106 protein-coding genes and 5 tRNA genes are annotated in these 112089 nt (G+C 71.4%); 77 read left to right on the top strand and 34 right to left on the bottom strand.

The window, feature by feature from the left end:
- From ABZZ20_RS14365 to ABZZ20_RS14350, 4 genes are all read left to right on the top strand, one after another.
- On the top strand, window positions 1-1128 hold a 1128-nt coding region (locus ABZZ20_RS14365; protein WP_356869711.1), incomplete at its 5' end, for a vitamin B12 dependent-methionine synthase activation domain-containing protein.
- A 113-nt stretch (window positions 1129-1241) separates the two neighbouring features.
- Window positions 1242-1943: an HAD family phosphatase gene (locus tag ABZZ20_RS14360; RefSeq protein WP_356869710.1), complete on the top strand. Its 702-nt coding sequence runs from the start codon at window positions 1242-1244 to the stop codon at window positions 1941-1943.
- A gap of 480 nt (window positions 1944-2423) precedes the next feature.
- On the top strand, window positions 2424-4028 hold the full coding sequence (locus ABZZ20_RS14355; RefSeq protein ID WP_356869709.1) for an ABC transporter substrate-binding protein: 1605 nt from the start codon (window positions 2424-2426) through the stop codon (window positions 4026-4028).
- A gap of 84 nt (window positions 4029-4112) precedes the next feature.
- Entirely contained in the window at window positions 4113-5696 is a 1584-nt protein-coding gene (locus tag ABZZ20_RS14350; RefSeq protein WP_356869708.1) for an ABC transporter substrate-binding protein, read from the top strand.
- 70 nt (window positions 5697-5766) lie between these two features.
- Here the strand turns inward: ABZZ20_RS14350 and ABZZ20_RS14345 are convergent, their stop codons facing one another.
- On the bottom strand, window positions 5767-6444 hold the full coding sequence (locus ABZZ20_RS14345; RefSeq protein ID WP_356869707.1) for a response regulator transcription factor: 678 nt from the start codon (window positions 6442-6444) through the stop codon (window positions 5767-5769).
- A gap of 63 nt (window positions 6445-6507) precedes the next feature.
- A complete protein-coding gene (locus ABZZ20_RS14340) occupies window positions 6508-7422 on the bottom strand; it encodes a RecB family exonuclease (RefSeq protein ID WP_356869706.1) in 915 nt (304 codons plus the stop codon).
- 68 nt (window positions 7423-7490) lie between these two features.
- On the opposite strand from ABZZ20_RS14340, the gene ABZZ20_RS14335 reads away from it, so the two are divergent.
- The 3 genes from ABZZ20_RS14335 (at window position 7491) to ABZZ20_RS14325 (ending at window position 10550) form a co-directional block, all read left to right on the top strand.
- On the top strand, window positions 7491-8807 hold the full coding sequence (locus tag ABZZ20_RS14335; protein ID WP_356869705.1) for a site-2 protease family protein: 1317 nt from the start codon (window positions 7491-7493) through the stop codon (window positions 8805-8807).
- 18 nt (window positions 8808-8825) lie between these two features.
- Window positions 8826-9725, top strand: coding sequence for a tRNA (adenine-N1)-methyltransferase (locus ABZZ20_RS14330; protein ID WP_356869704.1), 900 nt, complete (start codon window positions 8826-8828; stop codon window positions 9723-9725).
- A gap of 324 nt (window positions 9726-10049) precedes the next feature.
- Complete coding sequence (locus ABZZ20_RS14325; protein WP_356869725.1) at window positions 10050-10550, top strand: hypothetical protein; 501 nt, start codon at window positions 10050-10052, stop codon at window positions 10548-10550.
- 4 nt (window positions 10551-10554) lie between these two features.
- On the opposite strand, the gene ABZZ20_RS14320 is transcribed toward ABZZ20_RS14325, so the two are convergent.
- Entirely contained in the window at window positions 10555-10875 is a 321-nt protein-coding gene (locus tag ABZZ20_RS14320) for a ferredoxin (RefSeq protein WP_356869703.1), read from the bottom strand.
- A gap of 264 nt (window positions 10876-11139) precedes the next feature.
- Between ABZZ20_RS14320 and arc the strand changes: the two genes are divergently transcribed.
- The 6 genes from arc to prcA all read left to right on the top strand — a co-directional run bounded on the left by arc (window position 11140) and on the right by prcA (window position 17293).
- Window positions 11140-12906: a proteasome ATPase gene (arc, locus tag ABZZ20_RS14315; RefSeq protein WP_356869702.1), complete on the top strand. Its 1767-nt coding sequence runs from the start codon at window positions 11140-11142 to the stop codon at window positions 12904-12906.
- A gap of 245 nt (window positions 12907-13151) precedes the next feature.
- A complete protein-coding gene (dop, locus tag ABZZ20_RS14310) occupies window positions 13152-14663 on the top strand; it encodes a depupylase/deamidase Dop (RefSeq protein ID WP_356869701.1) in 1512 nt (503 codons plus the stop codon).
- Between the two features lie 174 nt (window positions 14664-14837).
- The gene (locus ABZZ20_RS14305) at window positions 14838-15050 is read left to right on the top strand and encodes a ubiquitin-like protein Pup (RefSeq protein ID WP_030016348.1); all 213 of its coding nucleotides are present in this window, start codon (window positions 14838-14840) and stop codon (window positions 15048-15050) included.
- A 71-nt stretch (window positions 15051-15121) separates the two neighbouring features.
- On the top strand, window positions 15122-15697 hold the full coding sequence (locus ABZZ20_RS14300) for an endonuclease VII domain-containing protein (RefSeq protein ID WP_356869724.1): 576 nt from the start codon (window positions 15122-15124) through the stop codon (window positions 15695-15697).
- The gene (gene prcB, locus ABZZ20_RS14295) at window positions 15649-16488 is read left to right on the top strand and encodes a proteasome subunit beta (RefSeq protein WP_356869700.1); all 840 of its coding nucleotides are present in this window, start codon (window positions 15649-15651) and stop codon (window positions 16486-16488) included. The genes ABZZ20_RS14300 and prcB overlap by 49 nt, the downstream gene beginning before the upstream one ends.
- A 40-nt stretch (window positions 16489-16528) precedes the next feature.
- Window positions 16529-17293 (top strand): proteasome subunit alpha, encoded by a 765-nt coding sequence (gene prcA, locus ABZZ20_RS14290; RefSeq protein WP_356869699.1) that lies wholly within the window; start codon window positions 16529-16531, stop codon window positions 17291-17293.
- A gap of 58 nt (window positions 17294-17351) precedes the next feature.
- On the opposite strand, the gene ABZZ20_RS14285 is transcribed toward prcA, so the two are convergent.
- Window positions 17352-18350 carry a LacI family DNA-binding transcriptional regulator gene (locus tag ABZZ20_RS14285; protein ID WP_356869698.1) on the bottom strand — a complete coding sequence of 333 codons (999 nt, stop codon included), beginning with the start codon at window positions 18348-18350 and terminating at the stop codon, window positions 17352-17354.
- A 135-nt stretch (window positions 18351-18485) separates the two neighbouring features.
- On the opposite strand from ABZZ20_RS14285, the gene ABZZ20_RS14280 reads away from it, so the two are divergent.
- The 12 genes from ABZZ20_RS14280 to ABZZ20_RS14225 all read left to right on the top strand — a co-directional run bounded on the left by ABZZ20_RS14280 (window position 18486) and on the right by ABZZ20_RS14225 (window position 30926).
- The gene (locus ABZZ20_RS14280; protein WP_356869697.1) at window positions 18486-19796 is read left to right on the top strand and encodes an MFS transporter; all 1311 of its coding nucleotides are present in this window, start codon (window positions 18486-18488) and stop codon (window positions 19794-19796) included.
- A gap of 58 nt (window positions 19797-19854) precedes the next feature.
- Complete coding sequence (gene pafA / locus ABZZ20_RS14275; protein WP_356869696.1) at window positions 19855-21216, top strand: Pup--protein ligase; 1362 nt, start codon at window positions 19855-19857, stop codon at window positions 21214-21216.
- A gap of 103 nt (window positions 21217-21319) precedes the next feature.
- Window positions 21320-22258, top strand: coding sequence for an FKBP-type peptidyl-prolyl cis-trans isomerase (locus ABZZ20_RS14270; RefSeq protein ID WP_356869695.1), 939 nt, complete (start codon window positions 21320-21322; stop codon window positions 22256-22258).
- 27 nt (window positions 22259-22285) lie between these two features.
- Window positions 22286-22678 (top strand): FKBP-type peptidyl-prolyl cis-trans isomerase, encoded by a 393-nt coding sequence (locus ABZZ20_RS14265; protein ID WP_356869694.1) that lies wholly within the window; start codon window positions 22286-22288, stop codon window positions 22676-22678.
- Between the two features lie 151 nt (window positions 22679-22829).
- On the top strand, window positions 22830-23786 hold the full coding sequence (locus ABZZ20_RS14260) for a WYL domain-containing protein (protein ID WP_356869693.1): 957 nt from the start codon (window positions 22830-22832) through the stop codon (window positions 23784-23786).
- Between the two features lie 126 nt (window positions 23787-23912).
- Window positions 23913-24881, top strand: a complete 969-nt coding sequence (locus ABZZ20_RS14255) for a WYL domain-containing protein (protein ID WP_356869692.1) — start codon at window positions 23913-23915, stop codon at window positions 24879-24881.
- Between the two features lie 110 nt (window positions 24882-24991).
- On the top strand, window positions 24992-25264 hold the full coding sequence (locus tag ABZZ20_RS14250; protein ID WP_356869723.1) for a hypothetical protein: 273 nt from the start codon (window positions 24992-24994) through the stop codon (window positions 25262-25264).
- A gap of 26 nt (window positions 25265-25290) precedes the next feature.
- Window positions 25291-25491: a hypothetical protein gene (locus tag ABZZ20_RS14245; RefSeq protein ID WP_356869691.1), complete on the top strand. Its 201-nt coding sequence runs from the start codon at window positions 25291-25293 to the stop codon at window positions 25489-25491.
- A 202-nt stretch (window positions 25492-25693) separates the two neighbouring features.
- On the top strand, window positions 25694-25990 hold the full coding sequence (tatA, locus tag ABZZ20_RS14240) for a Sec-independent protein translocase subunit TatA (RefSeq protein ID WP_356869690.1): 297 nt from the start codon (window positions 25694-25696) through the stop codon (window positions 25988-25990).
- A 65-nt stretch (window positions 25991-26055) separates the two neighbouring features.
- A complete protein-coding gene (gene tatC, locus ABZZ20_RS14235) occupies window positions 26056-27021 on the top strand; it encodes a twin-arginine translocase subunit TatC (protein WP_356869689.1) in 966 nt (321 codons plus the stop codon).
- Window positions 27022-27064: 43 nt separating this feature from the next.
- Window positions 27065-27979, top strand: a complete 915-nt coding sequence (locus ABZZ20_RS14230) for a diacylglycerol kinase (RefSeq protein WP_356869688.1) — start codon at window positions 27065-27067, stop codon at window positions 27977-27979.
- 94 nt (window positions 27980-28073) lie between these two features.
- Complete coding sequence (locus tag ABZZ20_RS14225; protein WP_356869687.1) at window positions 28074-30926, top strand: DEAD/DEAH box helicase; 2853 nt, start codon at window positions 28074-28076, stop codon at window positions 30924-30926.
- Between the two features lie 185 nt (window positions 30927-31111).
- Here the strand turns inward: ABZZ20_RS14225 and ABZZ20_RS14220 are convergent, their stop codons facing one another.
- The 4 genes from ABZZ20_RS14220 to ABZZ20_RS14205 all read right to left on the bottom strand — a co-directional run bounded on the left by ABZZ20_RS14220 (window position 31112) and on the right by ABZZ20_RS14205 (window position 35500).
- The gene (locus ABZZ20_RS14220) at window positions 31112-32065 is read right to left on the bottom strand and encodes an RluA family pseudouridine synthase (RefSeq protein WP_356869686.1); all 954 of its coding nucleotides are present in this window, start codon (window positions 32063-32065) and stop codon (window positions 31112-31114) included.
- Window positions 32066-32083: 18 nt separating this feature from the next.
- Window positions 32084-33628, bottom strand: a complete 1545-nt coding sequence (locus tag ABZZ20_RS14215) for a serine hydrolase (RefSeq protein WP_356869685.1) — start codon at window positions 33626-33628, stop codon at window positions 32084-32086.
- A gap of 83 nt (window positions 33629-33711) precedes the next feature.
- Complete coding sequence (locus ABZZ20_RS14210) at window positions 33712-34545, bottom strand: siderophore-interacting protein (RefSeq protein WP_356869684.1); 834 nt, start codon at window positions 34543-34545, stop codon at window positions 33712-33714.
- Between the two features lie 49 nt (window positions 34546-34594).
- Window positions 34595-35500, bottom strand: a complete 906-nt coding sequence (locus ABZZ20_RS14205) for a 5'-3' exonuclease (protein ID WP_356869722.1) — start codon at window positions 35498-35500, stop codon at window positions 34595-34597.
- Between the two features lie 241 nt (window positions 35501-35741).
- On the opposite strand from ABZZ20_RS14205, the gene ABZZ20_RS14200 reads away from it, so the two are divergent.
- Window positions 35742-36353 carry an XRE family transcriptional regulator gene (locus ABZZ20_RS14200; RefSeq protein WP_356869683.1) on the top strand — a complete coding sequence of 204 codons (612 nt, stop codon included), beginning with the start codon at window positions 35742-35744 and terminating at the stop codon, window positions 36351-36353.
- Between the two features lie 5 nt (window positions 36354-36358).
- Complete coding sequence (locus tag ABZZ20_RS14195) at window positions 36359-37081, top strand: helical backbone metal receptor (RefSeq protein ID WP_356869682.1); 723 nt, start codon at window positions 36359-36361, stop codon at window positions 37079-37081.
- A gap of 14 nt (window positions 37082-37095) precedes the next feature.
- On the opposite strand, the gene ABZZ20_RS14190 is transcribed toward ABZZ20_RS14195, so the two are convergent.
- Entirely contained in the window at window positions 37096-38115 is a 1020-nt protein-coding gene (locus ABZZ20_RS14190) for a TDT family transporter (RefSeq protein ID WP_356869721.1), read from the bottom strand.
- A gap of 178 nt (window positions 38116-38293) precedes the next feature.
- Between ABZZ20_RS14190 and ABZZ20_RS14185 the strand changes: the two genes are divergently transcribed.
- Window positions 38294-39217 (top strand): LysR family transcriptional regulator, encoded by a 924-nt coding sequence (locus tag ABZZ20_RS14185; RefSeq protein WP_356869681.1) that lies wholly within the window; start codon window positions 38294-38296, stop codon window positions 39215-39217.
- A gap of 307 nt (window positions 39218-39524) precedes the next feature.
- On the opposite strand, the gene ABZZ20_RS14180 is transcribed toward ABZZ20_RS14185, so the two are convergent.
- The 3 genes from ABZZ20_RS14180 to ABZZ20_RS14170 form a co-directional block, all read right to left on the bottom strand.
- Window positions 39525-40232, bottom strand: a complete 708-nt coding sequence (locus tag ABZZ20_RS14180) for a gamma-glutamyl-gamma-aminobutyrate hydrolase family protein (RefSeq protein WP_356869680.1) — start codon at window positions 40230-40232, stop codon at window positions 39525-39527.
- A gap of 57 nt (window positions 40233-40289) precedes the next feature.
- Window positions 40290-41768, bottom strand: a complete 1479-nt coding sequence (gene eat, locus ABZZ20_RS14175; protein WP_356869679.1) for an ethanolamine permease — start codon at window positions 41766-41768, stop codon at window positions 40290-40292.
- 125 nt (window positions 41769-41893) lie between these two features.
- Window positions 41894-42640 (bottom strand): FCD domain-containing protein, encoded by a 747-nt coding sequence (locus ABZZ20_RS14170; protein WP_356869678.1) that lies wholly within the window; start codon window positions 42638-42640, stop codon window positions 41894-41896.
- Window positions 42641-42717: 77 nt separating this feature from the next.
- Here ABZZ20_RS14170 and ABZZ20_RS14165 point away from each other — a divergent pair, with 77 nt between their 5' ends.
- The 4 genes from ABZZ20_RS14165 (at window position 42718) to ABZZ20_RS14150 (ending at window position 47715) form a co-directional block, all read left to right on the top strand.
- Window positions 42718-44082: a glutamine synthetase family protein gene (locus ABZZ20_RS14165; protein WP_356869677.1), complete on the top strand. Its 1365-nt coding sequence runs from the start codon at window positions 42718-42720 to the stop codon at window positions 44080-44082.
- Window positions 44083-44130: 48 nt separating this feature from the next.
- The gene (locus ABZZ20_RS14160; protein ID WP_356869676.1) at window positions 44131-45510 is read left to right on the top strand and encodes an aldehyde dehydrogenase family protein; all 1380 of its coding nucleotides are present in this window, start codon (window positions 44131-44133) and stop codon (window positions 45508-45510) included.
- Window positions 45511-45513: 3 nt separating this feature from the next.
- Entirely contained in the window at window positions 45514-46299 is a 786-nt protein-coding gene (locus tag ABZZ20_RS14155) for a 3-oxoacyl-ACP reductase (protein ID WP_356869675.1), read from the top strand.
- Between the two features lie 117 nt (window positions 46300-46416).
- On the top strand, window positions 46417-47715 hold the full coding sequence (locus ABZZ20_RS14150) for a haloacid dehalogenase-like hydrolase (RefSeq protein ID WP_356869674.1): 1299 nt from the start codon (window positions 46417-46419) through the stop codon (window positions 47713-47715).
- A 28-nt stretch (window positions 47716-47743) separates the two neighbouring features.
- Here the strand turns inward: ABZZ20_RS14150 and ABZZ20_RS14145 are convergent, their stop codons facing one another.
- Window positions 47744-48949 carry an amino acid deaminase/aldolase gene (locus ABZZ20_RS14145; RefSeq protein WP_356869673.1) on the bottom strand — a complete coding sequence of 402 codons (1206 nt, stop codon included), beginning with the start codon at window positions 48947-48949 and terminating at the stop codon, window positions 47744-47746.
- A 164-nt stretch (window positions 48950-49113) separates the two neighbouring features.
- Here ABZZ20_RS14145 and ABZZ20_RS14140 point away from each other — a divergent pair, with 164 nt between their 5' ends.
- Genes ABZZ20_RS14140 through ABZZ20_RS14130 form a run of 3 tightly spaced genes read left to right on the top strand, consistent with a single transcriptional unit; the run spans window position 49114 to window position 51823 of the window.
- Window positions 49114-49902, top strand: coding sequence for a hypothetical protein (locus ABZZ20_RS14140; RefSeq protein WP_356869672.1), 789 nt, complete (start codon window positions 49114-49116; stop codon window positions 49900-49902).
- Window positions 49899-51080: a type VII secretion-associated serine protease mycosin gene (gene mycP, locus ABZZ20_RS14135; protein WP_356869671.1), complete on the top strand. Its 1182-nt coding sequence runs from the start codon at window positions 49899-49901 to the stop codon at window positions 51078-51080. Before ABZZ20_RS14140 ends, mycP begins: the two co-directional genes overlap by 4 nt.
- Before the next feature lie 2 nt (window positions 51081-51082).
- Window positions 51083-51823, top strand: coding sequence for an SseB family protein (locus tag ABZZ20_RS14130; protein WP_356869670.1), 741 nt, complete (start codon window positions 51083-51085; stop codon window positions 51821-51823).
- Between the two features lie 72 nt (window positions 51824-51895).
- On the opposite strand, the gene ABZZ20_RS14125 is transcribed toward ABZZ20_RS14130, so the two are convergent.
- Window positions 51896-52273, bottom strand: coding sequence for a DUF1844 domain-containing protein (locus ABZZ20_RS14125; protein WP_356869669.1), 378 nt, complete (start codon window positions 52271-52273; stop codon window positions 51896-51898).
- 389 nt (window positions 52274-52662) lie between these two features.
- Here ABZZ20_RS14125 and infC point away from each other — a divergent pair, with 389 nt between their 5' ends.
- The 9 genes from infC to ABZZ20_RS14080 all read left to right on the top strand — a co-directional run bounded on the left by infC (window position 52663) and on the right by ABZZ20_RS14080 (window position 62756).
- On the top strand, window positions 52663-53370 hold the full coding sequence (infC, locus tag ABZZ20_RS14120) for a translation initiation factor IF-3 (RefSeq protein WP_356869668.1): 708 nt from the start codon (window positions 52663-52665) through the stop codon (window positions 53368-53370).
- Window positions 53371-53475: 105 nt separating this feature from the next.
- Window positions 53476-53670 carry a 50S ribosomal protein L35 gene (gene rpmI, locus ABZZ20_RS14115; protein WP_030860183.1) on the top strand — a complete coding sequence of 65 codons (195 nt, stop codon included), beginning with the start codon at window positions 53476-53478 and terminating at the stop codon, window positions 53668-53670.
- Window positions 53671-53798: 128 nt separating this feature from the next.
- Window positions 53799-54191, top strand: a complete 393-nt coding sequence (gene rplT, locus ABZZ20_RS14110; RefSeq protein WP_352214554.1) for a 50S ribosomal protein L20 — start codon at window positions 53799-53801, stop codon at window positions 54189-54191.
- 133 nt (window positions 54192-54324) lie between these two features.
- A complete protein-coding gene (locus ABZZ20_RS14105; protein ID WP_356869667.1) occupies window positions 54325-55191 on the top strand; it encodes an RNA methyltransferase in 867 nt (288 codons plus the stop codon).
- 56 nt (window positions 55192-55247) lie between these two features.
- Window positions 55248-56450: an ATP-binding protein gene (locus tag ABZZ20_RS14100; protein WP_356869666.1), complete on the top strand. Its 1203-nt coding sequence runs from the start codon at window positions 55248-55250 to the stop codon at window positions 56448-56450.
- Window positions 56451-56614: 164 nt separating this feature from the next.
- A complete protein-coding gene (pheS, locus tag ABZZ20_RS14095) occupies window positions 56615-57742 on the top strand; it encodes a phenylalanine--tRNA ligase subunit alpha (RefSeq protein WP_356869665.1) in 1128 nt (375 codons plus the stop codon).
- Complete coding sequence (gene pheT / locus ABZZ20_RS14090) at window positions 57742-60270, top strand: phenylalanine--tRNA ligase subunit beta (protein WP_356869664.1); 2529 nt, start codon at window positions 57742-57744, stop codon at window positions 60268-60270. The genes pheS and pheT overlap by 1 nt, the downstream gene beginning before the upstream one ends.
- Window positions 60271-60825: 555 nt before the next feature.
- Window positions 60826-62166 (top strand): transcriptional regulator, encoded by a 1341-nt coding sequence (locus ABZZ20_RS14085; RefSeq protein ID WP_356869663.1) that lies wholly within the window; start codon window positions 60826-60828, stop codon window positions 62164-62166.
- A 53-nt stretch (window positions 62167-62219) separates the two neighbouring features.
- On the top strand, window positions 62220-62756 hold the full coding sequence (locus tag ABZZ20_RS14080; RefSeq protein ID WP_356869662.1) for an NUDIX hydrolase: 537 nt from the start codon (window positions 62220-62222) through the stop codon (window positions 62754-62756).
- 8 nt (window positions 62757-62764) lie between these two features.
- On the opposite strand, the gene ABZZ20_RS14075 is transcribed toward ABZZ20_RS14080, so the two are convergent.
- Window positions 62765-63658 carry a 3-hydroxybutyryl-CoA dehydrogenase gene (locus ABZZ20_RS14075; protein WP_356869661.1) on the bottom strand — a complete coding sequence of 298 codons (894 nt, stop codon included), beginning with the start codon at window positions 63656-63658 and terminating at the stop codon, window positions 62765-62767.
- Between the two features lie 154 nt (window positions 63659-63812).
- Here ABZZ20_RS14075 and ABZZ20_RS14070 point away from each other — a divergent pair, with 154 nt between their 5' ends.
- Window positions 63813-65060 carry a family 10 glycosylhydrolase gene (locus ABZZ20_RS14070; protein WP_356869660.1) on the top strand — a complete coding sequence of 416 codons (1248 nt, stop codon included), beginning with the start codon at window positions 63813-63815 and terminating at the stop codon, window positions 65058-65060.
- Between the two features lies 1 nt (window position 65061).
- Here the strand turns inward: ABZZ20_RS14070 and ABZZ20_RS14065 are convergent, their stop codons facing one another.
- Both ABZZ20_RS14065 and ABZZ20_RS14060 read right to left on the bottom strand, forming a co-directional pair.
- Entirely contained in the window at window positions 65062-65259 is a 198-nt protein-coding gene (locus ABZZ20_RS14065; RefSeq protein WP_356869659.1) for a DUF1918 domain-containing protein, read from the bottom strand.
- Window positions 65260-65319: 60 nt separating this feature from the next.
- Window positions 65320-66306 carry a DMT family transporter gene (locus ABZZ20_RS14060; RefSeq protein ID WP_356869658.1) on the bottom strand — a complete coding sequence of 329 codons (987 nt, stop codon included), beginning with the start codon at window positions 66304-66306 and terminating at the stop codon, window positions 65320-65322.
- Between ABZZ20_RS14060 and ABZZ20_RS14055 the strand changes: the two genes are divergently transcribed.
- The 4 genes from ABZZ20_RS14055 (at window position 66305) to ABZZ20_RS14040 (ending at window position 69833) form a co-directional block, all read left to right on the top strand.
- Window positions 66305-67804 carry a PLP-dependent aminotransferase family protein gene (locus ABZZ20_RS14055; RefSeq protein WP_356869657.1) on the top strand — a complete coding sequence of 500 codons (1500 nt, stop codon included), beginning with the start codon at window positions 66305-66307 and terminating at the stop codon, window positions 67802-67804. The genes ABZZ20_RS14060 and ABZZ20_RS14055 overlap by 2 nt on opposite strands.
- Window positions 67805-67835: 31 nt before the next feature.
- Window positions 67836-68411, top strand: coding sequence for a histidine phosphatase family protein (locus tag ABZZ20_RS14050; protein ID WP_356869656.1), 576 nt, complete (start codon window positions 67836-67838; stop codon window positions 68409-68411).
- Between the two features lie 113 nt (window positions 68412-68524).
- A complete protein-coding gene (locus tag ABZZ20_RS14045) occupies window positions 68525-69286 on the top strand; it encodes an N-acetyltransferase (RefSeq protein WP_356869655.1) in 762 nt (253 codons plus the stop codon).
- A gap of 175 nt (window positions 69287-69461) precedes the next feature.
- A complete protein-coding gene (locus ABZZ20_RS14040; RefSeq protein WP_356869654.1) occupies window positions 69462-69833 on the top strand; it encodes a hypothetical protein in 372 nt (123 codons plus the stop codon).
- Window positions 69834-69988: 155 nt separating this feature from the next.
- On the opposite strand, the gene ABZZ20_RS14035 is transcribed toward ABZZ20_RS14040, so the two are convergent.
- Complete coding sequence (locus ABZZ20_RS14035; protein ID WP_356869653.1) at window positions 69989-71047, bottom strand: DUF2716 domain-containing protein; 1059 nt, start codon at window positions 71045-71047, stop codon at window positions 69989-69991.
- Window positions 71048-71234: 187 nt separating this feature from the next.
- Between ABZZ20_RS14035 and argC the strand changes: the two genes are divergently transcribed.
- The 5 genes from argC to ABZZ20_RS14010 all read left to right on the top strand — a co-directional run bounded on the left by argC (window position 71235) and on the right by ABZZ20_RS14010 (window position 76277).
- Window positions 71235-72263, top strand: a complete 1029-nt coding sequence (gene argC / locus ABZZ20_RS14030) for an N-acetyl-gamma-glutamyl-phosphate reductase (RefSeq protein ID WP_356869652.1) — start codon at window positions 71235-71237, stop codon at window positions 72261-72263.
- Window positions 72264-72390: 127 nt separating this feature from the next.
- Complete coding sequence (argJ, locus tag ABZZ20_RS14025; RefSeq protein ID WP_356869651.1) at window positions 72391-73548, top strand: bifunctional glutamate N-acetyltransferase/amino-acid acetyltransferase ArgJ; 1158 nt, start codon at window positions 72391-72393, stop codon at window positions 73546-73548.
- On the top strand, window positions 73545-74483 hold the full coding sequence (gene argB / locus ABZZ20_RS14020) for an acetylglutamate kinase (RefSeq protein ID WP_356869650.1): 939 nt from the start codon (window positions 73545-73547) through the stop codon (window positions 74481-74483). The genes argJ and argB overlap by 4 nt, the downstream gene beginning before the upstream one ends.
- Window positions 74480-75679 carry an acetylornithine transaminase gene (locus tag ABZZ20_RS14015; RefSeq protein WP_356869649.1) on the top strand — a complete coding sequence of 400 codons (1200 nt, stop codon included), beginning with the start codon at window positions 74480-74482 and terminating at the stop codon, window positions 75677-75679. Before argB ends, ABZZ20_RS14015 begins: the two co-directional genes overlap by 4 nt.
- Window positions 75680-75686: 7 nt before the next feature.
- Window positions 75687-76277, top strand: coding sequence for an arginine repressor (locus ABZZ20_RS14010; protein WP_356869648.1), 591 nt, complete (start codon window positions 75687-75689; stop codon window positions 76275-76277).
- 95 nt (window positions 76278-76372) lie between these two features.
- On the opposite strand, the gene ABZZ20_RS14005 is transcribed toward ABZZ20_RS14010, so the two are convergent.
- Genes ABZZ20_RS14005 through ABZZ20_RS13995 form a run of 3 tightly spaced genes read right to left on the bottom strand, consistent with a single transcriptional unit; the run spans window position 76373 to window position 79275 of the window.
- Window positions 76373-77041 (bottom strand): L,D-transpeptidase family protein, encoded by a 669-nt coding sequence (locus tag ABZZ20_RS14005; protein ID WP_356869720.1) that lies wholly within the window; start codon window positions 77039-77041, stop codon window positions 76373-76375.
- A gap of 33 nt (window positions 77042-77074) precedes the next feature.
- Window positions 77075-77656, bottom strand: a complete 582-nt coding sequence (locus ABZZ20_RS14000; protein WP_356869647.1) for a pyridoxamine 5'-phosphate oxidase family protein — start codon at window positions 77654-77656, stop codon at window positions 77075-77077.
- Window positions 77657-77685: 29 nt separating this feature from the next.
- Window positions 77686-79275 carry a hypothetical protein gene (locus ABZZ20_RS13995; protein ID WP_356869646.1) on the bottom strand — a complete coding sequence of 530 codons (1590 nt, stop codon included), beginning with the start codon at window positions 79273-79275 and terminating at the stop codon, window positions 77686-77688.
- A gap of 314 nt (window positions 79276-79589) precedes the next feature.
- Here ABZZ20_RS13995 and argH point away from each other — a divergent pair, with 314 nt between their 5' ends.
- Complete coding sequence (gene argH, locus ABZZ20_RS13990) at window positions 79590-81020, top strand: argininosuccinate lyase (protein ID WP_356869645.1); 1431 nt, start codon at window positions 79590-79592, stop codon at window positions 81018-81020.
- 89 nt (window positions 81021-81109) lie between these two features.
- On the opposite strand, the gene ABZZ20_RS13985 is transcribed toward argH, so the two are convergent.
- Together ABZZ20_RS13985 and ABZZ20_RS13980 are read right to left on the bottom strand one after the other, a co-directional pair.
- Window positions 81110-82264, bottom strand: coding sequence for a hypothetical protein (locus tag ABZZ20_RS13985; protein WP_356869644.1), 1155 nt, complete (start codon window positions 82262-82264; stop codon window positions 81110-81112).
- An 87-nt stretch (window positions 82265-82351) separates the two neighbouring features.
- Window positions 82352-82852, bottom strand: coding sequence for an HAD domain-containing protein (locus ABZZ20_RS13980; RefSeq protein ID WP_356869719.1), 501 nt, complete (start codon window positions 82850-82852; stop codon window positions 82352-82354).
- A 99-nt stretch (window positions 82853-82951) separates the two neighbouring features.
- Here ABZZ20_RS13980 and ABZZ20_RS13975 point away from each other — a divergent pair, with 99 nt between their 5' ends.
- The 3 genes from ABZZ20_RS13975 to ABZZ20_RS13965 all read left to right on the top strand — a co-directional run bounded on the left by ABZZ20_RS13975 (window position 82952) and on the right by ABZZ20_RS13965 (window position 86649).
- Window positions 82952-83503, top strand: coding sequence for a helix-turn-helix domain-containing protein (locus tag ABZZ20_RS13975; RefSeq protein ID WP_356869643.1), 552 nt, complete (start codon window positions 82952-82954; stop codon window positions 83501-83503).
- On the top strand, window positions 83500-85053 hold the full coding sequence (locus tag ABZZ20_RS13970) for an MFS transporter (protein ID WP_356869642.1): 1554 nt from the start codon (window positions 83500-83502) through the stop codon (window positions 85051-85053). Before ABZZ20_RS13975 ends, ABZZ20_RS13970 begins: the two co-directional genes overlap by 4 nt.
- A 66-nt stretch (window positions 85054-85119) precedes the next feature.
- A complete protein-coding gene (locus ABZZ20_RS13965) occupies window positions 85120-86649 on the top strand; it encodes a membrane-associated oxidoreductase (protein WP_356869641.1) in 1530 nt (509 codons plus the stop codon).
- A 5-nt stretch (window positions 86650-86654) separates the two neighbouring features.
- Here ABZZ20_RS13965 and ABZZ20_RS13960 read toward each other — a convergent pair whose 3' ends face one another.
- Window positions 86655-87284 carry a lysophospholipid acyltransferase family protein gene (locus ABZZ20_RS13960; RefSeq protein ID WP_356869640.1) on the bottom strand — a complete coding sequence of 210 codons (630 nt, stop codon included), beginning with the start codon at window positions 87282-87284 and terminating at the stop codon, window positions 86655-86657.
- A gap of 300 nt (window positions 87285-87584) precedes the next feature.
- On the opposite strand from ABZZ20_RS13960, the gene ABZZ20_RS13955 reads away from it, so the two are divergent.
- From ABZZ20_RS13955 to ABZZ20_RS13945, 3 genes are all read left to right on the top strand, one after another.
- Window positions 87585-88763, top strand: coding sequence for a glycerophosphodiester phosphodiesterase (locus tag ABZZ20_RS13955; protein WP_356869639.1), 1179 nt, complete (start codon window positions 87585-87587; stop codon window positions 88761-88763).
- Window positions 88764-88879: 116 nt separating this feature from the next.
- A complete protein-coding gene (locus ABZZ20_RS13950; protein ID WP_356869638.1) occupies window positions 88880-89419 on the top strand; it encodes a sigma-70 family RNA polymerase sigma factor in 540 nt (179 codons plus the stop codon).
- A 37-nt stretch (window positions 89420-89456) separates the two neighbouring features.
- Window positions 89457-89972, top strand: a complete 516-nt coding sequence (locus ABZZ20_RS13945; RefSeq protein WP_356869637.1) for a GNAT family N-acetyltransferase — start codon at window positions 89457-89459, stop codon at window positions 89970-89972.
- Here ABZZ20_RS13945 and ABZZ20_RS13940 read toward each other — a convergent pair.
- Together ABZZ20_RS13940 and ABZZ20_RS13935 are read right to left on the bottom strand one after the other, a co-directional pair.
- Window positions 89962-90426, bottom strand: coding sequence for a hypothetical protein (locus tag ABZZ20_RS13940; protein ID WP_356869636.1), 465 nt, complete (start codon window positions 90424-90426; stop codon window positions 89962-89964). The two genes, ABZZ20_RS13945 and ABZZ20_RS13940, sit on opposite strands and share 11 nt — an antisense overlap.
- A complete protein-coding gene (locus ABZZ20_RS13935; RefSeq protein WP_356869635.1) occupies window positions 90419-90787 on the bottom strand; it encodes a hypothetical protein in 369 nt (122 codons plus the stop codon). The genes ABZZ20_RS13940 and ABZZ20_RS13935 overlap by 8 nt, the downstream gene beginning before the upstream one ends.
- 621 nt (window positions 90788-91408) lie before the next feature.
- Between ABZZ20_RS13935 and ABZZ20_RS13930 the strand changes: the two genes are divergently transcribed.
- The 8 genes from ABZZ20_RS13930 (at window position 91409) to ABZZ20_RS13895 (ending at window position 102378) form a co-directional block, all read left to right on the top strand.
- On the top strand, window positions 91409-92464 hold the full coding sequence (locus ABZZ20_RS13930; protein WP_356869634.1) for an ATP-binding cassette domain-containing protein: 1056 nt from the start codon (window positions 91409-91411) through the stop codon (window positions 92462-92464).
- On the top strand, window positions 92461-93129 hold the full coding sequence (locus ABZZ20_RS13925; RefSeq protein WP_356869633.1) for a methionine ABC transporter permease: 669 nt from the start codon (window positions 92461-92463) through the stop codon (window positions 93127-93129). The genes ABZZ20_RS13930 and ABZZ20_RS13925 overlap by 4 nt, the downstream gene beginning before the upstream one ends.
- A gap of 160 nt (window positions 93130-93289) precedes the next feature.
- Window positions 93290-94153, top strand: coding sequence for a MetQ/NlpA family ABC transporter substrate-binding protein (locus ABZZ20_RS13920; protein WP_356869632.1), 864 nt, complete (start codon window positions 93290-93292; stop codon window positions 94151-94153).
- Between the two features lie 157 nt (window positions 94154-94310).
- Window positions 94311-94994 carry a GNAT family N-acetyltransferase gene (locus ABZZ20_RS13915; protein ID WP_356869631.1) on the top strand — a complete coding sequence of 228 codons (684 nt, stop codon included), beginning with the start codon at window positions 94311-94313 and terminating at the stop codon, window positions 94992-94994.
- Between the two features lie 70 nt (window positions 94995-95064).
- Window positions 95065-96264, top strand: a complete 1200-nt coding sequence (gene cbiE / locus ABZZ20_RS13910) for a precorrin-6y C5,15-methyltransferase (decarboxylating) subunit CbiE (protein WP_356869630.1) — start codon at window positions 95065-95067, stop codon at window positions 96262-96264.
- Between the two features lie 274 nt (window positions 96265-96538).
- A complete protein-coding gene (gene cobT / locus ABZZ20_RS13905) occupies window positions 96539-99823 on the top strand; it encodes a nicotinate-nucleotide--dimethylbenzimidazole phosphoribosyltransferase (RefSeq protein WP_356869629.1) in 3285 nt (1094 codons plus the stop codon).
- 434 nt (window positions 99824-100257) lie between these two features.
- Window positions 100258-101481: a uroporphyrinogen-III C-methyltransferase gene (cobA, locus tag ABZZ20_RS13900; RefSeq protein ID WP_356869628.1), complete on the top strand. Its 1224-nt coding sequence runs from the start codon at window positions 100258-100260 to the stop codon at window positions 101479-101481.
- A gap of 57 nt (window positions 101482-101538) precedes the next feature.
- Window positions 101539-102378 (top strand): RNA methyltransferase, encoded by an 840-nt coding sequence (locus tag ABZZ20_RS13895; protein WP_356869627.1) that lies wholly within the window; start codon window positions 101539-101541, stop codon window positions 102376-102378.
- An 81-nt stretch (window positions 102379-102459) separates the two neighbouring features.
- On the opposite strand, the gene ABZZ20_RS13890 is transcribed toward ABZZ20_RS13895, so the two are convergent.
- Entirely contained in the window at window positions 102460-103680 is a 1221-nt protein-coding gene (locus ABZZ20_RS13890) for a serine/threonine-protein kinase (RefSeq protein ID WP_356869626.1), read from the bottom strand.
- A gap of 675 nt (window positions 103681-104355) precedes the next feature.
- Between ABZZ20_RS13890 and ABZZ20_RS13885 the strand changes: the two genes are divergently transcribed.
- From ABZZ20_RS13885 to ABZZ20_RS13875, 3 genes are all read left to right on the top strand, one after another.
- The gene (locus ABZZ20_RS13885) at window positions 104356-104541 is read left to right on the top strand and encodes a hypothetical protein (RefSeq protein WP_356869625.1); all 186 of its coding nucleotides are present in this window, start codon (window positions 104356-104358) and stop codon (window positions 104539-104541) included.
- Window positions 104542-104742: 201 nt separating this feature from the next.
- Window positions 104743-105828: a phosphotransferase gene (locus tag ABZZ20_RS13880; protein WP_356869624.1), complete on the top strand. Its 1086-nt coding sequence runs from the start codon at window positions 104743-104745 to the stop codon at window positions 105826-105828.
- A gap of 65 nt (window positions 105829-105893) precedes the next feature.
- Window positions 105894-106199: a zf-TFIIB domain-containing protein gene (locus ABZZ20_RS13875; RefSeq protein WP_356869623.1), complete on the top strand. Its 306-nt coding sequence runs from the start codon at window positions 105894-105896 to the stop codon at window positions 106197-106199.
- A gap of 106 nt (window positions 106200-106305) precedes the next feature.
- On the opposite strand, the gene ABZZ20_RS13870 is transcribed toward ABZZ20_RS13875, so the two are convergent.
- The 5 genes from ABZZ20_RS13870 to ABZZ20_RS13850 form a co-directional block, all read right to left on the bottom strand.
- Window positions 106306-106380 (bottom strand) — tRNA-Val (locus tag ABZZ20_RS13870).
- A gap of 39 nt (window positions 106381-106419) precedes the next feature.
- A tRNA-Val gene (locus ABZZ20_RS13865) sits at window positions 106420-106491 on the bottom strand.
- 19 nt (window positions 106492-106510) lie between these two features.
- A tRNA-Val gene (locus ABZZ20_RS13860) sits at window positions 106511-106582 on the bottom strand.
- A 1-nt stretch (window position 106583) separates the two neighbouring features.
- Window positions 106584-106657 (bottom strand) — tRNA-Cys (locus ABZZ20_RS13855).
- A 37-nt stretch (window positions 106658-106694) separates the two neighbouring features.
- A tRNA-Gly gene (locus ABZZ20_RS13850) sits at window positions 106695-106767 on the bottom strand.
- Window positions 106768-106947: 180 nt separating this feature from the next.
- On the opposite strand from ABZZ20_RS13850, the gene ABZZ20_RS13845 reads away from it, so the two are divergent.
- Genes ABZZ20_RS13845 through ABZZ20_RS13835 form a run of 3 tightly spaced genes read left to right on the top strand, consistent with a single transcriptional unit; the run spans window position 106948 to window position 109730 of the window.
- Entirely contained in the window at window positions 106948-108003 is a 1056-nt protein-coding gene (locus ABZZ20_RS13845; RefSeq protein WP_356869622.1) for a chorismate-binding protein, read from the top strand.
- 16 nt (window positions 108004-108019) lie between these two features.
- On the top strand, window positions 108020-108844 hold the full coding sequence (locus ABZZ20_RS13840) for an aminodeoxychorismate lyase (RefSeq protein WP_356869621.1): 825 nt from the start codon (window positions 108020-108022) through the stop codon (window positions 108842-108844).
- Window positions 108845-108887: 43 nt separating this feature from the next.
- Window positions 108888-109730 (top strand): GNAT family N-acetyltransferase, encoded by an 843-nt coding sequence (locus ABZZ20_RS13835; protein WP_356869620.1) that lies wholly within the window; start codon window positions 108888-108890, stop codon window positions 109728-109730.
- 88 nt (window positions 109731-109818) lie between these two features.
- Here the strand turns inward: ABZZ20_RS13835 and ABZZ20_RS13830 are convergent, their stop codons facing one another.
- Entirely contained in the window at window positions 109819-110316 is a 498-nt protein-coding gene (locus tag ABZZ20_RS13830; RefSeq protein ID WP_356869619.1) for a DsbA family protein, read from the bottom strand.
- Window positions 110317-110486: 170 nt separating this feature from the next.
- On the opposite strand from ABZZ20_RS13830, the gene ABZZ20_RS13825 reads away from it, so the two are divergent.
- Together ABZZ20_RS13825 and ABZZ20_RS13820 are read left to right on the top strand one after the other, a co-directional pair.
- The gene (locus ABZZ20_RS13825; protein WP_356869618.1) at window positions 110487-110939 is read left to right on the top strand and encodes a hypothetical protein; all 453 of its coding nucleotides are present in this window, start codon (window positions 110487-110489) and stop codon (window positions 110937-110939) included.
- Between the two features lie 179 nt (window positions 110940-111118).
- A complete protein-coding gene (locus ABZZ20_RS13820) occupies window positions 111119-111304 on the top strand; it encodes a hypothetical protein (RefSeq protein WP_356869718.1) in 186 nt (61 codons plus the stop codon).
- On the opposite strand, the gene ABZZ20_RS13815 is transcribed toward ABZZ20_RS13820, so the two are convergent.
- The gene (locus tag ABZZ20_RS13815; protein WP_356869617.1) at window positions 111266-111865 is read right to left on the bottom strand and encodes a CGNR zinc finger domain-containing protein; all 600 of its coding nucleotides are present in this window, start codon (window positions 111863-111865) and stop codon (window positions 111266-111268) included. The two genes, ABZZ20_RS13820 and ABZZ20_RS13815, sit on opposite strands and share 39 nt — an antisense overlap.
- Window positions 111866-112089: the final 224 nt, after the last annotated feature.

Below are 112089 nucleotides of genomic sequence, written 5' to 3'. Positions count from 1 at the left end.
GTGAAGTCGACCGTGATCATGAAGGAGAACCTGGAGGAGCTCAACCAGCGCAAGCTGGCCGCCGACTACCCGGTGATCCTCGGCGGCGCGGCCCTCACCCGCGCCTACGTCGAACAAGACCTCCACGAAATCTACGAAGGCGAAGTCCGCTACGCCCGCGACGCCTTCGAAGGCCTACGCCTCATGGACGCCCTGATCGCGGTCAAGCGCGGCGTGCCGGGCGCCTCCCTGCCCGAGCTCAAGCAGCGCCGCGTCGCCAAGCGCGACACACCGCTGCTCCAGGTGGAGGAGCCCGAGGAGCCGGGCGGTCGTTCCGACGTCGCCGTCGACAACCCGGTCCCCACCCCGCCGTTCTGGGGCACCCGGGTCGTCAAGGGCATCCCGCTCAAGGACTACGCCTCCTGGCTGGACGAGGGCGCACTGTTCAAGGGCCAGTGGGGCCTCAAGCAGGCTCGCGCGGGCGGCGCCACGTACGAGGAGCTCGTCGAGAGCGAGGGCCGGCCGCGGCTGCGCGGTCTCCTGGAGAAGCTGCACACCGAGAACCTGCTCGAAGCCGCCGTGGTCTACGGATACTTCCCCTGCGTGTCCAAGGGCGACGACCTGATCATCCTGGACGAGCAGGGCAACGAGCGGACCCGTTTCACCTTCCCGCGCCAGCGCCGTGGCCGCCGCCTGTGCCTCGCGGACTTCTTCCGCCCCGAGGAGTCCGGCGAGACCGACGTGGTCGGCCTCCAGGTCGTCACGGTCGGATCGAAGATCGGCGAGGCCACGGCCAAGCTGTTCGAGTCCGACTCCTACCGCGAGTACCTGGAGCTGCACGGACTCTCCGTGCAGCTCGCCGAGGCCATGGCCGAGTACTGGCACGCCCGGGTCCGCGCCGAGCTCGGATTCGGCGCCGAGGACCCGGCCGAGGTGGAGGACATGTTCGACCTGAAGTACCGCGGTGCGCGCTTCTCGCTGGGCTACGGCGCCTGCCCCGACCTGGAGGACCGCGCCAAGATCGCCGACCTCCTCCAGCCGGAGCGGATCGGCGTCCACCTCTCCGAGGAGTTCCAGCTCCACCCCGAACAGTCCACCGACGCGATCGTGATCCACCACCCCGAAGCGAAGTATTTCAACGCACGCTGAAGCGGACCGACGTACACTTGTCGGTCCCATACAGGCCGGTCGCCTGTTCCCCGGGAGATGCCCCATGGGGAAGAGGCGGCCGGCCTTCTCGTCCCCTGAGAGAGGTGTGCCGGATGACCAGCACCGTTTCCGCGCCCGTCGCCCGTACGGCCGACGGGCATGCCCTGCAGGCGGTGCTGCTCGACATGGACGGCACCCTGGTCGACACCGAGGGTTTCTGGTGGGAGATCGAGGTGGACGTCTTCGGCGAGCTGGGCCACCGGCTCCAGGAGTCCTGGCGGGACGTGGTCGTCGGCGGGCCCATGACGCGCAGCGCCGCCTTCCTCATCGAGTCCACCGGCGCCGCCATCACCCTTTCGGAGCTGAGCGTCCTGCTCAACGAGCGCTTCGAGGCGCGGATCGCCGACGGGGTCCCGCTGATGCCGGGCGCCGACCGCCTGCTGGCCGAGCTGGCCCGGCACAACGTACCCACCGCCCTGGTATCCGCCTCGCACCGCCGGGTCATCGACCGGGTGCTGCGCGCCCTGGGCCCCGAGCGCTTCGCGCTGAGCGTGGCCGGGGACGAGGTGACGCGCACCAAGCCGCACCCCGACCCGTACCTGCTGGCCGCACGCACCCTCGGAGCACACCCCTCGCGCTGTGCGGTCATCGAGGACACCGCCACCGGGGTCGCCTCCGCCGAGGCTGCCGGCTGCCGGGTCGTGGCCGTTCCCTCGGTCGGCGCGATCTCGCCCGCCCCGGGGCGGACCGTCGTCCGCTCGCTTGAGGACGTTGATCTTCCGTTCCTGCGCTCCCTCATCACTCCGATGAACTGATCGCATACGCTCCGTACCGAACGGATAGCCGGCAGAGTCGAGGTTCCGCGGAAGGATCTTCCGTTCCATGGCCTGGAGGCTGAAATTCCATCCTTTCCGTGGCAGTTGTCCCAGGTGACCTTCGTCACCCACCAAGCCCCCGGCATACTGGCTGGGAGGCCCGGAAAGCTTCCCTTGTGTCCGGATTGATCAGCTCCTGACCGAATCTGCGGCGACCTTCACATAGACAGGCAGTCCGCGCCCATCACCGTGCGATTACACCCCAAGTCCTGCCAGTTCAAGCCATCCCGTCCCAGGCCACTAATGTCGACGCGGGCACTACGCCGCACCTCTGCTTTCCCGGATGCACACCCCTGTGCCGGGACGGCGTGGACCGATCGTCACAACACCGGCCCGATCGTTCCGCCCTGAACGGGCGACCGCCGCGAAGTGCCCTTTACGCCGCTTTGAGCAAGTGCCGGTCAAGGGAGTACTTCCAGCATGAACCGCAAGACCCTGGTGCTGACGGCCGCGGCCGGTCTGCTCACCCCCACGCTGGCCGCATGCGGCAGCGCGAGCGGTGGAGGAGCAGGATCCGGAGCGATCGTCGTCGGGACCACCGACCGGTTCGAGGCGGCCGACTACGCCCCCGCTCCGTTCGACCCGGCCTACGCGTACGACGCCGGCGCCTGGAACGTCCTGCGGCAGACCGTCCAGACGCTGATGCACACCCCGCGCGGCGGTGGCCAGCCCGTCCCCGAAGCAGCATCCGACTGCCGCTTCACCGACGCCGGCAACGAGAGCTACCGCTGCACCCTGCGCCCCGGCCTGAAGTTCGCGAACGGCGAGCCGCTCACCGCCAAGGACGTCAAGTTCTCCATCGAGCGCGTCCTCACCATCAAGGACGAGAACGGCCCGTCCTCGCTGCTCTCGACCATCGACACCGTCGAGGCCAAGACCGTCGACACCGTCGTCTTCCACCTGAAGACCCCGGACGCGACCTTCCCGTACAAGCTCTCCACTCCCGCCGCCGGCATCGTCAGCGAGAAGAACTACGACGCCAAGAAGCTTCGCGAGGGCTTCTCCGTCGACGGCTCCGGCCCGTACACGATGAAGGCCGAGGTCAAGGACGACCACCTGGTCCGGGCGGTCTTCACCAAGAACCCGAACTATCAGGGCGACCTCAAGCTGCAGAACGACAAGGTCGAACTGCGTACCTTCGCCGACTCCGCGGCCGTGGGCAAGGCGCTCACCAACGGGTCCATCCACATGGTCTCCCGCACCCTGTCGCCCGCCCAGATCACCGAGTTCGCTGCCAAGCCGCCCAAGGGCGTCAAGCTGGTCCCCATGCCCGGCCTGGAAATCCGCTACATCGGCTTCAACACCGAGGCCCCCGCCGTCAAGGACAAGGCCGTGCGCCAGGCCCTCGCCGCCGCGGTCGACCGCAACGCGATCATCTCCAAGGTCTACGGGAAGTCCGCGCAGCCGCTGTACTCGCTGGTCCCCACCACCGTGACGGGCCACGTCAACTCCTTCTTCAACAAGTACGGCGAGGCCAACACCACGAAGGCCGCCGACCTGCTGAAGGCCGCCGGGATCAAGACCCCGGTCAAGCTGACGCTGAACTACACCAAGGACCACTACGGCGACGGCACGGCCACCGAATTCGAAACCCTCAAGAACCAGCTGAACTCCACCCAGCTGTTCGACGTCACCGTCCAGGGCAACGACTGGTCCGAATTCCGGCCCGCGCAGAAGAAGGGCGACTACGCCGCCTACGGGCTCGGCTGGTTCCCCGACTACGCGGACGCCGACAACTTCCTCGCTCCCTTCCTGGAGCAGGACAACTTCCTGGGCACGCCGTACGCCAATAGCGCGGTGCGCACCAAGCTCATCCCCGACTCCCGGCGCGCCGTCGACCGTAACGTCGCCGTCCCCGCGATCACGGAGATGCAGGACATCGTCGCCGAGGACGTGCCCGTCCTGCCGCTGTGGCAGGGCAAGCAGTACGTCGCCGCACGCGACGGGATCACCGGAGTGGAGTGGTCGGTCAACGCCATCTCCGACCTCCAACTGTGGGAGCTCGGCCGGGGTGTCAGCGGCTGAGACCGGCAGTAACCGGCAGCAACCGGCGGCGGGTGTCGCAAGCCGGCGGAACGAAACAGTGAGACTGTGAAGGACGTTCGCGTGATGAGACGTAACCAGTGGTTGGCGGCCCCGCTCGGCGCAGCCACCGCCGCAGCGCTGCTCAGCGGTTGCGGTTCGACCGGAAGCCCGACCACCGGTGGCGGTGGCAAGGGTGTGGTCATGGGGATATCCGACAAGGTGAAGTCCACCGACCCCGCATCGGGCTACGACCCGGGGTCCTGGCTGCTCTTCAACAACGTCTTCCAGTCCCTGCTGAGCTTCCCCAAGGGCGGCACCACGCCGGAGCCCGACGCCGCGCAGGCCTGCAACTTCGAGGGCAGCGACAGCAAGCTCTACAAGTGCACCCTGCGCACGGGCCTGAAGTTCAGCAACGGCCACGCCCTGACCTCCAAGGACGTCAAGTACTCCTTCGAGCGCACGCTGAAGATCAATGACGACAACGGCCCCGCCGTGATGCTGTCTTCGATCGCGGGCATCGACACCCCCGACGACCAGACCGTCGTCTTCCGCCTCAAGACGTCCGACGCGACCTTCCCCAGCAAGATCGCCTCGGGCGCGGGCTCCATCGTCGACCACACCGAGTACCCGGCGGACAAGCTCCGCACGGACGGCAAGGCGGTCGGCTCCGGCGTCTACAAGCTGGACTCGATGAACGAGAAGAGCGCCAGCTTCTCCGTCAACGACTCCTACAGCGGCAAGGCCAAGGCCAAGAACACCGGCGTCACCCTGAAGTTCTTCAACGAGGACCAGGCCGCCCTCAAGAAGGTCCTGGAAAGCGGCGAGGTCGACTTCGCCTTCCGCGGCCTCGCCGCCAAGGACATCGCGAGCCTCTCCTCCACCAAGACCGGAGACCACAAGGTCGAGGTCGTCCAGGGCACCGGCGCCGAGGTCGAGCACCTCGTCTTCAACATGAACGACCCGGTCGTCGGTAAGCTCCCCGTCCGCAAGGCCATCGCCTACCTCGTGGACCGCGAAGCCCTCGTCAAGGACGTCTACGACGGCACCGCGACCTCGCTGTACTCGATCGTCCCGGCCGGCATCGGCTCGCACAACACCGCCTTCTTCGACCGCTACGGCGGCAGCCCCCAGCCCAAGAAGGCCGAGGCCGTCCTGCGCGCCGCCGGCATCAAGGACAAGGTGAAGATCACCCTGTACTCGACGCCCAGCCGCTACGGCCCGTCCACGGACCAGGAATTCCAGCTCATCGCCAAGCAGCTCAACGACAGCGGACTCTTCGAGGCCGACGTCAAGTCCATCGAGTTCGGGCAGTACGAGAAGGACATCCAGGACGGCAAGTACGGCGTGTACGTGAAGGGCTGGGTGCCCGACTACCCGGACGCCGACAACTTCACGCAGCCGTTCTTCGGCCCGGACAACGTCCTGCACAACAACTACGACAACAAGGAGATCACCGGATCCATCATCCCGTCGACCTCCGCGAAGTCCGACCGCGCCGCGGCCACCACCGACTACAACCGCCTCCAGGACATCGTCGCCGACGAGATCCCGATCCTCCCGCTCTGGCAGGGCAAGCAGTACGCCGTCACCCGCCAGAACGTGACCGGCCTCCAGTGGTCCCTGGACGCCTCCACGGTCTTCCGCTTCTGGGAGATCAGCAAGGGCTGACCGGCCCGGTACGCCCGAAGGGGCCGGCAGTCGCGCACGACGCGACCGACCGGCCCCTTCGGGTACACGGCTACTGCTGTCCGGCCCCCGGCCGCACCAGACCGCTCTCGTACGCGTACACCGCAGCCTGGACCCGGTCACGCAGGCCCAGCTTCGTCAGCACGTGCCCCACGTGCGTCTTCACCGTGGTCTCGCTCACAAACAGATCCGCCGCGATCTCCGCGTTCGACAGACCGCGCGCCACGAGCTTCAACACCTCGACCTCCCGCTCGGTCAACGTGCCCAGCGTGTCCGGAACATGCTCCTCGCCCGACGGCAAATGGCCCGCGTACTTGTCCAACAGCCGCCGCGTGATGCTCGGCGCGAGCATCGCCTCGCCGCCCGCGACCACCCGGATCGCCTGCACCAGCTCATGGGCGGGCGCGTCCTTGAGCAGGAACCCGCTCGCCCCCGCCCGCAACGCCTCCACCACGTACTCGTCCAGGTCGAACGTGGTCAGCACGAGCACCTTCGCCGGCCCGTCCCGCCCCGGCCCGGTGATCTGACGGGTCGCCTCCACCCCGTCCATCCGGGGCATCCGGATGTCCATCAGCACCACATCGGGCTGAAGCGCCCGCACCTGGTCCAGCGCCTGCAGACCGTCCCCGGCCTCACCGACGACCGCCAGGTCCTGCTCGGCCTCCAGGATCATCCGGAAACCGGTGCGCAGCAGTGGCTGGTCGTCGACCAGTAGGACGCGGATCGCCACGGGTGTACCTCGTATTCGTGCGGCGGCTCGACGGACGCCGCCCATTCTGCCCTGACCGGCCCCTCAGGATTCCGTAGGACGACCCGCTCCCGCTTCGTCCCTCGGGACGATCATCAGAGGATAGGCCGGGGGAGTGCCACCGAATTCCGGACACACCGCCCGGTGATCGCACCAGCCGCACAGCTTCGTCGGCCGCGGCCGCCACTCACCCGTCTCCGTCGCCTCCTCGATCGCCTCCCACAACGCGAGCAGCTTGCGCTCCACCCGCTCCAGATCCGCGATCACCGGGTCGTACGTCAACACGTCCCCACTGCCCAGGTACACCAGCTGCAGCCGCCGCGGCACCACCCGCTTCAGCCGCCACACCACCAGCGCATAGAACTTCATCTGGAACAACGCACCCTCGGCGTACTCCGGCCGCGGCGCCTTGCCCGTCTTGTAGTCGACGATCCGCACCTCACCCGTCGGCGCCACATCGACCCGGTCGATGATCCCGCGCAGCCGCAGCCCCGACTCCAGCTCCGTCTCCACGAAGAACTCCCGCTCCACCGGCTCCAGCCGGGTCGGGTCCTCCAACGTGAACCAGCGCTCCACCAGCGCCTCGGCCTCCGTCAGCCAGCGCGCCAGCCCCGCCCCCTCGTCCCCCTCCGGGAACAACTCCGTCAGCTCCGGCTTCGACTCCAACAACCGGTCCCACTGCGCAGGAACCAGTGCCTTCGCCCGCGGCGCCGTACGCTCCTGCGCCGGATGATCGAACAACCGCTCCAGCACCGCGTGGACCAGCGTGCCCCGCGTCGCCGCCGCACTCGGCTTCTCCGGCAACTTGTCGATCACCCGGAACCGGTACAACAACGGGCACTGCATGAAGTCGCTCGCCCGCGAAGGGGACAGCGAAGCGGGCCGGGCAGCACTCGACGCAACAGTGGAGGCTGCGTCGACATCGGCTGCGCCGGGAACCGGACCGGGACTCTTCGTCATGGACGAAACCCTACGACCCGCCGCCGACAGCACGCGCATACCATCGACGCCGAGCCCCCTCGCACTGCATGATCGGAGCATCACGCCGCGCTACCGCGCCCCCCACCGCACCGACCGTGCACCTGGACCACACTGAAAGCACCGCCGGCCGCACCCCGCCGGACAGCACCGAACGAAGGACAGCCGTGGCAGACACCGACGAAACCGGCGAGCGCGCGAACAAGCGCTCCGGCCCGGGCGGCGGACTCCTCATGGGCCGCCCCTTCGGCGTCCCCGTCTACGTCTCGCCCAGCTGGTTCCTCGTCGCCGCCCTCATCACCTGGGTCTTCGGCGACCAACTGGACCGCGTCCTGCCCGACCTCGGCCCCGCCCGCTACCTCGTCTCCCTCTTCTTCGCCGTCGCCTTCTACGCCTCGGTCCTCGTCCACGAACTCGCTCACACGGTCGCCGCACTCCGCTTCAAACTTCCCGTGCGCCGCATCCAGCTCCAGTTCTTCGGCGGGGTCTCCGAAATCGAGAAGGAGTCCGAAACCCCCGGCCGCGAGTTCATCCTCGCCTTCGTCGGCCCCCTGCTCTCCCTCGTCCTCGCCGGCGCCTTCTACCTCGGCATGGAAGTCGTCGACCCGGCGACCGTCCCCGGCGTCCTGCTCGCCGGCCTCATGATCTCCAACCTCCTCGTCGCCGCCTTCAACCTGCTGCCCGGCCTCCCCCTCGACGGCGGACGCATGCTCCGCGCCGTCATCTGGGGCATCACCGGCAACCCCATGAGCGGCACCGTCGCCGCCGCCTGGGTCGGCCGCGGCCTCGCCGTCGCCGTTCTCCTCGGCCTGCCGATGATCACCCACACCGGCATCCTCGGCACCCGGACCGACGACATCGGCGGAATGAACACCGTCATGGACGCCCTCCTCGCCGCGATCCTCGCCGCCATCATCTGGACCGGCGCCGGAAACAGCCTCCGCATGGCCCGCCTCCGCCAACACCTCCCCGAACTGCGCGCCCGCACCCTCACCCGCCGCGCGGTCCCCGTCGAGAACGCCACCCCGCTCTCCGAGGCCCTACGCCGCGCCAACGCCGACGGCGCCCGCGCCATCGTCGTCGTCGACGGCCACGGCGACCCCCTCGCCATCGTCCGCGAAACCTCCATCGCCTCCGTCCCCGAACACCGCCGCCCCTGGGTCGCCGTCAGCACCCTCGCCCAGGAGCTCACCGACGGAATGAAGGTTTCCGCGGAACTCGCCGGCGAAGAACTCCTCGACCACCTCCGCGCCACCCCCGCCACCGAATACCTCGTCGTCGAACCCAGCGGCGAGATCTACGGCGTCCTGTCCACCCTCGACGTCGAGAAGGCCTTCGTAAAAGCCATGGCGCGGCCCCGGTCCTGAAGCCAATACACTGGTCACATGTCCGAACCGACCGGTGCCGCCCGCCGACGCGGGCCCTTCGAGGTCGGGGACCAGGTTCAGCTCACCGACCCCAAGGGCCGCCACTACACGTTCACGCTCGAAGCCGGGAAGAATTTCCACACCCACAAGGGTTCCTTCCCGCACGACGAGCTGATCGGTGCTCCCGAGGGCAGTGTTGTCCGTACCACGGGGAACGTCGCGTACCTCGCGCTGCGCCCCCTGCTCCCCGACTATGTCCTGTCCATGCCCCGCGGTGCCGCCGTGGTCTACCCCAAGGACGCGGGCCAGATCCTGGCCTTCGCCGACATCTTCCCCGGCGCCCGCGTCGTGGAGGCGGGCGTCGGCTCCGGCTCCCTGAGCAGCTTCCTGCTGCGCGCCATCGGCGACCAGGGCATGCTCCACAGCTACGAGCGCCGCGCGGACTTCGCCGAGATCGCCACGGCCAACGTCGAGCGCTACTTCGGCGGCCCGCACCCCGCGTGGCAGCTGACCGTCGGCGACCTCCAGGACAACCTGTCCGACACCGACGTCGACCGCGTGATCCTCGACATGCTCGCCCCCTGGGAATGCCTGGAGGCCGTCTCCAAGGCCCTGGTCCCCGGCGGCATCCTGTGCTGCTACGTGGCCACCACCACGCAGCTCGCCCGGACCGTCGAATCCATCCGCGAGTTCGGCTGCTACGCCGAGCCGCAGCCCTGGGAATCGATGATCCGCAACTGGCACGTCGAAGGCCTGGCCGTCCGCCCGGACCACCGCATGATCGGCCACACCGGCTTCCTCGTCACGGCCCGACGCCTCGCGGACGGCGTCGAACCCCCCATGCGCCGTCGCCGCCCCGCGAAGGGCGCGTACGGCGAGGACTACGAGGGCCCGGGTGGGGGCACCTCCCAGCGGTAGCTGGGGGAAGGGTCGGCGGATCCGCCGACCGCGGCTGACCTCCCACCCGGCCGCCCCGCCAACACCGAGGCGCTGTGGCGCAGTTCCCCGCACGAAGCGGGAACTGCGCCACAGCGCCGTTTCGTTGTTCGGCATATCGGCTCGGCCAGCGCGGACCCGGCCGTTCCACGTCGGTGTGAGGTGTGGCACGATGCTGGCTCCCCGTCACCGTTCGCACAGGAGACACCCCGCGTGCCGCACCGTTCTGCCGAGCTGGCGCCAACCCTGGACCCCCTGGCGCACAACAGAGCCAGGCCCCTGCACTGGCTCGCCACGGCCTCCGCCATGGCCGCCGTGATGGCCACTGCGGGACTCCTCCAGCCGGACGCGGCCGCCACCGGCCCCTCCCCGGCCGCCGCGGCAGGCCCGCAGGCCGTCGCCCCCGACCCCGCCGGGGTCACCTACCCCCTGGACTGCAAGGGCCTCCCGGTAGCCGTCGTGGCCACCGCCCAGGGCGACCTCGACGGCGACGGACGCCCCGAGACCGTGGCCGCAGTCCGCTGCGACGCGGGCTCCGGCACACCGCCCCACGCCCTCTACGTACTGGCGCAGGACAAGGCCCCCGGCGCCGCACCCAGGATCGTCGCGACCCTCCTGGAGGCCGGCCGGCGCCAGACCACGACCGACCTCGCCGTCCGCGACGGCATCGTCACCGCGAGTCTCCTCGGCTACTCCTCGCCCGAGGTTCCGCGCTACAGCCCCGACCTGAAGCAGCTCGCCAAGTGGCGCTGGAGCGGCGGAAAATTCCGCCAGGAGCTGACGAACTCAGATCCCAAGAGTGTTTGAACCATCACTCCGCGTCGGGTCCGTACACCTCGACCCCGTCCGAAACGCGCCTCACGTGGATGCAGTCGCCCGGGCATTCCTTCGCCGAGTCGACCACGTCCTGCAACAGCGTCAGCGGAACCGGAGTGGTCGCCCCCGCCGCCATCAGCAGCTCGTCCTCGGGGCTCTTCACGTACGCCAGACCGTCGATGTCCAGCTCGAACACCTCCGGCGCGTACTGCACGCAGATGCCGTCGCCGGTGCAGAGGTCCTGGTCGATCCAGACCTCAAGCGGCTCGCCGGCCTGCCCGCCGCCGCCCGTGGGAGCCTCCTGCTGCACGGTCATATCTCCTGCCGTTCCCTGCGCTCAGTGATCCGTTTTCGTCACGAGCCACGGCAAGTCGCGCGAGCCCTGACGGGTGTTGAACAGTTCGACCTTACAACCGGCTGCTTTCCGATGTTGATGGGTGGGTATTTCCTTGGCGTGAGGGAGTACGCAAGGGTGAAGATCGGACACACCTCTACCGTCTTTGTGATCTAGGGGTTTCAATCACCACCAGCCCAGGTAGGGTCAGGAAGCGTCCAGCTCCCCTTGGAGGAGGTGAGGACCGTGGCAGCCCACGACGACGACATCAACCGCGGCATCCGGCCCGGGCGAGGGTCTGAGGACCCCGCCGGTCAGGTTGCCTATCTCGAGCAGGAAATCGCCGTCCTGCGACGTAAGCTCGCCGACTCTCCGCGACACACGAGGATTCTCGAAGAGCGGATCGTCGAGCTCCAGACAAATCTGGCCGGCGTCTCCGCGCAGAACGAGCGACTGGCGAATACGCTCCGTGAGGCCCGCGACCAGATCGTCGCGCTCAAGGAAGAGGTCGACCGGCTCGCACAGCCGCCGGCCGGCTTCGGTGTCTTCCTTCAGGCGAACGAGGACGGCACCGTCGACATCTTCACGGGGGGCCGCAAGCTCCGCGTGAACGTCAGCCCCAGCGTCGACCCGGAAGACCTCCGGCGGGGCCAGGAAGTCATGCTCAACGAGGCCCTCAACGTGGTCGAGGCCATGGAGTTCGAGCGGGCCGGGGACATCGTCACCCTCAAGGAGATCCTTGAGGACGGCGAGCGGGCCCTGGTGATCGGGCACACCGACGAGGAGAGGGTGGTGAGGCTCGCCGAGCCGCTCCTGGACATCACCATCCGCCCCGGCGACGCCCTGCTGCTCGAACCCCGCTCCGGCTACGTCTACGAAGTGGTCCCCAAGAGCGAGGTCGAGGAACTCGTCCTCGAAGAGGTGCCGGACATCGACTACGACAAGATCGGCGGCCTGGGCGACCAGATCGAGCTGATCCGCGACGCGGTCGAGCTCCCCTACCTCCACCCGGACCTGTTCAAAGAGCACGAACTGCGGCCGCCGAAGGGCATCCTGCTCTACGGTCCGCCCGGATGCGGCAAGACGCTCATCGCGAAGGCCGTGGCCAACTCCCTTGCCAAGAAGGTCGCCGAGGTGACCGGGCAGCCCGCCGGAAAGTCCTACTTCCTGAACATCAAGGGCCCCGAACTCCTCAACAAGTACGTCGGTGAGACCGAGCGGCACATCCGCCTCGTCTTCCAGCGTGCTCGGGAGAAGGCGAGCGAGGGCACCCCCGTCATCGTCTTCTTCGACGAGATGGAATCCCTCTTCCGCACCCGCGGATCCGGTGTCAGCTCGGACGTGGAGAACACCATCGTCCCGCAGCTGCTCGCCGAGATCGACGGCGTGGAGGGCCTGGAGAACGTCATCGTCATCGGCGCCTCCAACCGCGAGGACATGATCGACCCGGCCATCCTGCGGCCCGGCCGACTCGACGTGAAGATCAAGATCGAGCGCCCGGACGCCGAAGCTGCGAAGGACATCTTCGCCAAGTACCTCAAGGCCTCGCTGCCGCTGCACAGCGACGACCTGTCCGAACACTCCGGCTCGCCCGAGGTGGCCGTCCACAGCATGATCCAGACGGTCGTCGAGCAGATGTACGCCGAATCCGAGGAAAACCGCTTCCTCGAGGTCACGTACGCCAACGGCGACAAGGAAGTCCTCTACTTCAAGGACTTCAATTCAGGCGCCATGATCCAGAACATCGTGGACCGTGCGAAGAAGATGGCCATCAAGGCCTTCCTCGAGCACAACCAGAAGGGCCTCCGGGTCTCCCACCTCCTCCAGGCCTGCGTGGACGAGTTCAAGGAGAACGAGGACCTGCCCAACACCACCAACCCGGACGACTGGGCCCGGATCTCCGGCAAGAAGGGCGAGCGGATCGTATTCATCCGCACCCTCGTCACCGGAAAGCAGGGCGCGGACACCGGACGCTCCATCGACACGGTGGCAAACACCGGTCAGTACCTCTGATCGAACGGGGCGGCTGCGGGTGCCCTCACCGGGCACCCGCAGCCGACTGCTTTGCCGACCGCTTTCCAGCCGGTGACAGGCGACGGCAATGACCGAAATGATCTCCCCACCAGCGCGGAGTGGTTCTAGGCTCTTCCGTACCGCCGGTCGCGCAGTGCGGGGACGGGCACCGCACACGCACCGGAGCACCAGCGGTACTTGAGCGCCGCTCCCGAACGGGAGCGCCGCCGGGCAAGGAGGGCCGCATGACCGTACGGCGAGTAATGGGAATCGAGACGGAGTACGGGATCTCCGTCCCGGGGCACCCGAACGCCAATGCCATGCTCACCTCGTCCCAGATCGTCAACGCGTACGCGGCGGCGATGCACCGGGCGCGACGCGCCCGCTGGGACTTCGAGGAGGAGAATCCGCTGCGGGACGCCCGCGGCTTCGACCTCGCCCGCGAGGCCGCCGACACCAGCCAGCTCACCGACGAGGACATCGGCCTCGCCAACGTCATCCTCACCAACGGCGCACGGCTCTACGTCGACCACGCGCACCCCGAGTACAGCTCGCCGGAGGTCACCAACCCGCTCGACGCCGTGCTCTGGGACAAGGCGGGCGAGCGGATCATGGCCGAGGCGGCCGTACGGGCGGCCCAGCTGCCCGGAGCCCAGCCGATCCACCTCTACAAGAACAACACCGACAACAAGGGCGCCTCCTACGGCACGCACGAGAACTACCTGATGAAGCGGGAAACCCCCTTCGCGGAGATCGTGCGCCACCTGACCCCCTTCTTCGTCTCCCGGCAGGTCGTCACCGGGGCCGGCCGCGTGGGCATCGGACAGGACGGGCGCGAGCACGGCTTCCAGATCAGCCAGCGCGCCGACTACTTCGAAGTCGAGGTCGGCCTCGAAACCACCCTGAAGCGGCCGATCATCAACACGCGCGACGAGCCCCACTCGGACGCGGAGAAGTACCGCCGCCTCCACGTGATCATCGGCGACGCGAACCTCTCCGAAATCTCGACCTACCTCAAGCTCGGCACCACCGCGCTCGTCCTGTCCATGATCGAGGACGGGTTCATCAACGTGGACCTGGCCGTGGACCAGCCGGTGCGCACCCTGCACCAGGTCTCCCACGACCCCGATCTGCACCACCTGATCACGCTCCGCAGCGGCCGGACGCTGACCGCCGTGCAACTGCAGATGGAGTACTTCGAGCTGGCCAGGAAGTACGTGGACGAGCGTTTCGGTTCCGACGCGGACGAGCAGACCAAGGACGTGCTCGTCCGCTGGGAGGACGTGCTCGGCCGGCTGGAGAGCGACCCCATGAGCCTGTCGGGGGAGCTCGACTGGATCGCGAAGCGGGAGATCCTGGAGGGCTACCGCAGGCGCGACGGGCTGGGCTGGGACGCCGCCCGGCTCCACCTCGTGGACCTCCAGTACGCCGACGTCCGGCCCGAGAAGGGCCTGTACAACCGCCTGGTCGCCCGCGGCAAGATGAAGCGGCTGGTGGAGGAGCCGACGGTGGAGCGCGCCCAGGGCAAGCCTCCGGAGGACACCCGGGCGTACTTCCGCGGCCGGTGCCTGGAGCAGTACGCGGACGACGTGGCCGCGGCCTCCTGGGACTCGGTGATCTTCGACCTCCCGGGCCACGACTCGCTCCAGCGGGTCCCGACGCTGGAGCCGCTGCGGGGCACCCGGGCCCACGTCAAGGAGCTCCTGGACCGCTGCCGTACGGCGGAGGACCTGGTACGGGTGCTTTCGGGGCGCTGAACGGGGCTGAAAGGCCTCCGTCCCGGGAATCATGAGAAAACCCGGACGTTATGAAAGTGCGGGGACGAATGCCGGACCCTCCTTGTAGGGTCCGACGTAGGGTCTGATCTTGGGAGAGGTCCCGATCCGGGGCCTTTCTACGTGAGCGTGCGAACCGAGCGGGGTGAGGTAGACATGGCGACCAAGGACACCGGCGGCGGACAGCAGAAGGCGACGCGCTCGACCGAGGAGGTCGAGGAGGCGGCGGTCGAGGAATCGACCGACCTCAAGGAGCGCCAGGAGAAGCTCTCCGACGACGTCGACTCCGTACTTGACGAAATTGACGACGTCTTGGAGGAGAACGCCGAGGATTTCGTGAGGTCATTCGTGCAAAAGGGTGGCCAGTGAGGCGCATCATGGCTGGTTGACCTTCGAATTGAAGGTTTGGGGGCGGGGTGGCCGAGGTGGCGCCTGAGGGTATGAAGCGTTGCTCGCGATGTAAGCGCATTCAGTCATGCGAGGCCTTCGCGAGTAACCGCGCTATGCGGGATGGTCTGCAGGCGTATTGCCGCGAATGCCAGGCCGAGCACTACAAGCAGAAGCAAGAGGCGAAGGGGCGGACGGTGCGGGCGAAGGTTCCCGTGCCGTCCGGGCACAAGCGATGTCCCCAGTGCGGGGAGGTCAAGTCGCATGCGGAGTGGGAGCGGAACAAGACGAGTTCGGACGGTTGGGCCAGCTACTGCCGAGAGTGCCGAGCGCAACGGAACCGAGCTTCGTACTTCAAGCGCCACTACGGCATCACCGAAGCCGAGCGGGATGACATGATCGCCGCCCAAGGCGGGAGCTGCCTGCTCTGTCAGAACGCTCCGGCCGAGCATGTGGATCACGATCATCAGACGGGTAAGGTCCGAGGCGTACTGTGCTTCAGCTGTAACGCAGCGCTGGGGCAGTTCAAGGATCGGCCGGACGTCATACGGCGTGCAGCCGCTTACGTGGAAGGAAACCTGTGGAACCCAACACTCGTAGCACAGGGCGTCTACCGGCAGCCTTCCTGACGCCGGGGTCGTCGTCCTTCATGGACTTCCTGGGCGCGCACTCGCCCGAGATGCTGCCGGGGAACCGCAGGCTCCCCGAGGGTGTCGTCGAGGCGCCGCACGGGACGACCATCGTGGCCGCCACCTTCCCCGGCGGGGTCGTGCTCGCCGGTGACCGGCGGGCGACCATGGGGAACATGATCGCGCAGCGGGACATCGAGAAGGTGTTCCCGGCCGACGAGTACTCCGCGGTGGGCATCGCCGGTACGGCCGGCCTGGCCGTGGAGATGGTCAAGCTGTTCCAGCTGGAGTTGGAGCACTTCGAGAAGGTGGAGGGGGCGACCCTCTCCCTGGAGGGCAAGGCCAACCGGCTCTCCACCATGATCCGGAGCAATCTGGGGATGGCGATGCAGGGGCTGGCCGTCGTACCGCTGTTCGCGGGGTACGACGAGGCCAAGGAGAAGGGTCGCATCTTCTCCTACGACGTGACCGGCGGCCGCTCGGAGGAGCACGGGTACGCCGCCACCGGCTCCGGTTCGATCTTCGCGCGGGGCTCCATGAAGAAGCTCTACCGTCCGGACCTGACGGAGGAGCAGGCCACCACGCTGGTCGTGCAGGCGCTGTACGACGCTGCCGACGACGACTCGGCGACCGGTGGGCCGGACCTGTACCGCCACATCTACCCGATCGTCACCGTCATCACGGACGAGGGGTTCCGCAGGCTGACCGACGACGAGTCGCAGGAGCTCGCCCGTACGGTCACCAACCGTCGGCTGGAGCAGCCCGACGGCCCGCGCGCCGCCCTGCTCTGACCATCCGTCGCCCAGCCCAGAAGAAAGGGACGGATCACCGGTGTCGACTCCGTTCTATGTGTCACCCCAGCAGGCCATGGCCGACCGGGCGGAATACGCCCGGAAGGGCATCGCCCGCGGTCGCAGCCTGGTCGTGCTGCAGTACGCCGACGGCATCGTGTTCGTCGGCGAGAACCCGTCCCGTGCGCTGCACAAGTTCAGCGAGATCTACGACCGGATCGGCTTCGCGGCCGCCGGTAAGTACAACGAGTACGAGAACCTGCGGATCGGCGGTGTGCGCTATGCCGATCTGCGTGGATACACCTACGACCGCGACGACGTGACGGCCCGTGGGCTCGCCAACGTCTACGCGCAGACGCTGGGCACCATCTTCTCCAGCGCCGGCGAGAAGCCGTACGAGGTGGAGTTGGTCGTGGCCGAGGTCGGTGCGACGGCCGCGGGTGACCAGATCTACCGGTTGCCGCACGACGGTTCGATCGTGGACGAGCACGGCTCGGTCGCGGTCGGCGGCAATGCCGAGCAGATCAGCACCTACCTCGATCAGCGTCATCGCGACGGGATGACCCTCGCCGAGGCGCTGAAGTTGGCGGTGCAGGCGTTGTCCAGTCAGGCGAGCGGTGCTGACAAGACGATCCCGGCCGAGCGGTTGGAGGTCGCGGTGCTGGACCGGACGCGGTCGCAGCAGCGCAAGTTCAAGCGGATCCGGGGCCGGCAGCTGGCGAGGTTGCTGGAGGCGGACGTTCCGGCGGCGGCCCAGGCGGATGCCGTGTCGAACGACGAGGCTCCGGAGGACGAGGCGGAGTAGTCGCAGGACGGGGAGAGCCCCGGTCCGCCCGATGGGGTGGGCCGGGGCTCTTGCGTGTTCAGCGGGTGGGTGCGGGGCCGGAGGAGTCGCGGACCACGAGTTGCACGGGGATGTCGGGTGCGGTCCAGGGGGTGCCTTCGAGGACGGCGAGGAGGGCGGTCATGCCCTGTTCGCCGACGCGCTCGGCGGGCAGGCGGACGGTGGTCAGCTCGGGTTCGACGGCCGTGGCGAGGGCCAAGTCGTCGAAGCCGGTGACGGAGAGGTCGTCGGGGACGCGCAGGCCGAGGCGGCGGGCGGCCTTGCAGGCGCCGGCGGCGAGGATGTCGTCGTCGCAGATGACGGCGGTGGGGCGGTCTCCGGGGGCGGTCAGGGCTTTCTCCATGGCCGTGCGGGCGTCGGTGACGGTGAGCGGGGCCCGTACGGTGCGCAGCTCGGCGTGGGGGCCCAGGAGGGCGGCCAGGGCTTCGGCGCGGACGTTGAAGGTCCAGGTGTTGACGGCCGAGGCGAGGTGGAGGAAGCGGCGGTGGCCGAGGGTGAGGAGGTGTTGGGTGACCTGGCGCATGCCGTCGGCCATGGCGAGGTTGACGTGGGCGGCGGCGCGGTCGGCGGTGGGGTCGCTGTCGAGCATGACGAGGGGTAGTTCGGTGCCGCCGATGGCGTCGAGGGCGGCGGCGGCCATGGAGGAGGCGATGACTCCGTCGAGGGCGGCGCGGGCGGAGGCGAAGGGGTCGCGGGCGGGGCCGGTGCCGTCGGGGGAGGGGTAGAGGACGACGCCGAAGCCGTGTTCGGAGGCGATGCGGGCGGCGCCGGTGTAGACGCGGGCGAAGAATTCGTTGGTGAGGGCGGGGACGACGAGGAGGGCGGTGCGGGTGCTGCCGAGGCGAAGGTTGCGTGCGGCGAGGTTGGGGCGGTAGCCGAGTTGTGTGGCGGCTTCGCGGACCAGGCCGGCGGTGCGTTCGGAGACGCGCCCGCGCCATTTGTCGCCGAGGACGAGGGAGACGGTGGCCTGGGAGACCCCTGCGGCGGTGGCCACGTCCCGGCTGGTGGGTCTCGTCACACGGTGCTCCTGAAGTACGAGGTCGGAGGGGGTGGTGGGGTCGTCCGGGTGGACCCCTCTCGTGCAGCCATGGTACGTATGACGAGTCACGTTATACGTATTACCCCGGTGGGTCCGGGCGGAAAGGGGGCGGACATGGCCGCGGGATACGCGGAGCTGCTCAGGACCAGGCACGCCGCGAGGCTGCTGGTGGGCACGCTCGTCGGCCGGCTGCCCAACGGCACCGGGCCGATCGCGATCGTGTTGTTCACCCGCGCCGAGGGGGGCAGCTACAGCCTGGCGGGTGCCCTGGCCGCCGTGTACGGCCTGGCCAATGCGGTGGGGCAGCCGCTGCTCGGCCGCGCGGTCGATCTGTTCGGGCAGCCCCGCGTGCAGCTGCCGGCCGCCGTGGTCTCCGCGCTGGGCATGGTGTGGCTGGCGCTCGCGGGCACGGGGTCGGCGGTGGTCGCGTACGGCGCCGTCGTGGTCGCGGGGCTCTTCACGCCGCCGCTGGAGGGCGGGCTGCGGGCGCTGTGGCCCGCCGTGCTCGGTGGCAAGGAGGAGCGCGTGCACGCGGCGTACGCCATGGACGCGGTGGCCCAGGAGGTCATGTTCACCGTGGGCCCGTTGCTGGTGACGTTGTGCGTCGCGCTCTGGGACCCGGCCGGGGCCCTGTTGGTGATCAACGCCATCGGGGTCCTGGGGGCGCTCTCCGTCGTGGTCTGCGAGCCCTCCCGTACCTGGCGTTCCGCGCCGCGCGAGGCGCACTGGTTGGGTGCGCTGCGCTCGCGGGGGCTGCTGGCGCTGCTCGGCGCGTTCTTCTTCGTGGGCACGGCCCTGGGGTCGATCACCGTGGCCGGTGTCGCGTACGCCGATGACCACGGGGGGCAGGCGGTGTACGGCTGGCTGATGGCGGCGCTGGGGCTGGGCGCGCTGGTCGGCGGGGTGCTGTACGGGGCCCGGCAGTGGTCGGGTGCGCCCGAGCGGCGGCTGCGGCTGTTGGTGGGGCTGCTGGCGGTCTGCTACCTGCCGCTGATGCTGATTCCGGGTCCGGTGGCCATGACGGGGCTGTCGGCGGTGGCCGGCGTTTTCCTCGCGCCCTCCCTCGCCTGTGCGTTCATCGTCGTGGACCGGCACGCCCCGGCGGGCACGGTGACGGAGGCGTTCTCCTGGCTGGTGACGTTCTTCGGGGTGGGTGCGGCCATCGGTACGGCGGCGGCCGGGCCGGCGGTGGAACTGGGAGGTACGGCGACGGGGTTCGGCGTGGCGAGCGTCGCCGGTGCGGCGGCGCTGCTGGTTCTGATGGCCACTCAGCGGGTGCTGGCCGCTCCGGGCCCGACCCGCAGGGTGACCGGTTCGGCGGTAGGTCCTTCGGGGGTTCCTTCGGGGGGTGCGGCCGAGGGGCCGGTGGAGGGCGCTGCGGGCGGCTCGGGGGAGGGTCCTGTGGAGCGGTTCGTCGGCAACTGATCGAAACGGCGTTCTCGAACCCGGTTTCAGAACAGTGCGAAAGGCGTAATGTTCAGTCATGGACCGCCGCATTTTCGGGCTGGAGAACGAGTACGGCGTCACGTGCACGTTCAGGGGACAGCGCCGACTGTCTCCTGACGAAGTGGCGCGCTACCTCTTCCGCCGTGTTGTGTCATGGGGCCGCAGCAGCAATGTGTTCCTGCGGAACGGCGCCCGCCTGTACCTCGACGTGGGTTCGCATCCGGAATATGCAACTCCTGAATGCGACAACGTGACCGAACTGGTCACGCACGACAAGGCGGGCGAGCGCATTCTGGAAGGTCTGCTCGTCGATGCCGAACGGCGCCTGCACGAGGAGGGAATCGCGGGCGACGTCTATCTCTTCAAGAACAACACCGACTCGGCGGGCAACTCGTACGGCTGCCACGAGAACTATCTGGTGGCCCGGCACGGGGAATTCTCCCGCCTGGCGGACATCCTCATTCCGTTCCTCGTCACGCGGCAGCTGATCTGCGGCGCGGGCAAGGTGCTGCAGACCCCTCGGGGTGCGGTCTACTGCGTGAGTCAGCGCGCCGAGCACATCTGGGAGGGCGTCAGCTCCGCCACGACCAGGTCCCGGCCGATCATCAACACCCGCGACGAGCCGCACGCGGACGCCGAGCGCTACCGGCGGCTGCACGTGATCGTCGGTGACTCGAACATGTCCGAGACGACCATGCTGCTCAAGGTGGGGGCCACCGACCTGGTGCTGCGCATGATCGAGGCGGGCACGGTGATGCGGGACCTGACCCTGGAGAACCCGATCCGGGCCATCCGCGAGGTCAGTCACGACATCACGGGCCAGCGCAAGGTGCGCCTCGCCAGCGGTCGGGAGGCCTCGGCGCTGGAGATCCAGCGCGAGTACTACGACAAGGCCGTGGACTTCGCCGAGCGCCGGGGGATCCGTACCGGCACGGTGGACCAGGTGCTGGAGCTGTGGGGTCGCACCCTCGACGCGATCGAGGCGGAGGAGCTGGACCGGATCGGGACCGAGATCGACTGGGTCATGAAGTACCAGCTGATCGAGCGGTACCGGGCCAAGCACGGCATGACCATGTCGAACCCGCGGGTGGCCCAGATAGACCTCGCGTACCACGACATCCACCGCCGCCGCGGGCTGTACTACCTGCTGGAACGCAAGGGGCAGGCGGCGCGGATCTGCAATGACCTGAAGATCTTCGAGGGCAAGTCGGTGCCCCCGCAGACCACGAGGGCGCGGCTGCGCGGCGACTTCATCCGCCGGGCGCAGGAGCAGCGGCGGGACTTCACGGTGGACTGGGTGCACCTCAAGCTCAATGACCAGGCGCAGCGGACCGTGCTGTGCAAGGACCCGTTCCGGTCGGTGGACGACCGGGTGGAGAAGCTGATCGCAGGCATGTGACATCGCGCTGATCTTGGCCGGGGCTCCGTACGGATCTCGTACGGGGCCCTGCCCACGCCTTAGAGTGGCGGCGACCGCTTGCCGTCTGAGATCTGAGGAACCCGTGCGCCGACTTGCCGGCCTGCTTGTCGTACCCCTTCTGCTGCTGTCGACAGCAGCCTGTGGCGACAGCGGCTCCGACTCCGCCCAGATGAAGAACGGGGCGCCCGCGATCACGAAGGGCGCCAAGTTCGGAGAGACCCCCACCCTGTCGAAGGCCCAGGGCACCCCGCCGAAGGAACTGAAGGTGGTGACCATCAGCGAGGGCGACGGCCCGGCGCTGAAGAAGGGCGACGTCGCCCAGGTCAACTACTACGGCCAGGTGTGGGACGGCAAGGAGCCGTTCGACCAGAGCTTCGGCAAGGGCAAGCCGTTCGACGTGACCATCGGTGCCGGCATGGTCATCAAGGGCTGGGACCAGGGCCTGGAGGGCAAGAAGGTCGGCAGCCGCCTGGAACTGGTGATCCCGCCGGACCTGGGCTACGGGGAAAAGGGCTCGGGCGACAAGATCAAGCCGAACGCCACGCTGGTCTTCGTCGTGGACATCGTCAAGGGCACCACCGTCCCGGTCTCCGCCACCGGCAAGGAGGTCGCGCAGGACAACAAGGACCTGCCCAAGGTCGGTACGAACACGGACGGCAAGGAAGTCTCCGTCACCGTCCCGAAGGACGCCGCGCCGCCCACCAAGTTGGTTTCGAACTACGTCCTCGAAGGTGACGGACCTGAGGTCAAGGACACCAACAACGTCGTGGTCAAGTTCAACGGCAAGACGTGGAAGGACGACAAGACCTTCGAAAGCACGTACGCCACCGACCAGACGGTGACCTGGCCGATGGAGCAGCTCTCGGTCAAGGGCCTCAAGGACGGGCTGCTCGGCAAGAAGGCCGGCAGCCGCATCCTGCTGGTCATCCCGCCGGACCAGGCGTTCGGCGACAAGGAGCAGGGGACCATCCCGGCGAACTCGACGCTGGTCTTCAGCCTCGACATCCTCGCCGTGATGTAAGACTGTCCCAGTTGACCTGATTGAGTTATGAGGAGCAGTTCCGTGAGCGACAAGCTCGAGAAGCCCGAGATCGACTTCCCCGAGGGCCCGGCCCCCACCGACCTCGTCATCGAGGACATCTGGGAGGGCGACGGCGCCGAGGCGGTCGCCGGTTCCAAGGTCTCGGTCCACTACGTGGGCGTGGCCTTCTCCACCGGTGAGGAGTTCGACGCCTCCTGGAACCGCGGCGCCCCGCTGCAGTTCATCCTGGGCATCGGCCAGGTCATCTCCGGTTGGGACCAGGGCGTCCAGGGCATGAAGGTCGGCGGTCGTCGCAAGCTGACGATCCCCGCCCACCTCGCGTACGGTGACCGCGGCGCCGGCGGTGCCATCAAGCCGGGCGAGACGCTGATCTTCGTCTGTGACCTGATGGGTGTCTGATCCGGCATCCCGTGATCGGTGAAGGGGCCCCCGCCGTCAGGCGGGGGCCCTCGCTTTTGCCGGGGCCCGCCGGGGCGGTACGGTCAACGGTCACGGACGTGTGTCGTGCGTGTCGTGCAACGTGTAGGCGGAGAAGGGCGGAAGGGCGTCGATGGCGATTGCCAAGTCCGAGCGGCTGATGAATCTGGCGCTGTGTCTGCTGGGGACCCGTCGGCCGCTGAGCAAGCGCGAGTTGCGCGGCTCCATCGAGGCCTACATGGAAGCGGGCAACGACGAGTCCTTCAACCGCATGTTCGAGCGGGACAAGGACGATCTGCGTGAACTCGGCCTGGTCATCGAGACGGTGGAGAACCTGGAGGGCGAGACCGGTTACCTCGCCCGCCGCGACAGCAACCGGCTGCCGCCCGTCTCCCTGGACGCCGAGGAGGCCGCCGCGCTGGGGCTCGCGGCCAAGGTCTGGCAGCAGGCCCGTCTCGCCGGAGCCGCCAGCGGGGCCCTGCAGAAGCTGCGCGCGGGCGGGATGCCGGAAGCGGAGGACCCGTACGAGGGCCAGCACAGTGCCATCGAGCCGCGCATCCCGGTCCACGAGGCGGCCTTCGAACCGCTGATGCTGGCCTGCCGCGACCGCCGGCCGGTGGTGTTCGACTACCGCAAGTCCACCGCCGCCCGCCCCGAGACCCGTCAGGTGGAGCCGTGGGCGCTGGAGTGCTGGCGCGGCCACTGGTACCTGGCGGGCTACGACCGCGACCGCGGGGCGGAGCGGGTGTTCCGGCTCTCCCGGATCACCGGAAAGGTCCGCTCCAGGGCGGCCAAGTACACCGCGGAGGTTCCGGACGTGGTCACCGTACGGGAGACCGTGGCGAGCTGGGCCGGGGAGAGCGCGGACCGCTCCGCGCTGATCCGGCTGCGGGCCGGGGCCGGCTACCCGCTGCGGGCCAAGGCCACCGCCGTGCGCGAGGGCGCGGACGGCTGGGACGAGCTGGAGATCCCGTACGGGCACGGGCTGGACGCGTGGCTCGTCGAGTTCGGGCCGGACGTGGTGGTGGTGGAGCCCGCCGACCTGCGGGCGGACGTCGTGGACCGACTGCGCGCCGTCGCCGGGGGCTGAGGCCGCCGCCCCGGCGGGCCGGCCCCGCCAAGGCCCGCCGCACGATCCGCACCGTCCCGCACCGTCCGCACAGATCGCACCACCGCACCGTTCGCAAGACGTGCCCTGAGGGGGAGACGTACCAGCATGGCTGCCAACGCCATCGACCAGACCCGCCGGATGCTGTCCCTGGTGACGTACCTGCGCGAGCGCCCCGGGGCGCACGTCGCCGACGTCGCCCGCGCCTTCGGCATCACCGAGGACGAGCTGATCTCGGACCTCGACGTGCTGCCCATGTGCGGGACCAGCTTCCGCGGCGGGGACCTGCTCGACATCGACACCGACGGGGAGCGCATCTGGTGGCGCAACCCCGACGCGTCGGGGGAGTCCACCGCCGAGCCGCTGCGCCTCGCCGCCGACGAGGCCACCGCGCTCCTCGTCGCCGCCCGCGCGGTGGCGACGCTGCCGGGCCTGCGCGAGAGCGATCGGGACGCGTTGCTGAGGGCCACCGCGAAACTGGAGGCCGCCGCGGGCGAGGCGGCCGGAGCCAGTTCCCGGCTGTCGGTGACCTTCGAGGCGGAGGGCGGGGTCTTCGCGGACGTCGACCGGGCCATCGCGGAGCGCCGGCGGCTGTGGCTGCGCTACTACTCTCCGGCGCGGGACGAGCTGACCGAGCGCACGGTCGACCCGATCCGGCTGTTCGCGGTGGGGCACACCTATATGGAGGGCTGGTGCCACCTCTCCGAGGCGCGGCGCACCTTCCGCCTGGACCGGGTCGCCGAGATCCGGCTGCTGGACGAGCGGGCCGAGCCGCCCGCCATCGAGCCGCGGGACCTGTCCGAGGGGCTCGTACAACCGTCCGCCGAGGATCCGGAGGTCGTCGTCGAGGTGGGTCCGGGCGGTCGCTGGGTCGCCGAGTACTACCCGCACGACAGTGCCGAGGAGCTGTCCGACGGGGGTCTGCGGATCACGCTGCGCAGCCCGGACCCGGCCTCGCTGCGCCGCCTCGCGCTGCGGCTGGGGCGGGAGGGCCGGATCGTGGCGCCCGTGGAGTTGGCGGACAGCGCGCGGCAGGCGGCCCGGGAGGCCCTCGCCGGGTACGGGGAACAGGGCTGAGCAAGGAGAAGTAGCGGGGCGGCACCGGGCCCGGGCCCTACGCGGGCGTCCGGTACGGGGTCGTACCGGACGGAAAGAACGGCTGAGGGGAGCACCGAGCGATGTCGCCAATGTCCGGGCCACGGGGTGTGCGTGCCGCGGCGGGGCCGCCGGGGCGGTCCGGGACGGTCGAACCGGTCTCCTTCAAGGCGGCCTGTACCGACTGCCGTGCCCGCTTCGAGTTGCCCGCGGGGGCGCTGAGACTGGTGATCGGCGGGAGCCGGCGGACCACGTTCTACTCCTTCACCTGTCCCGAGTGCGGGGCTTGCGTGCGCAAGCCGGCGGGGGAGCGCATTGTGGAACTGCTGACCGGCGGCGGCGTGAGCACCCTGCGCAGCATCTGAGGGGGCCGGTGGCCTAGGCTCGTCCCATGCTGTGGCCGATGCTCGCAATCGCCCTGGGGTTCCTGGGGCTCGCCGTTCTCGCCGTTCTCGCCCTACGCGTCTACGTGGAGGTGCGGCGGCTGTCCGGCCAGGTGGCGCGGGCCAGCCGTCGGATCACGGACGCCTCGCAGGACCTGGAGCGTGCGGCGACGGATCTGGCGCGGGCCGGGCGGGCAGCAGGCCCGTGACCGCGGGCCCGAGCCCCGCACGTCTCTGGAAAGTAGGGGACGGGACCCGTACCGTCGGTCGCAGTCGTGCGCAAGGCGTGGTACCCCAGGGGATTGCCGGGCGTTAACCCCCGGGGGTTACGATCCTTTCTTGAGCGGTCACGGACCACGGTCCGGGCCGCCGACACCACAACCAGCCGTTTCGGTGAGAAGGAAGACACACATGATCGGCAATATGAAGCCCCTTGAGATCCTTCTGATCATCGCTGTCATCGTGCTGCTGTTCGGTGCGAAGAAGCTCCCCGAGATGGCCCGCTCCCTCGGCAAGTCGGCCCGCATCCTCAAGAGCGAGGCCAAGGCCATGAAGAACGACGGCGCGGCCGAGGACGCCGGCACCGCCGCGACGGTCGCGGACCAGGCCCCGCAGCAGGCTGCCGCTCCCCGCACCATCAAGGCCGCGCCCGGCGACGTGACCAGCTCGCGGCCCGTCAACGAGCCGAACCACACCACCCAGGGCTGATCGTCCGACCGCGCCGCCGCGGTCACGATCATGCCGGTCAGCTGCAACGAGACAAGGGACGTGGGTTGCTCAAGTCTGCCCGCAAGCAGGGGAAGCAAAGCAAGCAGGAGAAGGACGCCGAAGGGCGGATGCCGCTTGTCGAGCACCTGCGTGAGCTGCGAAACCGCCTGCTGAAGTCGGTCCTGGCGATCCTCGTGATCACCGTCGTCGCCGCCTTCTCCTACAAGAACCTCATCGACTTCATGCTGAAGCCGATGCTGGACTCCGTCGGCTGCACCGACGGGGTGGTCTCGCAACGCAACGGCCGGCCCTGCGCCGACATGACCGTGAACGGCCTCATCGCGCCGTTCTCCATCGCCCTCAAGGTCTCGCTCACCGCCGGTGTGGTGCTCTCCGCCCCGGTGTGGCTCTACCAGCTGTGGGCCTTCGTCGCCCCCGGCCTGCACAACCACGAGAAGCGTTACGCGACGGGCTTCGTCGCGGTCGGCGCCCCGCTGTTCGGCGCCGGCGCCGTACTCGCCTACAAGCTCCTGCCGCAGACCGCCACGATCCTCCTCGACTTCACCCCCGAGCACGCGCGCAACCTGCTCCCGGTCGACGACTACCTCGACCTGGTCACGCGCATGGTCGTCGTCTTCGGCCTGGCGTTCGAGCTGCCGCTGCTGCTGATTCTTCTGAACTTCACCGGGGTCCTCACCGCGAAGCGGCTGGCGAGCTGGTGGCGGGCCATGGTGCTGGGCATCACGATCTTCGCCGCGTTCGCGACGCCCACCGGCGATCCGCTGACCATGCTGTCGCTGGCCGCACCGATCGTCGCCCTCTACTTCGTCGCGCTCGGCATCTGTCTGGTCAACGACCGCAGGCGGGGCCGCAACAACCCCGATGCGCTCCTCGACGACGACGAGGCCGCCGAGATCGACCTCACGCCCGCGCCGATCGGGGAGCTGGAAGCGGTGCAGGCCCCGACCGCCCTGCCCGAGCAGGCCGACGGCGGACGCCGGCAGATCAACGGTTACGACGACGCCACCTGACAGGTACATTCCTCCCCCATGACTACGTGTGGGGGGAACCCCAGTGAGCGCTGAGATCACCCTCTTCGTCAATCCCGCCGCAGGCCGCGGCCGGGGCGCACACGCAGCGCAGCCGGCCGCTTCCGCACTCCGGGCCGCCGGGTTCTCCGTACGGACGGTCCTCGGCGCCGATGCCGGGGACGCACTGGCCCGGCTGCGCACCGCCGTCCGCGAGGGCACCGGGGCGGTGATCGCCGTCGGTGGCGACGGGATGGTCTCGCTGGCGCTCCAGGCCCTGGCCGGCACGCTGGTGCCGCTCGGGGTGGTCGCGGTGGGGACCGGCAACGACTTCGCGCGGGCGCTGGGGCTGCCCGTACGGGAGCCCGCACAGGCGGGCCGGCTGGCCGCCGAGGCGCTCAAAGAGGGCCGGGTCCGCGAGATCGACCTCGGTCGGGCCGCCGCGGGATCCCCCCGGACGGACACCGGCGGGACCTGGTACGGGACCGTGCTGTGCTCCGGCTTCGACTCGCGCGTCAACGACCGGGGCAACCGGATGCGGCTGCCGGCGGGCCGGTTCAAGTACGACCTCGCGATGCTCGCGGAACTAGCCGCCTTCACGCCGATCCCGTACCGGATCACCCTCGACGACGGCCCGGTGATGGAGACCGAGGCCGTGCTGGTGGCCGTGGGCAACGGCTCCTCGTACGGGGGCGGCATGCGCATCTGCGCGGACGCCGTGCCCGACGACGGACTCTTCGACGTCGTGGTCGTCGGCGACTGCAGCCGGTCCACGCTGCTCAAGGTCTTCCCGCGGGTCTACCGCGGGACCCATCTGAGCCACCCGAAGGTGACCGTCCACCGGGCCGCGAAGGTCACGCTGGAGGCCGCCGGGATCACCGCCTACGCGGACGGGGAGCCGCTCGGACCGCTGCCCGTGACCGCCGAGTGCGTACCGGCGGCCCTGCGGGTCCTCGGGTAGGGCGGCGCCGGACCGCGGGCCCGGTCCCGGAGCCCGGGGTTCGGCATAAAGATCGCGACTGTTGTCAGAGCCGGCGGGTAGGCTCGACAACAAGATGACCGAAGAACTCTCACCCGCCGAGCGGTACGCCGCTGCCCGGATCCGCGCCGCCGAAGAGGCCTCCGCCCTGGCCCCCTTCCGCGAGATGTACGAATTCGACCTGGACGCGTACCAGGTCGACGCCTGCAAGGCACTGGAAGCGGGCAAGGGCGTGTTGGTCGCCGCCCCGACCGGCTCGGGCAAGACCATCGTCGGCGAGTTCGCCGTGCACCTGGCCCTGCGGCAGGGCCGCAAGTGCTTCTACACGACGCCCATCAAGGCCCTGTCGAACCAGAAGTACGCGGACCTCGTCAAGCGCTACGGCGCCGCCAAGGTGGGCCTGCTGACCGGTGACAACAGCGTCAACCCGGAGGCGCCCGTGGTCGTGATGACCACCGAGGTGCTCCGCAACATGCTGTACGCGGGCTCGCAGTCGCTGCTGGGCCTGGGCTACGTGGTGATGGACGAGGTCCACTACCTCTCCGACCGGTTCCGCGGAGCCGTCTGGGAAGAGGTGATCATCCACCTCCCCGAGTCCGTGACGTTGGTGTCGCTGTCGGCCACCGTGTCCAATGCCGAGGAGTTCGGCGACTGGCTCGACACCGTGCGCGGCGACACCGCAGTGATCGTCTCCGAAGAGCGCCCCGTCCCGCTGTGGCAGCACGTCATGGCCGGACGCCGGATCTACGACCTCTTCGAGGAGGAGTCCGACCACGGAGGCCGTGGCTCCGCACGCCGCGAGGTCAACCCCGACCTGCTGCGCATGGCGCGCGAGGAGAACAGCCGCACGTACAACCCGAAGGAACGGCGGCGCGGCAAGATGGTCCGCGAAGCCGACCGCGAGCGCGAGCGGCGCTCCCGCAGCCGGATCTGGACCCCCGGCCGTCCCGAGGTCATCGGCCGGCTCGACGGCGACGGGCTGCTGCCCGCCATCAACTTCATCTTCAGCCGGGCCGGCTGCGAGGCCGCCGTCCAGCAGTGCCTGTACGCGGGCCTGCGTCTCAACGACGACTCGGCGCGGCTGCGGGTCCGCGAGATCGTCGAGGAGCGGACCGCTTCCATCCCCACCGAGGACCTGCACGTCCTCGGGTACTACGAGTGGCTCGAAGGCCTGGAGCGGGGCATCGCCGCGCACCACGCCGGCATGCTGCCCACCTTCAAGGAGGTCGTGGAGGAGCTCTTCGTCCGCGGCCTGGTCAAGGCCGTCTTCGCCACCGAGACCCTCGCGCTGGGCATCAACATGCCCGCGCGCACGGTGATCCTGGAGAAGCTGGTCAAGTGGAACGGCGAGCAGCACGCCGACATCACCCCCGGCGAGTACACGCAGCTCACCGGCAGGGCCGGGCGGCGCGGCATCGACGTCGAGGGCCACGCGGTGGTGCTCTGGCAGCGGGGCATGGACCCGGCGGCGCTCGCCGGGCTCGCGGGCACGCGTACGTACCCGCTGCGCTCCAGCTTCAAGCCCTCGTACAACATGGCCGTGAACCTGGTCCAGCAGTTCGGGCGGCACCGTTCGCGCGAGCTGCTGGAAACCTCCTTCGCGCAGTTCCAGGCCGACCGCTCGGTCGTCGGGATCTCCCGGCAGGTGCAGCGCAACGAGGAGGGCATGGACGGTTACCGGGAGGGCATGACCTGCCACCTCGGGAACTTCGAGGAGTACGCGCAGCTGCGCCGCGACCTGAAGGACCGGGAGACGGACCTGGCCAAGCAGGGTGCGGCCCAGCGCCGCGCCCAGGCGGCCGGCTCGCTGGAGAAGCTCAAGCCGGGCGACATCATCCACGTGCCGACCGGCAAGTTCGCCGGGCTCGCGCTGGTCCTCGACCCGGGCGTACCGGCCGGGCGGGTCAACGGGCACCGCGGCCACGAGTACACCGAGGGCCCGCGCCCGCTGGTGCTCACCGCCGAGCGGCAGGTCAAGCGGCTCGCCGCGATCGACTTCCCGGTCCCGGTCGAGGCCATCGAACGGATGAGGATCCCCAAGACCTTCAACGCCCGCTCGCCGCAGTCCCGTCGGGACCTGGCCTCCCAACTCCGGGCGAAGGCCGGGCACATCACGGTGGAACGGCGGGGCCGCGGCCGGGCCGCTGCCGCCGACGACCGCGAGATCGCCCGGCTGCGCGCCGCGCTGCGGGCACACCCCTGCCACGGCTGCGACGAGCGCGAGGACCACGCCCGTTGGGCGGAGCGCTACCACCGCCTCAAGCGGGACACCCAGCAGCTGGAGCGGCGCATCGAGGGCCGGACGAACACCATCGCCCGCACCTTCGACCGGATCCACGCGCTGCTCACCGAGCTGGACTACCTGCGCGAGGACGAGGTCACCGTGCACGGCAAGCGGCTCGCCCGGCTGTACGGGGAACTCGACCTGCTGGCGTCCGAATGCCTGCGCGCCGGGGTCTGGGAGGGCCTGAGCCCGGCTGAGCTGGCGGCCTGCGTCTCGGCGCTGGTCTTCGAGTCGAGGCAGTCCGACGACGCGGTGGCGCCGAAGGTGCCGGGCGGCGCGGCGAAGGCCGCGCTGGGCGAGATGGTCCGGATCTGGGGCCGGCTCGACGCGCTGGAGGAGGAGCACCGCATCAACCAGGCGGAGGGCGTCGGACAGCGCGAGCCGGACCTGGGCTTCGCCTGGGCCGCGTACCAGTGGGCCTCCGACAAGAGCCTGGACGAGGTGCTGCGCGAGGCGGAGATGCCGGCCGGCGACTTCGTGCGCTGGTGCAAGCAGGTCATCGACGTGCTGGGGCAGATCGCGGCTGCGGCCCCGGCGTCCTCGGCTCCGCCGTCCTCGCAGGGCGGGAGCACGGTGGCGCGAAATGCCCGCAAGGCCGTTGACGCGCTGCTTCGGGGCGTGGTGGCCTACAGCTCGGTCGGCTAGGCGGTCTTGGGGCTTCCTAGGCGGCCGGTTCGCGGTTCACCCGGTTCCGCCGGATGCGCGGGGAGCCGAAGGACGCCGTACTGCACGTTCCTCGCCGCCACCTCCGCGAGTATCGAACTGGGCCGGGACCAGGCGGGTTTGGTCCCGCACGGTGCGGTGAAGGCCGGCGCGCGGACAAGCGTGGGTTACCCGGCCCAGCCCTCGAAGTCCTCCCAGGCCCGCAGGGACAGCCCGCTCTCGAACCGGTGCGCGGCGCCGGTGACCGGATCGGTGAACGCCACGGCGCGGGCCAGGAGTTGGAGCGGCCGGCGGTAGTCGTCCGGTGCCGGGTCGGTGACCTGCGGATACACCGGATCGCCGAGGATCGGCAGGCCCAGGCCGTTCATGTGCACGCGCAGCTGGTGGGTGCGGCCGGTGTGCGGGGTCAGCCGGTAGCGACCCAGGTCCCCCTTGGTGCCGACGAGTTCGATCAGGCTCTCGGCGTTCGGTTCGCCGCCCGGGACCTCGACCGCGGCCATCACCCCGCGGGTCTTCTCGATGCGGCTGCGGATCGTGCGGGGGAGGTCGACCGCCGGGTCGTGGCGGGCGAGGGCCTCGTACTCCTTGTGGACCCGGCGCTCCTGGAAGAGCAGCTGGTACGCGCCGCGGTCCTCGGGGCGGATGCTGAACATCACCAGCCCGGCGGTCAGCCGGTCCAGCCGGTGTGCCGGGCTCAGCTCGGGCAGGTCGAGCTCGGCGCGCAGCCGGGCCAGGGCGGTCTGGGTGACATGGCTGCCGCGCGGTGTGGTCGCCAGGAAGTGCGGCTTGTCCACGACCAGGAGGTGCGCGTCCCGGTAAACGGTGCGGATCGGGAACGGCACCGTCGCTTCCGGCTCCATGTCCCGGTGGAACCACAGGTAGGCCCCCGGCTCGTACGGATCCTCCGCGCGCAGGACCCGACCGCCGGCGCCGAACACCCGCCCGCCGCGCAGCAGCAGCTCGATGGACCCGGCGCCACGGGTGCCGGCGTAGCGCGCGGCGAGGTAGCCGCCGAGGTCGTGCCACCGCCCGTCCGGGTCGGCGGGCAACCGCAGCCGGACCGGGTCGATGCCGGCGACCTGGGGGAGGGGCGAGGGGGGTGCCTGGGCTCTGCGTCTCATCGGGTCCAGGCTATGCGGCTACGGACGGGTGAAAGTGCCGAGGTGGTCGGCGTCCAGGTACTCGATGCGGACCGTCCCGTCGCCGAAGGTCACGCCGGTGCGGCCGACCGCGTTCTCGCCGGTGGTCACGTAGCTGAAGGTGTCGCCGTCGTAGTGGGTGAGCGGGAAGCGCATCGGCTTCGGGCCGAGGGAGAGGGTGAGGCCGCCGTTGCCGTTGGCCGTCACGGTCAGCTTCCCGTAGTACGGGTTGTCGTAGGTCCCGGTGTACGCGCTGTCGGCGCGGGCCGGCTTGGCACCGGCGGGCGGGTGGGCGTAGTCGGTCGGAGAGCGGCCCGCGTCGTCCAGCTGGGCGTACATCGCGGCGGCGATCGCCAGCCAGTCGGCGGTCGGCTTGCCGTGTTCGGCGGTGTCGAAGAAGTCGAGGGCGATGGCGTCGGCCAGGCCGACCGGGGCGCCGTTGGTGAGGACGACGATGCCGAGCCGTTCCAGGGGGAGCATGGTGACGTTGGTGTTGGCGCCGAGGTCGAAGGCTCCGGAGTGGCTGAGGCGGAGCCGGCCCGCATCGTCGTAGGAGACGTTCCAGCCGAGCCCGTAGAAGCCCGTGTGGTTGGCGGGCGGGGTGGGCGGCTGGGACAGGATCTGGGGCAGGTGCGTGACCGCGAGGGTGTCGGCGGGGACGATCCGCTTCCCGTCGAGGGTGCCGCCCGCCAGCTGGAGCCGCATCCAGCGGGCCATGTCCGGGGCGGTGGAACTCACTCCGCCGGCCGGGGCCTGGGCGTCCGGATCACGGACGAAGCGGGGCGACCACGTGCCGTCTGGGTTCTTGACGTGGGTGGCTGCGTGGTTGGGGGCGTTCGCGAAGGCCGAGAACGCGGTGCTGGTGTGCGTCATGCCGGCGGGCTTGAAGAGGGTGTCCTCGCTGAGTTTCTGCCAACTGGTGCCGTGGGTGCGGGCGACGGCCTCGGCGGCTGCGGTGAAGCCGAAGTTGGTGTACGCGTAGCTCGCGCGGAAGGGGGAGAGGGGCTCCAGGCGCAGGTGGTCGAGGATGTACGACTGGTCGTAGCCCAGGTCTTCGAGCAGGTCCCCGGCGTGGTCGGGGAGTCCGCTGCGGTGGGAGAAGAGGTCGGCGGTCGTGACGTGGTCCGTGACCCAGGGGTCCTTGAGGGCGAAGCCGGGCAGGTCGGCCTCGGTACGGCGGTCCCAGTCGGCCGGGTCCTTCAACGTGCCGGCCACGACCGTGGACGAGATCGGCTTGGAGAGGGAGGCGATCTGGAAGACGGTGTCCGGGTCGACCTTGGCCGTCTCGCCGGTCCGGCGGACTCCGAAGGCCTTGAGGTAGACGACCTCGTCGTGGTGGACGACGGCCACGGAGAGCCCGGGGACGCCCGTGCGGCGCATGCCGTCGGCGATGGCGTTGTCCAGGCGGGCCAGCGCCGTGTCGACGGCCCCGTCGGTGATCTGCGGCTTGGGCGCCGGGGGCGGGCTGGGCTCGGCCGCAGCCGTCCCGGTCGTGGCCAGGACCAACGCGGCCCCGACCGTGATCAGCACGCGGAGCGTGGGCATGCCGCAATTGTCCCGCCGAACGGGTGATCCCACACCCCGGAACCCCACACCCCGGAACCCCACACCCCGGTCCGGCGGCAGGGTCAGGCTGCGGATTCCTGTTCGGCCAGAACCTCGGCGTTCCAGTCGCGCTTGATCGCCCGCCAGCCCTCGTCCGTCTCGCCCAGCCGCCAGTAGCCGGAGATCGACAGGCGCTCCTTGGGGATGCCCCGCTCCAGGCGGAGGTGGCGGCGCAGGCCCTTGACGAAGCCGGCCTCCCCGTGGACGAAGGCGTGGACCTCGCGGGAGGGGAACTCCAGGGCTCTGACCGCCTCGACCAGGGCTTCCCCGACCGGGCGGGTGCCGCGGTGCAGCCAGACCGGGACGGTGCCGTCCGGGGTGGCGATCTTCTGCTCGTCGTCCGGGCCCTCGACCTCAACGAACGCGTGGACGCGCGCACCCCCCGGCATCCGCTCCATCGCCGCGCCGATCGCGGGCAGCGCGCTCTCGTCGCCCACCAGCAGGTGCCAGTCGGCCGCCGGGTCCGGTGCGTAGGCGCCGCCGGGGCCGAGGAAGCGTACGAGCTCACCCGGCTGGACACGGGCCGCCCACGGGCCGGCCAGGCCCTCGTCGCCGTGGAGGACGAAGTCGAGCGTCAGTTCCAGGTGCGTCGGGTCCCACGACCGGACCGTGTACGCCCGCTGGCGCGGCCACGCCTCGCGCGGGTACTGCGCGCGGATCCGGTCGAGGTCCCACGGCGCCGCGTAGGTGACGCCCTCGGGTGCGAACAGCAGCTTGATGTAGTGGTCGGTGAACTCACCCGCGCTGAATCGGGCCAGTCCGGCACCGCCCAGTACCACCCGCACCATGTGCGGCGTCAGCCGCTCGGTGCGTACGACGACTGCGGTGTCGACCTTTCGGGCGCGTCCTTCTGCCACGGCGTCTCCCCTTGCTCCCCTGAAACTTAGGATTACCTAAGTTAGCACCTCACGGGCGGAGCGCGCTGCTGAGGCGCGACACCGCCCCGCCCAGGCCCCATCGGTGGGCGAGCGCCTCGACGAGTTCCGGTTGCGCGGGTGCCGTCGGCAGCGCCGGGTCGAACACCGGCAGCGGCACGTCCGAGGCCACCTGGACCACCTTGGGAGCCACCGCCAGGTACGGCCGGGACTCGTCCAGTCGCTTGCGCTGGGTGGGGGTCAGCTTGGACTTCGGGTCGTCGATCGCCGCGATGATCCCGGGCAGGCTGCCGTACGCGTCCAACAGCTTTGCCGCCGTCTTCTCGCCGATGCCCGGGACACCCGGAAGCCCGTCGCTCGGGTCGCCGCGCAGCAGCGCCAGGTCCGCGTACCCCGGACCGTCCACCCCGTACTTCTCGCGCAGCCAGGCCTCGTCGGTGACCTGGAGCGTGCCGACCCCCTTCAACGGGTAGAGCACGCGCCGCTGCCGGGCGTCGTCGACCAGCTGGTACAGGTCGCGGTCGCCGGTGACGATGTCCACCGGGCCGGTGGCGCGCGCCGTGAGCGTGCCGATCACGTCGTCCGCCTCGTACCCGGCGACCCCCACCCGGGCGATCCCGAACGCGTCCAGCGCCGCCTCGATGATCGGCACCTGCGGGGCGAGGGTGTCCGGGGTCTCCTCCACGTCGGGTCCGGTCTCGGTCTCCACGGCGACCCGGTGGGCCTTGTAGGACGGGATCAGCTCCACCCGCCAGTGCGGCCGCCAGTCGGCGTCCATGCACGCCACCAGATCGTCGGGGCGGTGGTCCTGGACCAGTCGCCCGATGAAGTCGAGCAGCCCGCGCACCGCGTTGACCGGGGTGCCGTCGGGGGCCTTCACGGAGTCCGGCACGCCGAAGTACGCGCGGAAGTAGAGGGAGGCGGTGTCCAGCAGCATCAGGCGTCGAGTCGTCGTCACGGGGACGATGATGCCGCACCCGCGGCCGGCCCCCGGTGACGGCCGGGGGCATGGAAAGTGGCCGCAAGAGCGATGGGAAGCGGCACGGAAGTTTCACCCGGGGCGTAGCCGGGTGATGACTTGCACGCGAAACGGGAGGCGGTTGCTGCGTAAGGTGCTTAGAGCACACCTACGTGCGACGGACGCCGACGGACCAGGACAAGGGGAGGGCAGCCCCGCCATGGACGACAGGGACGGCTCGGACGACAAGGAACGGGACAGGGACGCCAAGGAACCGCTCCGGGTGGGCGTGGCCGTGCGCAAGCGGCGCCGGGCGCTTCATCTCACCCTCGCCGCCGTATCGGCGCGCAGCGGCCTGTCGGTGCCCTTCCTGAGCCAGATAGAGAACGAGCGGGCCCGGCCCAGCATGCGGTCCCTCAAACGGGTCGCGGACGCGCTGGAGACCACGGCCGTCGAGCTGCTGGCCGCGTCCGACACCGCGCGCACGGTGGACCTCGTCCGGGCCGGCGACGAATCCGGGCTCACGCCGGTGCCGGGCGTTCGGCCCCTCGTGCGCGGACACCACCAGCTCCACGCCGTGGAATTCACCGGGGACCAGGACGCCGGCCGCGAGTACCAGCACCGCAACGACGAGCTGATGTACGTCGTCTCGGGCGCGTGCCAGGTGGAGGCCGAGGGGCGGGCGTACCGGCTGGAGAGCGGGGACGCACTGTTCCTGTCCGGTGGAGTACGGCACCGCTGGCGGGCCGTCACCGAGGACACCCGGTTCCTGATCGTGGCGGTCGGGGACCACATCCACGCGACCTCCGAGCCGCCGTCACCGGGACGTTGACCCGGATGCGTCTGGTGTCGCTCGTGCCGTCGCTGACCGAGGCGGTGGCCGTGAGCGCGCCGGGCCTGCTGGTCGGGGTGACCGATTGGTGCACCCATCCCGCGGACCTGGAGGAGCGGGGGGCGGTGCGGATCGGGGGCACGAAGAACCCCGACGTCGCGCGGATCGTGGCGCTGCGCCCGGACCTGGTGATCGCCAACGAGGAGGAGAACCGGGCCCCGGACCTGGCGGCGCTGCGCGCGGCCGGGGTGGAGGTGCTGGTCACCGAGGTGCGTGACCTGCCGCAGGCGCTGGGCGAGCTGCACCGGGTGCTGGTGGGGGCGCTGGGGCTGGCGAGACCGCGATGGCTGGACGACGCCGAGGGCGCGTGGGACCTCCCGGAACCGGCCGACCCGCTGAGCGCCTTCGTGCCGGTGTGGCGGCGGCCCTGGATGGTGCTGGGTCGGGACACCTTCGCTGGCGACCTGCTGGCGCGGCTGGGCGTGCGCAACGTCTACGCCGGACACGCCGATCGGTACCCGCGCGTGCCGGTGGAGGAACTGGCCGCTGCGCGCTGCGACCTGGTGGTGCTCCCGGACGAGCCGTACCGCTTCACGCGGGAGGACGGACCGGAAGCCTTTCCGGGCCGCCCGTCCGCCCTGATCAGCGGTCGCCACCTGACCTGGTACGGTCCCTCGCTGGCCGAGGCCCCGGCCGTGCTGACGCAAGCCCTGCGCGCGGCGCACTGACTCTCCGGACCCGCTCAGCGGGGCGCGGCCAACAGGCGGCCGGTGGTCAGACCGCGCAGCGTGTGGGCGGCGGCCAGGAGCCAGGCGGTCAGCAGGGCCAGGAAGAGGGCGGTCGCGAGCCAGGCGAAGGCGGTCAGGCCGGTGTGACGGGCCAGACCGGCGGCGCCCGTGACGCAGGTGCCGACGGGGAAGGTCAGGGCCCACCAGGTCATGGCGAAGCCCATGCCGTTGCGGGCGGCTCGGACCAGCATCGCGGCGGCGAGGGCCAGCCACAGCAGGGCGAACCCCGTCACGGGGACCCCGTAGACGACCGCGAAGGCACCGAGTGCTCCGGCGTAGGGGGCGTCGATCGCGCGGGGGGCCACGTCGGCGAGCTGGTTGACCGCGGTGGTGGACTGGCCGAGGGGGCCGAGCACCAGGAACAGCGTGGGGGTCAGCGCCAGGGGCAGGGGGCCGTTGACGATCAGTCGGCCGAAGACCAGCGGCAGCATCAGCAGGGTGGCCAGCAGGCTGATGCCGAACATGGCGTAGCAGGCCAGCAGCAGTGTCTCGCGGGGCTGTCCGGCGGGCAGGTGGGGTATCAGCGACGGGCCCAGCGCGGCGGAGACCATGGGGGCGACCAGGGGCAGCAGCCACACGGGGGTGGCGTGCGCGGGCTCGACCTTGTGGTGGACCACCATCAGGTAGGGCACGACCACCGCCATGAGCAGGCCGATCGCCGTGCCGGCGGTGAAGAGCACGGCATCCACGGCGACGGCCGCTCCCTCTCCGATGAGGTCCTTGCCAACGAGGAGGGTTCCGCCGCCGACGGCCAGCAGGGCCATCGCCAGGCAGCCGTAGAACGGGGCGACGGCGGGGTCGAGGAGGTGGGCGCGGGCCTGGTCGCGGTGGTGGAGCCAGTGCCCGGCCCGGGCGGCGAGCACGAGGGCGAGGGCCGCGGCGGACAGCGCCCAGACGATCTGACAGGCCACGCGCTGGCCGGGCACCTGGTACGGGAGGGTCGCGCCGGCGTTGGCGACGATCGCGGTACCCATGACGGAGGCGTACCAGTTGGGGCCGAGGTGACGGAGCGCCGGGAAGGCCTTGTGGGCCTGGGGGGTCCGGGTGGTGGGTTCGTGGGGTCGCACGAGGGTGGTGGCCATGGCCCCAGCGTCGGGCCGGCGCCGGCCCGACGGCAGAGGTCATCCCCCTATGAGGTCATAAACTGACTTTATGGGTAACGAGGAGTGGGTTCCGCTGGCGCACCGGGTACCGGACCTGGGAGCGCTGGAGCTGCTGCTCGCGGTCGCGCGGATCGGCAGCCTGAGCGGTGCGGCCAAGCGGATGGGCATCACACAGCCCGCCGCGAGCAGTCGGATCCGGGCGATGGAGACGCGCCTCGGCGTGGCCCTGGTGGACCGTTCGCCGCGCGGCTCGACCCTTACGGCGGAGGGGGCGCTGGTCACGGACTGGGCGCGGCGGGTGGTGGAGGCGGCGGAAGCCTTCGACGCCGGTGCGCAGGCGCTGCGGGGACGCCGCGACTCGCGACTGCGCGTGGCCGCCAGCATGACCATCGCGGAGTACCTGCTGCCCGGCTGGCTGATCGCGCTGCGCGGGCAGCGGCCGGGGACGGCGGTCTCCCTGCACGCGGGGAACTCGGCGGTGGTCGCCCAGCGGGTGCTCGCCCACGAAGCGGACCTGGGTTTCGTGGAAGGCCTGACCGTGCCGGAGGGGTTGGACTCGGCGGTGATCGCACAGGACCGGCTCGTGGTGGCGGTGGCACCGGGGCACCCGTGGACGCGGCGGTCGCGGGGGGTGGAGGCGGCGGAGCTGGCGACGACGGCGCTGATCCTGCGGGAGCGGGGCTCGGGGACCCGGCAGGTCCTGGACGCCGCGCTGGCGGGGTGCGGAGGGCTCGCGGCTCCGCTGCTGGAGCTGGCCTCGACGACGGCAGTGAAGGCGGCGGCGGTGAGCGGGGCGGGACCGTGCGTCCTGTCGGAACTGGCACTGGGCGACGAGCTGGCGGCCCGCAGGCTGGTCGAGGTGCCGGTGGCGGGCGCGGCCCTGGGGCGGGTGCTGCGGGCGGTGTGGCCCGTGGGGGCCCGGCCGGCGGGCCCGGCCCGCGACCTGCTGTCGCTGACCCGAGCTCGCCCCTGATGCACGGCTGATGCACGGCCCCCGCCCGAGGGGCGCCTTCCAGGGCCGGCCCGGCTGGCGCCGGCGGCGCCCCCGGGCGTGGCGAACGCCGGCCGGGTCGGTGCGGGTCGGACCGTTACGCCTACGCCGGCGGCCCCGATGCGGCGGGCGGGCCGCCCGGGGCGGAGGAGGCCCGCCGGCACCGGGAGTTCCCGGTCGACCCGGCGGGGGCGGGGGAGTTCCTCAGGTTCCGCCCGTCCGCCGTCCGCCCGTCCGCCGTCCGCCGTCCGCCGTCCGCTCGTCCGCCCGTCCGCCCGTCTCCCGTCCGTCAGGCGGTGACGGTGGCCGGGGTCAGGGAGGCGGCCTCGACCAGCGCCGACATCACCCGGGTGTCCTTGTCGCGTTCCGGGTGCCATTGGACTCCGAGGACCCAGGGGGCAGGCTCGGGGAGTTCGATGGCCTCCACCGTGCCGTCCACCGCGTGGGCCGAGGCGACCAGTCCGCGGCCGAGTCGGTCGACGGCCTGGTGGTGGTAGGTCGGGACCTGTGCCTCCTCGGGGACCAGTGCCGCGTACCGGGTGCCCGCGACCGGGCGCACGGGATGCCAGGACATGACTCCCGGGGCCTCCACGTGGCCGTCGATGTGCTGGATCAGCGTCCCGCCCAGGGCCACGTTCAGGGCCTGCATGCCCCGGCAGATGCCCAGCAGGGGCGTGCCCGCCGCCAAAGCCGCCCTGATCAGGGCGAGTTCCCACTCGTCCCGCTGCGTCGCGGGGGCGCCCGTACGCGGGTGGCGCTCGGCTCCGTAGCGGACCGGGTCCACATCGGGTCCGCCCGCGACGACCAGGCCGTCCAGTCGGCTCAGCACCTCCGCCGCCGATCCGGGCTCGTCGGGCGGGAGCAGCACGGCTGCGCCTCCCGCCGCCCGGACGAGTTCGTGGTATCCGGTGGGTACGAGGGACGCGGGGAGGTCCCACACCCCGAAGCGGGTGGATTCCTCCACGTAGGTCGTGATGCCGATGAGCGGCCTGGGCACGGTTGCAACCTCCGAAAGCGGTGAGCGGGCGGGAAAGGGCGGTCCAGGGGGGCGGGGTCAGTCGCGGGTCAGTTCCGCCTCGGCTTCCGCCAGTGCCGCGAACTCCTCCTCCGGCGCCGAGGCCACCAGGTGGTGCCGACTGTAGAGCGCGAAGTAGGCCAGGGCGACGCAGTACACACCCAGGGCGATGAACGCCGCGTCCTTGTCCACCAGGAAGGTGGCGACCAGCGCCGACAGGGCGAGGACGAAGGCCGCCGAGGAGGTGGCGATGCCGCCGGGGGTCCGGTACGGACGCTCCAGGCCGGGCTCCCGCTTGCGGAGCACGATGTGGGAGAGGGCCATCAGCGCGTACGAGATGGTGGCGCCGAACACTGCGATGTTGAGCATGCGCGGGCCGTTCCCGGTGGCCGCGGCGAGCGCGAAGCCGATCGCTCCGGGGATGAGCAGGCCCAGGTACGGGGCCTTGCGCTGCGAGGTCAGGGACAGGAAGCGGGGGAGGTAGCCCGCCCGGGAGAGGGCGAACAGCTGGCGCGAGCCGGCGTAGATGAGGGAGAAGAACGAGGCCACGAGCCCGGCCAGGCCCGCGTAGTTGACGAAGGTCTTGAGCCAGGACAGGCCGGGATTGCCGTCGAGGGCGACGACCAGCGGGTTCCCGGCGTCCTTGATGGCGTCGGCGCCGCGCGCCCCGGTCGAGGCGAGGAAGGTCATCAGCGCGAGCAGGACGAGGATGCCCATGGAGATCGACAGGGCCCGCGGCATCGAGCGCACCGGGTCCTTGGCCTCCTCCGCGGCCAGCGGTACGCCCTCGACGCCGAGGAAGAACCACATGCCGAAGGGGAACGCGGCCCAGATGCCGAGGACGCCCAGCGGCAGCCAGGAACTCGCGCCGAAGGCGGCGGGGTCGACGGCGATGTCGTCGAGGCCCGCCGGGTCGAACTCGGTGAAGGCGCCGAGCGCGAAGACGATCAGGGCGAGCACGGCCACGGCGGTGACGACGAGGGAGAAGCGCAGGGCCTCGCCGACGCCCCACAGGTGGATGCCGATGAAGATCGCGAAGCAGGCGAGGTAGACGGGCCAACCGGAGGTGAGGCCGAAGAGGCTCAGGGATTCGACGTAGTCGCCGATGAAGATGGCGATGGCGGCCGGGGCCAGGATGTATTCGATGAGGATCGCGGTGCCGGTGAGGAAGCCGCCCCAGGTGCCGAGCGCCCGGCGGGCGAAGCCGTAGCCGCCGCCTGCCGTCGGCAGGATCGCGGACAGTTCCGCGAGGGAGAAGACCAGGCAGGCGTACATCGCGCCCATCAGGGCGGTGGCGATGGCGAGGCCGCCGAAGCCGCCCTGGGCGAGGCCGACGTTCCAGCCGGAGAAGTCGCCGGAGACGACGTACGCGACGCCGAGGCCGGTGAGCAGCAGCCAGCCGGCGCTGCCGCGGCGCAGCGTGCGCCGCGCGTGGTATTCGTCGTGGCTGTCGCCACCGGCGGGGGAGGTGGCGGGTTCGGACACGGCTGTGCGCCGTGCCCCGGTGTCGTCGGCCATGTGCGCTCCTGCGTAGGGCAATGGTTGTGGGGCGTACCTTTGCCGTAGCGGAGTGGAGTGCGCAAGACCCCTGCGTTAAACAGGGGTTACGAATGCCTCTCCGGCTGCTGCCCGTACCCGCCCCGCTACGCGAGGAATCCGCGCAGCAGCGCCGCCGTTCCGCAGCAGTGTTCGCGCATCACTTCGCGCGCCGCGTCCGCGTTCCGCTCCAGCACCGCCTCCACGAGCGCGGTGTGCTGCTGCTGCGAGTGCTCCAGGTTGCGCACCAGCAGCGGGATGCAGTCCAGCAGGTCGTTCACGGTGGCCCGGACGGCGGCGTACTGGGCCGTGAGGGTGGCGGATCCGGCGAGCTCGCACAGGGTGAGGTGGAAGAGGGTGTCCTGGCGGCGGTAATCGGGCAGCGGGGCGTCGTGGGTGGCGGTCAGGGCGCCGACCAGGCGTTCCGCGCCCTCCTCGGTCAGCCCCTGGGACGCGCAGAGTCCGGCCGCGCCCACCTCCAGGACCTCGCGGAAGCGCAGTGCGTCCTCGATGTCCACGCCGACCACGCGCCGGCGCAGCTCGTCCTCCGTGCCGCCGGCCGGGGGGTCGGGACGGGGGAGCACGAACGTTCCGCCGTACCGGCCGCGCCGCGCCTCCACCAGGCCCTGGTCCTGGAGTACCTTCAGCACCTCGCGCAGGGTGACCCGGCTGATCCCCATCCGTTCCGCCAACTCGCGCTCGGGCGGCAGTCGTTCGCCGCCCGGCACCAGGCCGAGCCGGACCACCTGGAGGATCTGCTCCAGTGCCTCCTCGAAACCGTTGCCCGCCCGCACCTGTCGCAGTACGGGATTAAGCCGCGCGATCGCGCCGCCTTCGCTCGCCGTGTCGGTCATCTCGGCTCCGCCCCTTCCCAAGCAATGGTTCTATTCAATACCTTAGGCCCCCTCGGCTCACCGAAGGAGAGATTCCAGTGGTAGACCGCAAGCCGCCGCTCGCGCCCGAGGAGCTCCGCGCCCTCGTGGCCAGCGGCGAGATCGACACCGTGGTCCTGGCCTTCCCTGACATGCAGGGACGGCTCCAGGGCAAGCGGTTCGCCGCACAGTTCTTCCTCGACGAGGTCCTCGAACACGGCACCGAGGGCTGCAACTACCTGCTCGCCGTCGATACGGACATGAACACCGTCGACGGATACGAGATGTCCTCCTGGGACCGGGGCTACGGCGACTTCGCCATGCACCCCGACCTCGCCACCCTGCGCCGGATCCCCTGGAACCCGGGCAGCGCCTTCCTCCTCGCGGACCTCGCCTGGAACGACGGCTCGCCGGTCGTCGCCGCACCCCGGCAGATCCTGCGCCGCCAGCTCGACCGCCTCGCCGAGCACGGATACACGGCCATGGTCGGTACCGAGCTGGAGTTCATGGTCTTCCAGGACACCTACGAGCAGGCCTGGGACGCGGGCTACCGCGGCCTGACCCCCGCCAACCAGTACAACATCGACTACTCCGTCCTCGGAACCGGTCGCATCGAGCCCCTGCTGCGCCGGATCCGCAACGAGATGCAGGCCGCGGGCCTGATCGTGGAGTCGGCGAAGGGCGAGTGCAACCTCGGCCAGCACGAGATCGCCTTCCGCTATGACGAGGCGCTGACCACCTGCGACCAGCACGCCGTCTACAAGACCGGGGCGAAGGAGATCGCGTCGCAGGAAGGCGTCTCGCTCACCTTCATGGCCAAGTTCGACGAGCGCGAGGGCAACTCCTGTCACATCCACCTCTCGCTCAGCGACGCCAACGGGCACAACGCGATGGCCGGCGACGGCCCGGGCGGAATGTCACCGGTGATGCGACACTTCCTGGCCGGCCAGCTGGCCGCGCTGCGCGACTTCTCCCTTCTCTACGCCCCGAACATCAACTCGTACAAGCGTTTCCGGCCAGGTTCCTTCGCGCCCACCGCCGTCGCCTGGGGCGTGGACAACCGGACCTGCGCGCTGCGCGTGGTCGGCCACGGCCGCTCCATGCGCTTCGAGAACCGCCTTCCGGGCGGCGACGTCAACCCGTACCTCGCCGTCGCCGGCTTGGTCGCGGCCGGGCTCTACGGCGTCGAGAACCGCCTCGAACTGCCCGAGGCCTGCGCGGGCAACGCGTACACCGCCGACTTCGCCCACGTCCCCACCACCCTGCGCGAGGCCGCTGAACTGTGGGAGAACAGCGAGATCGCCAAGGCCGCCTTCGGTCCCGAGGTGGTCGCCCACTACCGCAACATGGCGCGCGTCGAGCTCGACGCGTACGACTCCGCGGTCACCGACTGGGAACTGCGCCGCTCCTTCGAACGCCTGTAGCCGGGCCACCCGCCGGAAACCTTGAACCGAACACCTGAGAGGCACCACGTGTCCGATGCGCTGGCCCCCGTCACTCTGAGAGTGCTGAACCCGGCCACCGAAGAAACCGTCGCCATCGTCCCGGCCGCCACACGGGACGACGTCGATGCCGCCGTCGCGCGGGCGGCTGCCGCCCAACGCGGCTGGGCCGCAGCCGCCCCCGCCGACCGCGCCCGGCTGCTGCGCCGGTTCGCCGCGGTGGTCGACGGGCACGTCGAGGAACTGGCCCAGCTGGAGGTCCGCGAGGCCGGACACACCATCGGCAACGCCCGCTGGGAAGCCGGCAACGTCCGGGACCTGCTCGAATTCGCCGCCGGAGGAGTGGAACGGCTCTCCGGCCGCCAGATCCCCGTGGCCGGCGGCATCGACGTCACCTTCCTGGAACCCCTCGGCGTCATCGGCGTGATCGCCCCGTGGAACTTCCCCATGCCGATCGCGGCCTGGGGCCTGGCCCCGGCCCTGGCCGCGGGCAACGCCGTCCTCCTCAAGCCCGCCGAGACCACCCCCCTCACCGCGCTGCGCCTCGCCGAACTCGCCCTCGAAGCCGGGATCCCCGAGCACCTCTTCCAGGTGCTCCCCGGCCACGGGACGGTCGCGGGCGACGCGCTCGTCCAGCACCCGGGAGTCGCGAAGATCGTCTTCACGGGTTCCACCGCCGTCGGCAAGCAGATCATGCGGACGTGCGCCGACCGCGTGAAGCGGGTGACCCTCGAACTCGGCGGCAAGAGCCCCAACATCGTCTTCGCCGACGCCGACCTGGAGGCCGCCGCGGCGGCTGCCCCGATGGCCTTCCTCGACAACACCGGTCAGGACTGCTGCGCCCGCACCCGGATCCTCGTCCAGAGGTCCGCGTACGACCGGTTCCTGGAACTCCTGGCCCCCGGGATCGAGGGCGTGGTCGTCGGCGACCCCACCGACGAGAAGACCCAGATGGGGCCGCTGATCTCGCGCGTACAACTGGACCGCGTACGGTCCTACGTCACCGACGACCTCGCCGCGATCCGCGGCACCGCCCCCGAGGGCCCCGGTTTCTGGTACCCCCCGACCCTCGTCACGGACGTCGCCCCCACCGACCCCGTGGCGGCCGAGGAGGTCTTCGGCCCGGTCGCCGTCGTGCTCCCCTTCGAGGACGAGGAGGAGGCCGTACGCCTGGCCAACGCGACCGAGTACGGCCTCTCCGGCTCCCTCTGGACCCGCGACGTCGGCCGCGCACTGCGCGTCTCGCGCGCCGTCGCCGCCGGCAACCTGTCCGTCAACTCCCACAGCAGCGTCCGCTACTGGACCCCCTTCGGCGGCTACAAGCAGTCCGGGCTCGGCCGCGAGCTCGGCCCCGACGCCCTCACCGCATTCACCGAGACCAAGAACGTCTTCATCAGCACGGAGGCCTGAACCATGAGCACCGAAGAGATCGTCTGCCGCCGCCTGGTCGGCCGCACCGCCGTCATCACCGGAGCCGGCAGCGGCATCGGCCTCGCCACTGCCCGCCGCCTGGCCTCCGAGGGCGCCCACGTGGTCTGCGGCGACATCGACGAAACGGCCGGCAAGGCCGCCGCCGAAGAGGTCGGCGGCACCTTCGTGAAGGTCGACGTCACCAGCCCCGAGGAGGTCGAAGCCCTCTTCAAGACCGCCTTCGACACCTACGGCTCCGTCGACATCGCCTTCAACAACGCGGGCATCTCGCCCCCCGACGACGACTCGATCCTCACCACCGGCCTGGAGGCCTGGAAGCGCGTCCAGGACGTCAACCTCACCTCCGTCTACCTGTGCTGCAAGGCGGCCCTGCCCTACATGCAGCGCCAGGGCCGCGGCTCCATCATCAACACGGCCTCCTTCGTGGCCATCATGGGCGCCGCCACCTCCCAGATCTCCTACACCGCTTCCAAGGGCGGCGTACTCGCCATGTCCCGCGAGCTCGGCGTGCAGTTCGCCCGCGAGGGCATCCGCGTCAACGCCCTGTGCCCGGGGCCGGTCAACACCCCCCTGCTCCAGGAGCTGTTCGCCAAGGACCCCGAGCGGGCCGCCCGCCGCCTCGTGCACATCCCGCTGGGCCGGTTCGCCGAACCCACCGAGATCGCGGCAGCCGTCGCCTTCCTCGCCAGCGACGACTCGTCCTTCATCAACGCCACCGACTTCCTGGTCGACGGCGGCATCTCCGGCGCGTACGTGACGCCCCTGTAGGCCGGCCGAGCGTTCACCCGCACTCCATCCCCCCGGCAGCCGGGCGTCGCACGACGCCCGGCTGTCGTGCTCTACCGTCCGAGATGATCTTCGTAGGAATCAGGAGCGTCCACCCCAGTGACCCGACTCGACACCGCACGACGGCTCCAGGCCGTCGGCGCCGCCGTCGCCATAGCCGCCGGCACCCTCGTGGCCGCCGCGCCCGCCGCCCAGGCGGCCCGCCCCGGCGCCCGCTGCACCACCCCGCAGCTCGCTGCCGGCTGGTACGGGGACAACCGGGCCCGGCTCCAGCAGCTGATCGACGCGTACGGCAGGTGCAACCCGTACCGCCCCAGCCGCACCAAGCCCGTCGCCGTCTTCGACTGGGACAACACCGTCGTCAAGAACGACGTCGGCGACGCCACCCTGTACTGGTTGCTGCGCAACGGCAAGATCCGCCAGCCCGCCGCCGGGGACTGGAGCACCACCAGCCGCCACCTCACCCCGGCCGCCGCCAAGGCCCTGGCCGACGCCTGCGGCGCCCTCGCCGACCCCGGCGCCCCGCTGCCCACCGGCACCCCCGCGGGTGCCAGCTGCGCCGACGAACTGGCCTCCGTCTACGGCACCGCCGCCACCCGCTCGGGCACCGCGGCCTTCGCCGGCTGGGACCACCGCACCACCGAACCCGCGTACGCCTGGCTGCCCCAGCTGATGCAGGGGTGGACCGCACGGGAGATCCGCGGCTTCGCCGCCGCCGCGCAGGGCGAGAACCTCGCCGCACCCGTAGGCGCCAAGCAGCAGGTCGGTACCGCGAGCGTCACCGGCTGGGTCCGCTACTACGACCAGCAGAAGGACCTCATCAAAGGCCTGCAGAAGGCCGGCTTCGACGTCTGGATCAGCTCGGCCTCGCCGCAGCCGGTCGTCGAGGTGTGGGCCAAGGGCGTCGGCGTCGACGCGGACCACGTCATCGGCATCCGCAACACGACCACGACCGGCGGGAAGTTCACCGCACACCTTCAGGGATGCGGGTCGGTCAAGGACGGCGCCGACACGATGATCACGTACATCGACGGCAAGCGCTGCTGGATCAACAAGGAGGTCTTCGGCGTCCGCGGGCCGGCCGCCGAGAGGGTCCAGCCGGCCGCCCGCCGCCAGGTGTTCGCCGCGGGAGACTCCGACACCGACGTCTCGTTCCTGCGGGACGCGACCGCCCTGCGGCTGGTGGTGAACCGGAACAAGAACGAGCTGATGTGCCGGGCCTACGACAACAGCGACGGCAAGTGGATCGTGAACCCGATGTTCATCGAGCCCAAGAAGCAGAAGACCGCGCCGTACCCGTGCTCCACCACGGGCTACGTTGACCGCGACGGCACGCCCGGCCCGGTCCGCCGGGGTGACACGAGCGTCATCCCGGACCAGACGGACTCGGTCTTCTAGGGACTTCCAGGTCTTCTCACCACCGGGACTACAGGAACGTGCGGCCCTCACCCCGGTAGGTCGCCACGGTGGCCGTCACCCGGTCGCCCTCGACGAGGTGCAGCGCGTCGAACCGCTCGCACAGCTCCCCGGCCTTGGCGTGCCGGAACCAGACCCGGTCGCCGATCAGCAGATCGTCGGCCGGGCTGCCGAGCAGCGGGGTCTGCACCTCGCCGGCCCCCTCCTGGGGGTCGTAACGCAGTCCCTGCGGCAGGTACGGCTCGGGCAGCCGGTCCGCACCCGCCGCGCCGGAGGCGGGATAGCCACCGCCGAGCACGGTGACCACGCCGACGCCGGGCCTGCGGACCACGGGTTGGGCGAAGAGCGCCGCCGGGCGCCCCCGGAAGGAGGAGTAGTTGTCGAACAGCCGCGGTACGTAGAGCCCCGAGCCGGCGGCGATCTCGGTGACGGCGTCCTCGGCGGCGGTCTGTTGGACGCTGCCGGTGCCGCCGCCGTTGACGAACTCCAGGTCCGGGACGACCGCCCGGACGGCACGTACCGCCTCGGCTCGACGGACCGCGAGCTCCTTGCGGGCCGCCGCCTGCATGAGCCGGATGGCGCGGGAGCGCAACGGGCGTCCCGCCAGGGCGTCTCCAACGCCGGCGACATGCCCCTCGTACCCCATGAGCCCCACCACCCGGAACCCCGAGCGGGCGTTGACCGAACGGGCGAGCTCGGCGAGTTGCGCCGGCTCGCGCAACGGCGAACGCAGAGCGCCGATACGGACCTTCCCGCCGAAGAGGCGGAACGCGGTGTCGAGTTCGAGGCAGACGCGAATCTCCTGCGCGCCACCGTCCCTCGCCCGGTCGATCAGTTCGAGCTGCGCCACGTCGTCCACCATGACGGTGACGGCGGCGGCCAGCTTGGGGTCACCCGCGAGCTCGGCGAACGCGGCGCGGTCGACGGACGGATAGGCCAGCAGCACGTCCTCGAAGCCCGACCGCGCCAACCAGATTGACTCGGCGAGGGTGTACGACATGATTCCGGCGAACCCGGGCCGGGCGAGGACGCGTTCGAGGAGCGTGCGGCAGCGCACGGACTTGCTGGCGACCCGGATCGGCTTGCCGCCGGCCCGGCGCACCAGGTCGTCGGCGTTGGCGTCGAACGCGGCGAGATCGACGATGGCCAGGGGCGCGTCGAGATGCGCGGTGGCCCGGTCGTAGCGGGCCCGATCCCCACCGGCGGGAAGATTCATGGGCGGCAGCCTGCCAGATGGTCGTACCGGTGGGTAGGGGTCTACGGCGCCCCGCCCGCACCCCGCGCCCGGCCCGCATCGGGGGCGACCCCCGGCCCGGAGCGGAGGCGGACGCGTACAGTACGGGGAGGCAGCCGTACGGAACGGGGGGCGGAGCCGCCGGAATGAGTACGTCCACACCGCGCACCGCGGTCCTGGCCGAGCCCGACCCCGACCCCACCCCGGACCCCGTACCGACCCGTCGGGGGTCCCCGCGGAGCGCCGCAGCCGCGCTGTGCACCCTGCTCGGACTGGGCCTGCTCGGCGGAGCCGGCCTCAGCGGCTGGGCCGAACACCGGGCCGCCCACCGCCCCCTGACCGCCGAGGCCGCCTACCGCAAGGCCGGCTCGCTCTGGCGCGCGACCCCCGTCGACACGCTGTTCCCGCCCGTCCTGACCGGGGCCGACGCAGGACCCGGCGGAGCGGACCGCACCTGGACCCGGGTCGCGCTCGCCCCCGATGCCGACTGCGGGCCCGCGCTCGCCCCCGACTGGCAGACGGCCCTCGCCGCCACCGGCTGCGCCCGGGTCCTGCGCGCCACCTACACCGACGCCACCCGCAGCTCCCTGGTCACCGTCGGCATGGTCTTCACCCCGGCCGACGCCCCGGCGATGGAGGCCCTGCGGGGGCGTCTTCCCGCCCCGCCCGGCTACGGCTTCGCCGATGGCCGCCGCGGCGCCTGGACCGCGTCCGTACTCTCCGAGGCCCCCGTCGTCGTCTACACCGTCTCCGCCTTCAGCGACGGCCGCCCGTTGGAAGAGCCGCACCCCGCCGAGGACATGATGCGCAAGGACGCCACCGGAGCCGCCGCCCGGGCGGGCCTCGGCCACGAAGCCAAGGCCGTCGCCGACCTGATGCAGCGGTCCGTACGGGCCCTCGCCGCGCCGCCCGCTCCCGCGGAGCCCGTCCGATGAGCCGACCCCGGGCCGCCGCGGCCCTCGTACTCGGCGCCCTCCTCGCCACCACCGCGCCCCCTGCCGCAGCCGACACCATCCGCGACCGCCAGTGGGCCCTGACGACCCTGCGCGCCGAGGAGGCCTGGGGCACCACCCAGGGCGACGGGGTCACCGTCGCCGTCCTCGACACCGGGGTCGACGCCACCCACCCCGACCTGGCAGGCCAGGTCCTCGACGGCGCCGACCTGATCGGCATGGGCGCCGGCCGGGGCGACCGCGCCTGGGCCCGGCACGGCACCGCCATGGCCGGGATCATCGCCGGCCACGGCCACGGCCCCAACCGCCGCCAGGGCGTCCTCGGCCTCGCCCCACAGGCAAAGATCCTCCCGGTCCGAGTGATCCTCGAAGAGGGCGACCCCGGCCGGGCCAAGGCCCGCGAGAGCAAGGGTGGCGCCCTCGCCGAGGGCATCCGCTGGGCCGCCGACCACGGCGCGAACGTGATCAACCTCTCGCTCGGCGACGACAGCGCCTCCGCCCACCACGAGGCCGCCGAGGACGAGGCGGTCCAGTACGCCCTCGCCAAGGGCGTCGTCGTCGTCGCCTCCGCGGGCAACGGCGGCCAGCAGGGCGACCACGCCTCCTACCCGGCCGCCTACCCCGGGGTCATCGCCGTCACCGCCGTCGACCGCGGCGGCAGCAAGGCCTCCTTCTCCACCCGCAACTGGTACGCCACCGTCAGCGCCCCCGGCGTCGACGTCGTCATCGCCGACCCCGACCGCTCCTATTACGAGGGCTGGGGCACCAGCGCCGCCTCGGCCTTCGTCTCCGGCGCCGTGGCCCTCGTCAAGGCCGCGCACCCGGACCTGTCCCCGGCCCAGATCAAGAAACTGCTGGAGGACACCGCGTCCGACGCCCCGGCCGGTGGCCGCGACGACGCGCGCGGCCACGGCCTCGTGGACCCCGTCGCCGCCCTCCAGGTCGCCGACACGATGCGCCCCGAGCCGCCGGTCCCCGCGCCCGTCGCGGCCGAGCGCCCGTACTTCGGCCCCGGCCCCGAACGCGTCCGCCCGACCGAGCGGGGCGCCCGCCTCGGCGCCCCGACGGCCGCGGGCGCCGGCCTGGCGCTGCTCGTGCTGGCCGCCGTACTGGCCCGGCGCCCGGCAGGCGCACGCCGGCATCGGGATAGGGTCGGGTAACTGTGGCGAACAAAAGCATTCCCGACCCCGGCTTCTCCGACGACGACGGCTCTGCCGACCCCCGGCTGAGCGCGGCCCTGGCCGCCTGGTCCGAGGACAGAGCGAAGGAGCCGCAGCTGCTGGCCGCCCTCAAGGGCGCCCGTCTGCTGGTTCCGGTCGTCGCCGTCCTCGGCGAGGTGGAGACCGACCCGGAGACGGGCCTGAAGCGGGAGAAGACCAGCGACATGGCCGTCCCGACCCTGCGGGCGGGGGACCGGCGGGCGCTGCCCGCGTTCACCTCGATCGCCTCGCTCGCGCTGTGGGACCCGGAGGCCCGGCCGGTGGCCGTCCCGCTGCACCAGGCCCTCGTGGCCGCCGCGCACGAGAAGGCCGACACCGTCGTCCTGGACATGGCCGGCCCCGTCACGTACCAACTCACGGGCTCCGCGCTGCGCGCGCTGGCCGAGGGACGCACCGACGCGGATCCGCTGACCGACCCCGCCGTACGGGAGGCCGTACGGGCCGCGGTCGCCGCGGAGCCGGCGGTGCTCCGCGCCCACCTGGGCCCGGGCGGGGCGGACGCGGACGGCACCCTGGCGATCGTGCTGGCGTCCGACGAGCAGGCGCACACCGCGGCCCGCCGGGTCGCCGAGGCGCTCGCGGCCGACGAGATCCTGCGGGCCCGGCTGGTGCGCGGGCTGGACCTGGCCCTGCTCCCGCAGACGGCCCCGGCGCAGCCCGGGGACCCGCTCTTCACGCGCTGAGCGCACCACCGGGGACACGAAGGAGGGCCGGGGCGATGCCCCGGCCCTCCTCACGATCCGTGCCTCACCGGCTCAGCCGAAGACCGGCCCGGTGAACTTCTCTCCCGGCCCCTGGCCCGGCTCGTCCGGCACGATCGACGCCTCGCGGAAGGCCAGCTGCAGCGACTTCAGGCCGTCGCGCAGCGGAGCCGCGTGGAAGGAGCTGATCTCGGTGGCGCTCGCCGTGACCAGCCCGGCCAGGGCGGTGATCAGCTTGCGGGCCTCGTCGAGGTCCTTGTGCTCGGAGTCCGGCTTGTCCAGGCCCAGGTTGACCGCCGCGGCGCTCAGCAGGTGCACGGCCACCGTGGTGATCACCTCGACGGCGGGCACGTCCGCGATGTCGCGGGTCATGGCGTCGTAGTCGGGGGCCTGGTCGGCCTCGGTGGCGGGGGTGGGGGTCGCGTCAGTCATGCCTCACACGATAAGCCGGGCCGCGCGGGCCGCCGACCGGGGACCGCGGACCCGGTGCGCGGCCGGCGGGTGCGACGCCACAGGGTGAGCGGACCCGGCGCGGAATGCTATATTGGGCTGACGACCGGCCGGAGACGCATGTCCCCGGCCCACAAGTGGAGGCTCCGCTCTCCCACCCGACCACCCTCCGGGGCGGCGGGTCACCGGTCAGGTGGCATCCATCGTTCCGTACGGACGATGGAAAGCTGCCCGAGTTTGCGCCCCGCGATCACATGCGGCGGTGCTCCGGTTGTTTTGGAGCCCCTGCCTGTGCCCGGCGGGGCATTTTTCGTGTTCCGCCGCGGTTGGTCTGACGACATAAGACGTCAGCGGCTGTCTGCCAGGCAGCCGTGTGGTGCTACCGAGGAGGATCCATCAGCACCGAGCCCCGCATCAACGACCGGATTCGCGTTCCCGAGGTACGACTCGTCGGTCCCAGCGGCGAGCAGGTCGGCATCGTGCCGCTTGCCAAGGCGCTTGAGCTCGCGCAGGAGTACGACCTCGACCTGGTCGAGGTCGCGGCGTCCGCACGCCCGCCGGTCTGCAAGCTCATGGACTACGGCAAGTTCAAGTACGAGTCGGCCATGAAGGCCCGTGAGGCGCGCAAGAACCAGGCGCACACGGTCATCAAGGAAATGAAGCTCCGGCCGAAGATCGACCCGCACGACTATGACACCAAGAAGGGTCACGTCGTTCGGTTCCTCAAGCAGGGCGACAAGGTCAAGATCACGATCATGTTCCGTGGTCGCGAGCAGTCCCGGCCGGAACTCGGCTACCGACTGCTGCAGCGCCTCGCTTCGGACGTCGAGGACCTCGGGTTCATCGAGTCGAACCCGAAGCAGGACGGCCGCAACATGATCATGGTCCTCGGTCCGCACAAGAAGAAGACCGAGGCGATGGCCGAAGCCCGCGAGGCGCAGGCCGCCCGCAAGGCCGAGCGCCAGGGTGTCGCCGCCGACGAGGCTCCTTCCGAGGAAGCCCCCGTCGAGGAGGGCACCGAGGTCGCCTCTGCCGAGGCCACCGAGGATGCCTCTCCCGAGGCGCCGGCCGAGGCCTGATTCCGAGGCAGCCTGTCTCGGATCACCGACACAACATGACGCTCCCGCAAGCCGGTCCAGCACGGGACCGGTGGGGAGCGCCACCGACGAGGAGATAACGGCGCCATGCCGAAGAACAAGACGCACAGCGGTACCAAGAAGCGCTTCAAGGTCACCGGCTCCGGCAAGGTGCTCCGCGAGCGCGCCGGCAAGCGCCACCTGCTCGAGCACAAGTCGTCCCGTGTCACCCGCCGCCTGACCGGCACCGCGGAGATGGCCCCCGGCGACGCCGCGAAGATCAAGAAGCTTCTCGGCAAGTGACGTCCTCCGCTCCCGCCCACCGGGTGGGGGCACGTCCCAGCGTCAGCTGGGAGGGACGTCGAGACCGGGACCCCATCGAATTCGGGCCGTGTGAAGACACCCACGGCCCCGCTACAAGGAGTTAAAAAGTGGCACGCGTCAAGCGGGCAGTAAACGCCCACAAGAAGCGCCGGGCGATCCTCGAAGCGGCCTCCGGCTACCGCGGTCAGCGTTCGCGCCTGTACCGCAAGGCCAAGGAGCAGGTCACCCACTCGCTGGTCTACAACTTCAACGACCGCAAGAAGCGCAAGGGCGACTTCCGTCAGCTGTGGATCCAGCGCATCAACGCCGCTGCCCGCCAGAACGGCATGACGTACAACCGCCTCATCCAGGGTCTGAAGGCCGCCAACGTCGAGGTGGACCGCAAGATCCTCGCGGAGCTGGCCGTCAACGACGCCAACGCTTTCGCCGCGCTCGTCGAGGTTGCGCAGAAGGCGCTTCCGGCCGACGTGAACGCCCCGAAGGCCCCCGCTGCCGCCTAAGCACCACACTGTGCGCAGCGAGGCCTTCACAGGCTTCAGCCCGGACCCGCAGGCCCCGTGCCTGCGGGTCCGGCGCGTTGTAGACGATCCACCTGTTTCGACCCGCAGTACGTACGGAAGCGAGCCGACCGCCATGGGTACCCCCGCCCCCGCCGAGCTGATCTCCCCCCGATCCCCGCGGGTGGCCGCCGCCAGGCGACTGGCGCGGCGCAACTTCCGCACCAAGGAGCGCCGGTTCATCGCCGAGGGCCCGCAGGCCGTGCGCGAGGCCGTCGAGCACCGGGGCGCCGGGGGCACGTCGACCCTGATCGAGCTGTTCGCGACCGTCGAGGCCGCCGAACGCTACGCCGACATCGTCGATGCCGCGCTGGCCGCCGGCGCGCGCGTCCACTACGCCTCGGACGAGGTGCTCGCCGAGGTCTCGCAGACCGTCACCCCGCAGGGGCTCGTCGGCGTCTGCCACTTCCTCGACTCGCCGTTCGAGGACGTCCTCAAGGCCGAGCCCAAGCTGGTGGCCGTCCTGGCGCACGTCCGTGACCCCGGCAACGCCGGCACGGTGCTGCGCTGTGCGGACGCCGCCGGCGCGGACGCCGTCGTACTGACCGACGCCTCCGTGGACCTGTACAACCCGAAGTCCGTCCGGGCCTCCGTGGGCTCGCTCTTCCACCTGCCGGTGGCGGTCGGCGTCCCCGTGGAGCAGGCCGTCGAAGGACTGCGGGCGGCGGGCGTGCGGATCCTCGCCGCCGACGGGGCCGGCGAGGACGACCTGGACGCCGAACTCGACGCGGGCACCATGGGCGGCCCCTCGGCCTGGGTCTTCGGCAACGAGGCGTGGGGCCTTCCCGAGGAGACGAGGGCGCTCGCGGACGCCGTGGTGCGGGTTCCGATCCACGGCAAGGCGGAGAGCCTGAACCTCGCCACGGCCGCTGCGGTGTGCCTGTACGCGTCCGCGCGTGCACAGCGGGCGTCCGGAGGGTGCCGCTCCGTGACCCCCAGCTAGTAGTGTGGCGGCCCGGGGGGCCCACTGCGCTACCCGGAGATGTGGGGTACGGGGACATGACCGTCGGTACGAACAGCTCGCCAGGGGCCACGAAGGCGGCGGGGACGCCGTCCCTGGCGGCCGTGCCCGCGCAGGGCGCGGGCCGCGCCGGACCGGCGGCACCCGGGCCCTGCGACCTTCCCGAGTTCGCCACGATCGGGATCGATCCCGACGACCTGCCCGACGGGCTCGTCGTCGCCGACGACACCGGCCGGGTGATCTGCTTCAACTCCGCCGCCGCCCGGATCACCGCGCTGGCCCCCGGGGAGGCGCTCGGCGTGCGCATCGACCGGGCGCTGCCGTTGGAGGACCTCGACGGCCGCCGCTGGTGGGCGCTGACCGACCCGTACGGCGGCCTCGCCACCCGACGGGGCCAGCCCGAGCGCAACCTCCTGCTCCCCGGGGGCCGCGAGGTCCTGGTCTCGGCCCGCTACGTCCGCACCCACCCCACCGGGCCGCTGCGCCGCCTCGTCGTCACCCTGCGCGGCACCGAGGCCCGGCGCCGCACCGAGCGCAGCCATGCCGAGCTGATCGCCACCGTGGCCCACGAGCTGCGCTCCCCGCTGACCTCCGTCAAGGGGTTCACGGCGACCCTGCTCGCCAAGTGGGAGCGGTTCACCGACGACCAGAAGCGCCTGATGCTGGAGACCGTCGATGCCGACGCCAACCGCGTCACCCGTCTGATCGCCGAGCTCCTCGACATCTCCCGCATCGACTCGGGGCGCCTGGAGGTGCGCCGCCAGCCGGTGGACATGGCCACCGCGGTGGGCCGTCACGTCCAGGCGCTCACCGCGAACGGCCAGGCCCCCGACCGGTTCCTCCTACGGGTCAGCCGAGAGCTCCCCGATCTGTGGGCAGATCCCGACAAGATCGACCAGATCCTCGGGAACCTCCTCGAAAATGCGGTGCGGCACGGCGAGGGAACGGTCACCATCGACGTATCGCCGACCAGCCTGACGAACGCTGCGGGCAAGACCGAGAAGGGAACCGCCGTCACCGTGACCGATGAGGGCCCCGGGATCCCGGAGGAGTCGATGGGCCGCGTCTTCACCCGCTTCTGGCGGGGGAGCAAGCGCGGCGGCACCGGCCTGGGCCTGTACATCGTCAAGGGCATCGTGGAGGCCCACGGCGGCACCATCACGGTCGGCCGCGGCCCCGGCGGCGGCGCCGAGTTCCGATTTATCCTGCCCGTGGGCGCGCCGGCCTACCTCACGCAGTAACCCTGCGGGAGCGTCTCACCAGGCGGCCCACGGGCTCCTCCACCCCCAGCGACCTTTAGACTCGTCCTTTGGCACCTTTGGGCCCTTGTCCGAATCGGTCGATCGAGACTGTTGAGCGGGTCGCGCGGGGCTCCACCAGCCAGCCATCGGAAGTACGGGAAGAGATGTCGGCACCGAACAAGTCGTACGACCCTGTCGAGGTCGAGGCACTGAAACCGGAAGAGATCGAGCGCATGCGGGACGAGGCGCTCGCCGCCTTCGCGTCCGCCGGCGACCTCGACGCGCTGCGCGAGGCGAAGACCGCGCACATGGGCGACCGCTCGCCCCTGGCGCTCGCCAACCGCGAGATCGGCGCCCTGCCGCCCCAGGCCAAGGCCGAGGCGGGCAAGCGCGTGGGCCAGGCCCGCGGCGCCGTGAACAAGGCCTTCGGGGCCCGCACGGTCGAGCTCGAGGCGGAGCGCGACGAGCGGGTGCTGGTCGAGGAGGCGGTGGACGTCACGCTGCCGTACGACCGCGTCCCCGCCGGCGCCCGGCACCCCCTGACCACGCTGATGGACCGCATCGCGGACATCTTCACGGCCATGGGCTACGAGGTCGCCGAAGGGCCCGAGGTCGAGGCGGAGTGGTTCAACTTCGACGCCCTCAACTTCACGCCCGACCACCCGGCGCGCCAGATGCAGGACACCTTCTTCGTCCAGGGGCCGGAAGGCACCGAGGGCGACGAGTCCGGCGTCGTACTGCGCACCCACACCTCCCCGGTGCAGGCGCGATCGCTGCTCGACCGGGAACCGCCGGTGTACGTGGTGTGCCCGGGCCGGGTGTTCCGCACCGACGAGCTCGACGCGACGCACACCCCGGTCTTCCACCAGGTCGAGCTGCTCGCCGTCGACGAGGGTCTGACCATGGCCGACCTCAAGGGCACCCTGGACCACATGGTCCAGGCGCTCTTCGGCAAGGACATGACCACCCGCCTGCGCCCGAACTTCTTCCCGTTCACCGAGCCGTCCGCCGAGATGGACATGCAGTGCTACGTGTGCCGCGGCGAGTCGGTGGGCAACCCCGACCGTCCGTGCCGTACCTGCTCCAGCGAGGGCTGGATCGAGCTCGGCGGCTGCGGGATGGTCAACCCCAAGGTGCTCATCGCCTGCGGTGTGGACCCCGAGAAGTACAGCGGGTTCGCCTTCGGGTTCGGCATCGAGCGGATGCTGATGTTCCGCCACAACGTCGAAGACATGCGAGACATGGTCGAGGGTGACGTCCGGTTCACCCGGCCGTTCGGGATGGAGATCTGATGCGGGTCCCGCTTTCTTGGCTGCGGGAGTACGTCGACCTGCCTGCCGGTGAAACCGGTCGTGACGTACAGGCCAAGCTCATCGACGCCGGTCTCGAGGTCGAGACCGTCGAGCAGCTCGGCGCGGGCCTCAAGGGCCCCCTTGTCGTCGGCCAGGTACTGACCATCGAGGAGCTCGAAGGCTTCCGCAAGCCGATCCGTTTCTGCACGGTCGACGTCGGCCAGGCCAACGGAACCGGCGCGCCGCAGGAGATCGTTTGCGGCGCCCGGAACTTCTCCGTGGGCGACAAGGTCGTCGTGGTCCTGCCCGGCGCGGTCCTGCCCGGCGACTTCGCGATCGCCGCGCGCAAGACGTACGGCCGGACCTCGCACGGCATGATCTGCTCGGGCGAAGAGCTGGGCATGGGCGACGACGGCACGCACGGCATCATCGTGCTCCCCCCGGAGCACGAGGTCGGCACCGACGCGATCGAGCTCCTCCAGCTCGTCGACGAGGTCCTCGACATCGCCGTCACCCCGGACCGCGGCTACTGCCTGTCGATGCGCGGCGTGGCCCGTGAGACGGCCACCGCGTACGGTCTGCCGCTGCGCGACCCGGCGCTGCTCGACGTGCCGGCGCCGAACTCGTACGGCTACCTGGTCAAGATCGACGACCCGATCGGTTGCGACCGCTTCACCGCCCGTACGGTGACCGGCCTCGACCCCGAGGCGAAGTCCCCGATCTGGCTCACGCGACGCCTGCAGAAGGCCGGCATGCGTCCGATCTCGCTCGCCGTCGACGTCACGAACTACGTGATGATGGAACTCGGCCAGCCGCTGCACGCCTACGACCGCTCCCGCCTGGACGGTGCCATCGGCGTGCGCCGGGCCGAGCAGGGCGAGAAGTTCACCACCCTCGACGGGGTCAAGCGCACGCTCGACGCCGAGGACCTGGTGATCACCGACAACAGCGGGCCGATCGGCCTCGCCGGTGTCATGGGCGGTGCCAACACCGAGATCGCCGACTCCGTGACCGACCCCGAGACCGGCATCGTCTCGGGCACCACGGACGTCGTGATCGAGGCCGCGCACTTCGACGCCCTGACGATCTCGCGCACGGCCCGCCGTCACAAGCTCGCCTCCGAGGCCTCCAAGCGCTTCGAGCGCGGCGTCGACCCGCAGGCGGCCTCCGCCGCCGCGCAGCGGACCGTCGACCTGCTCGTACTGCTCGCGGGCGGCACCGCCGAGGCCGGCGTCACCGAGCTCACCGCCCCGGGCGCACCGCGCTCCATCGCAATGGGCGCGGACCACCCGGACCGCGTTGCCGGCATGGACTACGGCCGCGAGACCGTGGTCCGCCGCCTCCAGGAGATCGGCTGCGACGTCTACGGCCAGGACGAACTCGTCGTGACCGTCCCGTCGTGGCGGCCCGACCTCGCCGAGCCCAACGACCTGGCCGAAGAGGTCATCCGGCTGGAGGGGTACGGGAACCTTCCCTCGACCCTGCCGCAGGTGCCCTCCGGCCGCGGTCTGACCGCCCGGCAGCAGCTGCACCGCCGGGTGGGCCGCGCGCTGGCCGGCGCGGGTTACGTCGAGGCGCTCAGCTACCCGTTCGTGGGCGAGGGCGTCTTCGACCAGCTCCAGCTGCCCGCGCACGACGCCGCCCGACAGGTCGTCAGGCTCGTCAACCCGATCTCCGACGAGGAGCCGGCGCTGCGCACCACGCTGCTGCCGGGTCTGTTGGGCGCGCTGCGCCGCAACGACAGTCGGGGCAGCCACGACCTCGCCCTCTTCGAGACGGGTTCGGTCTTCCGGGCCGGCCCGCAGCCGGGTGTGGCCGTACGGCTGCCCGTCGACCGCCGTCCCACGGTCGAGGAGATCGCCACGCTGAACGCCGCGCTGCCGGCCCAGCCGCGCTACGCCGCGGTCGTGCTGGCCGGTGCGCGCGAGCAGGCCGGCTGGTGGGGCAAGGGCCGCCCGGCCGACTGGGCGGACGCGGTGCAGGCCGCGCGCTCGCTGGCCGTCGAGGCCGGTGCCGAACTCGTGGTCCGCCAGGGTCAGTACGGGCCGTGGCACCCGGGCCGCTGCGCCGAGCTCGTCGTTACCCTCGACGGGGTCGAGCAGGTCATCGGCCACGCCGGTGAGCTGCACCCGCGCGTCGTCAAGGCGATGGGCCTGCCGGCCCGCACCAGCGCCATGGAGCTCGACTTGGACCGCCTCGCGGCGGCCGGCGGCGAGGCCATGCAGGCGCCCCGGATCTCCACGTTCCCGGTGGCGACCCAGGACGTCGCACTGATCGTGGACGCGTCCGTTCCGGCGTCGTCGGTGGAGGCCGCACTGCGCAAGGGAGCCGGCGAACTGCTGGAGTCCCTGCGGCTGTTCGACGTGTTCACGGGTGAGCAGGTCGGCGCGGGTAAGAAGTCCCTGGCGTACGCGCTGCGCTTCCGCGCGGCCGACCGCACGCTGACGGCCGAGGAATCCACCGCCGCGCGCGACGCGGCAGTGGCGCTGGCCGCCGAGCGTACCGGGGCGGTGCTGCGCGGCGCATAACCGCTGCCGCGGTTTCCGCCGCACGTAGGGCTGTTGAGGGGCGCATCCGGACCACCGGATGCGCCCCTCACTCGTTCCGGTGAGAACGCCGGCCACTCGTGTCCGGTGATCGGGCGGTGGACAGCATCGGGGGAAGTGCCCCAGCTCCTGCCGGGCCCGGTGACCAACCGGGCACCGGCGGAGCCGGAGCGCGCCGCCCGCCTGCCATGGAGTGTCGGGCAGACAGCAGAGCGGGCGGCGCGGGGGCGGGTCGTCGCACTGTACGAGGGGGAGCCGACGACCCGAGCTACCTCTTGGCGAGGCCCTTAAGTGAAGCGCCCCCGGGGGCTCTTGCGGCAGAGTGCGTATCGCATTTATGCGCGTACTCACTTCACACCCTGTGTGAATCGAGCTCAGTACACCCTGTGTGAATCGAGCTCAGTACGCCCTGTGTGAATCGAGAGCAGTACCCCTGTACGAAATCGAGAGCAGCACACCCGGTGTGAGTCGAACGCAGTACCTCCGTGTGAACCGTGCACCCACTAGCCTGGGTGCGAAGAGCCCTTGGAGGGGCCCATGCAGCCCAATGACCTGCTCGACGCCCTCCTCGCCGAGGCGGGCATGTCCCACGCCGGACTTGCCGCGCACGTGAACCAGGCGGGTCGGTCCCGCGGACTCGCGCTGCGGTACGAACACACCGCCGTCACGCGGTGGTTGAAGGGACAGCGCCCGCGCGGTCAGGTGCCCGACCTGATCTGCGAGGTGCTCGGCGGTCGGCTCCGGCGCCCGGTGTCGTTGGACGACGTCGGGTTCGGCGTGCCGGGGCAGCCGGTGTCCGCACACGGCTCCCCGCTCAGCGGTTTCGTCGACCGGGCCGCCGCCCTGTGGCGTTCCGACGAACAGGGCCGGCTCCAGCTGCTGACCGTTGAGGCCGTCACCGGTACGCCCGCAGTGATACCGGTCTGGGAGTGGGAGAACCCGCCCGAGGACGCCGACGTCTCCCGCGACGGGCCGACCCGGATAGGTCCGGAGCACATCGAGGTCCTCCGGGCCGCCCGTGCGCACTACGAGCTGATGTACCGCCGGGCCGGCGGGGTGGCCACCCGGGCCCGGATCGTCCACTTCCTCGGCAGCGAGACCGCCCCCATGCTGCGCGGGAACTACTCGGACGCTCTCGGCCGCCAGTTGCACCGGGCGAGCGGCTCCCTGGTGGCGGTGGCGGGGATCTGTGCGTACGACTCGGACGCTCACGGGCTCGCCCAGCGCTACTTCCACCAGGCGCTTCGGCTCGCGAAGGCGAGTGGGGACCGGGGGCTCGGCGCCTACGTCATCGCACTGATCGTCAACCAGTCCCTGCACCTGCGGGAGCACCGCCAGGCGGTGGCGTTCGCCGAGGCCGCTCTGCGTGCCGCGGGTCGGCACACCACCCCTGCGCTGGCTGCCGACCTGTACGCCATGCAGGCGAAGGCGTACGCCCAACTAGGCGACACGGGGGCCGCGTTGGCCTGTATCCGGAATGCCGAGGCGGCTGCCGAGCGGATCCGGCCCGGTACGGAGCCGGACGAGACCGGGTACGTGCAGCCCGGGCTGGTCAACGTACAGGTCGCCGAGGCGCTGCTCAGTCTCGGCGACCTCGACGCCGCGCACGAGCAGGCGACCGCGGCCGTCGGGACGCCCGCGCACGACCGGGGGCGGGTCCACCGGCTGGCGATGCTGTGCGAGATCCAGCTGCGCCAGGGCGAGGCGGACCGCGCGGTGGCGGCAGCCGCCGAAATGGCCGAAAGGGCCCGGGGAATGGAGTCGCGGCGGCTGCGGGACCGGCTGCGGATGGTCCGCGAACAGCTGCTGACCAGCGGATGTGCCGGCGCGGAAGAGACTGCACGGCTCATCGACGGGGCGCTGCGCGTTCCACTGTGACGGGCCGAGCTGCTGCCATGTTGCCACCAACGGAAACGGAAGGTGGCATAACCGTGCAGTGGACGAACCTGAGTGAGCAGACCGTGTACAAGAACCGCTGGTTCGACGTGAACCTCGCCGATGTGGAACTCCCCGACGGCCGACACCTGGACCACTTCGTGATCCGGCTGCGTCCGGTCGCCGTCGCCACGGCCGTCAACGAGGCCAATGAGGTACTGCTGCTGTGGCGGCACCGGTTCATCACCGACAGCTGGGGCTGGGAACTGCCCGCGGGCGTGGTCGAGGACGGCGAGGACGTGGCGCACGCCGCGGCCCGGGAGATGGAGGAGGAATCGGGCTGGCGGCCCGGTCCCCTCCACCACCTCATGACCGTCGAGCCGGCCAACGGACTCACCGACGCCCGCCACCACCTCTACTGGGCGGACGGGGCCACGTACGTCGGACATCCCGAGGACGACTTCGAGTCCTCGCGCCGCGAGTGGGTGCCGCTGAAGCTGGTACCGGACATGATCGCGCGCGGCGAGATCCCGGCCGCCAACATGGCGGCCGGGCTGCTGCTCCTGCACCACCTGCGGATCGGCCAGCCGTAGGCCGGGGATCAGCCGTACGGGTAGAAACCCGAGCCGGTCTTGCGGCCGAGGCGGCCCGCATCGACCATGCGCTGGAGCAGCGGGGGAGCGGCGTACAGGGGCTCCTTGAACTCCGCGTACATCGAGTCGGCCACCGAGGCCACCGTGTCCAGGCCGATCAGGTCCGCCAGCTTCAGCGGGCCCATCGGGTGGGCGCAGCCCAGCTCCATGCCGTTGTCGATGTCCTCGCGGCTCGCGATGCCGGACTCGAACATCCGGATCGCGGACAGCAGGTACGGGATGAGGAGCGCGTTGACCACGAAGCCGGACCGGTCCTGGGCGCGGATCGCGTGCTTGCCCAGCACGTCCCGCACCAGGGCCTCAGAGCGCTTGATCGTCTCGTCGCCCGTGGTCAGCGCGGGGATCAGCTCGACGAGCTGCTGCACCGGTGCCGGGTTGAAGAAGTGGATGCCGATGACCTGGTCGGGCCGCGAGGTCGCGACGGCCAGCTTGACCAGCGGGATCGAGGAGGTGTTGGAGGCGAGGATCGCGTCCGGGCGGGTGATCACCTGGTCGAGGACCTGGAAGATCTCCGTCTTGACCTGCTCGTTCTCGACGACGGCCTCGATGACGAGGTCACGGTCGGCGAACTCGCCGAGATCGGTGGTGAAGGTGAGGCGGGCCAGGGTGGCGTCCCGCTCCTCCTCGCTGATCTTGCCGCGTTCGGCGGCCTTCGTCAGGGAGTTGTGCAGCCGGGTGCGCCCGATCTCCAAGGCCTCGCCGGTGGTCTCGGCGACCTTCACCTCGAGGCCGCTGCGGGCACACACCTCGGCGATGCCCGCGCCCATCTGGCCACAGCCCACTACGCCGACTCGGGTGATGTCGGAAGGGAGGTCAGTCACTTCGTGCCTTTCGCTGCTCATCCGTCGGCGGGTCCCCCGTGCTTCGCAGTGGTAACTGCATTCCGGCGCCCGCCACGCCCCCCGACGTTACCCCCGACCTTGACCTTGCCGGGGGGCCGGGGCGGGCATGCTGTCAGAGGCACGGCAATGTCACGCAACGGAACGGAGTCGTCACATGGAGTGCATCGGACGGCGGGAGCTGCTGGCGGGGGCCGCCGGGCTGCTGGCCGCGGCCGGCTCGGCGAACCCTGCGGGAGCGGTGGGGGCGGCGCGGCGGCCGGGTCCGGGAAGGAAGGCCGCGGCCGAGTTCCGCGGCATGTGGATCGCCTCTGTGGAGAACGTCGACTGGCCTTCCGAGGCCGGGCTGACCGCCGAGGCGCAGAATGAGGAGCTGACCGACCTCTTCGACACCGCCGTCGCCCGCCGCCTGAACGCGGTGGTCCTCCAGGTGCGGCCGACCGCCGACTCGATGTGGCCCGCCGCCCGGGAGCCCTGGTCGCAGTGGCTGACCGGGGAGCAGGGCGAGGATCCCGGCTGGGACCCGCTCGGTACCGCGGTCGCCGAAGCCCATGCCCGGGGGCTGGAACTGCACGCCTGGTTCAACCCGTACCGGGTGGCCAACCACACCGAACCCGAGCGCCTCGCGGTCACCCATCCGGCCCGGCTCCGTCCCGAGTGGACGGTCGCGTACAACGGGAAGCTCTACTACAACCCCGGTCTGCCCGAGGTGCGCACCTTCGTGCAGGAGGTCATGCTCGACGCCGTTGCCCGCTACCCGGTGGACGGGGTGCACTGGGACGACTACTTCTACCCGTACCCCGCCGAGGGCGAGGACTTCGACGACGACGACGCGTACGCGCGCTACGGCGGCGCCTTCGCCTCGCGCGCGGACTGGCGCCGGCACAACACGGACACCCTGGTCAGCGAGATGTCCGCCCGGCTACGCGTGATCCGCCCGGCCGCGCGCTTCGGCATCAGCCCCTTCGCGATCTGGCGCAACAGCGACCGGGACCCGCTGGGTTCGCCCACGCAGGCGGGCGTCGAAACGTACGACGACCTGTACGCGGACACCCGCAAGTGGGTCAAGCAGGGGTGGATCGACTACATCGTGCCGCAGGCCTACTGGCAGCTCGGCCACCCGACCGCCGACTACGCCAAGATCGTCCCCTGGTGGGCGAAGACCGTCGCGGGCACCGGTGTCGCCCTGTACGTGGGGGAGGCGCTGTACCGCTGCGACCGCAACAGCGCCACCGCGGCGTGGCGCGATCCGGCGGAGCTGTCGAATCACGTGGCGTTCGCCCGCGGATATCCGGAGGTCCGCGGCCACGTCTACTTCTCGGCGAAGCAGGTGGTCGCGGACCCCAACGGAGCGATGGCCAGGGTCGTTGCCGACCACTACCCGACGACGGTGCCGCCGCGTTGAGTCATGGGGTGGGTTTCGTCGGGTGCTTCACGACGCAGTCGGGTCCCGGGGACATGACGGCCTCGTGGCCGTCCGAGAAACGGACGCGGTAGGGAGGAGTGCCGTTCTCGCCCATTACCTGAGTGATTTCACCGACCCTGTCGTGCTGCCCCACGATCCTGCCGTGTTGCACCAGCTGGTCGCCCTCGGTCGCGCGCATTGCTGACCTCCTCAGAGGCGGTCTGATCCGGTGATAGCAGTTTACGGCGGTTCGTATGGATTAGGCCTGCTGGGTCACGGCAATGCAGACCAGCACCGCGCAGGCGGCGGCCGGGGCCGCGGGCGTCAGGTGCTCACCCAGCAGGGCCACCGACCAGACCAGGGTCAGCAGTGGCTGCGCGAGCTGCAGCTGACTGGCCCGCGGGGCGCCGATCTCCGCCATGCCGCGGTACCAGACGTACAGGCCGAGGAAGGTGGAGCCGGCCGCCGCCCAGAGCAGACCGGCCAGCCCGTGGCCGGTCAGGTGCACCGGCTCGTACGCGAGCCCCAGCGCCGCACCGGCCAGGCTGAGCGGCAGGCACAGCACCAGCGCCCAGCCGATGACCTGCCAGCCGGGCAGGACGCGGGCCAGGCGCCCGCCCTCGGTGTATCCGGCCGCGCACACCAGCAGGGCGCCGAAGAGGTAGCCGTCGCCCACCGAGAGGGCTCCGCCGCTCTGGGTCAGGGTGAAGCCGAGGACGACGGCGGCCCCGGCGACGGCCGCCCCCCAGAACCGGCGCGAGGGCCGGACACCGGTGCGCAGGGCGGACACGGCGGCGGTGGTGAGCGGGAGCAGGCCGACCACGACGGCGGCGTGCGAGGTGGTGGAGGTGGTCAGGGCCAGAGTGGTGAGCAGCGGGAAGCCGACGACCACTCCGGCGGCGACGACAGCGAGGCCCGCCCAATGTGCGCGGGCGGGCAAGGGGACGCGTCCGGCCAGCAGGAAGCCGCCGGCGATCAGGGCGGCGAGCACGCTGCGCACGGCGACGAAGGACCAGGGGCCGAAGCTCTCCAGGCCCCAGGCAGTGGCGGGGAAGGTCAGCGAGAAGGCGATGACGCCGAGGGAGGCGAGCGCGGTGCCGCCGGTGGCCCGGCCGCTGGCGAGGCGACCGCGTTCGAGGCGACCGCCGGGGAGTGGACCGCCGGTGCGACGGCTGCCCGCGGTCCGGTCGGCGGACCTCTCAACCGCTATCGTTGTGCGGCGAGTAGCGCTATTCTGTGCTGTCATGTACGAGCGTAGCAGTGTGGCAGAGCTGGCAGAATCCCTCCGGTCGGAGCTCAACCGCTACTCCGTAGGTGGAAAGCTTCCGTCGAGCCGCGCTCTGGTGGAGCGCTACCGGGTCAGCCCCGTCACCGTGTCCCGCGCCCTGGCGCAGCTGGCGGCCGAGGGGTTGGTGGTCACCCGGCCGGGCGCCGGGGTGTTCCGGGCCCGGCCCCGTACGGCGGAGCCCGCACCCGGGGACACCTCCTGGCAGGAGGTCGCCCTCAGCGCGGAGGGCGCCGGTGACGTGGTGCCCCGTTCCGTGGACGCCTCGGGAGTGCTGGTCTCGCTGGCCGCGCCGCCGCCCGGCGTGATCGAGCTCAACGGCGGCTACCTGCACCCCTCCCTCCAGCCGGAGCGGGCCATGGCCGCCGCACTGGCCCGGGCCGGCCGGCGCCCCGGTGCCTGGGGCCGGCCGCCCATGGAAGGGCTGCCCGAACTGCGCGACTGGTTCGCCCGGGAGATCGGCGGCGCCGTCGTGGCCGCCGACGTACTGGTCACCGCGGGTGGGCAGAGCGCGCTGACCACCGCCCTGCGGGCGCTGGCCCCGCCCGGTGCCCCGATCCTGGTGGAGTCCCCGACCTACCCCGGGCTGCTGGCCATCGCCCGAGCCTCCGGATGCCGGCCGGTGCCCGTCCCGGTGGATGCCGAGGGGGTCCGGCCGGAGCTGCTGGCCGCCGCGTTCGAAGCGACCGGGGCGCGCGTGTTCGTGTGCCAGCCGCTGTTCCAGAATCCGACCGGCGCGGTGCTGGCGCCCGCCCGGCGGACCGAGGTCCTGCGGATCGCCAGGGCCGCCGGGGCCTTCGTGGTGGAGGACGACTACGCCCGGTCCCTGGCCCACGAGGACGCCGGACCACTGCCCGCGACGCTCGCGGCCGAGGACCGCGACGGGGTGGTGGTACACGTGCGGTCGCTGACCAAGGCCACCTCGCCCAGCCTGCGGGTGGGCGCGCTCGCCGCTCGCGGCCCGGTGTTGGACCGGCTGCGCGCCATCCAGGTCGTGGACAGCTTCTTCGTCCCCCGCCCGCTGCAGGAGGCGGCCCTGGAACTGGTCGGCTCGCCCGCCTGGCCCCGCCACCTGCGGGCGGTCGCCGCCGAGCTGCGGCACCGGCGGGACGTGCTCGCGGGCGCGCTGCGCAGGGAGCTGCCCGGGCTGGCGCTGCCCCATCTGCCCTCGGGCGGATACCAGCTGTGGGCGCGGCCGGCCGAGGGCGACGACGCCTTCGCAGCGGCGGCCCTGCGCGCCGGGGTCGCGGTCGCGCCCGGCCGCCCGTACTTCTGTGCGGAACCGCCGGGTCCGTACGTACGGCTCAGCTTCGCCGGGGTATCGGGCGCGGGGGAGCTGAACGAGGCCGTACGGCGACTCCGCCACGGGGTCGGCGGCGTACCCGGCGGCGTGTCCGGCGGCGTGTCCGGCGGCGGGGGCGACGCCCGGGCGGGCAACGCCCCCGGCACTGACGCTTGACCGCATGCGGGACGCGGCTCACCATCTCCGCATGACTGTTCGGGTTTCGCTCGTCGCCGCAGCCCGTGGCTCCTCGCTGCTCGCGGAGCGCTTCGACGACGACCGCCCGTTGGACGGGGCGGGCTGGCGTGCCGTCGAGTCCGCCGCGCGCGGTCTCGTACCCCTGGGCGCCGCCGAGCTCCGCTACTGCTCGCCCACTCCGCGCAGCCGGGCAACCGGCCAGGCCCTGGGGTACGCCCCGCTCGCCCAGCCGGCCCTGCGCGAGTGCGACATGGGCCGCTGGCGGGGGCTGACCCTGGCGGAGGTGGCGGCCCGCGAGCCCGGGTCGGTGGACCTCTGGCTCACCGACCCCCTCTCCACCCCGCACGGCGGTGAATCCCTGCACGCCTTCATCTCCCGCATCGGCGGGTGGCTGGACACCAGGCCCGCCGACGACGGGGCTGCGATCGTGGCGGTGGCGGAGCCCTCGGTGGTCCGCGCCGCCCTCGTGTACGCGCTCAACGCGGCCCCGCTGACGTACTGGAACGTCGACGTCTGCCCGCTCTCCACGATCACCCTGACCGGCTGGTCGGGCTGCTGGCACCTGTCGCTCCAAGCGCCCGCGTGACCCGGCCCGCCACCAACCGGCTGCTCCGACCGGCTGCCCCGACCGGCAACTCCGCAGGCGACTCCGGCACAAAGGAGTGGAGACGCGCGGCAGGCCCGCCCTAGCCTGCGACCATGACCGAGATCGAGATCACCACCATTGCCCAGCGCCCCGAACTGGCCGCCCGTCTCTGGGACATGAAGGACTCCTGGCCGCAATTCGCCCAGAACGACTCCCTCGCATGGCTCCTCTACCCCCGAATGGTGGCGGAGCTCGCGGACTACGTCCTGGTCGCGACCGACGGTGACGAGGTCATCGCCCGGGGCTTCAGCGTGCCGTTCGCACTGCACGCGCCGGGCCGGGACGGGGCACTTCCCGGGCGGGGCTGGGACCAGGTCCTCATGTGGGCCTTCTCCGACCTGCGGCGCGGGGTCGCACCGGACACCGTGAGCGCCATCGAGATCTCCATCGCAGCCCACCGGCAGGGAGAGGGGCTGTCCGGGCGGATGCTGTCCGCAATGCGGGAGAACGCCCGCGCCCGGGGCTTCGCCGAGGTGGTGGCCCCGGTCCGGCCGAGCGGTAAGCCGGCCGAGCCTGACACCCCGATCGAGGAGTACGCGTACCGCACCCGCGAGGACGGCCTCCCGCACGACCCGTGGCTGCGGGTCCACGTACGCGCGGGCGCGGTGATCGACTCGGTGGCCCCGCTCTCGATGACGATCACCGGCTCGCTCGCGGAGTGGCGGGAGTGGACCGGCCTCCCCTTCGACGCGACGGGCCCGGTCCGGGTGCCGGGAGCCCTGGTACCGGTCCGCTGCGAGCTCGAACAGGGCTACGCGGCGTACGTGGAGCCGAACGTCTGGGTCCGCCACGGCCTGGCCCACCCGTCGGCGTGATCGCCGGGCTCCCACCTGGCGAAGTCGCACGCATCAACTGAAGCGCTCGGCGGGCCGTGCTTCCCCGGCGGGGCATAGGCGGGGAGCCGGGGTGCGACGGCGGTGTTCCTGACCCCTGGCAGTCAGCTGCGCGCCGTGAGATCGTCCGCAGGTGACCGACGCTGCTGGTGGGGCAATGACCTTGAGACGGCCGGACGATCGCGCTGCGTCCGCCCTGCGCTTCGCGACGGAACTCGTCGCGTGGGTGGCCACCCCCTGGGCCCTGGCCAGCCGCTCATGGCTGCTGGCCGCCCTGTCCGTGCTGGTCCTGATCGGCCTTCCGACGTTGTTCTCCACCCCGGGGGACAAGGCCAACGTGATCATCGCGGTGCCGGGCTGGGCCACGATCCTGCTGGTGCTGCTCCAGCTCGCCGCGGCCGTGGTCTCCTCGTGGCTGGCCTGGCCCGCCTGGGCGGCGGTCCCCGTGACCCTGCTGGCCGCCGCCACCCTCGTCGCGGAGCGTCGACGCTGGCGGTGGCTGGTCTCCGCGAACCGGCTCGCCGATTGAAGCGCCCACCCGCCGACTGGTGTGACTGAGCGTCACAGTTGGCCCGTCCGGCCAACTACGCTGCTCAGTCTTTGCCGTAACGGGTGCTGCGAAGCCGCTTCAGCTGTTGTCGTGCAAGTGTCCGAGGGGAGCAAGGGCGTAGACCTGCCTCGCGCTCAGCCGCGGCGCCTGACCGGTTCACCGAGCAGGTCGGTCAGCTCCGCCTCGACGGCTGGCAGGAGCGACGTTCCCCAGACGGTCAGGGTCTGCTCCCAGGGATGCCCGAAGGTGCCCAGGCGCAGGTCATGGGTGACGTGGAGGTAGTAGTCCCCGTTGGGGTAAGTGCCGTAGCCCGGGACCGGGGGACGACCGGGTACGCCAACGCGGCGGGGGTCATAGCGGTAGCCGTTGTGCTGCCAGTCCAGCCAGTGCACGAACTCCCCCGGCTTGGTGGCGGCGAGCAGTCCACGTCGGACGATCGCATCAAGCTCGCCAGGGAGGTCCAGGACGAGCCGATGGTGGGAGTGCAGGTTCCAGACGGCTGACGGGGACGGCTCTGTGATCGCGGGCCGGTAGGTCATGCTCGGCTTGAAGTCAAAGTCCGCGTAGAAGCGGTCCCACAGCGGCCCGTCGTCGTGGAGCCAGTCGAGAAACTGCGCGGGACGGGTGGACTCAGGAGTGCCGGGCGGGCGCCAGTGGTAGGAGCGGACGGTGGTGGCCTCGGTGAAACCGGCCTCCAGGAGCCGTGCGCGGAGGAGGCCGTCGGCCTCGGCGAGGAGGGCCATGCCCCGCCAGCTCCTGCGCCACTCGTCAGTGCAGGTCCTGACGAAGTCCGCTTCGTCGCGCGTCAGACCTCCGACCACGGCGAAGGGACGGCCTTCGTCGGCGTGCATCCAGGCCACGCCGACGACGAGACCGTCCTCCAGCAGGACCTCGATGAACACGTCCCCGTCATCCGAGGCGCCGTCCGCGATCATCTCCGGGTAGGGCATCGCGTGCAGGCACGGGGAGCCGACGGCGACCTCCCAGGCCCGCTCGGCCTGCCCGCGCACGGCGTACAGGTTGTGCACCCCCTGCCGTGGCAGCTCTTTCGCGCCCGAGGGCACCTCGGTGGCCAGGGTGTTGTGTTCTTCGGAACGCAGGGGGCCGGCGATCAGCACGGAGCGCTCCCAGCCCGGCGTGAACCCCGCCGCCGTCAGCGCCGGGCCGAGGTCCGGCGAGTCGTGCCCGTACACCTTCCACTCCGCTGGCTCGCCGCGCTCCGCAAACGCCTCCCGCTGTCGGCGCACCAGCACGGCAAGGGGAAGAGACTCCCCGTGCTCCCGCTGCGGGCAGTCACAAACTGGTAGCGGCCTGGGCCCTGCGGGCTTTGCATAAAAGTGCGGGGGTACGTATAGTCATGCCATCGAGGAGGAGGGTCCGATGGTGGTACGTGTAGCGGTGGCCGGAGCGAGCGGGTACGCGGGCGGAGAGGTCCTGCGTCTGCTGCTCTCGCACCCCGAGGTGGAGATCGGCGCCCTGACCGGGAACTCCAACGCCGGACAGCTCTTCGGCAGCCTCCAGCCGCACCTCGTTCCGCTCGCGGGACGGACCCTGGAGGCGACCACGCCCGAGGCCCTCGCCGGCCACGACGTCGTGTTCCTCGCGCTGCCGCACGGGCAGTCCGCCGCCGTCGCCGCCCAGCTCGGCGAGGACGTCCTCGTCGTCGACATGGGCGCCGACCACCGGCTCAAGGACTCCGCCGACTGGGACGCGTTCTACGGAGCCCCGCACGCCGGAACCTGGCCCTACGGGCTTCCCGAGCTGCCCGGTGGCCGTGCCGCGCTGGAGGGTGCCAAGCGCATCGCGGTGCCCGGATGCTTCCCGACCGCCGTCTCCCTCGCCCTGTTCCCCGCCTACGCGGCGCAGCTGGCCGAGCCGGAGGCCGTGATCGTCGCGGCCACCGGCACCTCCGGCGCCGGCAAGGCGCTCAAGCCGCACCTGCTCGGCTCCGAGGTGATGGGGTCCGTGAGCCCGTACGGAGTGGGCGGCGGGCACCGGCACACTCCCGAGATGGTGCAGAACCTGAGCCCGCTGGCGGGGCAGCGCGTTTCCGTGTCCTTCACGCCGACCCTCGTGCCCATGGCCCGCGGCATCCTTGCGACCTGCTCCGCCAAGGCGCTCCCCGGCACCACCGCCGACGCGGTCCGGGCAGCGTACGAGAAGGCCTACGCGGACGAGCCCTTCGTCCACCTGCTGCCCGAGGGGCAGTGGCCGGCGACCTCGTCCGTCCACGGTTCCAACGCCGTTCAGATCCAGGTCGCGTACGACGGGTCCGCACAGCGGATCATCGCGATCAGCGCCATCGACAACCTCACCAAGGGCACCGCCGGTGGCGCGGTGCAGAGCATGAACATCGCCCTCGGCTTCCACGAGGGCCTGGGTCTCTCCACGATCGGTATCGCTCCATGAGCGGGGGACACCTCCCGGCGGAAGCCGGGGGAGCACGCCCGGCCGACGGGCCGAAGACGAACATGACGACAACGATGACCGCCGTACGACCGCTCCGCGCGGGCGGAGAAGTGAACGAGGAGACGCAGTGAGTGTCACGGCAGCACAGGGATTCACGGCCGCGGGCATCGCGGCCGGGATCAAGGCGAACGGCAACCCGGACCTGGCCCTCGTGGTTAACAACGGGCCGCGCCTGGCCGCAGCGGGCGTCTTCACCTCCAACCGCGTCAAGGCCGCGCCCGTGCTCTGGTCCGAGCAGGTGCTGCGCGGCGGCACGGTCAGCGCGGTCGTCCTGAACTCCGGCGGCGCCAACGCCTGCACCGGCCCCAAGGGCTTCCAGGACACCCACGCCACCGCAGAGAAGGTGGCGCAGACGCTCGGCGGCGAGCACAACGCCGGCGAGGTCGCCGTCGCGTCCACCGGCCTGATCGGCGTCCAGCTCCCGATGGACAAGCTGCTGCCGGGCATCGAGACCGCCGCGCTGGCCCTCTCCGAGGACGGCGGCGAGGCCGCCGCCATCGCCATCAAGACCACCGACACCGTGCACAAGACGGCGACGGTGACGCAGGACGGCTGGACCGTCGGAGGCATGGCCAAGGGTGCGGGAATGCTCGCCCCGGGCCTGGCCACCATGCTCGTCGTCCTCACCACCGACGCCGACGTGGACAGCGCCACCCTCGACCGGGCGCTGCGCTCCGCCACCCGCACCACCTTCGACCGGGTCGACTCCGACGGCTGCATGTCCACCAACGACACGGTGCTGCTGCTCGCCTCCGGCGCCTCCGGCCGGGTGCCGGCGTACGAGGCCTTCGCCGAGGCGGTCCGCACCGTGTGCGACGACCTGGCCCGCCAGCTCATCGGCGACGCCGAGGGGGCCAGCAAGGACATCCGCATCGAGGTCATCGGTGCGCTCACCGAGGACGACGCGGTCGAGGTCGGCCGGTCCATCGCCCGCAACAACCTGCTCAAGTGCGCCATCCACGGAGAGGACCCGAACTGGGGTCGGGTGCTCTCCGCCATCGGCACCACCCAGGCCGCCTTCGACCCGGACCGGCTGAACGTCGCCATCAACGGCGTCTGGGTCTGCAAGAACGGCTCGGTCGGGGAGGACCGCGACCTGGTCTCGATGAAGGACCGCGAGGTCCGCATCACCGCAGACCTGTCCAACGGCAGCGAGTCGGCCGTGATCTGGGGCAACGACCTGACCGCCGAGTACGTCCACGAGAACAGCGCCTACTCCTCATGAGCAACGAGAAGGCCGGCCAGCCCGGTACCGGAACCGCGCGCAAGCACACGGCGCTGCCCAAGGCGGAGATCCTCATCGAGGCCCTGCCCTGGCTGACCCGCCACAACGGCAAGGTCGTCGTCATCAAGTTCGGCGGCAACGCCATGGTCGACGAGGACCTGAAGGCCGCCTTCGCCCAGGACGTCGTCTTCCTGCGCCAAGCGGGCCTGAAGCCCGTCGTGGTGCACGGCGGCGGCCCCCAGATCAATGCCCAGCTCGACAAGCAGGGCCTGGTCAGCGAGTTCAAGGCGGGCCTGCGCGTGACCACTCCCGAGGCCATGGACGTCGTACGGATGGTCCTGGCGGGGCAGGTCCAGCGCGAACTGGTCGGCCTGCTCAACCAGCACGGCCCGCTCGCCGTGGGCCTGACCGGCGAGGACGCCCACACCATCACCGCCACCCAGCACACCCCGGAGATCGACGGCGAACTCGTCGACATCGGCCGGGTCGGCGAGATCACCGCCATCGACACCGGCGCGATCGAGGCGCTGCTCGCCGACGGCCGGATCCCGGTCGTCTCCTCCATCGCGCGCAGCGCCGACGACCACCACGTCTACAACGTGAACGCCGACACGGCAGCCGCGGCGCTGGCCGCCGCCCTCGGAGCCGAGACGCTGATGGTGCTGACCGACGTCGAGGGCCTGTACGCGGACTGGCCCAACAGTGACGAGGTCATCAGCCGCCTCACCGTCAGCGAGCTGGAGAAGCTACTGCCCGAGCTGTCCGCCGGCATGGTGCCCAAGATGGAGGGCTGCCTGCACGCCGTCCGCGGCGGTGTGAGCACGGCCCGCGTGATCGACGGGCGGGTCCAGCACTCGATCCTGCTGGAGATCTTCACCGACGAGGGAATCGGCACGATGGTCGTGCCCGACGCGCAGGGAGGGGACCCCGCATGACCGGCAACCAGGATTACGCCGCCCGCTGGCAGGGCGCGCTGACCAACAACTACGGAACTCCCGCGCTGGCCCTCGTACGCGGGGAGGGCGCCCGGGTCTGGGACGCGGACGGCAAGCAGTACACCGACTTCGTCGGCGGGATCGCGGTCAACGCCCTCGGGCACGCGCACCCCGCGATCGTCGAGGCCGTGACCCGGCAGATCTCCACCCTCGGGCACGTCTCCAACCTCTACGCCTCCGAGCCGGTCCTCGCCCTCGGCGAGCGGCTGCTCCAGCTCTTCGGTCGCCCCGGTCGGATTTTCTTCTGCAACTCGGGAGCAGAGGCGGTCGAGGCCGCGTTCAAGATCGGCCGGCTGACCGGACGGACCCACATGGTCGCCACCGACGGCGGCTTCCACGGCCGGACCATGGGCGCTCTCGCACTGACCGGCCAGCCCAAGAAGCAGGGTCCGTTCCGGCCCCTGCCAGGTGACGTCACGCACGTCCCGTACGGAGATGTCGACGCCCTGCGGGCCGCCGTCACCGAAGAGACCGCGCTCGTCGTCATCGAGCCGATCCAGGGTGAGAACGGCGTGGTCGTGCCCCCGGCCGGGTACCTGAGGGCCGCCCGCGAGATCACCCGGGCCACCGGCGCCCTGCTCGTCCTGGACGAGGTGCAGACCGGCATCGGGCGGTGCGGCCACTGGTTCGAGCACCAGGCCCACGAGGGCGTCGAACCCGATCTCGTCACACTCGCGAAGGGACTGGGCGGCGGCCTACCGATCGGCGCCGTGGCTGCCTTCGGGCCCGCCGCGGACCTGCTCCAGCCCGGCCAGCACGGCACCACCTTCGGCGGGAACCCGGTCGCGTGCGCCGCCGGCCTCGCCGTCATCGACACCATCGCCGCCGAAGGCCTGCTCGACCGGGTCAAGGTCCGGGGGGAGCAGCTGCGGTCCGGAATCGAGGCCGCCGGGCACCCGCTGGTCTCTCATGTCCGTGGCGAGGGCCTTCTCCTGGGTATCGTGCTGACCGGGCCGTTCGCCGCGCAGGTGCAGCAGGCGGCCCAGGATGCCGGCTTCCTGGTCAACGCGCCCGCCCCCGACGTCGTACGGCTCATGCCCCCGTACGTCCTCTCGGAGGCAGAGGCGGACGCGTTCGTCCGGGCCCTGCCCGGCATCCTCGACGCAGCCAACGGGGACGGACACACCGGGGAATGAGACGACGATGAGCCACGCGCAGGACCACGAGCCGTGGGGGCCCAACCGGCGGGGGGCACCCCCGGCGGTAGCCGGGGGAGAGTCCGGGGGAGGGCCTTCCGTTCCGCAGACCCGCACCGCCCGCCACCGCCGGATCGTGGACATCCTCAACCGGCAGCCGGTCCGTTCCCAGAGCCAGCTGGCCAAGCTGCTCGCCGACGACGGGTTGAGCGTCACCCAGGCGACGCTCTCCCGCGACCTCGACGAGCTGGGCGCGGTGAAGATCCGCAACACCGGCGGTGAGCTGATCTACGCGGTGCCCAGCGAGGGCGGTTTCCGCACCCCGCAGGCCCCGTTGGGCGAATCGGCGAAGGAGGAGCGCATGCGGCGCCTCTCCGGGGAGTTGCTGATCTCGGCGGAGGCCTCCGCGAACCTCGTCGTCCTGCGCACCCCGCCGGGTGCCGCACAGTTCCTCGCCTCCGCCATCGACCAGGCCGAGCTCCACGCGATCCTCGGCACGATCGCCGGTGACGACACGCTGATGCTGATCAGCCGCGACCCGGCGGGGGGCCAGGCCCTCGCGGACCACCTCCTGCGCCTGGCCCAGAAGGAGGGCTGAGCCGCTCCGGCTCCACCCCGCCCCGCCTCCGCCCGGGCGCCGGACCCGGACCGGCCGCGAGGACCGGTACGTGCCCGCTGCCGAGGCCGAGGAGCTCAGTAACGGGTGACGGCGAGCTGCCCCTCCTGCGTGCCGATCGCGATGTGCGGCCGGCGGCGGGGGTCGGCCCAGCGCAGGATCGCGCGCATGGCCCGCTCCGGCACGGAGACGCAGCCGGCCGTCGCCCCCTTCCCGTTGACGTGCAGGAAGATGCCCGCGCCCCGGCCGTGCACCGGCCGCTCGTAGTTGAAGCCGATGACCAGCGCGTGCGCGTACTGCGTCCCGTACGTCACCAAGTGCTCCGCCTCGCCCGGTGCGCAGTCCGCGGGCAGCGGCTCCACCCAGCGGTTGTAGTGGTCCGAGGCGTTGTCCTGGCACCACCACGAGCGGTCCGTCACCCGCCGGTAGCGGTAATCCGTTCCGACGGGGGCGCGCTGGACGCCGAAGGCGTACGGCAGGTCGTAGAGGCCCGTCGGCGTCGTGTTCGTGCCCTGGGTGCGGGTCGCGCCCTCCGTGAGGCCGTTCGCGCCGAAGCGGGCCTCGGCGCTGCCGGCCTCGTACCAACGCCCGGCCCGCCGGTCCCACCAGGTGACCCGGCCGGTCGTGGATCCGGGCCCGGGCGCTACGGCGGTGATCAGCTGGCTGCCGCCGCCCGTGTCGGTGAGACGGGCGGGCAGCGGCGCACACCAGTACGGGCCCTGCTGGAGCAGGGCGGTGACGATCAGTGAGCCGGTGACGAGAGCAGTACGCAGCACATATCAGACGGTACGGGGCGGAAGGGGCAGGGGCAGTGCAGGCAGGCCGTCGAGGCTCACTCCGATGAAGTCCTTCTTCTCGCAGTACTCGCCGAACTCCTCATCCGTCTTGCGGCCGAAGTGCTCCGCGTGCAGGGTGCGCTCCCCCTGGTACTCCATGAAGGGGACGGCGTACCCGCACACGTCCGCGATGCGGCGGGCGTGGACGAGGATGACCGCCCGTGCTCCGGGGCCGTCGGCCTCACCGAACCGGGCGATCAGCTCGGCCCAGCGGGGGTCGTCGCGGAAGACGGCCTCCCCCTCGCCGTGGATGCGCACGATGTTCGGCGGGCCGCTGAACGCGCACCACATCAGGGTGATCCGGCCGTTCTCGCGGACGTGAGCGATGGTTTCGGCCCCGCTGCCGCCGAAGTCGAGGTAGGCGAGGGTCTGCTCGTCGATGACGACGAGCGTTCCCGCGCGACCCTTGGGGGACAGGTTGACGTGGCCGTCACCCGCGAGCGGGGCGGTGGCCGTGAAGAAGATCGGCTGTTCCTCGATGAAGGCGCGGAGTCGGCCGTCAATGCGTTCGTAGAGCTTTCCCATGATCCGATTGTCAGCCCGGAACGGTCGGTTCAGGCCAGGTAATTCCGGTCCGCGAGACCGCGGCGGGCGCGCCACCACCGCATGGCCCCCTCGCGCGCCGCGCGCACCGGCCCCTCGTGCCGTGCGTCCGGTTCCGTGCGGTCCTCCTCGTTCAGCCCCAGGCGGTGGCGCCACAGTTGCAGGACCTCGGGGCGCAGCACATGCGCCGACGCCTCCAGCAGCGCGCCGAGTTCCGCGCGGTCCGCCTGCTTCGCGTGCAGGGTGGCGGACCAGTTCCAGATGGACACCGTCTCCACCGCGACCCGACGCAGGCCCGGGTCGGGGTGCACCGACAGGGCCACGGCGGCCCGCAGGGCGGCGATCCTGCCCTGGACGCGCAGCAGTTGGAATGCCGCCCGCCGGGTGTGCAAGGGCCGTTCCGGGGCGGTACGGGCGGCCAGCGCCCCGGAGTCCAGCTGCAGGGCCGCGGGGCGCAGGCAGAGCGCGGCCTCGCGGGCCACGGATGCCGACGGGTCGTCCAGCAGGGCGAGCAGGGCCGCCTTGCCGGGGGCGGCGTGCAGGTGGCGCAGCCCGGCCAGGGCGGCGGCCCGCACCGGGCCGGCGGGATGGTCCAGTAGGGCGGCCAGCAGCGGTGCGTCGCCGCGGCGGGCACACTCGGCGAAGCCGGTCACCGCATGCGGGCTCACGTGCTCCGGGTCCGCGACGAGCCCGCGGTAGTGCGCGTGGGGGTCGCCGCCGTCCTGGCGCAGGAGCCAGCGGGCGCAGGCCCGGACCGCGCCGGACCGGTCGGCCAGGTGGTCCGCGGCCTCCGCGGCCCGCCCGGCCCGGCGCAGGGCGGTGATGCCGGCGGCCCGGACCGTCGGGGCGCCTGCGCCGAGCAGGGTGTCGATCGCCTCGTCGTCCGGTCCGTCGGCGGCCATCACCGCGAGCGCGGCGTCGGTCCACGTCCGGTTCGTCACCGGATCGCGCTCCGCGGCGGCGTGCCGGGCAAGATCCCGGACGCCGACCGTTCCGGCGGCGACGGTGAGGCGGGCGGCGAACCGTCGGGTCGGCAGGTCGTCACTCGTGCGCAGCCGGTCCAGGATGCCGTCGCGCTGCCGGCCGGTCAGCGAGTTCCAGCTCCATGTCGTCGAGGGCCGCCCGGGGCGCCACCATGCGGCCAGGAGGGAGTACCGGCCGGTCAGGGCGGCCTCCAGCTGCTCCAGCGCCCAGTCGCCGTGTTCGCGCCGGGCCAGCCGCAGGACGAGCGGGGTGAGTTCGGTCAGTGCGCCGGCGGGGTCCTTGGCCACGGCCCTGCCGAGCACCCGCCGGGCCCGACCCCGTACCGCCGGAGCCCAGTCGGCGCACCGGACCAGGACGAGCTGGAGCGGCGGGCGCCGCGACTCGGCGAGCGCGGACCCGCGGACCCGCCCGTCGGGGTCGCACAGCCGGGCCTCGATCCGGTCGGTGCGAAGTGGCTCAGAGGAGGCGGAGTGCAGGCGTCGCACCTCCTTGTCGAAGGCGATCCAGGCCTCCGGTCCGTTCTGGACGAGCATGCCAGCGACGAGGCGGGTGTCCCCGCCCAGCAGCGCCGCCGCCACGGCGTGCCCCTGTGCCGTGTCCTGCCGAATACCCCGCACGCGCCCTCCCCCGGATGTGTGGTGCCGGTCGATCGTAGGCCGCCGTCCGTGCGCCGCGCCTGCGATATTCGTGCAGCTCGGAGCGGTCACCCGGCGGCGCGATTGACGAAACATACGGAACACTGCATAGTTATGCCTGCCGCAGGGTTTCATCGAGATCTCCGGCCTCTCGTCGAAGACCGCGGCGGGGCGCGACCTCGCCTGACCGACCGGCAGTCCGGCCGACAGCAGTACGTGACCGCCTCCCCGTTTCCTCCGCGGTGGGGAGGCGGTTTCACATCCAAAGCCATGCAGTCTTGAGGAGAGCAGTAGCTGTGAGCAGCAACAACGGTGGGGACGTCCGGCTCTGGGGCGGCCGGTTCGCCGACGGCCCGGCCGAGGCCCTTGCGAAGCTGTCCGCGTCGGTCCACTTCGACTGGCGCCTCGCGCCGTACGACATCGCGGGCTCCCGCGCCCACGCCCGGGTGCTCGCCAAGGCGGGCCTGCTGACGGCAGGCGAGCTCGACCGCATGATCGCGGGCCTCGACCAGCTGGAGGCCGACGTGGCCGACGGGTCCTTCACCGGGACCATCGCGGACGAGGACGTGCACACCGCCCTGGAGCGGGGCCTGCTGGAGCGGCTCGGCGCCGACCTCGGTGGCAAGCTGCGCGCCGGCCGGTCCCGAAACGACCAGGTCGCCACGCTCTTCCGGATGTACCTGCGCGACCACGCCCGGATCATCGGCGGGCTCGTCGCGGACCTCCAGGACGCACTGGTCGGCCTCGCCGAGACGCACGCGGACGTGGCCATGCCGGGCCGGACCCACCTCCAGCACGCGCAGCCGGTGCTCTTCGCCCACCACGTGCTGGCCCACGTGCAGTCCCTGTCGCGGGACGCCGAGCGGCTGCGGCAGTGGGACACCCGGACCGCGGTCTCGCCGTACGGTTCGGGCGCGCTGGCCGGCTCCTCGCTGGGGCTGGACCCGGAGGCGGTCGCCGCCGACCTCGGCTTCGAACGCGGCTCGGTCGGCAACTCGATCGACGGCACGGCCTCGCGCGACTTCGTCGCCGAGTTCGCCTTCATCACCGCGATGATCGGGATCAACCTGTCCCGGATCGCGGAGGAGATCATCATCTGGAACACGAAGGAGTTCTCCTTCGTGACGCTGCACGACGCCTTCTCCACCGGGTCGTCGATCATGCCGCAGAAGAAGAACCCGGACATCGCAGAGCTGGCGCGCGGAAAGTCGGGCCGGCTCATCGGCAACCTGACGGGCCTCCTGGCCACCCTCAAGGCCCTCCCGCTCGCGTACAACCGCGACCTCCAGGAGGACAAGGAGCCGGTCTTCGACTCCTGCGACACCCTTGAGGTCCTGCTGCCGGCCTTCACCGGCATGATGGCCACCCTCACGGTCAACCGGGAGCGGATGGAGGAGCTGGCTCCGGCCGGCTTCTCGCTCGCCACGGACATCGCGGAGTGGCTGGTCAAGCAGGGCGTGCCGTTCCGGGTGGCGCACGAGGTGGCCGGCGAGTGCGTGAAGGAGTGCGAGGCGCTCGGCATCGAGCTCGACGAGCTGACGGACGAGCAGTTCGCGAAGATCTCGGAGCACCTGACGCCGCAGGTGCGGACCGTGCTCAACGTGCCGGGCGCCCTGGCCTCGCGCAACGGCCGCGGTGGTACGGCCCCCTCAGCCGTCGCCGTTCAGCTGACCGAGCTCAAGGCCGATCTGGTGATCCAGCACGCCTGGGCCGGGCACAAGCGGTAGCGCTCACGCTCGGAGGGGCGGCGGGGGCTCTTCGGCTCCCGTCGCCCCTCCGGCGCGTTCCGGACCCGTGGGGCCTGCGAGCCGCCCGCTCAGCCGACCGGGTGCTCCGGCTCGTAGTTGGTCAGCACGCAGCCTTCGACCTGGGCCTTCTCCAGCCGGTAGCCGGACGGGGCGGAGAAGCCCGGCACGCAGTTCAGGTAGAGGAACTGCTGCTGGTACAAGCCGAAGCGGGCCGTGGGGCTGTTGGTCTCCACCGCGATGTTCTCGCCGACGAGCAGCAGGCTCGCGGTGCGCCGCAGCTTGCCGTCGTCCTTCAGATCGGCCTGCTGCGCGGCCTTCGCCTTGGTCTGCATCTTCTTCATGTCGCCCACGGTGTCGAGCCAGTTGAGGTCGTGGGCGCGCTGTGCACCCGCCGGCTCCCCGCACAGGCCGCGCCCGGTCACGCCCCAGCCGAGCGGATCGCCCGTCACCACCGGTGCGTAGTCGATCGACTCGATCGCCACCGTGGCGGGGTCGGTGGAGAAGTGCGTGCAGTCGACGCTGGACGACACGAGCTTCTTCAGCTCGGCGATGCTCCCGGCGCGCGGCAGCCCGAGGCTTCCCCGGGTGGGCTGGCCGGGCTTGCCGGCTGCCGGGTCCTGCGGGGTTTCCAGGTTCGGGCTACCCGATCCGTCCGTGCTCCCCACGAAGTCGCTGAGGTTGCAGCCCTCGACCAGTGCCTTCTCCCGCTTGTAGCCCTGGGGCACCGGGGCGGTGGGGTTGCAGGTCAGGACGCGCAGGTCGGACCGGACGAGCGCGAGGGCCGTCTTCGTGCTCGTCGGGACGGCGACGAAGCCCTTGCCGACCAGGACGCGGCTCTCCAGGCCGTAGGCGCCGTCGCCTCCGGCGATCTTGTCCATGACGTACTGCTTGTAGCGCGTCTGGAACTCCTTCATGTCCGAAGGGACCGAGAGCACGATCTCGCCGTGCGCGGGCTTGTCACTACAGACCCCGCGTTCGGTCACGGACCACTGGCCGACCTTCGTGAGGTCGTCCGAGGCGAGCCGCGGGTCGCCGGGCTTCGTGCTCAGGTCCTCGCACGAGCTGTACTGCCGCACGTACCGCTGCGCCTCGGCGAGGGGGCCTTCGGCCCCGGTGGACGCCGGCGCCGGAGGCGGGGCGGCGTCCGCGCCGCCCTTGCAGGCGGCGACCGCGAGGAGGCAGGTGAGGGCGGCGGTCGTGGCGAGGATCCGCTGGATGCGCATGGGTCGCTTTCGTCGGACGACAGGACACGGGGGTGGCGTGTGCATGCTAAGGGCGGGGTGGGAGCGTGATCAAAAACCGGGGCGCCACTACGCCGCCCACGCGGCCAGCGCATCGAAGTCCGGCCGGGTCAGTCCGATCCTCTCGTCGATGCGCATCAGCAGTGCCCGCGCCGGGTGGCGCTGTTGCACGTACTCCCGGTCCGCGGCCGTGATGTCGTCGTCGATCCAGGCGAACTCCCGCTCGCCCGCGTACTCCAGAACGTACTGCGTCATCCAGAAGGTCCCCCGCGGCGCCGTCCCGTGCATCTGCGGCCAGTCGATGAACGGGAGGCGCGGCAGGCCCAGGTGCGGGCCTATCCAATCGTTCGCCTCGTCTTTCCAGGTGGTGGCCCAGACCAGCTCGTACGAGCGTGCCAGCGCCAGCAGCTCCGCGCCGTGGGCGTGGTTCAGCCAGACCCGCAGGGGCTGTCGGCGCTCCGCCGCGGTCCAGCCCGTCGGACGCATCCGGTGGGTGGAGTAGCCCGCCGGGCGGCGCTGGGCCCGGGCTGCGTACGGGTTCAGTGGGCCGTCCACGTCGATCAGGAGCATGGGCTTCGGTGTCACTTCGGCAGCTTTCCGTTCCGGGGCGCCCGGGGCACCCCATTCTTGAATGAGACATGAACGTCTCATTCGGGGTATGGTTGTCTCATGGCCATGGATCGTGACCAGGTGCTCCGCGACGCCGCAGCCCTGCTCTCCCGCAAATCGACCGCCACGATGGATGAAGTGGCACGCGCCGCAGGCATCGGGCGCGCCACCCTCCACCGGCACTTCGCCGGGCGCGACGCCCTCGTACGCGCCCTGGAGGACCTCGGCATCCGGGAGTTCGAGGAGGCCTTGGACGGCGCCCGCCTCGACGAGGGCACGGCGGTGGACGGACTGCGCCGGCTGGTCGCCGAGACCGAGCCCAACGCCCAGCTGCTCGCTTTCCTCGTCACCGAGAACCAGCTCTTCGAAGGGGACCAGGTCAACGAGGGATGGGCCCGGCTCGACGCCCGCGTCAGCGCGCTCTTCCGGCGCGGCCAGGAGGAGGGCGACATCCGCATCGACCTGAGCCCCGCCTGGCTCACCGAGGCCCTCTACGGCCTCATCGGCACCTGCGCCTGGGCCGTCATGGACGGCCGGGTCGCCGCAAAGGACTTCCAGTACATGATCATCGAGCTGCTGCTCGGTGGCGCCCGACGGAGCGTGGAGAAATGAGCCGTACCGAACAGCTGACGCGGCGGAAGGGGACGGAGGCGACAAGGATCAGGAGCAGGGGGCGCTGGTTGGCGCTCTCCGTGCTCGTCCTGGCCGTCCTGCTGGTCGCGGTGGACGCCACCGTACTCGGCCTCGCCACGCCCTCGCTCAGCGAAGACCTCAAGCCGTCCGGAACCCAGCTGCTGTGGATCGGCGACATCTACTCCTTCGTCATCGCCGGTCTGCTCGTCTCGATGGGCTCCCTCGGCGACCGCGTGGGCCGCAAGAAGCTGCTGCTGGTCGGCGCGACCGCCTTCGGCGCCCTCTCCGTGCTCAACGCCTACGCCACCAGCCCCGAGATGATGATCGTGGCGCGGGCCCTGCTCGGCGTTGCCGGCGCGACGCTGATGCCGTCCACCCTCGCGCTGATCCGGAACATCTTCCACGACCCCAAGGAGCGCAGCCTCGCCATCGGCATCTGGGGCGCCACCGCCTCCGCGGGCGCAGCCGTCGGCCCGGTCGTCGGCGGGGCCCTGCTCCAGCACTTCTACTGGGGCTCGGTCTTCCTCATCAACCTCCCCGTGATGCTCGTCCTGGTCCTCGTCGGCATCAAGCTGCTGCCCGAGTCCAAGAACCCGGTCGCCGGCCCCTGGGACCTGGTCAGCGTCGCACTCTCCCTCGTCGGTGTCATCGGCGTCGTCTACGCCGTGAAGGAAGCCGCCAGCCACGGGCCGACCTGGCAGGTCTGGGCCGCCGCGGTCATCGGCGCCGGCGCGCTGTACGCCTTCGTGCGCCGCCAGTTCACGCTGGCCGCGCCGCTGCTCGACATGCGGCTCTTCAAGCACCGCGGCTTCTCCGCGGCCGTCCTCGCCGACCTCCTCACCGTCTTCGGGCTGTCCGGACTGCTCTTCTTCCTCTCCCAGTTCCTCCAGCTCGTCCAGGGCCGCGAACCGCTGGAGGCCGGGCTCGCCGAACTGCCCGCCGCCATCGGCGCGGTGGTCACCGGTCTGGCCGCGGGCCGCTACGCCCGCCGGTACTCGGTACGGTCCGTCGTGAGCGGCGGCCTGTTGGTCATCGGCCTGTCCCTGGCCGTGCTCACGGTGATCCACAAGGAGAGCGGCTACCCGCTGCTCGGCGCGGCCCTGCTCGTCGTAGGCCTCGGCGCCGGCTTCTCCTTCACCGTCACCGCCGACGTGATCCTCTCCAGCGTGCCCAAGGAGCAGGCCGGTTCGGCCTCGGCGGTCTCCGAGACGGCGTACGAACTCGGCGCCGCCCTCGGCATCGCCATCCTCGGCTCCGTCGTCACCGGCGTCTACCGGGGGTTCACGGCCCCGGCCTCGGTGCCCGCACCGATCGCCGGCGCCGCGCACGAATCGCTGGGCGGCGCCGTCGAGGCCGCGAAGTCGGTGGACCCGGCCACCGCGCAGACCATGGTCGGGGCCGCCCAGGAGGCCTTCGTGGACGGGCTGCGACTCGCCTCCGGCGTGGGGGCGGCCGTCCTGCTGGCCACCGCCGTCACGGCCTGGTTCCTGCTCAAGGGGCAGCGGCTCCAGGACGGCGTCGGCCACTGAACCGCCAAGGGGCGGCGTACTGAATCGAGTTGACAGCCCGTCGAGGCGCAGGTGACCATCCCCGCGATGGAGATCAACGACCTGACCCCGGCGGAACGCCGCGTATGGGACGCCTTCCCGCGCGGCGAGCGGGTCGACTTCCAGGAGGATCCCGACGAGGACGCCTCCGACGGTGCCCGCTGGGGGCCCGAGCGGACGCTGCGCGCCGAGGTGCTCGCCGTCCTGCTGCTGAGCGACCTCGCCGCCCCCGGCCAGGTCCCCGGGCTCAACGTCCGGGGCGCCCGGATCACCGGCAAGCTCATCCTCAAGTACGCCGTCGTCGAGCACGCGATCCGGCTGCGCGCCTGCTGGTTCGAACGCAAACCCGTCCTGCACGGGGCCCGGCTGCGCGCGGTGTCGCTGAACGACTCGACCCTGCCCGGGCTGACAGCGTCCACCGTCACCATCGACATCGCGCTGCGGCTGTCCTGCTGCCGGATCACGGGCCCAGTCCGGCTATCCGGTGCCCGGATAGCCGGAGGCCTGTTCATCCGGAAGGCCGTCATCGGTACGCCCGACGCCCCGCCGGAGCCCCGGGAGGCACTGGAGCCCCGGGAGCGGCAGGAGCCCCCGGAGCCCCCGGAGACTCCCGAGCCTCCGCTCCAGATCAACCACGCCGACATCGGTACCGACGTCATCGCCATGGACCTCACCGTCCACGGCCAGACGCGGATCAACGGTGCCGTCGTCGGTGGCCAGATCAACCTCGACGGCGCCCGCCTCCTCGCCCCCGGCGGGATCGCCCTGCACGCCGAGAACCTGACCGTCGGCACCGACCTGCGCGCGAACCGGCTACGGGCCCGCGGCATGGTCAACCTCACCGGCTCCCGCATTCCCGGCCAGGCCTACCTCGCCCGCGCGGACCTCGCCAACCCCGGCGGGACAGCACTGCGCGCCTCCAGCTGCACCATCGGCGAACTGTGGCTGCGCCGGTGCGCACCGATCCGGGGGGACGTGAACCTGCGCCGCTCCACCTTCGACCTGCTCCACATCGAGCCCGGGACCTGGCCCGAGCAGATACGCATCGACGGACTGACCTACCGCACCCTCGCCCCCCACCTCCCCGCCGAGCAGCGGCTGCCCGCGCTGGAGCGGGAGGAGGCGGGCTACCTTCCGTACGCCTACGAACAGCTGGCCGCGGCCTACCGCACGGCCGGCGACGAGGCGGCGGCCCGTACCGTCCAGCTCGCCAAGATGCGTCGGCACCGGCGCACCCAGCCCCGGCACACCCGGGCCTGGGGGCTGCTCCAGGACGCCACGGTCGGCTACGGCTTCCGGCCGCTGCGCGCGGCGGGCTGGCTGCTGGCCCTGCTGGTGACGGGAACCCTTGCGTACGGACTCCACCCGCCGAGGGCCCTCAAAGCGGGGGAGGCGCCGGACTTCAACCCGGTGTTCTACACGATCGACCTGATGCTGCCGATCATCGGCTTCGGCCAGGAGGGGGCGTACGCGCCGAGCGGCTGGTACCAGTGGTTGTCGTACCTGCTGATCGTGACCGGCTGGGTCCTCGCCACGACGACCGCGGCGGGCGTCAGCCGGTCACTCCAGCGGCAGTAGCGGGGTCAGGCCGCCTTCGCCTTGGTGGCGTACATGTCCACGTACTCCTGGCCCGACAGCCGCATGACCTCGGCCATCACCGAGTCGGTGACGGCGCGCAGCACGTAGCGGTCGCGGTCCATGCCCTCGTAGCGGGAGAACTCCATCGGCTCGCCGAAGCGGACGGTGACCCGGCCCGGGCGCGGCATGCCCGCGCCGCCCGGCTGCAGCTTGTCGGTGCCGATCACCGCGAACGGGACCACCGGGGCGCCGGTCATCAGGGTCAGGCGGGCGATGCCGGTGCGCCCGCGGTAGAGGCGGCCGTCGGGGGAGCGGGTGCCCTCGGGGTAGATCCCGAAGATCTTGCCCTCCTCCAGGATCCGACGGCCGGTCATCAGGGCCGCGACCCCGCCGTTGGCGCCGTCACGGTCGACCGGGATCATGCCGGAGCCGGTGAAGAACCAGGCCATGGCGCGACCCTTGAGGCCCTTGCCCGTCACGTACTCGTCCTTTCCGATGAAGTGGACCGTCCGGTCGCACACCAGCGGAAGGATCATGGAGTCGATGAAGGTGAGGTGGTTGCCCGCCAAAATCACCGGCCCGGAGCCCGGGATGTTCTCGATGCCCTCCACACGGGTGCGGAACATCATTCTCATGACCGGTCCGACAGTGGCTTTGATGAGCGCGGTACGGAACAACGTGAGCCCTCCGGCATCGAAAAGCGGCTTTCGCACTACACGGCGGTAGTGCAGGTGAGGACGATACTCGCGGGTCAGGTCCGAGTGCACATCGGGTTCACGAGCTCGATACGCAGTGTTGACACACGTTTGCGCCATGTTCCCCGCAGGCCCACCCCCGCGCCACCGGCCGATGCCTACGATCGCCAGGCAGAATCGGGCACCAGGCCCCGGAGATCCCGGGACCGCCGGCCCTTTCGGACGACAGGAGTGGCACTCATGACGCAGGGTGGGGCAGCACGGCGCACGGTCCTGGGGGCGGCCGTCCTGGCGGCGGGCGGCGCGGTGACCGGGCTCTCGGCGGGACCCGCGACTGCATCGGAGACGGTGGTCGCGTCGGACGCGTCAGACGCGCGCCACGGCGGCGGCTACCGGGACCTCCCGTTTCCGCTGGTCATCGGCCACCGCGGCGCCTGTGGTTACCGGCCCGAGCACACCCTCGGGTCGTACCAGCTCGCCCTCGACCTGGGTGCCGACGTCATCGAGCAGGACCTGGTGCCCACCAAGGACGGCCACTTGGTGTGCCGTCACGAGAACGAGATCGGCGGCACCACCGATGTCGCCGAGCACCCCGAGTTCGCGTCCCGGCGGACCACCAAGTCGATCGACGGGGTCCCGGTCACCGGCTGGTTCACCGAGGACTTCACCCTCGCCGAGCTGAAGACCCTGAGGGCGAAGGAGCGCATTCCGGCCGTCCGCCAGCGCAACACGCTCTACGACGGCCGATGGGACATCCCGACCTTCGAGGAGGTGCTGCGCTGGGCCGACCGCGAGGGCAAGCGGCGCGGCAAGCGCGTCTGGCTGCACGTCGAGACCAAGCACCCCAGCTACTTCCGGACCTTGGGCCTGGGCCTCGAAGAGCCCCTCGCCAAGCTACTCCGCCGATACGGCCGCGACGGTCGCACCGCTCCCCTCTTCCTCCAGTCCTTCGAACCCTCCAGCATCCAGCGGCTCTCCCGGCTGGTCTCGGCTCCGCGCGTGGTCCTGCTGTCCACCGCGGGCACCCGCCCCTGGGACTTCGAACAGGCCAAGGACCCGCGGACGGTGGCGGATCTGGTCAAGCCGGAAGGCCTGAAGTGGATCGCCGGATTCGCCCAGGGCATCGGGCCCACCATGGACCTGATCATCCCGCGCGACGCGGCCGGACGGCTCGCCACCCCGACCACCCTGGTCAAGGACGCCCACGCGCAGGGGCTGGTGCTGCACCCCTACACCGCGCGCAACGAGAACACCTTCCTGCCGGCCGAGTACCGCAGGGGCACCGATCCGGCCGCGTACGGCGACGCCTTCGGCGCGTTCCGGACGTACTTCGAACAGGGCATCGACGGCATCTTCACTGACAATGCGGACACGGGGCTGCTCGCGGCGGAGGCCTTCCGCCCGGGCCGCGGCCGGTAGGTGCCGCTCGGTGCCGACCGGCGCGCCACGCGTCAACCGATAAGCGGAATGTCACCTTCGGGTGGGCTGTGCCGGGTGGGGAAACCGCCGGGCGCAGCCCGCGCGTCCCGCCCGGCATGGACCTGCTGAAGGACACCGACCTTCTGAACGAACTGGGCCCGCTGCTCTCCGCCGAGGCGGCTGCGGAGGCCCCGGGCGCCGGGGTGGACGCGGCCGACCTGGAACAAGCCGTCTGGGTCAGGCTGCTGGAACACGACCCCGTCCCCGTCGAGCCGGCCCGTTGGCTGCGCCGGGCGGTGCGTGCCGAGGCCCGCCGCGCACGCCGCCGCGCACGGCGGGAGGTTCCGTACGGCCACCGTCACACGTCCGAGGACGGACGCCGGCCCGGGAGCGGCGGCGTCGAACCCGAAGACGCCCTGATGCACGGCGAGGAGACCCGGGCCCTCCGATCGGCGGTCGCCCGATTGCCCGGACGGTGTCCGGAGCTGATGAGGGCACTTCTTTCGCCCAGGGACCTCACCTACCGTGAAATCGCAGGAGAGTTGGGTATCTCACAAGGAAGTTTGGGACCCGTCCGTTCCCGCTGCCTGGGATGTCTGCGCAGAATGCTCGCGTCAGAGGTTGCGGCTCCTCGACTTCGGGGAAGGGAGCGGTAGACCAGCGGGCTACCAGGTGAGCGGGAGGCATGCGCACATGGGCATGAGCGTGACCATTTCGGCGGCAGCTACCGAGGACACTGAGCAGATCCTCAAACTGCAGTACCTGGCGTTCCAGCGTGAGGCCGAGCTGTACGGCAACTACCGCATCCAGCCGCTCACCGAAACCCTGGACTCCCTCAAGGCGGAGCTGGAGGCGGACACGGTACTGGTGGCCCGGCTCGGCGACGAAGTGGTCGGCACCGTGCGCGGCAGCGTGGACGCCGACGGCACCGGCAAGATCGCGAAGCTCTGCGTCCACCCGCGCCTCCAAGGCCACGGGCTCGGCGCCCGGTTGCTGCGCGCCGTCGAGGAGGCCCTCGCGGGGCACGGGAAGACCACCCGGTTCCGGCTGCACAGCGGCAACAAGAGCGAGTCCAACCTGCGCCTCTACCGCAAGGCCGGCTACGTACAGGTCGGGGGCCGTACCGCCCCCGACGGCGTCCCGCTCGTGATCCTGGAGAAGGCGTTCGAAGGCGAAGCCGCGCCCGCCGACTTCGCGGTCAGCGCCTGACGCGCAGCCAGAGCATCCCGGTGATCGGCAGGATCACCGGGATGAACAGGTAACCCATCCCGAAGTCCGACCACACCGTGGTGTCGGGGAAGGCCTCGGGCCGCACCAGCGTCCAGGTGCCCACGGCCAGTACGCCGGTCAGCTCGGCGGCGCAGCAGATCCGCGCCGCCTTGCGTGCCGTCTCCCCGCCACGGACCAGCGAGTACGTGATGAAGGCGTAGACGAGCGCGGCCACGGCGGACAGCGAGTAGGGCAGCGGCGCCCGGTCGAACTCGGTGGAGATCTGGTAGAGCGAGCGCGAGACCGCGCCGACGGTGATCACTCCGTACAGCCAGACCAGCAGCAGCCCCGGACCGGAGACCAGTCGCTTGCGCTCGGTGGGAGCGACGGAAGCAGCGGGAGCGACGGGAGCGTCGGCGCCGGTCGGGTCCGCGGGCATGTCGGTGTCAGGCACCGGGAGTCCCCCAGATGTCGTAGAGCCGTACTTCGAGGACGGCGAGGACGACCGCGCCCGCGGCCACCGTCACCGAACCCCACTTGGTCCGCTCGCTCAGCGAGAGGAACCCGGCGGCCGGGACCGCAGCGAAGGCGCCCACCAGGTAGGCCACGAAGATCACAGTGCCCTCGTCGGGCTTCTTGCCCTGCGCCAACTCGACCAGGCCGACCGCCACCTGGGCCAGTGCCAGCAGGGTCACCACGCCCATGCCGACGAAGTGCCAGTCCTTGGTGGGCTGGTCCCGCAGGGCGGCGAAACCGCACCAGGCGGCGAGGGCGAGTGCGGCCGCGGCGAGGGCGACCGTCAGGGCGTCGAGCATGCAGCGAGGGTATTACGGGCCGCGGGACCCGGTGCGCCCACCCCTGGGCCGGGTTCCGTCGGAGGTCGGGTGCGGACGCCGTACCGGCGCCGGGCCGCCGGTACGGTGACCGTGGTCTTGACCACAGCGCGCACCGCCGGGGAACCCCGCGCGGAGGTGGTCACGGGTGGACCTCTCGGAGGTGTTCGCGCAGGTCAGCGGTGAGGCTACGGAGACGGAGAAGGACCCGCCCGACTGGCCAACCTTGTCCGGTATGCGGTCCGATTGTGTCCGCTATCCGGACGCCTTTGATCGGCAAAGGGATGTGTCTGCTTTACTTGGGCCCATGACCACGACGAGCAGCCGCACCCTTGCGACCGAGGCGACGATGACGCCCGGTGCTCGTTGTATGTGTCGAATGTGCGCCTTCTGAGGGCCCCTCTCCTGAGTCTCGCGCCCCGAAGCGAGACCGGCCGAGCCCGTCCGCCCCGCTGCTGCACAACAGCCCGGAACGGAATGCTCCTGCCCCCGCGCATGCGTGAAAACCGCCGATAAATCCCGGTTCGACCCGTATCGCGTCCCAGATGTTTGCCCCGTGCCCGGCACCCGCTGCGCCGTGCACTCGACAGCGACGGAATTCCAGTGATCACCACATCGGGCCTCACGAAGGTCTACCAGTCCCGTGGCCGCGAGGTCACCGCCCTGGACGGCGTCGACCTGCACGTCCGCGAGGGCGAGGTCTACGGAGTCATCGGCCAGAGCGGCGCCGGCAAGTCCTCCCTCATCCGCTGTGTGAACCTGCTCGAACGCCCCACCACCGGCACCGTGACCGTCGACGGCGTGGACCTCACCGCCCTGGCCGGGCGCGGTCGCCGCGCCGGCAAGGAGCTCCGCGAGGCCCGCAGCCGGATCGGCATGGTGTTCCAGCACTTCAACCTGCTGTCCTCGCGCACCGTGCAGGGCAACGTCGAACTGCCCCTGGAGATCCTCGGCGTCTCCGGCCGCGAGCGCTCCCGCAAGGCCTCCGAACTCCTGGACCTCGTCGGCCTCGCCGACAAGGCCAAGGCCTACCCCGGCCAGCTCTCCGGCGGCCAGAAGCAGCGCGTCGGCATCGCCCGCGCCCTGGCCGGCGACCCCAAGGTGCTGCTCTCCGACGAGGCCACCAGCGCCCTGGACCCCGAGACCACCCGCTCGATCCTCCAGCTGCTGCGCGACCTCAACCAGCAGCTCGGCCTGACCGTCCTGCTGATCACGCACGAGATGGACGTCGTCAAGACGGTCTGCGACTCGGCCGCCCTGATGAAGGGGGGCCGGATCGTCGAGTCCGGCACCGTCGCCCAGCTGCTCGCCACGCCCGGCTCCGAACTCGCCGCCGAACTCTTCCCCGTCAGCGGCGCCGCCACCGGCCCCGACCGGACGGTCGTCGACGTCACCTTCCACGGTGAGGCCGCCACCCAGCCGGTCATCTCCCAGCTGTCGCGGACGTACAACATCGACATCTCGATCCTCGGCGCCGCGATGGACACCGTCGCCGGCCGCCAGATCGGCCGCATGCGCATCGAACTGCCCGGCCGCTACGAGGACAACGTCGTCCCGGTGGGCTTCCTGCGCGAGCAGGGGCTCCAGGTCGACGTCGTGGACGACCCCGAAGACGCTGACGCCGAGCTTGCCCAGCTCGTCAAGGATGGTGCCCTGTGACCTGGTCCGAGATGCAGCCCCTGCTCACCCAGGGCACGTACGACACCCTTTACATGGTGCTGTGGTCCACCCTGGTGACCGTCCTCGGCGGACTGCCCATCGGCATCCTGTTGGTCCTCACCGACAAGGGCGGCCTCCTCCAGAACCAGCCGCTCAACAAGGTCCTCGGCGTGATCGTGAACATAGGCCGCTCGCTGCCGTTCATCATCCTGCTGATCGCCCTGATCCCGGTCACCACCGCGGTCGTCGGCACCTTCATCGGCCCCACCGCCATGATCGTCCCGCTCGCCATCGGCGCCATCCCCTTCTTCGCCCGTCTCGTCGAGACGGCCGTCCGTGAGGTGGACCACGGCCTGGTCGAGGCCGTCGAGTCCATGGGCGGCGGCATCCCCACCCTGGTCGGCAAGGTGCTCCTCCCGCAGGCCCTGCCCTCGCTGGTCGCCGGCGTCACCACCACCGTGATCACACTGGTCGGCTACTCCGCCATGGCCGGCGCGGTCGGCGGCGAAGGCCTCGGTTCCAAGGCCATCACCTACGGCTTCCAGCGCTTCGAGACCGGCTTCATGGTCGCCACCGTCGTGGTTCTGATCGCCGTCGTCACCGTGATCCAGCTGATCGGCGACGTCGCGGTGCGCCTCCTCGCCCGCCGCGGTCGTACGGCCTGAACGACCCGAACGGCTGAACGGCCCGAACCGCTGGACGGCTCAACAGCGCCGACCGCACAAGTTTTTCACCCCAGAGAGCCCGCACTTGTCGTGCTTGGGCCACCACCCGCAAGAACCGCGCACGACCTGCGCACTTGCACCGCTATGAAAGGCACTCTTCGTGCGTAAGAACATCAAGCTCACCGCCTTCGCCGCCACCTCCGCCGCGCTCGCCCTCGGCCTCACCGCCTGCGGCAGCTCCTCGGACCCGTCCTCCACCAAGGCGGACGGCGGCAAGGCCGACGAGAGCAAGCCGCTCGTCATCGCGGCCTCCCCGAGCCCGCACGCCGACATCCTGAACTTCGTCAAGGACAAGCTCGCGGCCAAGGAAGGCCTCAAGCTGGAGGTGAAGGAGTTCACGGACTACGTCCTGCCCAACACCGCCACCGAACAGGGCCAGGTCGACGCGAACTACTTCCAGCACAAGCCGTACCTCGACGACTTCAACAAGAAGAACGGCACGCACATCGTGCCCGTCGTGAACGTGCACCTGGAGCCCCTCGGCCTCTACTCCAAGAAGGTCAAGGCCCTCGCCGACATCAAGGCTGGCCAGACCGTCGCCGTCCCCAACGACACCACCAACGAGGGTCGCGCGCTCCAGCTGCTCGCCGCGAACAACCTGATCACCCTCAAGGAGGGGGTCGGTACCGGCGCCAAGCTGTCCGACATCACCGACAAGAAGGGCCTGGAGTTCAAGGAGCTGGAGGCCGCCACGGTCCCGCGCGCCCTGAACGACGTCGACGCCGCGGTCATCAACGGCAACTACGCCCTGGAAGCCAAGCTCTCGCCCGCCAAGGACGCCCTGGTCCTGGAGAAGGCCGAGGGCAATCCGTACGCCAACTTCCTCGCGGTGAAGGCCGGCAACGAGAAGGACCCGCGGATCGAGAAGCTGGCCAAGCTCCTGGGCTCCGACGAGGTCAAGAAGTTCATCGAGGACAAGTACCAGGGCTCGGTCATCCCGGCCTTCGGCGCCCCGAAGTCCTGACCGGCACCTGAATTTTCGGCCCCGCACCCCCCGGTGGGAGTGCGGGGCCGAGTTCTGCCCGCTTCCGGGCAACCCGGCCATGCGCTTCCCGCGGCACATGCTGCATGCTGTGGCCTACGACCCGCACAAACGGTCCAGCAACGGCATGGAGCTGCGCATGACTACCACCTTCCCGGACGTCACCATCAGCACGGACCGGCTGGTGCTGCGCCCCTTCGACGTGGAGGACGTCACCGCGCTCGCCGAGATGATGAACGACGAGCACATCACCGCCTGGACCTCCGTGCCGTACCCCTATACCCACGCCGACGCCCACGACTGGGCCACCCGGTACTCCCACGCGGAGCGCACCGAAGGCAGGGGCATCGTCTTCGCCGTCGCCGAGTTCCTCACCCAGCGCCTGGTCGGCATAGTGCACCTACAGAACACCAACTGGCGCACCCGCAGCACCGAAGTCGGCTACGTCACCGCTCCTTGGGCCCGCGGCGAGGGCTACGCCAGCGAGTCCGTACTCGCCGTCGCCCAGTGGCTCTTCCACGACCAGGGATTCGAACGCCTCGAACTGCGTACCGCCGCCGACAACACGGCCTCCCAGCAGGTGGCCCAGAAGATCGGCTGCATCAGCGAAGGCGTCCTGCGCAACGCCTGGATAGTGCGCACCCAGAACCCGGACGGTTCCTGGACGGACACCCGTACCGACCTCATCGTCTGGAGCCTGGTGCCCGAGGACATCGAGGATCAGGACGACTACGACGGCGGCGACGCCTACGACACCTACGGGTACGGCCTCGGACAGCAGACCGAAGTCGGCCGCTACACCGTGGGCGCCGACTGGAAATGAACCGATGACCAGGTAGTCTCACCGTGCCCGCACGCTCCGCGCCCGCCCCCACACCAGGAGACTGACGACGATGGCCGACCGGGTCACGGTGATCGGCTGGGACGGCTCCCCCCTGACTGCGGCCGCCCGGTCCGCCCTCTCCGCCGCCACTCTCGTGGCCGGCGCCGCCCACCACCTCGCGCTCCCCGAGGTCCCGCCCACCGCCGAACGCATCCGCCTGGGCAGCATCGGACTCGCCGCCCGCCGCATCGCCGGCCACCGGGGCACCGCGGTGGTGTTCGCCGACGGGGACCCCGGCTTCTTCGGAGCCGTACGCATCCTGCGCGCTCCGGAGCACGGCCTGGAGGTCGAAGTCGTCCCCGCCGTGTCCTCCGTCGCCGCCGCCTTCGCCCGCGCCGGCATGCCCTGGGAAGACGCCCAGGTCGTCGTCGCCCACCCCCGTACCCTGCGCCGCGCCGTGAACGTCTGCCGCGCCCACGGCAAGGTCGCCGTCCTCACCTCACCCGGCGCGGGCCCCGCCGAACTCGCCCTGCTGCTCGGAAGGGTCCACCGCACCTTCGTCATCTGCGAGGAACTCGGCACCGACAAGGAGCAGGTGACCGTCCTGACCTCCGACCGGGTCGCCGACCACAGCTGGCGCGACCCCAACGTCGTCATCGTGATCGGCGGACAGGCCGCCGCCCCGGCCGAACCGGCCTGGCTGCTCGCCCAGAGCCCCGTCCAGACCGCCGAACGCGGTTGGGCCCGGCCCCTGGCCGACGCAGGGGAAGGGGAGTCGGCGCACCTGCGCGCCGCCCAGCTCGCCCGCCTCGGCCCGCGCACCGGCGACCTCGTCTGGGACATCGGTACCGGCTCCGGCGTTTTCGCCGTCGAGGCCGCCGCCTTCGGCGCCGCCGTCATCGCCGTGGATGCCGACCCGCTCGCCTGCGCACGGACAACTGCCGCCGCCCGCAAGCGGGGCGTACTGCTCCAGGTCGTTCCCGGCCGTGCCCCGCACGTACTGGAGGACCTCCCCGAACCGGACGTCGTCCGGGTCGGCGGCGGGGGAGCCGAGGTCGTCGCGGCCGTAGCCGACCGCCGCCCCGAACGGATCGTCAGCCACGCTTCCACGCGCGACGAGGCGGAGGCGATCGGCCGCGCCCTCACCGAGGGCGGCTACACCGTCGAGTGCGCGCTGCTCCAGTCCGTGGGCCTGGACACCCGTACGTGGAGTGAACAGGAGCGTTCCGTCGTCTTCCTGCTGGCCGCCGAACGCCCCGTGAACCGCTAGGGCGAAGGCCGATGTAGGCTGGCCGATCGTCGTACCGCCCGGGCCGTACTGTCCGGGTTTGGCCGAGGGTGAGGGCACCGCGCGACGCGCGACGTGGCGCAGTCCACAACGGACCATGGCGGTTATGGCCGCCAGGGTGGCTCACGGGCGCGACAATGCTTACTGGTTGTCGCGCGGGGTGTACGAAGACGGACGCGTCGCACGGCAACCCCGCTCGTCGGACACGTGGGCGCCGGGCGATCGAAGACGCAAAACCGATGGGCGAGGGGTACGCATGACTGACACCGGCCAGGTACCGGGCGAGGGTCTCCCGGACAACGCGGGCATGGTGGATCAGCAGGGCAATCCCGCTCCGGTCCACCCCCCGGGCCCCGTCCCCGCTCCCGTCCAGGGTGGCTACGCCTTCCAGGACCTCGTGGACAACCCGGCCGAGCCGGAGGACGAGGAACTGCTGCTGATGCCGAGCGGCCAGGGTGCGTGGAGCGACCCGCAGGTCGTCCCGCCAGCGCCCGTCTTTCCCGCCCCCACCCCTTACGGTGACGCCCTGTACACGGAGTACCCCGATGCGACGACGGGGTACGCCGAGCCCGCCTACCCCGCGCAGCCCGGGTTCCCCGACCCCTCTCTCGCCGACGCCTCGTACAGCGCGGGCGCGCACGAGGCGGGCGGCCGTGACTCCGGCTCGCTCGACCTCGGAGGCCTCGTGGTCCCGCCGCCGGCGGTGACCCCCGCCGCGCCCACGGCCCCGGTGTCGCACGCCCGGCGACCGCTCCACATGGGTCCGCCCGTGCCCGAGACCACCGGCGGAGTCGTACGCTCCCTCGCCGACCGGGGTCCGGCCGCCGCACCGGTGGCGCCCGCCGCGCCCGTTGCCGCAGCCGTGAGCGCCCCGGTGGCGCCCGTCCCGGCGCAGCTGGCGGGCCCGCCGACCATCGGCCCCGAGTACCTGGACCTCCCGCGCCCGGAGGCCGCCGACGTACCTGCCGCGCCGCAGCCGGGGGAGGTCCCGCCGCAGGCCGGTGAGCCGTGGGTGGCGGAGCCCGCCCCCGTGGCGGAGCCCGCCACGGCCGCCGCGGTCGCGCAGCCGGTGGCCGCGTTGGAGCCCGAGCCCGTCGAGGCCTCCGTGGCTCCCGTGGCCGTCGAGCCCGCCGAGGCTCCCGCAGCCTCCGAGGTTCCCCATCCGGAGCCGGTCGCGGTGCCGGAGCCCGTCGCGGTGCCGGAGCCCGTCGCTGTCGTGGAGGCCGCTCCGGAGCCCGCCACCGAGGCGCCCGTTGCCGAGGCGTCCGCCGTCGTGGAGCCGGTCGCGGTGCCGGAGCCCGTCGAGGTGACGGAGGCTGCCGCCGAGACCGTCGCACCCGCCGCCGAGACCGTCGCGCCCGCCGCCGAGACCGTCGCACCCGACGTCGAGACCGCGGCCGAGTCCGTCGTCGAGGCCGCGGCCGAGACCGTTCCTCCCACCGAGCCGGAGCCGGCCGTGGCCCAGGCCGCCCCGGTGGAGGTGGCGGTGGAGACGCCGGCAGCCGAGCAGGAGGCCCAGCCCGCGGAAACGGCGGCGCAGGCTCCCGAGGCCCCCGCAGCCGTCGAGGCCCCCGAGGCCCCCGCGGTGGTCACCGCCGAGCCGGTTGCCCCTGTTGCTCCGGTAGCGCCCGTCGCCCCCGAGGACGCAGCGGTGGTGGAACCCGAGGCCGTCGTGGCGCAGCCCGAGGCCACCCCCGTACCTGAACCCGAGGCCGTGCCCGAGGCCGCGGCCGAACCTGTGGCCGAAGCTGTGGCCGGGTCCGCCCCCGAGGTCGAAGCCGGCCCCGAGCCGGTCGTGGCCTCACCCGGCGAGGCGGCCCCCGGATACGCCGACGCCGAACGCGAGGCCGTCCTGCGCGTCATGCGCGAACGCCGCGACATCCGCAACGGCTTCCGCACCGACCCGATCCCGCACGAGGTGCTCCTCCGCGTCCTGGAGGCCGCGCACCACGCGCCCAGCGTGGGCCACTCCCAGCCCTGGGACTTCGTCGTCATCCGCTCGGCCGAGACCCGGCGCACGATGCACGAGCTCGCCCAGCGTCAGCGCGAGGCCTACGCGAAGTCGCTCCCCAAGGGCCGGGCGAAGCAGTTCAAGCAACTCAAGATCGAGGCCATCCTCGACACCCCGGTGAACATCGTCGTCACCGCCGACCCCACCCGCGGCGGTCGCCACACCCTCGGCCGGCACACCCAGCCGCAGATGGCCCCGTACTCCTCGGCCCTCGCAGTCGAGAACCTCTGGCTCGCCGCGCGCGCCGAAGGCCTCGGCGTCGGCTGGGTCAGTTTCTTCGACGAGCGCGAGATGGTCCGCGAGCTCGGACTGCCGGAGCACCTGGAGGTCGTCGCGTACCTCTGCGTCGGCTACGTCGACGAGTTCCCGGAGGAGCCCGAGCTGGCGCAGGCCGGCTGGTCGCAGCGCCGGCCGCTGGCCTGGGTCGTGCACGAGGAGACGTACGGTCGCCGCGCGCTGCCCGGCGAGGCGCCGCACGACCTGCTCTCGGAAACCGTCGCCAGCATCCGCCCGCTCGACGCGAAGGCGTTGGGCGAGGCGTGGGAGCGGCAGAAGCGCATGACGAAGCCGGCGGGCGCGCTGGGCATGCTGGAGATCATCTCGGCGCAGCTGTCCGGCCTCTCCCGGGTCTGCCCGCCGCCGATCCCGGAACCGGCCGCGGTCGCGATCTTCGCGGGCGACCACGGGGTCCACGCCCAGGGCGTCACCCCGTGGCCCCAGGAGGTCACCACGCAGATGGTCGCCAACTTCCTGGGCGGCGGCGCGGTCTGCAACGCCTTCGCCAATCAGGTCGGCGCGGAGGTCTGCGTCATCGACGTCGGCGTCGCGGGTGACCTCCCGGCCACGCCCGGCCTGCTCCCGCGTAAGGTCCGCCCGGGCACGGCGGACCTCTCCACCGGCCCGGCGATGACCCGCGAAGAGGCCGTGGCGGCCATCGAGGTGGGTATCGAGACGGCCCGAGACCTGGTCGCGGCGGGCAACAAGGCACTGCTCACCGGTGAGATGGGCATCGCGAACACGACGGTGTCGGCGGCGCTGATCTCGGTGTTCACCGGGGTCGACCCGTCGGAGGTCACCGGTCGCGGTACGGGCATCAACGACGAGACGCACGCCCGCAAGGTCGAGGTCGTACGTCGCGCGCTCGAACTCCACCAGCCGGACCCGGCGGACCCGATCGGCGTCCTCGCGGCGATCGGCGGCCTGGAGCACGCGGCCATCGTGGGCCTCCTGCTCGGGGGCGCCTCCCTGCGGACCCCCGTGATCCTGGACGGGGTCAGCGCGGGAGCAGCGGCCCTGGTCGCTCGGGCGATCGCCCCGGAGGCCCTCTCGGCCTGCATCGCGGGTCACCGCAGCGCGGAGCCGGGCCATGTCGCGGCGCTGAACAAGCTGGGTCTGCGTCCGCTGGTCGACCTGGACCTTCGCCTCGGCGAGGGCACGGGCGCCCTGCTGGCCCTCCCGCTGGTCCAGAGCGCGGCACGCGCGATGCACGAGGTGGCGACGTTCGACTCGGCGGGCGTCACGGAGAAGTAACCGGCACCACCGGGCCGGGCGCCCCAGCCACAGGGCCCCGCCCGGCCCGCCGTTGCGCCGCGCTCTTGTGGCCGCTGGGTAGCCCTGGCGCTTGGGGGCGCAGGGCCCCGGCCCGGGAACGCCCAACGGGTAAGCCCGCGCCCGTCCTGACGGGGCAAGTCTCGACCGTCCTGACGGGCGGGGCACAGGCCGCTTGACGGATCGGGCGCGGGAAGGTGCGTCGGGCGGGTTCGGGAGCCTTGATGGGTAGGGGCAGCGTGCGAGCGGTCAGCGCGGGGACCGCGGGGCAGTTCGGCAGCGGACCCCGGACTTGGCTGTGGCCCCCCGGGTCGTATCGTGGTCCCGGACAACCGAAACCGCACGTCACACCTGACAAAGCCGCTCCAACGCAGCAGCGGCCCGCCGACACCGCCGCATCAGGAGCTGCAACCGCCATGGCACACCCGGCACACCCCGCCTACCCCGTAGGACTCCGCCTCGCCGGCCGCCGCGTCGTCGTGATCGGCGGCGGCCAGGTCGCTCAGCGTCGACTCCCCGCGCTCATCGCGGCCGGCGCCGACATCCTCCTGATCTCCCCCTCCGCCACGCCTTCCGTGGACGCCATGGCGGAGACCGGTGAGATCCGCTGGGAGCGCCGCCGCTATCAGGACGGCGACCTGGCGGGCGCCTGGTACGCCCTCATCGCCACCCAGAACCGCGAGGACAACGAGCGTGCCTCCGCCGAGGCCGAGCGCGAGCGGGTCTGGTGCGTGCGCGCCGACGACGCCTCCGCCGCCACTGCATGGACCCCGGCCACGGGCCGCGTCGAGGGCGTGACCGTCGCCGTGCTCACCGGCAACGACCCGCGCCGTTCCGCGGCGGTGCGCGACGCCGTCGTCGAGGGCCTGCGCGACGGGTCCCTCACCGCCTCCCGCCACCGGAGCCACACCCCGGGCGTCGCCCTCGTCGGTGGCGGCCCCGGCGACCCCGACCTGATCACCGTCCGCGGGCGCCGCCTCCTCGCCGAGGCCGACGTGGTCATCGCCGACCGGCTCGGCCCCCGCGACCTGCTCGACGAACTCCCGCCCCACGTGGAGGTCATCGACGCCGCGAAGATCCCGTACGGCCGCTACATGGCCCAGGAGGCCATCAACAACGCCCTCATCGAGCACGCCAAGGCCGGCAAGGCGGTGGTCCGGCTGAAGGGCGGGGACCCGTACGTCTTCGGCCGCGGCATGGAGGAGCTCCAGGCCCTCGCGGAGGCCGGCATCCCCTGCACCGTCGTCCCCGGCATCTCCAGCTCCATCTCGGTGCCCGGCGCCGTCGGCATCCCGGTCACCCACCGGGGCGTGGCCCACGAGTTCACCGTGGTCAGCGGCCACGTCGGCCCCGACGACCCGCGCTCCCTGGTGGACTGGGCCTCCCTCGCGAAGCTCACCGGCACCCTGGTGATCCTCATGGGCGTCGACAAGATCGGTCTGATCGCCGAGGCCCTGGTCCGGCACGGCCGTCCTGCGGACACCCCGGTCGCGGTCGTCCAGGAGGGCACCACCGCCAGTCAGCGCCGCGTGGACGCCACCCTCGCCACCGTCGGCGAGACCGTACGGGCGCAGGAGGTCCGTCCGCCCGCGGTCATCGTGATCGGCGAAGTCGTCAACGTCGGTACCCCCACCGTCTGAAACGCCCGCGCCCGCAGGGCCGTTGGCACCGCACCCAGGACAAGGCAGTATCACCCTGTGGCTGATCTCATCACCGTCGAAGACCCCGACGACCCGCGCCTGCGCGACTACACGGGCCTGACCGACGTCGAACTCCGGCGCCGGCGCGAGCCTGAGGAAGGCCTGTTCATCGCCGAGGGCGAGAAGGTCATCAGACGCGCAAAGGACGCCGGGTATGAGATGCGTTCGATGCTGCTCTCGGCGAAGTGGGTCGACGTCATGCGGGACGTCATCGACGAGCTCCCGGCCCCGGTCTACGCCGTGAGCCCCGAACTCGCCGAGCGCGTCACCGGCTACCACGTGCACCGCGGCGCGCTCGCCTCGATGCAGCGCAAGCCCCTGCCGGCGGCCGACGAGCTGCTGGTGGGGGAAGGGGCGGGCCGGCGGATCGCCGTCTTCGAGGGGTTCGTCGACCACGCCAATCTGGGTGCCGCCTTCCGCAGCGCCGCAGCACTCGGCATCAGCGCGATACTCCTCTCCCCGGACTGCGCGGACCCGCTCTACCGACGTGCCATCAAGGTCTCGATGGGGTCGGTGTTCTCGGTTCCGTACGCACGCCTCGATGCGTGGCCCGCCGACCTGGAGAAGGTCCGGGAGGCCGGCTACCGCATCCTGGCGATGACACCGAGCGCGAAGGCCACGCCGCTGGACCAGGTCCCGCCGGAGCGCTTCGAGCGTTCCGCGATCATGCTCGGTTCCGAGGGGCACGGGCTGTCCACGTACGCGCTGCGGGCCGCCGACGAGTGGGTTCGCATCCCCATGGCGGAGGGGATCGACTCCCTCAACGTGGCCGCGGCCTCGGCGGTGGCCTTCTACGCGACGCGGCCGCCCCAGGGACCGGCGCCGCAGCAGCCGTAGCCGGGACGCCGCAGGCCCGCGGGCCCGCCGCTCGGGCTCTGTCCTCGTGCCCTGCCGCTCGGGCCCTGGCCTCGGGCCGGCCTAGAGCTTCTGAGCCGCTGCGATGCCCAGGGCCACGATCAGCGTCACCACGACGAACACGATCAGCCGCTGCCGCATCAGCTTGGGGTCCGGCCGCGAGCGCCGCCTCCCCGCCCCCGTCGTGCGCGGGGCCGGCCGGCCGCCGGTACGCCCCGCCGTCGGTCGGGACGACGGTCCGCCCGGGTTCCGGGAGGAGGAGGGCCGCGAGTGCGGTCCGCTGTGCGGGCCCTGGCTCCGGCCGCCCTGACCGTGCGCCTGCGCCTGCCCCTGCGACGCCTGGTGGGCGGGCGTGCCGCCGGTACGGCGCTCCGTGCGCTGGTCGGAGTACCGCTCCGTGAGTCGACCGGTGGGACGCTCGGTCCGCACGCGCTGCGCGGGCGGACGCCCGTCGGGCAGCCCCTGCGCCTCGCGGGCCGCGATCTCCTTCAGCCGCATCGACAGCTGTAGGGTGCTGGGCCGCTCTTCGGGGTCCTTGGCCAGACAGGCTTGTACGAGGGGTGCGAGCGCGTCCGGGACCCCGTGCAGATGGGGCTCCTCGTGCACCACGCGGTACAGCATGACCTCGGAACTGCCGTGCCCGAAGGGCGAGTCGGCGGTGGCGGCATAGGCGAGGGTGGCCCCGAGCGCGAAGACGTCGGTGGCCGGGGTGACGGCGGCCCCGCGCACCTGTTCGGGCGCGAGGAAGCCGGGGGAGCCCACGGCCGTACCCACATGGGTGAGGGTGCTCGCGCCGGTGGCCCAGGCGATCCCGAAGTCGATGATGCGGGGGCCCTTGGGAGACAGAAGGATGTTCGAGGGCTTGAGGTCGCGGTGGACGACCCCCGCCTCGTGCACGGCGACCAGTCCCTCGGAGAGCGCGGCGCCGATCGCCGCGATCTGGGCGGCCGTCAGCGGGCCCTCTTCGGCCACCTTGTCGTGCAGGGACGGGCCGGGCACGTACTGGGTGGCGAACCACGGCCGCTCCGCCTCCAGGTCCGCGGCCACCAGGCGCGCGGTACACCCGCCGCGGATCCGCCGGGCTGCGGACACCTCGCGCGCGAAACGCGACCTGAACTCCTGGTCCTCGGCCAGGTCCGGCCGGATCACCTTGAGCGCGACGCGCTGTCCGCGTCGGTCGGATCCCAGGTAGACCACGCCCATGCCGCCGGCGCCGAGCCGTCGGTGCAGCCGGAATGAGCCGACGACACGCGGGTCCTCGCGCCGGAGCCGCATCATCGCCATGTCCACCCCGCTGACCGGTCGTCCTGTTGACGTGGCACAGCTTACGGACCATCCGCCAGGAGCGCTCAGAGGCCGCGCCCTCGCCGGAGGATTGGATGGTCAGTGCGACACCGCCCACTTGAGGGTTCCTCACCCACACGGACCCGCGTACGTAAGGCACTTGTCGGTACGGCCAAACGGCCCTCGGGGCAAGGGGATTGAGGGTGCGCCCGGCTGGCGCGCCGGGCGCACGGCGGGTGGACGGTGCGTGCGCGGGGCGGACGGGCGGGGTGATCTTGTGGGTTCCCCCTCCAGGGGCATGCATGCGCAGGGAGTGACGGAAGTGAGCGATGTCACCGGATCTCTCCCGGGAGGTCCTGGCCTGGCCTTGAGGCTGGGGAGGAATGGGTCTTTGGCCGGGGGTTCAGAGCGTCGGAGGTTGGTTCGCGTCTGGTCTGACCTGTTTCCCGTCCCCTCCGGTCGTCCCCTCCGGGAAGACCCTCATTACGGGGGAGCCGTCTCCACCCAGGGGAGTACGCGGGAGTGGTCCCGTCATCCTCCTGGAGGCCTGCCAAAGGGTACGAGGGCAGGAGGCCAGGGGCCTTCCGCCCGCCTAGTGTTGGGGACAAGCGGCGGGTGGAGTACTCGTCCCCCGAGGTCACAGGCCCGCCGCTACCCGACGACAGGGAGAGGACCATGGCGGACATCGCACGGTACGGACGCAAGGCATTCGCGTTCAACGGCCACGAGTCCGGTACGCGCCACCCACTGGTGGCCGCGGCCATGGTGCTCCCCCTGGCCGTTCTCCTGCTCTTCCTCTTCGGAGGTTTCGACCAGGTGGCGGTACAGGCGTCGTCCGTGGGCGTGATGCTGGGGCGCTGAGCGGCGCCCCGGGTCCGGGAGAGCGGCCCGGGCCGGGACATCAGCCCGTCGAACCCCGTGGGGACGGGGGCGCGACGGACGGCAGGTGAAGGGTGCTGCCCGTACGACTGGGGAGTCGGACGGGCAGCACCCTTTTTCGCGCGGTCCCGCAATTCCGTAATCTGCTTCCGAGACGCCTGTGACGGGAGCCGTGGAACGACGATGAACCAGGAGCCGCTGCCCGCTGCCCTTGCCGCCTACATCGGCGCGGGGGAGTCGGACGCGCCGTACGTGCTCCTCGCTGAGCGGGAGGACGGGACCGTCGTGCGGTGCGGCGAGATCGTGGCCAAGGCGCACGCCGGGGACAGTGACCACGACGGCCTCGCCGTGCGGATGCGGATCGCCGCCGACGAGGCGTTGGCCGGGGTGCTGCTGGCCCCGCTGCGCGCCGAGGTCGGGTACCTCGGGGGGCGGCCGGTGTCCCTTTGGCCGTACGGGGCCCCGGTGGATCCGGAGCGCCCCGAGGACGCCCCCTGGGAGGCGGCCGGCCGGCTGCTCGCGGCCCTGCACCAGGTTCCCGTCCACCGGCTGCCCGGGCCGGTCCCCCCGATGCGCGGCCCGGCCAAGCTCGCACGTGCCCTGCGCCGCCTGGCGCGGGCGACGGCCCCCGACCGGGCTGCCGGCGCGGCTGCTGCTGGTGCCGGCATCAGTGGCGGTGCCAGCACCGGTGCCGGCGCCGGTAGCGGGGCCGGTGGCGGGGCCGCTGTCGGTGGCCTCCGCGCCGGTACCGCCCGCGTGCCCAGCCCCGTCGAGGCCCGCCCGGACGGCGACCTCGTCCGGGCTGCCGCGCAGAGGCTGCCTGCCTGGGTGCGGGGGGAGGCACCGGCGCCCCGTGGCGGGACGCTGTGCCACGGGGACCTGCACCTCGGACAGCTGGTCCGGGGCCCCGGACCCGACGGGGGCTGGCGGCTCATCGACGTGGACGACCTCGGCGTCGGCACCCCCGCGTGGGACCTGGCCCGGCCTGCCGCCTGGTACGCGGCGGGGCTGCTCGACACGGCCACCTGGGTCCGCTTCCTCGACTCCTATCGGGCGGCGGGCGGTCCCGCGGCCGGGCCGCCAGGCTCCGACCCGTGGCCGGAGCTGGACCTCGCCGCCCGGGCGCTGACCGTGCAGACCGCCGCGCTGGCCCTGGCCAAATCAGCAGAAAACAACCGTCGACTCGATGACGTGGAACGGCTGATGGTGGAGTCCTGTGCCCGAATCGCCACCCTCCCGGCCGACTTGGAGCCACTGGCTCCGTCGTAGGGTGAGCATCACGTCACCGGGCAACCAGCCGGTGTCGAAGCACACGGCGAGGAGTTGATCCGGTCATGCAGTGTCCGAAGTGCCACGCGATGATGCACACCTACAACCGCAACGGCGTTCAGATCGAGCAGTGCAGCGGCTGTCGCGGCATCTTCCTCGACTACGGCGAGCTGGAGGCGCTGACCCGCCTGGAGTCGCAGTACATCGCCGGCCAGTACGGCCAGGTCCCGCCGCCCGCCGCGCCGCCGGCCCCGTACCCGGCCGCCCACGCCGCTCCCGCCCCGGCCTGGGGTGCCCCGCAGCATCACGGCGGCCACGGCCACCACGGCCACCACAAGGGCGGCTTCGGCCGGATGCTCTTCTCCTCCTGAGGTGCCCGGGGGCCCCGCACGCCGGGGCCCCACCCGCGCATGGCCCGCGCAGCGCCGGCGGTACAACGCAGAAGCCCCGGCCGTCTCGACGGCCGGGGCTTGCGGGTGGTGCGCGATACTGGGATTGAACCAGTGACCTCTTCCGTGTCAGGGAAGCGCTCTCCCGCTGAGCTAATCGCGCGGGCACGGCCGTTAAGCCGCAGGTGAAGCAGGTGCTGCGTGCGCGATACTGGGATTGAACCAGTGACCTCTTCCGTGTCAGGGAAGCGCTCTCCCGCTGAGCTAATCGCGCGGGGATCCTTGCGGACCAGTGGACGATACTGGGATTGAACCAGTGACCTCTTCCGTGTCAGGGAAGCGCTCTCCCGCTGAGCTAATCGTCCTTGGAGGTGGAGACGGGATTTGAACCCGTGTAGACGGCTTTGCAGGCCGTTGCCTCGCCTCTCGGCCACTCCACCATGGAGCTGCAGGGGTTCGGGAAGATCCCCCACTTCGAGCGGACGACGAGACTCGAACTCGCGACATCCACCTTGGCAAGGTGGTGCTCTACCAACTGAGCTACGTCCGCAGGTCACCGTGTTCGCTCCGGGGTTTTTCCCCTTCGCTCCCTGGCGACGTGTTGAACTCTAGCGGATTCCGGGGCCAGCTCAAAAACGCGTTTCCGCAGCGTGCTGCCGCTCGATCACCACCGGTCACCCGACGGACACCACGCCGGCGCCGCCGCGCCACCGGTCATAGACTCGCAGCCGTGCACGACCTGCCTCCCCTGGCCCGCTTCGGCGGCCTCCTCGCGACCGACCTCCGCGACGTCACCAGTGACCCCTGCGCCCTCGACTCCACCGGCTTCTGGGCGGTCTCCGCAGACTTCGAGGGGCGGCTGGTCTGTGCGCGCTTCGGTGACGTACGCCCCGATCCCGTCCCGGCGCCCGTCGCAGGGCTCTGGCGGGGCCCCGCCGCCGACCAGTGGTCCTCCTCCCTCGACCGTGCGGCCTACACCGCCGGCGTGCGCCGCATCCGCGAACACATCGCCGCCGGCGAGGTCTACCAGGCCAACCTCTGCCGGGTGATGTCCGCGCCGCTGCCCGACCCGGCCCGTGCCGACGTCGACGCACTCACGGCGCTGCTCGCGCGCGGCAACCCGGCCCCCTATGCAGGAACGATTCGCCTCCCGGCCCACGGCGTCGAGATCGCCACCGCCTCCCCGGAGCTGTACCTGCGCCGGGCCGGCCGTCACGTGGAGTCCGGCCCCATCAAGGGCACCGGCCGCACCGCCGCGGACCTCCTGCCCAAGGACCACGCCGAGAACGTGATGATCGTGGACCTCGTACGCAACGACCTCGGACGGGTCTGCGCCACCGGCTCCGTCACCGTCCCCGAGCTGTGCGCACTCGAAGAACACCCCGGGTTGGTCCACCTCGTCTCCACCGTCAGCGGCGAGCTCGCCGACGGCGCCGGCTGGCCCGAGCTGCTCGCGGCCACCTTCCCGCCAGGCTCGGTCACCGGCGCCCCCAAGTCCTCCGCGCTACGGATCATCGAAGTCCTGGAGACCGCCCCCCGGGGCCCCTACTGCGGAGGCATCGGCTGGGTGGACGCCGACCGCGGTACCGCCGAGCTCGCCGTCGGCATCCGCACCTTCTGGATCGACCGGCAGGCCCCGGGCGGCCCGCGCCTGCTCTTCGGCACCGGAGCCGGCATCACCTGGGGTTCCGACCCCGAGCGCGAATGGGCCGAGACCGAATTGAAGGCGGCCCGACTGCTACGGGTAGCGTCAGGAGCCCATGAGGTGACTGGTACCCCTGGGTGAGCGGAGGGATCGTACGGTGAAGATCTGGCTCGACGGCGCGCTGCGGGACGCCGACAGCGCACAGGTGTCCGTGTTCGACCACGGGCTGACCGTGGGCGACGGCGTGTTCGAGACGCTGAAGGCACAGCACGGGAAGGCCTTCGCGCTCACCCGCCACCTGGATCGGCTGACCGGCTCGGCCCGCGGGCTCGGACTGCCCGACCCCGACCTGGACGAGGTGCGCCGGGCCTGCGCGGCCGTGCTGGAGGCCAACCCGCTTCCGCTCGGTCGGCTGCGCATCACCTACACCGGTGGCGTCTCCCCCCTCGGCTCCGACCGCGGCGCGTCCCGGCCCACCCTGATCGTGGCCGTGGGCGAGACCGCCCGCCGACCGGACAGCACCGCCGTGATCACGGTGCCCTGGGTGCGCAACGAGCGCTCCGCAGTGACCGGACTGAAGACCACCTCGTACGCCGAGAACGTCGTCGCGCTGGCCGCCGCCCACCGGGCCGGGGCCTCCGAGGCCCTGTTCGCGAACACCGTCGGGCACCTTTGCGAGGGCACCGGCTCCAATGTGTTCGTCGTGCTCGACGGGGAGCTCCACACGCCGCCCGTGGCCTCGGGCTGCCTGGCCGGCATCACCCGCGCCCTCGTCGTGGAGTGGGCCGGCGCCAAGGAGACGGACCTGCCGTTCGAGGTGCTGGAGCAGGCCGAGGAGATCTTCCTGACCTCCACCCTGCGCGATGTGCAGGCGGTCCACCGGGTCGACGGCCGGGCGCTCGCCCCGACCGTCCCGGGCCCGGTCACGGCCGGGGCGATGCGGATCTTCGATGCGGAGTCCGGAACGCGTCTGGATCCGTAAACCCCGGTGACGCGGGGCCGCGGGGCCGGTAGAACTCGAAGTGATGACCACGACCCTGCGGCCCACCGAGCCGCTTCAGCAGAACACCGACGGCACCCGCTCGCGGGCCTACGCGGTGCGGGTGAACAGCCGCCACGTCGGCAGTCTCGTCCTCGCCACCCGCTCCGCCACACAATCCCGGGTCGGCGTGATCCGGGACCTGTGGATCGATGCACCGGACCGGCGGCGCGGGCGGGCCACGGTCGCCGCCCTCGCGGCCGAGGAGGTACTGCGCTCCTGGGGCTGCACGAGCGTCGCGGTATCGGTCCCGGCCGACGCGGACCCGGCGCTGCGGATGGCGCGGAGCCTCGGCTACCAGGAGACCGGCCGGACCATGGTCAAGGAACTGCCCGCCGGGGCCCCCGGACTTCCGGCGGGCAGCCGCAGCCGCCCGATGACCCCGGACGAGTTCGACGACTGGCTGGAGCCGGGCATCGTCGAATACGCACAGCGCCTGGTCGCTCCGGGGATGACCCCCGAGCAGGGTCTGGCCGCCTCCCGGGCCGAGCACGCCCTCATGCTGCCGCAGGGGGTCGACACCCCCGGTACGGCCCTCGTCGTTCTGGAGGGGGAGGAGGCCGGAGTCCTGGGAACCCTCTGGGTCGGGCCGTGCGACCTGCCCGGCCTCGGCACCGTGCCGTACGTCTGGGACGTGGAGGTGGCCGCCGAGCACCGCGGCCGGGGGCACGGCCGCACCCTCATGCTGCTGGCCGAACACGCGGCCCTGGCCTCAGCAGCCCGCTCCCTGGGCCTGTACGTCATCGAGGGCAACACCCCGGCCCGCCGACTCTACGAGTCGCTCGGCTATCAGGATTTCGCCGTCAAGGCCGTGAAGGCACTGGTCTAGACGCTGATCCAGGCACTGCCCAGGAGGGGCCGGTCCCGCTAGTGCTGTGACCGGAAGGGTTCACCGGCAAGCCCTTCCGGCCACAGCGCTAGTCACCGGCGAGCAGGCGGTCCGCGATCTCCTCGATGCGGGCGCGCAGGCTCTCCTGGCTCTTCCCGCCGTCGAGGCGCTCGCCGTCGATCACGTACGTCGGGGTGCCGGTCACGCCGATCGCCTTGCCCTCGGCCTGGTCGGCGTCGACGATCAGGATGTGCCGTCCGTCGACCAGGGCGGTGTCGAACTCATCCGCATCCAGGCCGAGTTCGCGCGCCACGTCCAGCAGTACGGCCTCTCCGCGCTCGCCGAGCTCCGCGGTGCGGGCCAGTACGGCCTCCACGTACGGCCAGGCGCGCCCCTGCTCGGCGGCCTCCTCGGCCGCCTGCGCCGCGGCGAAGGCGTGCTTGTGCTTCTCCAGCGGGAAGTGGCGCAGCCGGATGTCCAGCCGGTCGCCGTAGCGGGCCCGCAGGGCCCTTACGTCGTCCAGGGCGCTGTGGCAGTCCGGGCACTGGAGCTCGCACCAGACATCGAGGATCACGGAATCGGTCATGCGGACAGTCTCCCAGCCGCCGGGCGCAGCCACCGAAACGCACCCCCTGGGGAGGAGGCGCGACCCCGAGATGTCCCGGAGATCGGTGTGGCACTTGTTCCGGGCGTGGCCCGCGCGGCGGTGCCCGGTGCAGGATGGAAGGGACGCAACGCCCACCCCTGGAGGACCGCATGCTTGCCGAGACCGTATGTTCCGCGGTGTCCGCCGCGGGTTTGGGCATCGCTGCGGTGACCGCGTACCGCAAGCGCTTTCTCGCTGCCGCGCGGATTGCGGCGTACGCGCTGGTACCGGTCGCCCTGGTGATGACGGGCGTCGTGGAGTGGTTGTCCGGGATGGTCTTCAATCCGACCGTCTGGGCGGGCTTCGGACTGCTCGCCCTGTCCTGGCTGCTGCTCGTGACCACCCGCGCCATCGAGCGCCGCAGGCTCGGCAAGGGGGAGAAGGCGGCCGGCGTGCCCGCAGCGGTCGGGGGGAGCCCCGCGCAGCAGGCCGTCGCCCCGGCCGCGTCCGCCCCGTCGCCGGGCGCGCACCCCCGACCGGCGTCCCGCCCGACTCCCGGCCCGGCCGGGGAGGCGGACGACTTCTCCGACATCGAGGCGATTTTGAAGAAGCACGGCATCTGAGGCTCTGAGGGTCTGAGGCTCCGAGGCGCCGCCGGTGCGCCGGCGACGCGCCACCGGTGCATCTGCGGGGCGCATCCTCACGCCCATCGCTACTCGCTGACAAGAAGGGGTGAACTCCCGCGCAATTGCTGGCGTGTTGAAGGCCCGATACCGGGATGCTGCGCGATCATCGGCGCGACATGCTCGACACATCGCAGGGTGAGCCGCCGGTTCCCGCGCCGGCGGCCACGACGGGCCCCGCCCCTGTTGCCGAGGAGCCGCGGGGCTGCCTCTTCGCGCTTTCCCAGCCGCCCCTGATGATCTTCCTAGGGGTGATCGGAACCCTGCTACTGCTTGCTGCCGTGCACGACCTCTTCCTGCTCTGACAGCCCTGCGTCGGCTTCCTTGCGCCGGGCCCGGTACGCCGCCACGTGCAACCGGTTCCCGCAGGTCCGGCTGTCGCAGTAGCGCCGCGAGCGGTTCCGGGACAGGTCCACGAAGGCCCGCCGGCAGTCGGGGGCCTCGCAGCGCCGCAGGCGTTCCTGCTCGCCGGAGACCACGATGAAGGCCAGTGCCATGCCGCCGTCGGCCGCGAGGTGATCGCCCAGCGAGGCGCCCGGCGCGAAGTAGTGGACGTGCCAGTCGTAGCCGTCGTGGTCGGTCAGCTGCGGGGTGGTGCCGGCGGTCGCCACCAGCTCGTTGATCAGCCCTGCCGCGGTCCGGGGGTTGGGTGCTCCGAAGACCTGGGCGAATTTGCCGCGGACCGTGCGCACCCCGGCGAGGTCGCGGGCACCGAGCTCGCCGACGTCGCTGATCTCGTACTCGCGCACGAACTCGCGCAGTGAGCCGATGTCCGCCAGTCCGTCGGGCTGGTCCGCCTCGGCCGCTGTGTTCACCAGCGCGACGACGACGTCGAGCGCGCGACGGGTGTCGTGGGGAATCTGCACGGTGGTCGCTCCCTGGGGGCCGGGCCTGCGGCGACGGACCAGTGCCGCCGCTGGTGGCCGACTCTAGTCGTCTCCGGGCGGCATCGGGAGGTACCCCCGTTCCGGCCCCGTCAAGCCCAACGGCGCCGTCCTCGCGGGTGGCTTCCGCAAGAACAGCGCCGGCACTGCCGTATGTGGGTTTTGTCCAGCGGGCACCGTCGCCCCGAGTCGGACGGTGCACAGTG

The organism is Streptomyces sp. NPDC006430 (assembly GCF_040612395.1).
In the GTDB taxonomy this organism is placed as follows: domain Bacteria; phylum Actinomycetota; class Actinomycetes; order Streptomycetales; family Streptomycetaceae; genus Streptomyces.
The sequence above is the reverse complement of the archived record's forward strand: the minus strand, read 5'-3'. Positions and strand labels throughout refer to the sequence as shown.

Excerpts from the sequence above, each read along its gene's own strand:
- ABZZ20_RS14260 (WP_356869693.1), top strand. The coding sequence starts at position 22,830 with ATGGCGATTGCCAAGTCCGAGCGGCTGATGAATCTGGCGCTGTGTCTG.
- ABZZ20_RS14085 (WP_356869663.1), top strand. The coding sequence starts at position 60,826 with ATGCAGCCCAATGACCTGCTCGACGCCCTCCTCGCCGAGGCGGGCATG.
- ABZZ20_RS13835 (WP_356869620.1), top strand. The coding sequence starts at position 108,888 with ATGACCACGACCCTGCGGCCCACCGAGCCGCTTCAGCAGAACACCGAC.
- ABZZ20_RS14330 (WP_356869704.1), top strand. The coding sequence starts at position 8,826 with ATGTCCGAACCGACCGGTGCCGCCCGCCGACGCGGGCCCTTCGAGGTC.
- ABZZ20_RS14340 (WP_356869706.1), bottom strand. The coding sequence starts at position 7,422 with ATGACGAAGAGTCCCGGTCCGGTTCCCGGCGCAGCCGATGTCGACGCA.
- pheT (WP_356869664.1), top strand. The coding sequence starts at position 57,742 with ATGCGGGTCCCGCTTTCTTGGCTGCGGGAGTACGTCGACCTGCCTGCC.
- ABZZ20_RS13945 (WP_356869637.1), top strand. The coding sequence starts at position 89,457 with ATGGGCATGAGCGTGACCATTTCGGCGGCAGCTACCGAGGACACTGAG.
- ABZZ20_RS14015 (WP_356869649.1), top strand. The coding sequence starts at position 74,480 with ATGACCGGCAACCAGGATTACGCCGCCCGCTGGCAGGGCGCGCTGACC.
- ABZZ20_RS13985 (WP_356869644.1), bottom strand. The coding sequence starts at position 82,264 with ATGCGCATCCAGCGGATCCTCGCCACGACCGCCGCCCTCACCTGCCTC.
- cobA (WP_356869628.1), top strand. The coding sequence starts at position 100,258 with ATGGCACACCCGGCACACCCCGCCTACCCCGTAGGACTCCGCCTCGCC.
- ABZZ20_RS14040 (WP_356869654.1), top strand. The coding sequence starts at position 69,462 with ATGACCTTGAGACGGCCGGACGATCGCGCTGCGTCCGCCCTGCGCTTC.
- ABZZ20_RS14195 (WP_356869682.1), top strand. The coding sequence starts at position 36,359 with ATGCGTCTGGTGTCGCTCGTGCCGTCGCTGACCGAGGCGGTGGCCGTG.
- ABZZ20_RS14255 (WP_356869692.1), top strand. The coding sequence starts at position 23,913 with ATGGCTGCCAACGCCATCGACCAGACCCGCCGGATGCTGTCCCTGGTG.
- ABZZ20_RS13880 (WP_356869624.1), top strand. The coding sequence starts at position 104,743 with ATGAACCAGGAGCCGCTGCCCGCTGCCCTTGCCGCCTACATCGGCGCG.
- mycP (WP_356869671.1), top strand. The coding sequence starts at position 49,899 with ATGAGCCGACCCCGGGCCGCCGCGGCCCTCGTACTCGGCGCCCTCCTC.
- ABZZ20_RS14245 (WP_356869691.1), top strand. The coding sequence starts at position 25,291 with ATGCTGTGGCCGATGCTCGCAATCGCCCTGGGGTTCCTGGGGCTCGCC.
- ABZZ20_RS14185 (WP_356869681.1), top strand. The coding sequence starts at position 38,294 with ATGGGTAACGAGGAGTGGGTTCCGCTGGCGCACCGGGTACCGGACCTG.
- ABZZ20_RS14200 (WP_356869683.1), top strand. The coding sequence starts at position 35,742 with ATGGACGACAGGGACGGCTCGGACGACAAGGAACGGGACAGGGACGCC.
- ABZZ20_RS14300 (WP_356869724.1), top strand. The coding sequence starts at position 15,122 with ATGAAGCGTTGCTCGCGATGTAAGCGCATTCAGTCATGCGAGGCCTTC.
- ABZZ20_RS14060 (WP_356869658.1), bottom strand. The coding sequence starts at position 66,306 with ATGACAGCACAGAATAGCGCTACTCGCCGCACAACGATAGCGGTTGAG.
- dop (WP_356869701.1), top strand. The coding sequence starts at position 13,152 with ATGACCGTACGGCGAGTAATGGGAATCGAGACGGAGTACGGGATCTCC.
- ABZZ20_RS14145 (WP_356869673.1), bottom strand. The coding sequence starts at position 48,949 with ATGAATCTTCCCGCCGGTGGGGATCGGGCCCGCTACGACCGGGCCACC.
- ABZZ20_RS14355 (WP_356869709.1), top strand. The coding sequence starts at position 2,424 with ATGAACCGCAAGACCCTGGTGCTGACGGCCGCGGCCGGTCTGCTCACC.
- ABZZ20_RS14000 (WP_356869647.1), bottom strand. The coding sequence starts at position 77,656 with ATGGGAAAGCTCTACGAACGCATTGACGGCCGACTCCGCGCCTTCATC.
- ABZZ20_RS14010 (WP_356869648.1), top strand. The coding sequence starts at position 75,687 with ATGAGCCACGCGCAGGACCACGAGCCGTGGGGGCCCAACCGGCGGGGG.
- ABZZ20_RS14070 (WP_356869660.1), top strand. The coding sequence starts at position 63,813 with ATGGAGTGCATCGGACGGCGGGAGCTGCTGGCGGGGGCCGCCGGGCTG.
- ABZZ20_RS14050 (WP_356869656.1), top strand. The coding sequence starts at position 67,836 with ATGACTGTTCGGGTTTCGCTCGTCGCCGCAGCCCGTGGCTCCTCGCTG.
- ABZZ20_RS13960 (WP_356869640.1), bottom strand. The coding sequence starts at position 87,284 with ATGAGAATGATGTTCCGCACCCGTGTGGAGGGCATCGAGAACATCCCG.
- rpmI (WP_030860183.1), top strand. The coding sequence starts at position 53,476 with ATGCCGAAGAACAAGACGCACAGCGGTACCAAGAAGCGCTTCAAGGTC.
- ABZZ20_RS14250 (WP_356869723.1), top strand. The coding sequence starts at position 24,992 with ATGTCCGGGCCACGGGGTGTGCGTGCCGCGGCGGGGCCGCCGGGGCGG.
- ABZZ20_RS13825 (WP_356869618.1), top strand. The coding sequence starts at position 110,487 with ATGCTTGCCGAGACCGTATGTTCCGCGGTGTCCGCCGCGGGTTTGGGC.
- argC (WP_356869652.1), top strand. The coding sequence starts at position 71,235 with ATGGTGGTACGTGTAGCGGTGGCCGGAGCGAGCGGGTACGCGGGCGGA.
- ABZZ20_RS14265 (WP_356869694.1), top strand. The coding sequence starts at position 22,286 with ATGAGGAGCAGTTCCGTGAGCGACAAGCTCGAGAAGCCCGAGATCGAC.
- tatA (WP_356869690.1), top strand. The coding sequence starts at position 25,694 with ATGATCGGCAATATGAAGCCCCTTGAGATCCTTCTGATCATCGCTGTC.
- ABZZ20_RS13975 (WP_356869643.1), top strand. The coding sequence starts at position 82,952 with ATGGCCATGGATCGTGACCAGGTGCTCCGCGACGCCGCAGCCCTGCTC.
- ABZZ20_RS13820 (WP_356869718.1), top strand. The coding sequence starts at position 111,119 with ATGCTCGACACATCGCAGGGTGAGCCGCCGGTTCCCGCGCCGGCGGCC.
- ABZZ20_RS13890 (WP_356869626.1), bottom strand. The coding sequence starts at position 103,680 with ATGGCGATGATGCGGCTCCGGCGCGAGGACCCGCGTGTCGTCGGCTCA.
- ABZZ20_RS13955 (WP_356869639.1), top strand. The coding sequence starts at position 87,585 with ATGACGCAGGGTGGGGCAGCACGGCGCACGGTCCTGGGGGCGGCCGTC.
- eat (WP_356869679.1), bottom strand. The coding sequence starts at position 41,768 with ATGGCCGACGACACCGGGGCACGGCGCACAGCCGTGTCCGAACCCGCC.
- ABZZ20_RS14190 (WP_356869721.1), bottom strand. The coding sequence starts at position 38,115 with ATGGGTACCGCGATCGTCGCCAACGCCGGCGCGACCCTCCCGTACCAG.
- ABZZ20_RS14280 (WP_356869697.1), top strand. The coding sequence starts at position 18,486 with ATGGCCGCGGGATACGCGGAGCTGCTCAGGACCAGGCACGCCGCGAGG.
- ABZZ20_RS14100 (WP_356869666.1), top strand. The coding sequence starts at position 55,248 with ATGACCGTCGGTACGAACAGCTCGCCAGGGGCCACGAAGGCGGCGGGG.
- ABZZ20_RS14045 (WP_356869655.1), top strand. The coding sequence starts at position 68,525 with ATGACCGAGATCGAGATCACCACCATTGCCCAGCGCCCCGAACTGGCC.
- ABZZ20_RS13885 (WP_356869625.1), top strand. The coding sequence starts at position 104,356 with ATGGCGGACATCGCACGGTACGGACGCAAGGCATTCGCGTTCAACGGC.
- ABZZ20_RS13935 (WP_356869635.1), bottom strand. The coding sequence starts at position 90,787 with ATGCTCGACGCCCTGACGGTCGCCCTCGCCGCGGCCGCACTCGCCCTC.
- ABZZ20_RS13875 (WP_356869623.1), top strand. The coding sequence starts at position 105,894 with ATGCAGTGTCCGAAGTGCCACGCGATGATGCACACCTACAACCGCAAC.
- ABZZ20_RS13980 (WP_356869719.1), bottom strand. The coding sequence starts at position 82,852 with ATGCTCCTGATCGACGTGGACGGCCCACTGAACCCGTACGCAGCCCGG.
- ABZZ20_RS14225 (WP_356869687.1), top strand. The coding sequence starts at position 28,074 with ATGACCGAAGAACTCTCACCCGCCGAGCGGTACGCCGCTGCCCGGATC.
- ABZZ20_RS14105 (WP_356869667.1), top strand. The coding sequence starts at position 54,325 with ATGGGTACCCCCGCCCCCGCCGAGCTGATCTCCCCCCGATCCCCGCGG.
- ABZZ20_RS14215 (WP_356869685.1), bottom strand. The coding sequence starts at position 33,628 with ATGCCCACGCTCCGCGTGCTGATCACGGTCGGGGCCGCGTTGGTCCTG.
- ABZZ20_RS14350 (WP_356869708.1), top strand. The coding sequence starts at position 4,113 with ATGAGACGTAACCAGTGGTTGGCGGCCCCGCTCGGCGCAGCCACCGCC.
- pafA (WP_356869696.1), top strand. The coding sequence starts at position 19,855 with ATGGACCGCCGCATTTTCGGGCTGGAGAACGAGTACGGCGTCACGTGC.
- ABZZ20_RS14055 (WP_356869657.1), top strand. The coding sequence starts at position 66,305 with ATGTACGAGCGTAGCAGTGTGGCAGAGCTGGCAGAATCCCTCCGGTCG.
- ABZZ20_RS14155 (WP_356869675.1), top strand. The coding sequence starts at position 45,514 with ATGAGCACCGAAGAGATCGTCTGCCGCCGCCTGGTCGGCCGCACCGCC.
- ABZZ20_RS13950 (WP_356869638.1), top strand. The coding sequence starts at position 88,880 with ATGGACCTGCTGAAGGACACCGACCTTCTGAACGAACTGGGCCCGCTG.
- ABZZ20_RS13970 (WP_356869642.1), top strand. The coding sequence starts at position 83,500 with ATGAGCCGTACCGAACAGCTGACGCGGCGGAAGGGGACGGAGGCGACA.
- ABZZ20_RS14320 (WP_356869703.1), bottom strand. The coding sequence starts at position 10,875 with ATGACCGTGCAGCAGGAGGCTCCCACGGGCGGCGGCGGGCAGGCCGGC.
- ABZZ20_RS14220 (WP_356869686.1), bottom strand. The coding sequence starts at position 32,065 with ATGAGACGCAGAGCCCAGGCACCCCCCTCGCCCCTCCCCCAGGTCGCC.
- ABZZ20_RS14305 (WP_030016348.1), top strand. The coding sequence starts at position 14,838 with ATGGCGACCAAGGACACCGGCGGCGGACAGCAGAAGGCGACGCGCTCG.
- ABZZ20_RS14360 (WP_356869710.1), top strand. The coding sequence starts at position 1,242 with ATGACCAGCACCGTTTCCGCGCCCGTCGCCCGTACGGCCGACGGGCAT.
- ABZZ20_RS14075 (WP_356869661.1), bottom strand. The coding sequence starts at position 63,658 with ATGAGCAGCGAAAGGCACGAAGTGACTGACCTCCCTTCCGACATCACC.
- ABZZ20_RS13965 (WP_356869641.1), top strand. The coding sequence starts at position 85,120 with ATGGAGATCAACGACCTGACCCCGGCGGAACGCCGCGTATGGGACGCC.
- ABZZ20_RS13915 (WP_356869631.1), top strand. The coding sequence starts at position 94,311 with ATGACTACCACCTTCCCGGACGTCACCATCAGCACGGACCGGCTGGTG.
- argB (WP_356869650.1), top strand. The coding sequence starts at position 73,545 with ATGAGCAACGAGAAGGCCGGCCAGCCCGGTACCGGAACCGCGCGCAAG.
- ABZZ20_RS14325 (WP_356869725.1), top strand. The coding sequence starts at position 10,050 with ATGGCCGCCGTGATGGCCACTGCGGGACTCCTCCAGCCGGACGCGGCC.
- ABZZ20_RS14170 (WP_356869678.1), bottom strand. The coding sequence starts at position 42,640 with ATGACCGACACGGCGAGCGAAGGCGGCGCGATCGCGCGGCTTAATCCC.
- ABZZ20_RS14335 (WP_356869705.1), top strand. The coding sequence starts at position 7,491 with ATGATCGGAGCATCACGCCGCGCTACCGCGCCCCCCACCGCACCGACC.
- cobT (WP_356869629.1), top strand. The coding sequence starts at position 96,539 with ATGACTGACACCGGCCAGGTACCGGGCGAGGGTCTCCCGGACAACGCG.
- cbiE (WP_356869630.1), top strand. The coding sequence starts at position 95,065 with ATGGCCGACCGGGTCACGGTGATCGGCTGGGACGGCTCCCCCCTGACT.
- ABZZ20_RS14205 (WP_356869722.1), bottom strand. The coding sequence starts at position 35,500 with ATGCTGCTGGACACCGCCTCCCTCTACTTCCGCGCGTACTTCGGCGTG.
- ABZZ20_RS13830 (WP_356869619.1), bottom strand. The coding sequence starts at position 110,316 with ATGACCGATTCCGTGATCCTCGATGTCTGGTGCGAGCTCCAGTGCCCG.
- ABZZ20_RS14140 (WP_356869672.1), top strand. The coding sequence starts at position 49,114 with ATGAGTACGTCCACACCGCGCACCGCGGTCCTGGCCGAGCCCGACCCC.
- pheS (WP_356869665.1), top strand. The coding sequence starts at position 56,615 with ATGTCGGCACCGAACAAGTCGTACGACCCTGTCGAGGTCGAGGCACTG.
- ABZZ20_RS14125 (WP_356869669.1), bottom strand. The coding sequence starts at position 52,273 with ATGACTGACGCGACCCCCACCCCCGCCACCGAGGCCGACCAGGCCCCC.
- ABZZ20_RS14065 (WP_356869659.1), bottom strand. The coding sequence starts at position 65,259 with ATGCGCGCGACCGAGGGCGACCAGCTGGTGCAACACGGCAGGATCGTG.